Here is a 112,035-nt window from a genome sequence, read left to right as displayed (position 1 = left end):
GCGCTGGTCCACCGGGGAGTAGCGCCGCCGGTCGATCTGCGAGCAGAAGCTGCATTCGCCCCAGGAGCAGCCGCGCTGGGACAGGACCCGGATCGCGGCGGCCGCGTCCGTGCGCACGTAGTCGACGCGCGGCTCGGCCGTGCCGTACTCCTCGGGCGTGACGATCCGGGCGGTGCCTGGCGCGCCGCGCGTCGACAGCAGCCCCGGAACCGTGATCTCGCCAGGCGCGGCGCCCGCCTTCAGCGCTGCGACGAGGTCGCGGCAGATCGCCTCGCCGTAGCCGACCACGACCCCATCGACCGCCAGGTTCGGATCGTGCCGGGCTGCCGCCGCCAGCGCTGTCCCGGTGGCCTCGTCGAAGTAGTCGCCGCCGAGCAGGATGATGGCTTCGGGATCGCGCCGCCGGATGATCCGCGCGATATGCAGCGCGCCGATCAGCAGATAATCGTAGACGCTGATGCCGATGACGCGGCGCTGCGCCGGCGGGCCGGCCGTCTGCGGCCAGAGCGCGGCCGCGATAGAGGTCTCGTAGTCCTGCTGCAGCGCCCGCAGTGCCACGGCGAAGCGACGATCGGCGCCGGGCCGCAGGCGGGCGAGCCGGCCGGTCGGGGACAGCAGCCCGGCGCGCGCTGCGATCCCGGGCAGCTCGCCGCCGCCGGCCGCCAGCAGGCCGAGAAAGATGTAGGGGTTGAGCGCGTGCCCGAAGCAGACCCCTGCGCTTTCCGCCGACAGGACAGCCATGGCGCGCTTCAGGGTAGGCCGATGCCGCGCGACGATGCCGGAGCCAGCGACGACGGGGCGCAGGTCGACGACGCGGCCGGACACCCGCGGAACCGAGCTGCGCACGTAGTCGACGACGCTGTGCGGGCCCCAGGGATACAGGGTCGAGTCGACCCCCGGCGGCATGATCACGCTGAAGTCGAGGGAGCGGAGTGCGCCGGCCCCGTCATCAGGCATCGTCCTTCTCCTCCAGGAAACCGAGCTCCCGGTAGAGCCGCACGGCAGGCTCGTTCGCCCGCGTGACGATCAGGCGCAGCCGGCGGTATCCCAGCCGGGCAAGCGCGTCGAGGCTGCGGCGGACCAGGTCGGTGGCCAAGCCGTGGCGCTGGTGCGCCTTGGCGGTAGCGCAGAAGGCCAGCAGCGGCTCGCCCTCGAACTCGGTGACGAAGCTGACGCTGACCGGCTGGCCGTCGTCCATCGCCATGAAGCTGGCCGCTGGGATCGGCGTGCCGTAGGTGCCGTCGAGCGCCTTCGTGGCTTCCGCGACGGCCTCTTCCGGACTTTCCCCCTCGTCGTCGACGGTGCCGGCGTAAGCGTCGTGCAGTAGCAGGCCGACGGCGCGCGCATCGCCGGCTTCGGGCTGGCGCAGGCGCTCGGAGGGCTCGAGCGCCTGCGGCGTCGCATCGATGGTCATCCACTGGCGCGATCGGGGCATGGCCGTCTCACACGTGAGAGGGTTCGGTGGCGGAAGCGCGGAGCCGGTTGGCGCGCGCGGGCTCCGCGGACGGCGTGGCCTCGCTCAGGGCGCCGGCCAGGGCCGCCGCCGCCGCGCTCGCCTCGTCCCCGAAGCCGCGCAGGCGCACGCCGTCGCCCGCTCGCTCGAACAGCACCATCCGCTGCTCGGCGGCGCGCGCGGGATGTGCAGCCAGCCAGAGGCCGGTTTCCCCTTGACCGACCGTCACCTCGTCAGCCCAGCGCAGCTTCTCGATCACGACCGGCACGTAGCGCGCGTCCAGCCAGGGCGTCTCGCGCCCGAGCGAGAGGGCCGTCACCTTGTGCGCCGCCAAGCCGTCGGCAAGGCGCCTCCAGAGCGCCCGGCGGCATCCGCGGTAGGCGGGCGACAGGGCGAACACCATGCCGGACACGGCGGAACCGTCCGCGATCGCCGTGCCGCACAGGAGATGGCGGGTCGCGCGCGCCGGCGCCGCCGGCTGCAAGACGGCGCCGCCGACGATCCCTTGGCCGCACCGCACCAGACCGACCCAGGCCCCGCCGGCGAGCAGGCGGCAGAAGGCCTCGAGATTGTGGGCGCCGTAGGGGGAGATGCCACGGCTGTAGAACTCGCGCACCAGCGGGCCGAAGTAGAGCGAGTCGATCACCTCGGCCTCGCCGAACTCCGCCGCCGGACGTAGCTCGAAGCGAAGCCCGGCGGCCTCCCAAGCCGCCTCCGACCGCGCCAGGGCGCGGCGCCAGTTGCGGTTGCGGCGTGTGCGGTCGAACGGCAGGCGCAGCCGCGCGTCGAGCCAAGACGGCACGGCCGTGAAGGCCGAGCCGTCCTGCCGTCGCGGCATCGGCCCCTCGGCGGGCCCCTCGACCGCAACCGTGTAGTGCAGCGCCAGAAGGCGCGCCGCCGCCCAGTCCTCCGGCTTCGATCCCAGCCGGTGGTCGATCATGGGGCTGCCTCCGCCAGGCGCACTGGCGGCACGCGCGCGGCCGAGAGCGGTGCGGCCGGCGCCTGCGCCGCGGCCAGCGCCGTGGCTAAGTTCGCATCGACGGCGAAGAGCTTGGCCGTCAGCGTGTCGAGCACCCGGAAGCTGCCGTCCAGTCCGCGGCACAGCACCCCGTACGCCGCCCAGCGGCGATACGGCTCTGGCAGCGGTGCGGCCGGCGTGTCGATCGGCAGCCCGAACGGAAACCGCAGGCGGGCGACGTTCGCCTGCACGCGATCGAGGAACCTCGCCAAGCGTTCGGAGAGTGGTGCCCCAAGCGCCGCCGAGGAGACGAACACGAGACGGTCGGACAGCGCTTCTGCGGCGGGGCAGCCGCCGCAGAGATCGGCCCCCGCGGGCTCGAGATAGGCCGGCGAGACCGGCTGCACCCCGATGGGCATCCGCTCGGCGATCGCGACGCGGTAGAGATCCTCGCCCGTCAGGTCGAAGTCCGGCGCCAGCAGGTGCGGCACGATGGCGGTGACGCCGGCGCGGGCGGGCTCCGCCAGCGGCACGGGCCGCAGCGCTGTGCCTGCCGACAGCGCTTCCCAGGCCAGCCGTGCCTCGATGTGGGCGTCGCGTCCCTCGACCAGGCGCTGCCAGGCAGCCAGCGCGGGCTCGCCCAGCGCAGCGGCGGCGACGATCCGCGGCCCGCGGCGGTGCCAGCGCAGACCGCGCCGGCCGAACTGGACGCGGTCGCGGACCTCCGTCGCCAGACTCTCGTCGGCGCAGGCGAGAATGCCGCCCGCCCCGATATCCCACGGCTTGCCGCGGCCCAGGCTCAGCACCAGGAAGTCGGCGGCGCCGGCGAGCGCATCGAAGGCGGACAGCGGCGACAGCGTCAGGTCGGCGACCCGCGGCGGCACCGGCGAGGCGGGCGGCAGGCGGCACGGCGCGCCCCAGGCCGCCACGCTCATCGCGAAGTCGGCGCCGGTCGCGCGCACCCCCTCCGGCGTCGCCTGCAGGTCCGTGCCGACCTCGGCGTAGCGAGGCTGCGCGCCGGCCTCCAGCACGGATTGCGTCAGCGTCCAGCAAGCGAGCGCCGGCACGGCGACGCTGGCGGCCGTCGCGCCGGCGCCGCTCGCCCAGAGGGCCAGACCCAGCGCCGCGCTGCCGCTGTGGACGAAGACCACGTGCTCGCAGCCGGTCCAGGCTCGCACCGCCTCGCTGACGCTGGCCGGCGCGCTCATGACGGCGCTTCCAGGCAGGCGTCGAGCAGGCGCACAACCAGTTGCATCAAGGTCATGGCGGCCAGGGGATCCTCGCTCGGGCCCGGGGCGAACTCGGCGATCTCGAGATACTGCACCCGACCGCCGGAACGCCCGATGGCGGCGGCGGCGGCGGCCAGCTCGCGGGGATGCAGGCCGCCGGGAGAGGGCGCGGCCACCGCGCGCAGGATCTCAGGCGAGATCACGTCGACGTCGATGCTGAGCAGGGTCGCGGCGCCGGCCGTCCGGACGCAAGCGGCGGCGAGGGCATCCGCGTCGGCACACAGGACCCGGTGGGGGGCCGGCGGGGCCCGGTCGCCAGGCACCAGGCCGCGCAGGCCGTACTGCAGGATGCTGGCGACGTTGGCGCGCCGCTCGAGGAAGCGCGCGACGTTGCCCGCATGCGGCAGCGGGCCGGTGATCGCCGTGGCGTCCTCGTGCGCGTCGAACAGGACGACCCGGCTGTCGTCCGGCAGTGCCCCAGCTGTCCAGTGGGTGATTGCGTGATCGCCCCCCAGGATCAGCACCAGGCGCGCGGTGCGCTTGAGCGCCCGCAGCACCTCGGGCAGCCGGTCCAGCGCCGCGGTCGGGTCGTAGCGGTCGATCATCAGGTCGCCGGCGTCGGCCAGCCGGACTCCCGACAGAAGCGGGCGTGCGCGCTCGTAGTCGTACCAACCGACCGGGCGCTTGTGCTCGTCCAGCCGGTAGGGGAACATCCGTGAGGCGCCACGCAGCACCGGCACGCCGGCGGCGGCCGAGCGCGGCGAGCCAAGGTTTCCGGTATCTGAGGGAACGCCGAGCGCGACAACGTCGAAGGTTCCCTCGGGCATCCAGGCTGGCGCCCCGAACAGCCGCGCCTGCGAGGGCCGCAGGAGATCCTCGATCACCGCCTCGGCCTGCGCCACGGTCATCTCGAGTCGCTCCGATCGGCCCGGTTTCCCAGGTCGGCCATCCGCATGGTGCCCTCGCGACGCCAGAAGGCCAGCCACCCCGGGCAGGCCGGCGGGTCGAGCGCACGGATCAACGCCGGCGGCGCATTCAGCCGCGCGTAGTGGCCGAGAGCGCGCAGGTAGACGGGAAGGTCGATCGTGGTGTCCAGGCACCAGGCCGCCTGATCCGGTTCCTCGAGCGGCAGCCGGGCCCGCTCTGCGTCCGTGGCCGGGCGCAGCCCGTCGGCCAGGTCGCGCGTCGCGGACTCGTAGGCGTGCAGCTCGGCCAGGTAGGGCGGCTCGGCCTCGCGGCACCATTCCAGCAGGCTCAGCCGCACCGCGTTATCGACGTCCGGCGCGCGGCGGCGAACCTCGGGCAGGCGGGCGGCGACCTGCAGGAGCGAGTCGGGGCCGGCGAAGGCGCACCCGAGCGCGCAGGTCAGCGGCCAGAAGCGCCAGCACAGCCGCGAGACGTCGAGGACGCGCCGGTCGCTTTCGATCCACCAGCGCGCCTCGTCGTCGCGACCGACCACGGCGGCCGGCGGCGTGCGCCGGTAGAAGCCGAGCAGCAGGCGCTCGTGCGCCTCAGGCGCAGGCACGAGCGGCCTCCGCGGCCGGCGCGATCACCTGCTCGCGCACGGCGGCGATGTTCGCGTCCACGATCTCGGGCGAAGCTCCGTCCAACTCCAGGCAGACCAGCGTCTCCGGCGGTACCCGCTGTGCGATCCGCCGGCCGCAGTCCAGCAACTCGTCCCCGAAGCGCATGTCGTGGCGGTCGATCCACACGTCCCGCCCCTTGACCTGAATGCGTTCGGATCCGGAGAAGTGCAGCTCGACGACCTGCGGCCAGCCGGGCCAGTCGTCCGGCGGCAGGACCGCGGTCCGCTCCGCATTGACCCCATAGCCGATCAGGTGGCCGACATCCATCACGATCCCCGCGCCCGACCGCCGCGCCACCTCGGCCAGCATCACGAACAGGTCGAGCTCGCCGCAGCGATAGTATACTGGGGGATTCTCGATCATCATCGGCCGGCCCAGCGCCTCGGCACACCCGGCCACGTTCTCGGCGATCGCCGTCACGGTCGCCGCGTCCTCGATCGGGTTGAGGAGATGGGCGCCCAGGTACATGCCGTCCCACAGCCAGACCCCGAGGTCCTGCTCCACCCAGCGGGCCCCCAGCCGATCGGCCTGGGCGCGCAGACGCGCCAGCAGATCGGCCGGCACCGAGGTCGGCAGATTGAGTTCGACGGCATGCAGCAGGACCGGCAGGCCCGCTTGCGCCAGCCCTGCGCCCAGCCGCTCGGGCAGCGCCTCGTCGGCCCGGCAGCCGATGTTGACGAAGTCGATCGCGCGCGCCGGCAAGCGGCCCTCGGCGCGGTCTGCAAGCAGGTTGGCGGCCTCTGCCGCGCTCACTCCGAGGCCCAGCTTCATTCCGCGCCGGCCTCCAGCCTTGCGGCGGCCGGGCGCTGGGCGGCCGCCGGCTCGGCTTCGGCGGTCGCCGCCCCGCACAGCGCCCGGACCCGCCGCTCGTAGGCGTTCCAGCCGGCCAGCAGCGGCACGGCGCTTTCCAATGGCGCCCCCGCTTCGGCGCGGCAGAGCTGCTGCAGCACCTTCAAGGGCACGTGGTGAATACGGATCGCTTCGAGCCGCAAGCGCTGCGCCCGCCCGGAATCGGTGTCGGCGAGCCGCCGGGCGGCGGCGCGGGCGGCGTCGCGCAAGCGCTCGACTCGGCGCATGTAGCGGCGCCGGAAGGGGCCGGTGAAGGCCCGGTAGACGGCCTGGACCTGCGGGTCGCGGAACAGTGGATCGACGACCGGCAGCCTGTCCGGGTCGAAGCTGGCCCCCAGCCGCTGCTCGTACGTGCGGCGCAGCGGCGTGCCGGGATAGAGCGTCAGACCGTTGAACAGGTGGCCGAAATCCTCGTGCAGGGTGAGGTCGCAGTCGCGGAAGAAGGCGACGTTGGCCTCCAGGTCGGCCAGGGTCTGGTCCGGATTGAACATGATGAAGTCGATGCCGATGTCGATGCCGTTGCGCTGCAGCGCGCGCACCGCCTGGCGGTTGGTCGCGACGCTCGACCGCTTGTTGAGAAAGGCGAGCTGGTCGTCCGACGCCGCCTCGATTCCCATCTCGACCATGCGCAGCCCCTGGCGTGCCAGGAGGGGGAGGTCGGCTTCCAGCTTCAGCAGCATGCCGACGGTGGAGGACGCACTCCAGGTGACGCCGGGCAGGCGCTCGGCGATAGCGGAGGAGAGCCCGCGCACGCGCCGCGGCACGACGAAGAAGTTGGCGTCCATGAAGTAGATGTGCTCGAAGGGCGCGCGCGCATGCTCGGCGCAGAGCCAGGCGAGCAGCGTGTCGTCGGGCACGGAGCGCCATTTGCCCGGCATGGCGATGATGGCGCAGAAGCTGCACTTCAGCGGGCAGCTTCGGCTGGAGACGAGCGCGACCGCCGAGCGCTGCCGACCCGTCCGCCGGTCGGTGAAGACCAGCGGCGCATTGGCGTGGGTGATCGGCACGCTGAAGGGGTCGGCCATCGCGTCCGGCGCGAGCTGCTCGCCGTCCGGCATCTCGACGATCCCTCCGTCGGCGGCCACGTAGCTGACGCCCGGCACCTCGAAGCGGCGGCAGCCGGCGGCCACGCGATCGAGGATCGCGACGAAGGGTCGCTCGCCGTCGCCGCGGACGATGGCGTCGAAGAGGTGCGTGCGGCGCCGCAGGAAGGTCTCGGTGGTGAGCGTTGGGTGCGGCCCGCCGGCGACGAACACCGCCGCCGGTAGCCGCGCGCGCAGCTGGGCCACCCAGTCGTCAACGATCGCGACCTGGCTGGAATAGATCGGCACGCCGACAACTTGTGGCTGCCAGGCTGCGATCCGGGCGAGCGCAGCCTGGCTTGAGCGCGGGTAGCCGGAGAAGTCGAACAGATGCGTTTGGACCCACGGGCCTAGGGCGTCCTGGACGTAGGCCAGCACGCTCATCGCACCGAGCGGCGGCACCCGCTCCGGACCGTCGCCATAGGGACAGGCCACCATGGCGACGCGCAACGGTTGCCCCCGCTCAGGGGTGCTGGAGCGCGGCGAGTTCCTGCTCACGAAAACTCCGCTCGGCTGCTTCGCGGCTCGCACACGGCTCGACCAGTGCGGAAACCTCGGCCAGTTCGGCCGGATGCAGGCCTCTCAGGCAGGCGACCCGCAACCCGTCGAAGCGCTCCGCGTCGAGCCGGTACAGACGGCCTCCGACGTCGACGAAGACATAGTCGAGATCGCGTATGAAACGCGCGTCACGCTTCAACCCGTATGTCGAAACCTGCATCTGGGAACCGTTCCCCACCGTGCCCTGCCAGCCAGCCAGACATGGCCGCCGCCAGGCGATGGTCGGTCTCAGAACTCCACGTGGGTGCGGCCGAAGACGGCAACGAAATGCTCGCCGCCGATCTCGAGCTCCTGCACGCCGAAGACGCCTTCGCGCGCCTGTCCCTCGCGCTCGCGGAGATTCTTCGGCAGATCTTTCGACGGAACGATCGTCGTCTTGAAGCTGATGGAAATCTCTTTGCCTTCGGCGCCCATCGGATGGCCTCCTTGCTTACGCGGTTTTCGCCATGTTCAGGTCCGGTGGTCTTGTCGAGGTAGACGTTCCAACTGCACACATAGAGTGAGGAAGTGTGAGCCGTTTGCTCTCGCGAGTCCAGAATTTGCGCACACATGCCCTCTCACACCGGTGGCAAAGCACTCGGTGACAACGGCCCGGCATCGCCGCTCGTGTCGGCCCGGGGACGCCCCCCTTGCTCTGCCGTCGCGCCGTAGAGCGGCTGTCCAGCGCACGGCGCGACCGCCGAGCGGGTTGTCGGTATCGTACTTGGCGCGCTCGCAAAGAGACTCGGGAAGCGGCTGGTCGCGCGCTGGCCCTCGTCGCGGTCGCCAGCTCCGTGGTGGCGGCGACCGGGGGAGCTGGTCGGTAAATGCTCTACAGGGGACGGCACACCTGTTTCTGGCCACGCGCGGTAAAGCGGCAGCCTAGCGCGGGATCGCCTGCTTCCGCAGGATCGCCCACATGTTGTCGCTGGTCGGCAGGCGCCAGCCGAGGCCCTGCCAGGCGCTGAAGCCGCAGCGCCGTGCCATCTCCGCCAAGCTCGCCGGCGTGAAGTAGTTCAGGTGGTCCGGATGGCGGAAGCCGCACCAGCGCTTGCCGGTCAGCCGGCGGTTCCAGGAGCCATAGTTCGGTACCTTGACGATGACCACGCCGTCGTCCGCCATGACCCGGTGCAGCTCGCTCAGGACCTCGGACGGATGCAACTCGTGCTCCAGGTAGGATCGCAGGGTCGCACCGGTGAAGTGGCCGTCGGGAAAGGCGCGCAGGCCCTCCAGGCAGGGGGCGGCGACCGCATGGCCACCGCGCTGCGAGAAACGGCGGTCCGCCTTCGCCGCGGCGGCCGCCGAGATCTCGATGCCGTGGGGCACGAAGCCCTCCGCCAGGCCCTCGAGCTGGGCGCCCTGGCCGCAGCCGAGATCGACCACCGGCCCCGGCCGGGCGAAGCGCGCGAGCAACGCCGGCATCTTCTTGCGCGGAAATAGACGCATGCGCCAGCGGGTCCGCCGGTCCAGGGTGTTCTGGATGCCCCAGGTCGCCTCGCGCCACTCGGCCTCCAGGCCTGCCGACTTCTCCCAGCTCATGGTCTCGCTCAGCGCGCCGTAGACCGGCGCGGAGGTGATGTAGGTGAAGCCGCAGGTCGCGCAGTCCTTGACGACCCAGCGGCCCAGGGAGAAGCGGCTCGGCGGCGTTGCGCAGTTGTCGTCCCGGCACAGGGGACAGGCTCGCTCGACCGTCTCGACCTGGCCGAAGGATTCCTCCTGCCAGGTCCCGATATCCTTCGCCGCGCTCTGCCGTCTGCTCATCCCCGGACCCTTTCATGCCTAGGCTCGCTTGTCAGCCCCGGTCCTTGTCCGCCCAGTAACTGCCTGGAGCGGCGAGCCGGAGCAAGGGCCGCTGTCGGGCCCGACGCCTTGGCCTGCCTTCCCTCCTACAAAGCCGGCGCCGAGGCTGGCATGATCGCGCCCTCGGGAACGATCGAAGCGGGCACGACCGAGCGCCGGCCTCAGTGGCGGCGCGACGCGTGCCGCTGCTCCTCGCGGTCGCGGCCGTCGCCCCCTGCCGGGGGCGAGCAGATCCAGGCGTTCGACGTTCCTGCGCGCACTCGCCGCCGCGGCCGCAATGAGGGCCGCGGTCCAAGACCCTTGTTCAAAGGAGCCGCTGCCAATGCGCGCACAGGATTTCAAGCTCGGCCACATCTATGTCGATGCCAGGCCGCCCCGGCGCCAGTGGCGCATCGTCGAGAAGCGGGGGGACGTCTGTGTCCTCGCGCGAGTCGACAAGCCCAGCGTGATGCGATTCTGCGAGTTTGGAACGCTCCTCGATCCGCTCCGGTACGTGAAGTCCAAGGGATAGAAGGGCGGGGTGCCCGTTCTGAGAGGGCTTGTCCGGACGAGCGACACCGGAGACCGGCTGGCGCTCCGCCCAACCGGTCAGCGGCCCCCCTTCGGGTGGGGGCCGTAGGACCTGAACTTCTCGACGACGCGCGCGATCTCCTCGTCCGGCAGAACGTTGAGCGGCGTGCCGAGCTGCAGGGCGACGGCATACTGCCGAGCCAGGGTCTCCAGTTCGCCGGCCAGCCACAGCGCCTTCTGCAGGGTGGCGCCGCAGGCGATCATGCCGTGGTTGGACAGCAGGCAGGCGAGGCGCCCCTCCAGCGCTTCGAGCGCCTGCCGCGACAGCGCCTCCGTGCCGAAGGTCCTGTAGGGCGCGCAGCGCACGGTCGGGCCGCCGGCGGAGGCGATCATGTAGTGCACGGCCGGGATGTCGCGGCCGGTCATGGAGAGCGCGGTGCAGTAGGTCGGGGGGGCATGGACCACGGCGTTGACGTCGCCGCGGGTCGCCAGGATGTCGCGGTGGAATCGCCACTCGGAGGAGGGCGCCAGGGCGTGCTCGTGGCTGCCGTCCATCTTCATGAAGACGATGTCCGCGGGCGCCATGGTCTCGTAGTCGAGGCCGCTCGGGGTCACCAGCAGGCCGTCCCGCCAGCGCGCACTGACGTTGCCGGAGGTGCCGTGGTTGATGCCGAGCGCGGTCATCCTGCGGCAGGTCGCGACGATCTCCTGGCGCAGCGCCGCCTCGGCCCCCTGCATGGCCTCGCCCTCCTTGCCGTCCCGGCCTCCCTTTAGCGAAAGCGGCAGGCTCCTGTCGAGCGGCGCACGGCGGCCCTGCACGCGCCGGCCTTCGATCCGGACGGTATCCTGGGGTATAGCTGTGCGAAGGTCGAACCGCTCCCGAGCGGGAGCGGCGCAACCACAGGGGAGGAGAAGGAGATGGCGGAAACGGGAAAGGTCGCCCTGGTCACGGGCGCGGGCAGCGGCATCGGACGGGCGGTCGCCCTGAGCCTGATGGAGGCGGGCTACGCCGTGGTCCTGGCGGGGCGCCGCGAGGACGCGCTGCAGGCGACCGTGGAGGCCGGCACGGCCAAGGGCGGACGGTCGCTGGCGGTGCCGAGCGACATCGGCAAGCCCGACTCGGTGGCGGCCCTCTTCGCGCGCGCCAGGCAGGAGTACGGGCGGCTCGACCTGCTGTTCAACAACGCCGGCATGGGCACGCCCGCGATCCCGCTCGAGGACCTCAGCTACGCGCAGTGGCAGGCCACGGTCGACGTCAACCTGACCGGCGCCTTCCTCTGCACCCAGGAGGCCTTCCGGATCATGAAGGACCAGGATCCGCGCGGCGGCCGGATCATCAACAATGGCTCGATCTCGGCCTATGCGCCGCGGCCCTTCTCGGCGCCCTACACGGCGACCAAGCACGCCATCACCGGTCTTACCAAGGCGACCGCGCTGGACGGGCGGGTCTACGACATCGCCTGCGGCCAGATCGACATCGGCAACGCCGCCACCGACATGACCGCGCGCATGACCGAGGGCGTGCCCCAGGCCGACGGCTCGAAGAAGCCCGAGCCGCGCATGGACGTGCAGCACGTGGCCGACGCCGTGGTCCACATGGCGAGCCTGCCGCTCGAGGCCAACGTGCTGTTCATGACCGTGATGGCGACCAAGATGCCCTTCGTCGGCCGAGGCTAGCCGGGTTCTCAGTATGAGAAATCCAGGCCATCACACGGGATCGTGATCGAGCCGGGGGCACGGCGCCGTTCGCTGGGCGTAGTGCCTGTGAGGGTTTCGGCGCGGGGCCTCTCGGCCGTCGCCCGGCCGCGTCACCAGGAGCCAGCCCGTCATGTCCCTTCCCTCTTACGCCCTCGAGCCCGACGTCGAGCGGTCCTTCTCGCTCGCCGGCCTGCGCTCCTTCCGGCTGGCCGACGGGCGCACCTACGCCGTTGTCGCGCACGATCCGGCGCTGCGCCTGATCCACGACTTCTGGGTCGGCGGCTTCGAGAGCGAAGAGGAGTTCCGCGCCGTGCTGGCCTACGTGCTGGAGCAGATGCGCCGCGGCGGCTATGTCCTCTGGCTGGCCGATCTTCGCCACCTGACCAGCAGCTTCATGGCTTCCCGGCACTGGCTGGTCGAGGAGCTGATGCCTCAAGCCATCGCGGCCGGCCTAGTGCGCGAGGCGGTGGTCCTGCCCCCGCAGCTGGACGCGCCCGAGGGCTTCGACGTCTTCGGCTCGGCCTCAGCGGCCCTGCGCGACCTGGCCGACGGCCGGATCCGCGGGTTCCATGACCTGGGGGCGGCCAAGCGCTGGCTCCTGGAGGGCCGGTTGCCAGGGCATTGATACGTTTCACTCATTCCAGCAAGGAGCGTGCAGCATGAAGATCAAGCGCAAGGGTTCGGCCTCCTGGCAGGGCGGCCTCAAGGACGGCCGCGGCAGCCTCTCGACCGAGAGCGGCGCGCTCGCCGACTACCCCTACGGCTTCGCCGCCCGTTTCGAGGGCAAGAAGGGCAGCAACCCGGAAGAGCTGCTGGGCGCCGCCCATGCCGGCTGCTTCACCATGGCGCTCTCGCTGATCCTGGGCGAGGCCGGCCTGACCGCCGAGCGCATGGACACGACCGCTGAGGTCGTGCTGGAGCAGGTCGAGGGCGGCTTCTCGATCACCGCGGTGCACCTGACCCTCAAGGCCAGGATCCCCGGCACCGACGCCGAGGCCTTCGAGGCGCTCGCCGCCAAGGCCAAGGCCGGCTGCCCAGTGTCCAAGCTCTTCGACACCGAGATCACCCTGGACGCCAGCCTCCTCGACTGACGGCGCGGCGCGGGCCGCGTCGATGGCGGCCATGCCGGCTTGCCTGTTGACTCGACCTCCGCAAGCCGTGCCCGATTGCGCGAGGATCGAGGGGAGGAAGCCATGCACATCCTGATCATCGGTGCCGCCGGCATGATCGGCCGCAAGCTGACGGCCCGGCTGCTCGCCGAGGGCGCGGTCGCCGGCCAGGCGATCTCGCGCCTGACCCTGGCCGACGTCGTCGCCCCCGAATCGCCGGCCGAGGCCGGCTTTCCGGTCCAGGCGGTGACCGCCGACCTGAGCGAGGCCGGAGTGGCCGAGCGGCTCATCGAGGCCCGGCCGGAGCTGATCTATCACCTCGCGGGCGTCGTCTCGGGCGAGGCCGAGGAGAACTTCGAGAAGGGCTACCGGGTCAACCTCGACGGCACGCGCAACCTCTTCGAGGCGATCCGACTCGCCGAGTCGGACGACCGCTACCGGCCGCGTGTCGTCTTCACCTCCTCGATCGCGGTCTTCGGCGCGCCCTTCCCCGAGGCGATCGACGACGAGTTCCTGCAGGCCCCGCTGACCAGCTACGGCACCCAGAAGGCGATGGCGGAGCTGCTGCTCTCCGACTACAGCCGGCGCGGCTTCTTCGACGGCCTCGGCATCCGGCTGCCGACGATCTGCATCCGGCCCGGCCGGCCCAACCTGGCGGCCTCGGGATTCTTCTCGAACATCCTGCGCGAGCCGCTCTCGGGCAAGGAGGCGGTGCTGCCGGTCGAGGAGTCGGTGCGCCACTGGTTCGCCAGCCCGCGCGCCGCCGTCGGCTTCCTGCTGCACGCCGCGGGCCTCGACCTCGAGCGCGTCGGGCCGCGCCGCAATCTCTCGATGCCGGGCCTGTCGGCGACCGTCGGCGAGGAGATCGAGGCGCTGCGCCGGGTCGCCGGCGAGAAGATCGCCGGCCTCGTTCGCCGCGAGCCCGATCCAAAGATCGCCCGCATCGTCGAGGGCTGGCCGCGCAACTTCGACACCCGGCGCGCCCGCGACCTCGGCTTCGAGGCCGAGACCGACTTCGAGGCGATCGTGCGCGCCCATGTGGAGGACGAGCTCGGCGGCCGGATCGGAGCCTAGGAGCCTGTCTGAGTAAGCGTCTTCGTCTCGACGCTGCGTTGTGTTCGTGATTCACTGAGTTTCATGGGCAAGACCTATCGGGCTTGGGAAGTGGACCAGCGGTGGCTTCTGCCGCCATCGGTGCATGAGTTCGTGGCGGCCGATCATCCGGCGCATTTGGTGCGGGAGATCGTGCGCGTCGAGCTGGACCTTTCGGCGGTACTGGCGCCGTACGAGCGTGAGCTGCGGGGCTATCCGCCGTATCTGCACCGCCCACAACCTCGCCAAGCTCCTCGCGAGCCGCACCGCCTGAAGGAGCTGCCATGACCGCCCCCCGAAACCCGATCGCCAAGACCATCCGATCCGTCGCCTCGACCATTAGCAGGACAGGCTAGGAAGATGCCGAAGTTCTCGGCCAACCTCGGCTTCCTCTGGCCCGACCGGCCGCTGCCCGAGCGCGTCGAGGCGGCGGCGCGGGCCGGCTTCCGGGCGATCGAGCTGCACTGGCCCTACGAGGACATGACGGCGGCCGACATGAAGGCCGCCTGCGGGCGCCTCGGCCTGACCCTGCTCGGCCTCAACACCGCGGTCGGCGACGCCACCAGGGGCGACTTTGGGCTCGGCGCGGTGCCGGGGCGCGAGGCCGAGTTCCGGGCCGCGGTCGAGCAGGCGGTCGCCTACTGCCGCGGCTCCGGCGCCACGGCGATCCACTGCATGGCCGGTGCGGTGCCCGAGGCCGAGCGCGCCCGGGGCCGCGAGACCTTGCTGCGCAACCTCGAGGTCGCCGCCGGCCTGGCCGGCGACCTGACCTTGCTGCTCGAGCCGATCAACCGGCGCGACAAGCCCGGCTACTTCTACTCGAGGGCCGGCGAGGCGGCCGAGATCATCGCCGAGCTCGGCCTGCCAAACGTGAAGCTGATGTTCGACGTCTATCATGTCGGCGTCGGCGAGGGCGACGTCCTGACCCGCCTGGAGCGCCACCTGCCGATCGTCGGCCACGTCCAGATCGCCGCCGTGCCGTCGCGCGCCGAGCCGGACGAGGGCGAAATCGCCTACGGCGCCGTCTTCGAAGCGCTCGACAGGCTCGGCTACGCCGGCTGGGTCGGCTGCGAGTACCGGCCCCGCGGCGACACCGACGCCGGGCTCGCCTGGACGGAACGCCTCGGGGTCGCGCTTTAGCGGCTGGCTGGCCAGCGCGCGGCCGAGGGATTAAGCTCCCGCGACCTATTTCCGCAGACTTTCCCGCGCGAGGACCAGATGGCGACCAGAAAGACCAGCAAGACCGAAGCCGCCGACGCCGCCGCGGCCCGGGAGCGGCCGGACGGCAGCGTCACGGTGCTCGACCCGATCACCGAGAAGCCGGACGCGCTGGCCGCTTCCGGCACCGTCAAGAGCCACGTCATCGCCGCCATGGCCATCGGCACGCTGCCGCTGCCGCTGTTCGACGGCGCCGCGCTCTTCGCCCTGCAGCTGCGCATGATCCGCCGGATCTGCGAGCGCTACGGCCACAGCTTCTCCGAGAAGGCTGTGCGCGCGACGGTCCTCGCGCTGGCCGGCGGTTCGGGCTCGGTCGGCCTCGGCCTGGGCGCGGCCAGCCTGCTGAAGCTGGTGCCGGGCGTCGGCTGGGCCCTCGGCGGTCTCGGCATGCCGGCCGTCGCCGGCGCCGCGACCTACGCCCTGGGACAGACCTACATCCGGCACTTCGAGGACGGCGGCACGATCCTCGACCTCGACGCGCGGAAGCTGCGCGCCTTCTACAACGAGCAGTTCCGCAAGGGCCGGACGGTCGCCGCCGAGGCCGCGCCGGCGTGAGCGAGACCCTGACTGGAAGCCAGCAGGAGGTGTTCGAGCTCGTGAAGTCCAAGGTCGTCGAGGTGCTCGTCGACCTCGATCCGGGCGAGGTGACGCCGGAGCGCAGCCTGGTCGAGCTCGGCGCCAACTCGCTCGACCGGGTCGAGGTCGCGCTGCTCTCGATGGAGGCTCTGGAGCTGCGCATCCCGCCGTCCGAGCTGGCCGGCCTGGCCAACCTCGGCGAGCTGGCCCGGATACTGAACCGCCACCGGGACGCCCGCTGAGGCGGGACGCGCCGGACCCGCCGATGCAGGGCGCGCGCGTCGTCGTGACCGGCCTCGGCACGGTCAACGCGCTGGCCCACGAAGCGGCCGGCTTCGCCGCGGCCCTGCGCGCCGGCGCCTGCGGCCTGCGGACAGTCGAGGCGCGCGAAGGCGAGCCCGGCGGACGGCGGGTCATGGCGCCGATCCGCGAGTTTTCCTGGCAGGACGACCTGCAGCGTCACCGCGAGCGCCTGCCCGAGCCGGTGGCGCGCGCACGCAGGGTTCTGCGCAACGCCGGCGAGTCGGTGCGGCTCAGCGTCGCCGCCGCCTTTCAGGCGATCGGCTCGGCCGGCCTGCTGCCGGCCGCGGCCGGCAGCGAGCGCGTCGGCATCCTCGTCGCCGGCAGCAATCTCCAGCAGCGCGACACCTGGGAGAACACGCGCCGCCAGGCCGCCGGACGGGCGATCAATCCGCGCTACGGCCTCGCCTTCCTCGACAGCGGCCAGGTCGGCTGCCTGGGCGAGATCTTCGCGCTGCGCGGCCTCGGCTACAGCGTCGGCGGCGCCTCGGCGAGCGGTAGCCTGGCGATCTTCCAGGCCTGGCACTGGCTGCGCTCGGGCCTGCTCGACGCCTGCCTGGTGGTCGGCGCCAACAGCGACCTTTCGCCGCTCGAGCTCGAGGCCTTCGAGCTGCTCGGCGCGCTCGGCGGCGCCGGCTGGGAGGACCGGCCGGAGCAGGCCTGCCGTCCCTTCGACCGGCGCCACGGCGGCTTCCTCTGGGGCCAGGGCAGCGGCGCCCTGCTGCTCGAACGCCAGGAGGCGGCGGCGGCGCGCGGCGCCCCGCTGCTCGGCGAGATCCTGGGCGCGGCCGTCGCGATGGACGGCAACCACCTGCCGGACAGCAGCGCCGAGGGCGAGCTGCGCGCCATGCGCGGCGCGCTCGCGGCAGCCGGCCTGGGGCCCGAGGCGGTCGACTACGTCAACGCCCATGCGACCTCGACTCCGCTCGGGGACGAGACCGAATGCGCCGCCCTCAGGAGCCTCTTCGGCGCGCGCGCCGGCGCGGTGCGGGTCAATGCCACCAAGGGCCTGACCGGCCACTGCCTGAGCGCGGCCGGCGTCGTCGAGACCGTCGCCTGCCTGCTCCAGCTCGAGGGCGGCTTCCTGCATCCGAACCGCAACCTGGTCGAGCCGATCGATCCCCTCCTGGGCTTCGTCGGCGCCCGGGCCGAGCCGGCTTCGCCGCGCGTGATGCTGAAGAACGGCTTCGGCTTCGGCGGCTTCAACAGCAGCCTCCTGCTCGCGCCCGCAGCAGCCTGACCGCCATCGGCGGCTTTCGGCCTCAGCCGGTGAGATCGTGCGAAAGAACCTCGCGGGCGCCGGCCCTTCGCATCGCCTGCCGGGCGGCAGCCAGCGAGTCCTCGAGGTCGATGGCCCGGCAGGCGTCCTCGACGACCACCGCCTCGAAACCCTCGCGCCGCGCGTCCTCGACCGACCAGCGCACGCAGAAGTCGGTCGCGAGGCCGGCGAAGAAGAGCCGCCGGAAGCCGCGCTCGCGCAGGTAGCCGGCGAGACCGGTCGGCGTCCGGTCGTTCTCGTAGAAGGCGGAGTAGGAGTCGATGCCGGGGTGGAAGCCCTTGCGCAGGATCAGCTCGGCGCGGCTGCTGTCGAAGTCGCGGTGAAGGCGGCGCCGGGCGTGCCCTGGACGCAGTGGTCGGGCCACAGGGTTTGGGCGCCGTAGGGCGCCTCGATCGTCTCGAAGGGTGCGCGTCCCGGCTGCGTCGAGGCGAAGGAGAAATGGCCGGGCGGATGCCAGTCCTGGGTCGCGACGACGTGCGCGAAGCGATCCAGGAGTCAGTTGACCGGCGCCAGCACGGCGCCGCCGTCCGGCACCGCCAGGGCGCCGCCAGGCAGGAAGTCGTTCTGTAGGTCGACCACCACCAGGCAGTCGGTCGGGGCTGGCACCGGCGGCGTCATGGCCTTCGCCTCGCCTGCTGCTCGAGTCCGCGCCCATCGAAGCAAAGGGAGCCCCCGCGTCAAGGGCGTTTTCGGCGCCGAGGGCGCGGCCGGCGGCGCCGACAGCGGTCTGCCTTGACCGTCACTTTGTTCCAAACTAGAGTAGTAGCTGTTCCGTATAATGGAACAACGTCCGAGTCCGAATCAATACGGACGGGACGGGGAGGAGAGGGTGCCGCCGGCCGGGCCGGGGCACGCGGGCGTTTGCCCCCGGCGCTCCTCACCCCTCCCGATTCCGTTGGCGTTCGGCTCGTTTGAATGGCGGGGAGAGAGCGATCGTGCCTTCGGGTGACGTGCCAGCGGTATCCAACCTAGACGTCGAGCGTTTCCGCGAGCGGTTCCGGCAGATGTGCCGGATCCGGGAGTTCGAGAAGCAGGCGATCGCCGCGGCCGAGCAGAATCTCGTGCTCGGCGCGATCCATCCCTCGATCGGGCAGGAGGCCGTCGCCGCCGGCGTCTGCGGCAACCTGCGCCGCAGCGACATCATCCTCTCGACCCACCGCGGCCACGGCCACACCATGGCCAAGGGCGCCGAGCCCCTGCCGATGATGCGCGAGCTGTTCGGCCGTGACGGCGGCTACTGCCAGGGCAAGGGCGGCTCGATGCACATCGCCGACTTCGCCGTCGGCATGCTGGGCGCCAACGGCGTCGTCGCCGCCAACATCAACATCGCCGCCGGCGCCGCCCACGCCATCAAGCTGAAGCGCGAGGATGGCGTCGTCGTCTGCTTCTTCGGCGACGGCGCGATCAACCGGGGCCCCTTCCTCGAGGGCCTCAACTGGGCCGGCGTCTTCGGCCTGCCGATCCTCTTCGTCTGCGAGGACAACGGCTTCGCGGCGACGACGCGGACCGCGGCCATGACCTCTGGCGCCGGGCCGGCGGCCCGTGCCGAGGCGCTCGGCATCCCGGCGCGCGAGATCGACGGCAACGACATCCTGGCGGTCGAGGAGGCTGCGCGCGAGCTGATCGAGACCGCGCGCGGCGGCAAGCCCCGCTTCCTGGTCGCCCGCACCTACCGCCTGACCGGCCACACCAGCGCCGACGCGGCGCCCTACCGCCCGGCCGCCGAGGTCGAGGAGCGCTGGCTCAACGATCCCATCGAGAGCTGTCGCCGCCTGCTCGAGGCGGCCGGCGTGCCGGCCGCCGAGCTGACCGCGGTCTACGAGGCCGCGGCGCACGAGATGCGGGAGGCCTGCGAGCAGGCTGCGGCGACCGGCTGGCCGGACGAGGCGCTCGCCTACGCCGACGTCCAGGACGTCGGCGATCCGCGCAAGGGGGCTTTCTGATGGCGCGCCTGACCTACCTGGAGGCCGGCAAGCTGGCGCTCGCCGAGGAGATGCGTCGCGACCCCCTGGTCTGGGCGGTCGGCGAGGACCTGGGCCGCGGCGGCGTGTTCGGCCAGTACAAGGGCTTGGCCGAGGAGTTCGGCAGCGACCGCATCTCCGATGCGCCGATCTCGGAGTCCTGCATCATGGGCGCCGCCGTCGGGGCGGCCATGATGGGCACCCGGCCGGTCGTCGAGATGCGCTTCTCCGACTTCGCGCTCTGCGCCGTCGACGAGCTGGTCAACCAGGCCGCCAAGGCGCGCTACATGTTCGGCGGCCAGACCCGGGTGCCGCTGGTCGTGCGCGAGCCGATCGGCATCTGGCGCTCCTCCGCCGCCCAGCATTCGCAGTCGCTGGAGGCCTGGTACGCCCATATCCCCGGCCTGGTCGTGGTGACGCCGGCGACGCCGGCCGATAACCGGGCGCTGCTCAAGGCCGCGATCCGCTGCGACGACCCGGTCGTCTACATGGAGCACAAGGGCCTCTGGCCGCTCGAGGGCGAGGTGCCCGAGGCCGAGGAGGTCGCCGAGATTGGCAAGGCGCGGACCGTGCGCGAGGGCCGGGACGTCACCATCGTCGCCTGGTCGGCCGCCGTCCACACCGCCGAGGCCGCCGCGCGCAGCCTGGCGGGGCAGGGCGTCGAGGCCGAGGTCATCGACCTCCGCACGCTCTGGCCCTGGGACCGCGAGGCGGTGCTGGCCAGCGTCGAGCGGACCGGTCGGCTGCTGGTCGTCCAGGAGGCCGTTTCGGTCGCCGGCTTCGGCGCCGAGGTCGCGGCCACGGTCGCCGAGGCGCTGCACGGCGCGCTGAAGGCGCCGGTCCGGCGGCTCGGCGCGCCGCGCATTCCGATCAGCTACGCCCCGCCGCTCGAGGACCGCGTGCGGGTCACCGAAGAGGCCGTCGCCGCCGCCGCCCGCGGTCTGACCGCGGCGGCGGCCTAGGGAGCGGCGATGAAGGAGCTGCTCCGCCGCCGGCGCCGGCCTCTTGATCGGTTCATGGTGAGCCTGTCGAACCATGCAAGCGTGCGGGCAAGGTCGGCGGCCGCCGGCACAGAGGGCCCCGCGTCTCCGCCGGCGCTTCCACGCTTCGTGGTTCGACAGGCTCACCATGAAGCGACGGCTAAATTCGCGCCGGCTGCCGACCGGCGAAACAGGAAAACAACAAGAGGGAGGAAGCCATGAAGTTGCTGAAGATCGCTTTCGTCGCCGGCCTGGCCGTGGCGAGCGCGCTGCCGCTCGTCGGGGCCGCCACCGCCGCCGACTACAAGGACGAGTACAAGATCTCGACCGTCGTCCCGGCTCCCTTCCCCTGGGGCCTGGCCGCCGAACGCTGGGCCGAACTGGTCGGCGAGCGCACCGACGGCCGCATCAAGATGAAGGTCTACCCGGGCGCCCAGCTGGTGTCGGGCGACCAGACCAAGGAATTCACCGCGATGCGCCGCGGCATCATCGACATGGCGGTCGGCTCGACGATCAACTGGTCGCCCCAGGTCAACGAGCTCAACCTCTTCGCGCTGCCCTTCCTGATGCCCGACTACGAGGCGATCGACGCCCTGACCCAGGGGCCGGTCGGCGAGCAGCTGTTCGAGATCCTGAAGGACAAGGGCGTGCAGCCGCTGGCCTGGGCCGAGAACGGCTTCCGCGAGGTGTCGAACTCAAAGCACCCGATCCGCACGCCGGCCGACCTCGACGGCCTGAAAATTCGCGTCGTCGGCTCGCCGCTGTTCAACGACACCTTCTCCGCGCTCGGCGCCAACCCGACACAGATGAGCTGGGCCGACGCCAAGCCGGCGCTGACCACCGGCGCCGTCGACGGGCAGGAGAACCCGCTGAGCGTGTTCTCCATCGCCAAGGTCTACGAGGTCGGCCAGACCAACCTCACTCTCTGGCACTACGTCGCGGACCCGCTGATCCTGGCGGTCAACCAGGACGTGTGGGACTCCTTCGCGCCCGAGGACCAGGAGATCGTCCGCGAGGCCGCGGTCGAGGCCGGCGCCTACGGCGTCGAGATCGCCCGCAAGGGCCTGACCGGCGGCGACGACTCCGCCGTCGAGGAGGTGCGCGCGGTCGGCGTCGAGGTCGTCGAGCTGACCACCGAGCAGCGCCAGGCCTTCGTCGACGCGACCCGCGGCGTTTACGCCGAGTGGGCCGAGAAGATCGGCGCGGACCTGGTCAAGTCGGCCGAAGAGTCCATCGCCAACCGCTGAGCCGAGGAGGGGGCGGCGCCGGAGGCCGCCCCCTCTCCCGGTCCGCAAGGCCGCCCGAACGGAACAGGGACCATGTCCGCATCGCACGATCCCGAGATCGGCGCGCCGCGCGAGACTCCGGAGCACATCCGGGTGCCGATCGGCCTCGAACGGTCGCTCGGCGCCGCCGCCATGGGGCTGATCTGCCTGATCAGCTTCAGCAACGTCCTCGTGCGCTACGCCACCGACTTTTCCTTCGCCTTCACCGAGGAGTTCTCGGTCTTCCTGCTGGTCTTCATGACCTTCGTCGGCGTTTCGCTGGCTTTCGCGACCGACGAGAACATCCGCATCGTCTTCTTCCGCGACCGTTTCGGCCCGCGCGGCCGATTGCTCTGCGACGTGGTGGCGGCGCTCGCGAGCTTTCTCATGTTTTCGCTCGTCCTCTGGTACGGCGGCCTGCTGACCTGGGACGAGTACCGCTTCGAGGAGACGTCGCCGGGCCTCGGCTACCCGAACTGGCTCTACACGATCTGGCTGCCGCTGCTGGCGGCGGCGATCCTGCTGCGCATCCTGGGCCGCTTCATCGGGCGGCTCCGGCAGGGCGAGGGCGGGGCCTGATGGCGACGCTGCTGCTGCTCGGCGTCTTCGTCGCGCTGCTGCTGGTCGGTACGCCGATCGCGGTTTCGCTCGGACTCGCCGGCGCCGCTGCCGTCGCGGTCGGCCTCGATCTCAACTCCGTGGCGATGATCGGCACCAACACCTATGCCTCGATCGCCAAGTACCCGCTGATCGCGATCCCGCTGTTCGTGCTGACCGGGATGGTCTTCGAGCGCTCCGGCGTCGCGCAGCGTCTCGTCACCTTCGCCCAGTCCATCGTCGGCCCGCGGCGCGGCGGCCTGGCGGTGGTCGCGACGCTGGTCTGCCTGCTGATGGGCGGCATGTCCGGCTCCGGCCCGGCCGACGCCGCCGCGGTCGCGACGATCATGATCCCCTCGATGCTGAAGGCCGGCTATCCGCGCGCCTTCTCGGCCAGCGTGATCGCGGCCTCGGCCTCGACGGCGATCCTGATTCCGCCCTCGATCGCGCTCATCGTCTACTCGATCCTGGTTCCCGGCACGGACCTGCGGGCGCTCTTCGCCGCCGGCATCTTCCCGGGCCTGCTGGCCGGCGTGGCGATCATCCTGCCGACCCTGCTGCTCAGCCGGCGCCACAACTTCGGCGCCGCCGAGGAGCAGGTGCGCCCGCCCTTCTGGCCCAGCCTGCGCGACGCCATTCCGGGCCTGCTGGCGCCGGTGATCATCCTGGGAGGCCTGCGCTCCGGACTGTTCACCCCGACCGAGGCCGCCGTCGTGGCCGTCGCCTACGGCTTCCTGGTCGGGATCGTGATCTACCGCAACATGGGCTTCGCAGACATCTGGAAGGTCCTGGCCGACGGCGCCGAGACCTCCGCGGTGATCATGGTGATCATCTCGCTCTCAGGTCTCTTCGCCTGGGCGGGCTCGACCCTCGGCGCCTTCGACGCGGCGGCGCAGGCGATCCTGTCGGTCAGCGCCGACGGCCTTGTCGTGCTGATCCTGGTGATGATCGTCCTGCTGTTCGCCGGCATGGTGCTGGACGGCGTCTCGATCTTCCTGATCACCCTGCCGCTGCTGGTGCCGATCGCCCTGGCATTCGAATGGAACCTGACCTGGTTCGGCGTGCTCATGGCGATGAACGTCGCGATCGGCCAGTTCACCCCGCCGGTCGCGGTCAACCTGATGGTCACGGCGCGGATCGCGCGCGTGCCGATCGAGACGACGGTGCCCTGGGTGCTCTGGCTGATGCTGGCCATGAGCACGGCGCTGCTGCTGATCATCATCTTCCCCGGAATCGCCCTGTGGCTGCCCGAGCAGCTCGGCTACCGCATCTGACGCGAGGCTCGACCCACGACATGCCAGGAGAGAACCAGTGACCTCGAACGAAATGACCGGCGGCGAAGCCGTCGCCCGCATGCTCAAGGCCTACGAGGTCGGGCCGATGTTCGGCATGGGCGGCTTCCAGCTGCTGCCCTTCTACGACGCGGCGCGCCGCCTCGGGCTCGACCACAACCTGATCAACGACGAGCGCTGCGCGGTCTTCATCGCCGATGCCTACGCCAAGGTCAGCGGCCGCGTCGGCGTCTGCGACGCGACGCTCGGGCCGGGCGCGACCAACCTGGTGACCGGCCTGGTCGAGGCGCTGAACGCCGGCTCGCCGCTCGTCGTCTTCGTCGGCGACACCCACCGGGCGCACTCCTGGAAGAACATGACCCAGGAGACGCGGCAGGCCGAGATCCTGCGGCCGGCCTGCAAGGAGCTGATCCGCATCGAGATGATCGAGCGCATCCCCGAGCTGGTGCGCCGCGCCTTCCAGGTCGCGACCTCCGGCCGGCCCGGTCCCGTCGTCGTCGACATTCCCGAGGACATCTGCCACGCCACCCATCCCTTCGAGGTCGCCGAGTTCGAGGTCGACCCGGCCCAGGCCGCCGCACCTTCGCTGCGCTGCCGGCCGGCCGCCGAGGATCTGGCGAAGGCGGCCGAGCTGCTGGCGGCGGCCGAGCGGCCGCTGATGCTCTGCGGCGGCGGCGTGCACATCAGCGGTGCCACGGGCGCGGTCGAGGCGCTCGCCGAGGCGATCAACCTGCCGGTCGCCCACACCATGACCGGCAAGGGCGCCGTCGCCTGCTCGAGCCCGCTCAGCGCCGGCCTGTTCGGGCGCTACGACCGCATCGCCAACAAGCTGATCGAGGAGTCCGACTGCCTGCTCGTCGTCGGCTGCAAGCTCGGCGAGATCGCGACCAAGCGCTACTCCGTGCCGGCCGCCGGCAAGAGGGTGATCCACCTGGACAACGTCGCCGAGGAGTTCGGCCGCACCTTCCAGCCGACCCTGCGGCTGTGGGGCGACGCGCGCGAGGGCCTGGCCGACCTGACGGCGGCGCTGGCCGGGCGCGCCGAGACGATCCGCGCGCGCCAGCAGGGCCACGCCGAGGAGGTCGCGCGCCGCATGGCCGAATGGCGCCGCTCCGTCGACGCCCGCCTGACTTCGGGCGAGCGGCCGATCAACATGGCGCGCCTGCTCGCCGAGCTGAACAAGGCGATGCCGGAGGACGGCATCCTGGTCGCCGACGGCGGCTTCGCGGCGCACTGGGGCGGCCTGCTCTACGATACCAAGCGGGCCGGCCGCGGCTTCGTCCCGGACCGCGGCTTCGCCTCGATCGGCTACGGCCTGCCGGGCGCCATGGGCTGCGCCCTGGCGGCGCCGGGGCGGCCGGTCGTCGGCCTGACCGGCGACGGCGGCTTCAACATGGTGATGGGCGAGCTGGAGACGGCGCGGCGCCTGAAGCTGCCGCTGACCGTGATCGTCGTGAACAATGCCGCCTCCGGCTACGTCAAGGCGCTGCAGCACCTGATGTACGGCGCCGGCAGCTACCAGTCTTCGGACCTCGTCGAGGTCGACTACTCGCGCGTCGCCGAATCGCTCGGCTGCCGCGGCATCCGGGTGGAGGATCCCGACAAGCTCGCCGAGGCGCTCGCCGCGGGCCTCTCCGGCAGCGAGGGGCCGACCCTGATCGACGTCGTCGTCACCCGCGACCCGGCGCAGATGCTGCCCGGCGTCGACAACCGCACCGTCACGGTCAAGAAGGGCGACCGCGTCGCCTGACCGCCATACCTCAAGACCCGGACCGCAACCGGGCTCACCCACACAGGAGGAACATGATGAACCGCAGAAACCTGCTGATCGGCGCCCTGGCTTTGCCCCTGGCGTTCGGGACGGCGACCGGCGCCGCCCGCGCCGAGATTCCAGAAATGACCCTCCAGGTCGCCGCCATCTACGAGCCGGGCAACCTCTGGCACCAGGCGACCGAGCGCTACCTCGAGGGAGTCACCGAGCGAACCGGGGGCAAGATCACTTTCAACCTCGCCCACAGCGGCATGACCGGCACCTGGCAGGAGGCGATCGAGGCGCTCCAGCTCGGCACCAACGACATCGTCATCGAATCGATCGGCACCCTCGACCGCTACGACCCGCTGCCGGGCATCGAGGCCTTCCCCTACCTGATTCGCGATCTCGATCACTTCGAGAAGGTCTACTACGGCCCGATGGGCGCGGAGCTGTTCGATGCCATCGAAGAGAAGACCGGCTTCAAGATCGTCGGCGCGGGGTACCGCGGGGCACGGAAACTCTCGGCTAGCCGCGCCGTCGAGTCCCTCGAGGACCTGCAGGGCCTGAAGCTGCGGGTGCCGCCGCTCAAGATGTACCGCCGCACTTGGGAGCTGCTCGGCGCCAGCCCGGTGCCGATGCCCTTCCTGGAGGTCTTCACCTCGCTGCAGCAGGGCGTCATCGACGGTCAGGAGAACCCGCTGGAGCTCATCGAGAGCAAGAAGCTGGACGAGGTGCAGAGCCACGTCATGGCGACCGACCACGTTATCGGCGCGATGACCTTCATCTTCGACTCGAACCGCTTCCGCTCGTTCGATCCCGAGCTGCAGCAGATCCTCCAGGAGGAGGGTGACAAGGCGATGCAGTGGGCGACCGAGGAGATGGTCAAGCAGGAGGACTCCTATCGCGATGCCCTGAAGGAGCGCGGGGTGACCTTCGTCCAGCTCGACCTCGAGCCCCTCCGCGCCAAGGTGGCTCCGATCAAGGAGGAGTTCCCCGAGCTTAGGGACTGGGTCGAGCGCATCGACGCGGTCGAGTAGCAGCGCCTGCAGCGAGGGGGGGGGGCCGGGGGCGCGGGGGCCCCGCCTGGAGACTGGATATGATCTTCTCGCGTGTCGCCGATGCGATCGAGCGCCTGCTGGACGCGATCCTGCTCCTCGCGATCTCCGTCATGGTGGTCGCGATCTGCTGGCAGGTCTTCGGCCGCTACGTGCTCAACCACTCCCCGGTCTGGACCGAGGAGGTCGCGCGCTTCCTGATGGCCTGGATCGCGCTGCTCGGAAGTGCCGCCGTCCTGCGCCGGCGCGGCCACATCGCGGTGACCTTCGTCGTGGATCTGCTGCCGCGGCCGGTCGCGCTGGCGGTCGGCCTGATCCGCGACCTGCTGATCCTGGTCATGGCCTGCGCCCTCGGCTGGTACGGCTACGGTTTCGCGGTGATCGGCGGGCGGCGGGACTCGGCCGCGCTCGAGATCCCCATGTTCTATCCCTATCTCGCGATCCCGGTCGGCGCGACGTTCATCGCGGTGCTGCTCGTCCTGGCCCGTGCCGGCCGCGAGGAGCTGAAGCCGGGAGCCGCGCCATGACGCTGGTTCTCGCGGTGTCGATCGTCGGGCTGATGCTGATCGGCATGCCGCTCGGCTTCGCCATCATCATCGCCTGCCTGACGGTGATCTGGATCGACGGCGGCATCAATCCGGCGATCGCCGCCCAGCGCCTCTACTCCGGGTTCGACTCCTTCACGCTGCTGGCGATTCCCTTCTTCCTGCTGGCCGGCGCGCTGATGTCCGAGAGCGGCATGACCCGCCGCCTGGTCGCCTTCGCCAACGCCATCGTCGGCCGCTTCACCGGCGGCCTGGCGATGAGCAATGTCGTCGCCTCGGTCTTCTTCTCCGGCATCTCCGGCTCGGCGGTCGCCGACACCTCGGTGATGGGGCGCATCTTCATCCCGGAGATGGAGCGCGAGGGCTACGGGCGCAGCTTCTCGGTCGCCGTGACCGCCGCCTCCTCCGTCGTCGCGCCGATCATTCCGCCCTCGATCGGCTTCATCGTCTACGGCGTGCTGACCGACCAGTCGATCATTCGCCTGTTCGTCGCGGGGCTGATCCCCGGCGCCCTCTTCTCGCTGCTGGCCCTGTTCATCGTCTTCGCGGTGTCGCGTCGCCGGGGCTATGCGACATCGCGGCCGAGCCCCCCCGGCGAGATTCTCCGCACCGGCCTCGCCGCGGGGCCGGCCCTCGTCATGCCGGTCCTGATTCTCGCCGGCATCTTCTCCGGCGTCTTCACCGTCACGGAATGCTCGGCCATCGCCGTCGCCTACGCCGTCGTCGTCGGCGGGCTGGTCTACCGCGAACTGACCTTCGCGCGGCTCCTCAGCGCGCTGCGCGAGGCCGTCTACACGACGGCCGTCATCATGATCATCGTCGGCGCCGCCAAGCTCTTCGCCTGGCAGCTCGCCTACACGCAGATCCCGCAGGCGGCGATCGAATGGATCACCGGGGTGGCCCACGACCCGCTGGTCTTCCTGCTGATGGTCAACGTGCTGCTGCTGCTGGTCGGCACCTTCATGGAATCCAATGCGGCCATGGTCATGCTGGTGCCGATCCTGCATCCGGCCGGCATGGCGCTGGGCGTCGACCCGGTGCAGCTCGGCGTCATCGTCGTGGTCAACCTCTGCCTGGGGCTGATCACGCCGCCGATCGGCCTCTGCCTCAACGTCGCCTGCAAGATCGCCGGGCTGCCGCTCGAACGCAGCCTGAAGGACATCGCGCCCTTCGTCGTCCTCGGCCTGTTGCTGCTGGCGGCGCTCTCTCTGCTGCCGGCTGTCTCGCTGTGGCTGCCGCAACTGCTCATGAACTGAATCGGGGAACCGGAATGACGGATCGTCTGAAGAACAAGGTTGCGCTGGTGCTCGGCGCCGGCTCGGTCGGCGAGGGCTGGGGCAACGGCAAGGCCGCGGCCGTCGCCTACGCCCGCGAGGGCGCGGCGGTGGCCTGCGTCGACATCGCCCTGCCGGCCGCCGAGGCGACCCGCGCGATCATCGAGGGCGAGGGCAACCGGGCCATTGCCTGCGCCGCCGACGTCACCAGGCTGGCCGAGATCGAAGCCGCCGTCGCCAGCACCCTGGAGGCCTACGGCCGTATCGACATCCTGCACAACAACGTCGGCATCAACGCCGCGGGCGGGCCGGTCGAGGCCAGCGAGGAGAGCTGGGACCGGGTCATGGCGGTCAACGCCAAGAGCGTCTTCCTCGCCTGCAAGGCGGTGCTGCCGATCATGGAGCGCCAGGGCGCGGGCGCGATCGTCAATATCTCCTCGCTCGCCGCGATCCGCTGGACCGGCTACCCCTACAGCTCCTACTACGCCTCCAAGGCGGCGGTGAACAACTTCACCCGCGCGCTGGCGGTCCAGTACGCGGCCCGGGGCATCCGCGCCAACACGATCATGCCCGGCACCATGGACACGCCGCACATCTACCAGCAGATCAGCGGCTACTACGACAGCGTCGAGGCCATGGTCGCGGCGCGCAACGAGATCCCGCCGATGAAGCGCATGGGCGACGCCTGGGACATCGCCAACGCCTCGGTGTTCCTGGCCTCGGACGAGGCGCGCTACATCACCGGCGTCGAGCTCTGCGTCGACGGCGGCCTGCACTGCACCGTCGTGCCGACCTAGACGGCCCGCCTCCCGTGGACACGCTCGTCGCCGACACCATCACCAAGCTGCCGCCGGGGGCGGCCGGCGCCGTCGTCGTCTCCGGCTCCCACGGCGGCCGCTATCCAGGCTACCTCGCGGCCCGGGCGGGGCTGCGCGCGGTGATCCTCTGCGACGCCGGCATCGGGCTCGAGGAGGCGGGGGTCGGGGCGCTGCCCTACCTGGAGGCGCTGGGCATCGCCGCCGCCGCGGTCTCGCACCTCTCCTGCCGCATCGGCGACACGGCCGACATGCTGGCGCGCGGCCGCATCAGCCGCGCCAACACGGTCGCCGCGGCGGCCGGCGTGACCGCGGGCATGGCGACCGCCGCGGCGGTGCGGCGCCTGCAGGCGGCGCCCCTGATCGAGGCCGAGCCGCCGGCGCTCGGCGAATCCCGCTCGGAGGTGACGGGCGCCGGCGCGCGCCGCATCCTGCTGCTCGATTCGGCGGCGCTGGTGCGCCCCGAGGACGCCGGCTGCATCGTCGTCACCGGCTCGCACGGCGGCCTGGTCGGCGGCGACCCGGCGATGGCGCTGCGCACCGAGGGCTTCGCCGCCGTCTACAACGACGCCGGGATCGGCATCGAGCAGGCGGGCATCCAGCGGCTGCCGGCGCTCGAGCGCCGCGGCATCGCCGCCTTCACAGTGGCGGCGGCGACGGCGCGCATCGGCGAGGCCCGCTCGAGCTACGAGCAGGGGGTGATCTCGGCGGCCAACGAGACGGCGCGCCGGCTCGGCGCGGCGGTCGGACTGCCGGCCCGGCAGCTGCTCCAGTCCTGGAGCGGACTGGCCGCAGCGTCGTAGGCGGCTTGGGAAAAGGGGGAGGGCGACGTGGAGGGCGACGTCACGGTCAAGTCGGTGCGCCGCGCCGCGCAGCTGATCAAGCTGCTCGGCCAGCGCGCCACCTCCGGCTGGCGGCTGTCCGACCTCGCCGTCGCCGCCGAGCTCGGCAAGGCGACGACGCACCGGCTGCTGGCGGCGCTGACCGACAGCGGCTTCGCCTACCAGGACCCCGAGTCCCGGCGCTACTTCCTGGGCTACGAGATCGTCCGCCTGGGCTCGCTGGCGACCCGCTTCGACGTTGCCGAGCTGGCCCGCCCGGCGCTGCTGCGGCTCGCCCGCGAGACCGGCGACACGGTGTTCCTGTCGGTGCGCGAGGGGCTGGACGCGCTCTGCCTGGAGCGCCAGGTCGGGGACTTCCCGATCAAGACCCTGACGCTGACCGTCGGCGACCGGCGGCCGCTCGGCGTCGGCGCCGGCAGCCTGGCGCTGCTCGCCTTCCTGCCCGAGCGCGAGGTCGCCGAGATCATCGCCAGCAACGCGCCGCGCCTGGAGCGCTACCCGGGCTTCGCGCCGGACGAGCTGCACCGCCTGACCGCCGAGGCGCGGGCCCAGGGCTACGCCTTCAACGACGGCCGGATCGTCAGCGCCATGTGCGCGGTGGGCGTGCCGGTCCTCGACCGGCGTGGCCGCGTCGTCGCCGCGATCTCGGTTGCGGCGATCCGCGAGCGCATGGCGCCGGAGCGCATCGCCTGGATCGCCGAGGCGCTGAGCAACGAGGCCGCGCTGCTGCGCGATCGGCTGGCCGAGCCGAGCGCCCCGGTTCCGGCCTGATTCCTCGTAGGGGCCCAGGCGCCCGTTTCCTCAGCGCCAGGCGGCGACGACGGCTTCGGTGGTGGCGCAGTCGACCTGGCTGCCGAGGCGCGAGTCCAGCAGGTGCAGCACGGCCTCGTGGACGTCGGTCCTGGCGCTGGCAACGGCGTCGCCCGCCAGCACGGCCCGGTAGCCGCGATCCACGGCCTGCAGCAGGGTCGCGAGCACGCACATGTCGGTCTCGACGCCGCTGAACAGCAGGCAGGACGGGTCCTCGGCCTCGAGCAGCGCGACGAAGGCGGGCGCCGAGAAGCCGGAATAGGCCGGCTTGTCGATGACCCGTCCCTGCGCCGCCAGGGCCTGCAGCTCGGGCAGCAGCTCGACGTAGGGCGCGCCGCCGCCCTCCAGGCAGACGCCCGGCCAGCGCTCGTAGTACCGCCGCCAGCGCCCCTCGGCCTCCTCGGGCACGCGCGGCGGCAGGAAGCGCGTGTAGAGCGTCCGCTCCGGGCGATGGCGGATCAGCTTCAGGACGTTGGGCAGGACCAGCCGCGGCGACTCGCCGCCCCAGTCGGGGTGGCGGTCGAAGAGCTGCTGCATGTCGACGACGACGTGCAGCGTGTCGGGCGGCAGCGGCTCGTCGAGGCGGGTCGGCAATCCCAAGGCGGTTCATCCGGCACAGGAGGGAGCGGCGGCACGGCCGCGGGGTGCTGGCGGTAACGCTGCGGCGCGACGGGAGTTTCCGCCTCGTCAGGGGCGGAGGTTGCCGCGGGGATCCCGTCGCCGGCGCGACAGCGGACGCCTCTGGCGGAGCGGCGCGCCGCCCCCGGGCGTGCGAAAGGCTGCTGGAGGAGGGCCGTTCGCGGCCGAGGAAGCGCAAGGGGCAGGAATCCATGACGGAAAGCTACGACGCCATCGTCGTCGGCGCCGGGGTGATCGGCGCGGCGGTCGGCCTGGAGCTGGCGCGCAAGGGCTGGCGCACGCTCAATCTCGATCGCCTGCCGACGGCAGGCTACGGCTCGACCAGCGGCTCCTGCGCGATCATCCGCACCCACTATTCGACGGTCGCGGGCGCGGCCCTGGCCTACGAGGGCTATTTCTACTGGAAGGACTGGGCCGGGCACCTCAGCGTCGAGGACGAGCGCGGCCTGGCGCGCTTCCACGAGACCGGCTGCCTGGTCATGAAGACTGAGGCCAACGACGGCCTGCGCCGGATCCTCGCCAACATGCGCAGCCTCGGCATCCCCTGCGAGGAGTGGGACGCCGCGACCGTCCGGGCGAAGCTGCCGCACCTCCGGCTGGACCGCTTCGCGCCGGCCAAGCGTCCCGAGGACCCCGGCTTCGGCGAGCCGACCGGCGGGCCGCTGGACGGCGGCGTATTCTTTCCGGCGGCCGGCTACGTCAACGACCCGCAGCTCTCTGCGCACAACCTGCAGCGCGCCGCCGAGGCGGCTGGCGGCGCCTTCCGCTTCAACGCCCGGGTGACCGCGGTGCGCAAGGACGCCGGAGGCCGCATCGCCGGCGTCGCCCTGGAGGACGGCAGCGAGCTCGACGCGCCGGTCCTGGTCAACGTCGCCGGCCCGCATTCCTTCAAGGTCAACGAGATGGCCGGGGCGACCGGCGACATGACGATCTCGACCCGGGCGCTGAAGCAGGAGGTCGTGCATCTGCCGATGCCGGTCGAGGGCTGGGACGAGCGCGGCATCGTCACCTCGGACAGCGACATCGCCTGCTACACCCGGCCGGAGAAGGGCAACTTCCTGCTGGTCGGCAGCGAGGACCCCGAGTGCGACCCGCGCGAATGGGTCGATCCCGACGCCTGGGACCGGAACTTCACCGAGCAGTGGCGCATCCAGGCGCTGCGCGCCGCCCAGCGCATCCCCGGCCTCGGCATTCCGAGCCAGATGAAGGGCATCGTCGACCTCTACGACGTCTCCGACGACTGGATCCCGATCTACGACGCCTCGGCGGTGCCGGGCTTCTTCATGGCCATCGGCACCAGCGGCAACCAGTTCAAGAACGCGCCCGTGGCCGGCGTGATGATGGCCGAGCTGATCGAGAAGGTGCAGGCCGGCCACGACCACGACGCCGAGCCCCTGCAGCTCCATCTGAAGCACACTGGCCGGACCATCGACGTCGGCTTCTACTCGCGCAAGCGCGAGATCAACAAGGAGAGCAGCTTCTCCGTCCTCGGCTAGCTGTGACCCCCGCAGGCGCGCAAGCGGCTTGCGCGCCCGGTCGCCTGAGCGACCGCTCTTCCGCCGGCCGAGATCGATGGGTCGCCTCGCCCGCCGCCGCGCGCTAATCTGGCGGGCCTGCCGGGCGCCCCCGCTCCGGCAGGCCGTGCAGCAGGCAGAGAGTCGTCATGAAGGATCTGGAAGGCCTCCTCGTTGTCACCGTCGAGCAGGCGGTGGCAGCGCCCTACTGCTCGGGGCGTCTCGCCGACGCCGGCGCCCGGGTCGTCAAGGTCGAGCGGCCCGAGGGCGACTTCGCGCGCCGCTACGACGAGGACGTCAAGGGCGGCAGCGCCTACTTCGTCTGGCTGAACCGCGGCAAGGAATCGCTGCGCCTCGACCTCAAGGAGGCCGGCGACCACGCGCTGCTCGGCCGCCTGCTGGAGAAGGCCGACGTCTTCATCCAGAACCTGGCGCCCGGCGCCATGGCGCGGCTCGGCTACGACCCGAAGGAGCTGCGCCGCCAGCGCCCGGAGCTGATCACCTGCTCGATCTCCGGCTACGGCGAGGAGGGGCCCTACCGCGACCAGAAGGCCTACGACCTGCTGGTCCAGGCCGAGTCGGGCCTCTGCGCGATCAACGGCACGGCCGAGGGGCCGGCGCGGGTCGGGGTCTCGGTCTGCGACATCGCCGCCGGCATGACCGCCTTCCAGGCGATCCTGCAGGCGCTGATCGGTCGGGCCCGCAGCGGTCAGGGCCGGGCCATCGAGGTCTCCCTCTACCACGCGCTCGCCGACTGGATGAACGTGCCGTACCTGCAGTACGTCTACGGCGGCAAGGCGCCCCGGCGCATCGGGCTCAAGCACCCCTCGATCGCGCCCTACGGCGGCTATCCCTGCGCCGACGGCAAGACGCTGCTGATCTCGGTCCAGAACGAGCGCGAGTGGCGCAACCTTTGCGAGGGGGTGCTGGAGCGCCCCGAGGTCGCCGACGATCCCAGGTTCGACAGCAATGTCCGGCGCGTCGCCAACCGCGAGGCCCTCGACGCGCTCGTCGCCGAAAGCTTCGCCCGGCGCGACCGCGAGGCCAACATCGCGCGGCTCGCGGCGGCGCGCATCGCCTACGGCCGCCTGTCGGACCTCGAGGATCTCTCGAAGCACCCGCAGAACCGCCTGATCCGGGTCGAGACCGAGAACGGCCCGGTCGAGCTGCTCTCGCCCGGCGCCGTCATCGCCGGCGAGACGCCCACGCTGGGCCCCGTGCCGGCGCTGGGCGAGCACGACCAGGCGATCCGCGCCGAGTTCGCGGCCGGGGCGGCGAAGACGCGCGTCGCCTAAGATGCGCCTGCGCGCGCGGCTGGCTCGCGAGGGGCGATAGCCGCCTGGGGTCCGAGCGCAGCGGCCGGCGCTACTCGACGACTCCCAATTCCTTCCTGAGCAGCCGAGCGCCGGCGCCGAGCGCCTTCAGCTTGCCCTCGGCGACGTGGCGCGGCAGCGGGGCCATGCCGCAGTTGGTGCAGGGCTGGACCCGCGCGGCATCGACGTGCTCGAGGGCGGCGCGCAGCGTCTGGGCGACCTGCTCGGGCGTCTCGACGGTCTCGCTGGCGACGTCGATGGCGCCGACCAGCAGGACCTTCCGGTCGAGCAGGCCGAGCAGCGATAGCGGCACCTTCGAGTTCGCGCACTCCAGCGAGACCTGCTGGATCTTCGACTCGTTGAGCGCCGGAAAGATCGCCTCGTACTGGCGCCACTCGCTGCCCAGGGTCTTCTTCCAGTCGATGTTGGCCTGGATGCCGTAGCCGTAGCAGATGTGCACGGCCGTGGTGCAGGACAGGCCCTCGATCGCCCGCTCCAGGGCGGCGATGCCCCAGTCGCGGACCTCGTCCATGAAGACGTTGAAGGCCGGCTCGTCGAACTGCACGACGTCGACGCCGGCCGCCTCCAGCTCCTTCGCCTCCTCGTTGAGAAGCTCGGCGAAAGCCATGGCCATGTCGGCGCGCCGTCCGTAGTGGGCGTCGGCGATGGTGTCGCAGATGGTCATCGGCCCGGGCAGGGTGAACTTGATGCCGTGGTCGGTGTGGGCGCGCAGGAAGGCCGCCTGCTCGCGGTGCACCGGCGCCTTGCGGCGCACCGGCCCGGTCACCGTCGGCACCTCGACGACGTAGCGGTCGTTACGGATGCCCATCCTGGTCTTCTTCTGCCAGTCGATGCCCTCGACCTGCTCCAGGAAGCCGTGGACGAAGTGGACCCGGAACTGCTCGCCCTCGGTGACGACGTCGATGCCGTCGGCCTCCTGCTCCTTGAGCCAGACCAGGGCCGCGTCCTTCTTGGCCTGCTCCAGCTCGGCGCCTTCAAGGCGCCAGGGCGCCCACAGCTTCTCGGGCTCGGCCAGCCAGCTCGGCTTGGGCAGGCTTCCGGCGATCGTCGTGCGCAGCATGTCTAGGGCTCCCCTCTGTCGTTGGCGGCCAGCCGTCGTGGCCTTGTCGTTGGCGACAGCTTAGCCGGCGCGGGCGGCCCGGAACAGGCGGGCGCAGCCCTTGCGATGACGCCCGGCCCGCTGGGTGCCGGAAGGCCGCCAAAGGCGATACCGTTGCCCGCGACGCTGGTGTAGGCTCCCCGCCGGTGGGCGAGGCTAGGCCTGCGGATTCGAGCGGCCGGGGGTCGAGACATGTCAGCGGAGATGAGGGCGCGCCGAGGCGCCGCAGACCGGCGGCGGTCGGGTCAGCCCGCGCGCCCGGCGTATCGGTGGCGCCCATGAGGCGGGCCCTGATCTTCATCCTCGTCTTCCTGGCCCTGGCGGCGCTGGTCGGCGGCTTCGCCTATTTCCAGTTCGTCATGAAGCCGCAGATGATCCAGCAGGCCATGCAGGGTCAGTCGGCGCCGCCGACCGAGGTTCCGGTCGAGGCGGCGCAAAGCGAGAGCTGGCGGCCCGGGCTGCCGGCGATCGGCACCTTCGAGGCGATCCAGGGCATCCGCCTGGCGCCCGAGACCGCCGGCCTCGTCGACGCCATCGAGTTCGATTCCGGCCGCGAGGTCGAGGAGGGCGACCTCCTGCTCGAGCTCGACACCAACGTCGAGCGCGCGCAGCTCAAGGCCGCCGAGGCGCAGCTCACGCAGAGCCAGGCGGACCTTGGCCGCCAGCAGGAGCTGGTGCAGCGGGGCAACACGCCGCGCAGCAGCTTCGACGCCGCCGTCGCCCAGCGCGACAGCAACGCCGCCGAGGTCGAGCGGATTCGCGCGCTGATCGCCCAGAAGGTGATCCTGGCGCCCTTTCCGGGGCGGCTCGGCATCCGCCAGGTCGACGTCGGCCAGTTCGTCTCGGCCGGCGACACCCTGGTGACGCTGCAGCAGCTGGACCCGATCTACGTCGACTTCCCGATCCCCGAGCAGAGCATCGAGCAGGTCGCCATCGGCCTCGAGGTCCAGATCGCGGTCGACGCCTTTCCCGAGACCGAGTTCGCCGGCAAGGTCGCCTTCATCGACGCCCGCGTCGACCAGGAGACGCGCAACCTGCTGGTGCGAGCGCAGGTCGCGAACCCTGACAAGCGCCTGCTGCCGGGCATGTTCGCCAACGTCAACGTCCTTCAGGCGAGCAGCGAGGAGGTCGTCACCGTGCCGCGCACGGCGATCTCCTACAGCCTCTACGGCGACAGCCTCTACGTCGTGACGCAGCCCGAGGGCGGCGAGCCGGCGGGGCCGGGCAGCGTCGTCGACATCGAGCGGCGCTTCGTCAAGACCGGCGCGACCCGCGGCGAACGCGTCGCGGTGACCGAAGGCATCAAGTCCGGCGAGCAGGTTCTCACCGGCGGCCAGAACAAGGTCTACCCCGGCCAGAAGGTGAAGATCAGCGACAAGCCGGCGCTCCAGGCCCCCGACCAGACGCCGAAGCTCTAGCCGGGAGGGCAGTTGGGGCATGGGCAGCTTCACCGACATCTTCATCCGGCGGCCGGTGCTGGCGACCGTGGTCAGCCTGCTGATCCTGCTGATCGGCCTGCAGGCCGCCTTCTCCCTGCAGATCCGCCAGTACCCGGAGCTGCAGAACACCACCATCACGATCTCGACCAGCTATCCCGGCGCCAACGCCGACCTGATCAAGGGTTTCATCACGACGCCGATCGAGCAGGCGGTGGCGAGCGCCGAGGGCATCGACACCCTGGTCTCGACATCCCAGCAGAACAGCTCGACAGTGACGCTGAACCTGCTGCTCAACGCCGACGCCGACCGCGCGGTCGCCGACGTCCTGTCGAAGGTCAACCAGGTCCGTGGCATCCTGCCGGACGAGGCCAACGACCCGATCGTCCAGAAGCAGACCGGCGACAGCAACGCGCTGATGTACATCTCGTTCAACTCGGACGTGATGAACGCGCCCCAGATCACCGACTACCTGACGCGCGTCGTGCAGCCGAAGCTGCAGACGGTCAACGGGGTCGCGGAGGCGCAGATCCTCGGCGGCCAGACCTTCGCCATGCGCATCTGGCTCAATCCGGACCGCATGGCGGCGCTCGAGGTCACGCCGGCCGACGTCGCCGCGGCCTTGACCCGCAACAACTTCACCTCGGCGGCCGGCCAGATCAAAGGCAACTTCGTCCAGACCTCGATCAACGCCGAGACCTCCCTGGATTCGGCCGAAGCCTTCTCGCGCCTGGTCGTCGCGACGCGCGGCGATTCGCTGATCCGGCTGCGCAACATCGGCGACATCGAGCTGGGACCGGAGAGCGGCGATTCCTCCTCGGCCTTCGACGGCATCAAGGCCGTCTTCATCGGCGTCTACACGACGCCCACGGCCAACCCCCTGACGGTCATCGAGAACATCCGCAAGCTGATGCCCGAGGTCGAGCAGCAGCTGCCGGTCGGCCTGCAGGCCGCCATCGCCTACGACGCCACGGCCTTCATTAACGCCTCGATCGAGGAGGTCGTGCATACGCTGGGCGAGGCGGCGCTGATCGTCGTCGTAGTGATCTTCCTGTTCCTCGGCAACTTCCGCTCGACGCTGATCCCGATCGTCACCATCCCGCTGTCGCTGATCGGCGTCATGATCATGCTCCAGGCGCTCGGCTACTCGATCAACCTGCTGACCCTGCTGGCCCTGGTGCTGGCGATCGGCCTGGTCGTCGACGACGCCATCGTCGTCGTCGAGAACATTTACCGTCATATCGAGGCCGGCATGACGCCCTTCGACGCGGCGCTGCGCGGCGCCCGCGAGATCGCCATGCCGGTCGTCTCCATGACCATCACGCTGGCGGCGGTCTACGCGCCGATCGGCTTCGTCTCGGGCGTCACCGGGGCGCTGTTCCGCGAGTTCGCCTTCACCCTCGCCGGGGCGGTCTTCGTCTCCGGCATCGTCGCGCTCACGCTCTCGCCGATGATGTGCTCGCGCCTGCTCAGCCAGGAGAAGGGCGGCGGCGGCTTCGCCCGCTTCCTCGACCGGCGCTTCGATACCCTGAAGGAGGCCTACCGCTCGCGCCTCGGCAAGACCCTCGGCTTCCGGAGCCTCACGGTGCTGGTCATGATCGCGATCGTCGCGCTGACCGCCCTGCTCTACGTGACCACGCCGAGCGAGCTGGCGCCGACCGAGGACCAAGGCATTCTCTTTTCCCAGGTCAAGTCTCCGCAGTACGCCAACCTCGACTACCTGGAGCAGGCCACCGAGCAGCTCTACCAGGTCTTCAAGGAGGTGCCCGAGCAGGAGCACGTATTCCTGATCGCCGGCCTCGGCGACGTCCACACCGCCTTCTCCGGCATCCTGCTCAAGCCCTGGGGCGAGCGCAGCCGCTCGGCGAGCGAGGTCCTGGCCGCGCTGCAGCCGAGCTTCGCGACGATCCCGGGCGCGCAGGTCCTGGCCTTCGAGCCGCCCTCGATCCCCGGCTCCTCGGGCGGCACGCCGGTCGAGTTCGTCGTCACCTCGACCAGCGACTACACCGAGATCGCCGACGTGCTGCAGGAGCTGCAGCAGGCGGCCCAGCAGAGCGGCCTGTTCATCTTCACCGACAGCGACCTGAAGTTCGATTCGCCGCAGGTCCAGCTCGACATCGACCACGACAAGGCCAACCGGCTGGGCATCTCGATGCGCGACATCGGCTCTGCGCTGGCGACCTTCCTGGGCGGCAACTACGTCAACCGCTTCGACCTCTACGGCCGCAGCTACCAGGTGATCCCGCAGGTGCCGCGCAGCTACCGCCTGACCGCCGACTGGCTGACCCGCTACCAGGTGCGCACGGCGGCCGGCGCCATGGTGCCGCTCTCGACCGTCGCGACCGTCTCGGAGCGGGTGCAGCCGAACGCGCTGGGCAGCTTCCAGCAGCTCAACGCGGCGACGCTCTCGGGCGTGCCCTTTCCGGGCCGGACCCTGGGCGAGGCGCTCGACTTCCTGACCAGCCACGCCGAGCGGAACTTCCCGGCAGGCTTCTCCTACGACTTCAAGGGCCAGAGCCGCCAGCTGGTCCAGGAGGGCAACACGCTGGCGATCGCCTTCGCCTTCGCCGTCGTCATCATCTTCCTGGTGCTCGCCGCGCAGTTCGAGAGCTTCCGCGACCCCATCGTGATCCTGATCGCGCTTCCGACCTCGATGTTCGGCGCCCTGCTGCCGGTCAGCATCCTGTCGATGACCGGCGCCTCCTCCATCAACATCTACACCCAGGTCGGCCTGGTCACCCTGGTCGGGCTTATCTCCAAGCACGGCATCCTGATGGTCGAGTTCGCCAACAAGCTCCAGGAGGAGGAGGGCTACGGCCGGCTCGACGCGATCCGCGAGGCGGCGGCGGTGCGGCTCCGGCCGATCCTGATGACCACGGCGGCCATGGTCGTGGCCATGGTGCCGCTGCTGATCGCCACCGGTGCCGGGGCGCGCAGCCGCTTCGACATCGGCATGGTCATCGCCTCGGGCATGACCATCGGCACGCTCTTCACCCTGTTCGTGACGCCGGCCATGTACACCCTGATCGCCCGCGACCATTCGGCCGACCGGGCCCGGGCCGCCGGCCGCGCGGCCGGCCCGACCGCCGGCACGACGAAGCCGGCGCCGGTCGACTAGGGTCCGCCCGCGGGCAGGTTGGCCGGCCGGCGCGTCGGCGCGCCGGCCTGGGGCAGCACGGCGATCAGGGCGCGGAAGGGGATCAGCAGGACCAGCGCAACGAGCAGCTTCACGGCGTAGTCGCCGAGCGCCAGGGTGACCCAGGGCACCGCCGTGCCGGCGAAGGCGAGAGCGAAGAAGAGCAGGGTGTCCAGGGTCGAGGCCAGGGTCGAGGAGATCAGCGGCGCCTGCCACCAGCGCAGGCGGCGCAGCCGGTCGAAGACCGTGACGTCGAGGAGCTGCGCCGACAGGAAGGCGGTGCCGGAGGCCAGCGCGATGCGCCAGCCGGCGAAGGCGATCGACAGGACGACGGCGAGCGCGAAGCCGGCGTAGACGACGCGCCGGGCCTGCCCCGGGCCCAACGCGCGGTTGCAGAGGTCGGTGACCAGGAAGGCGACCGGATAGGTCAGCGCGCCCCAGGTCCAGAGCTCGCTGGCCGGAATCCCGAAGACGCTGCGGTCGAGCTGGATCGGATGCTGGACCAGGATGTTGGAGGCCACCACCACGAGGGCCATGGCCGCCACCCCTAGCAGTAGGCCGCGCGTCGCGTAGCTCATCCTCGCCCTTCTCTCGTCGCTGCCCGAGGCCGCCGGCGCCTGCCGGGCGGCCCGGCGCTCTCTAGCAGAAGCCGTCGCCCGGCGCCAAGGACGGCGGTGCCGCAGTCGCAAAGCGGGAAGTTCTCCACAGGGAAGTGGCGGGAGCGACTCGACGGCAAGCCCCCTACCCGATATGGTGTGAATGCCTGGCTTGAGCGCTACATATATGGCGCACCACCACTACTTGGAGGCTGGCGATGACCTGGACACCGGATCGCATCGACGAACTGACCCGCCTGTGGAATACGGGCCATTCCGCCTCGATGATCGGCAAGAAGCTCGGCGTTTCGAAGAACGCCGTGGTCGGCAAGGCGCACCGCCTGAACCTGCCGGCGCGTCCCTCCCCGATCCGCAAGGACGCGCGCCCGGCGCCGCGCCGCCGCCCCGCCGCCCTGCCGACGCCGCTCGTGCCGGACGAGCCGCCGGGCTCGGTCGAAAGCTACGAGGCGCCCCGGCCGACGCGCCTCGCCGAGCGCCGCAGCGGCCAAAGCTGCCAGTGGCCGATCGGCGACCCGAACGACAAGAACTTCCACTTCTGCAGCGATGCCGCCCTGCCGGGCAAGCCGTACTGCAGCAAGCACTGCGCCTCGGCCTACATCAAGAAGGACCGGGACCGTGATCGCAGCCGCGGAGAATCGCGGGTCGCCTGACCGTCGGTAGTCAGACGACGGCGGCGGCCCCGCCGCGGCGGGGGTCGCCGGCCGCCTCCAACCGGCCCCGGGCGTCGCGGCGGACCAGATGGACGCCGCCGAAGAAGAGGTTCGGCGCCGGCCAGAGCGTCGGCCTGCCGAGCCCGGCCAGCCCCTCCCCGGCGAGCCCCTCCAGGGCCGCCGGCTCGAAGCCCGGCTCCAGCTGAACCCCCTGCTCGACGTGCAGGCGCGGCGCGGCGACGGCGGCAGCCGGCGCCATGCCATGCTGCAGGCAGTTGATCAACACCTGCAGGATCGCCGTGCGCAACCGGTTTGAGCCGCCTGAGCCGAGCGCCAGCATGGCCCCGTCGGCGGCCCTGGCCAGCGTCGGCGCCATCATCGAGCCGAGCCGGACGCCGGTCGGCCAGGCGTGGAACCCGAGCGGGTTGAGGTCCTCCTCGCCCAGCATGTTGTTGAGGTGGATGCCGCTGCCGGGCAGCACACGGCCGCAGCCCTCGCCGTTCGACAGGCTCGCGGCGGCGGCGTTGCCGGCACGGTCGATCACCGACAGGTGCGTGGTGCCCCGGGCGACGCCAGGCCGGCCCCGCAGCTCGGCGCGGTAGCGCGCCACCAGCGCCGGGTCGAGCAGCGCCGCGCCGGCCGCCTCGGCAGACGCCTCTGCCTCGGCCGCCGCCAGCCCGCTTTCGACGCGCGCGCGGTTGGTCAGCGCCATGGCGCGGCCGAGCCGCTCGAGCTGCCGTCTGGAGCCGAAGCCGCCCCGCGCTTCCTCCCCGACCGGCGCGGTCTCCTCGAGCAGCCGGAGCGCGAAGGCGATCAGCAGGCCGCCGTGCGAGGGCGGGCCGTTGGTGAGGATCTCCGCGCCCGCCCATTCGACCGCCAGCGGCTTGCGGCGCCGGACCCGGTAGCCGGCGAGGTCGACCGCAGTCAGTTGGCCGCCGGCCTCCCGGCAGAAGGCCGCCAGGCGCGTCGCCAGCTCGCCGTCGTAGAAGGGGGCGGCGCCCTCCCGCGCGAGGCGCTCCAGGGTCTCGGCCAGCGCCGGCTGGACCAGGTGCTCGCCGCTGCGGCGCAGATCGCCGCCGGGGCCGCAGTGGAGGTCGCGCAGCGGGTCGCAGGCGGTGACGATGGGTGCGACCACCGCGGCGACCGCGACGTCGATCGGCCGCAGCGCGCAGCCCTCTCGGGCCAGCGCCACGGCCGGTGCCAGGCTACGCGCCAGCGGCAGCCGCCCGAGCTCGCGGGCGACCGTCTCCAGGCCGGCCGGCACGCCGGGGACGGCGGTCGCGCCGAGGCCGATGTGGAAGACCTGCCGCGCGGTGCCGAAGTCGGCCTCGACGGCCTCGAAATCCAGCTCCCCGGCTCGCGCGCCGGGCCGCCGCCCCGGCGTGTCGACGAAGAAGTCGTAGAGCCGGGCCTCGCCCCCGGCCGGCTCGGCGAGCAGAAAGCCGCCGCCGCCGAGGGAGGCCAGCACCGGCTCGCAGACGCAGGCCGCGGCAATGCCGGCGCAGGCGGCGTCGAAGGCATTGCCGCCCTCGGCGAGGACCTCGGCCGCGGCGCGGACGGTCTCCTCGTGGCCGGCCGCGACCGCGCCGCCCGAGGCCGACCCCGCCGACGAGCCGCCCGCCGCCATGGGACGGCTCAGCGCGCCGCCAGAGGCGGCAGCGGCGCCGGGTAGCTGCGCTCGAAGGCACGGGCGGCGCGCAGCACCAGGGCGTCCTGATAGCGTGGGCCGACCAGCTGCAGGCCGATCGGCAGGTTGGCCGAGGTCAGGCCGCAGGGCAGGCTGACCGCCGGCTGGCCGGTCAGATTGAAGGGGTAGCTGAAGGGCGTCCAGTCGGTCCAGCGCCGGGCGCCAGAGCCGGCGGGCCACTCGGCCCCGGCCTCGAAGGCGGGGATCGGCACGCTCGGCAGCAGCAGCAGGTCGTACGTCTCGTGCACCTGGTTCATGCGCTGGGTGAAGCCCTCGCGCACCTTGACCGCGCGCAGGTAGTCGATGAGCGTGAAGTGGCCGGCCTGTGCCGCGATCTCGCGCAAGCCGGGATCGATCCTCTCACGCCTCTCCTCCGGGATGCCCGAGAGCAGCAGGGCGGCGCCGGCGTACCAGTGGTAGGCGAAGGCGCCGTCGGTGTCGGGCAGATCGAGCTCGGGCTGCTCGACCTTGGCGCCGAGCTCCTCGAAGCGCGCGGCGGCATACGCGGCGGCCTCGGCGACCTCGGGATGCACGGCGTGGCCGGCCATGGTCGGCAGGTAGGCGATGCGCAGGCCCTCGACGCCGCTCTCCAGGTCGGCGCCGAAGTCCTCGCCGTCGTAGGGCAGGGCGTAGGGATCGCGGGGATCCGGCTCGGCGATCGCCGTCAGCATCAGGGCGAGGTCGGCGACCGTGCGGGCCATGGGCCCGACATGGGAGACCGTGCCGAAGGGGCTGAGCGGGTAGGCGGGGACGCGGCCGAAGCTGGGCTTGAGGCCGGGAATGCCGGTGAAGGCGCAGGGGATGCGTACCGAGCCGCCGCCGTCGGTGCCGAAGTGCAGGGCGCCCATGCCGGTCGCCGCCGCGACCGCGGCGCCGCCCGAGGAGCCGCCGGGCGTCTTCTCCGGATCCCAGGGGTTGCGCGTGATGCCGGTCAGGCCGCTGTCGGTGACACCCTTCCAGCCGAACTCCGGGGTCGTCGTCTTGCCGAGCAGGATCGCCTTGTGCTCCCGGACCCGGGCGACCGCCGGCGCGTCCTCGGTCCAGGGTCCGGCCGGATCGATGCTGTGCGAGCCGCGCTGGGTCGGCCAGCCCTTGGTCAGCAGCAGGTCCTTGACGCTCAGCGGCACGCCGTCCAGCCGCCCCTGCGGTTGGCCCGCCTGCCAGCGCTTCTCCGAGTCGGCGGCCGCGGCCAGCGCGCCCTCGCGGTCGAGCAGGCAGAAGGCGTTGAGCTGCCCGTTCAGCTGCTCGATCCGATCCAGGGCCGCCTGCGTCGCCTCGACCGGCGAGAGGCGCTTGTCGCGGTAGGCGGCGAGCAGCTCGGTGGCGCTCAGCAAGGCGGCGTCGTCGGTCATGTCGTCTCCTCGGAGTGAGTCGGCCTCGTCGCCCTTTTCCTCGCACGCCGGGCCGCGCCTGTCGACCGGGGCGCGCCGCCAGCGGAGCGCCGGTCCGGCCGCCGGTGCGCCCGCATGGCAGCCCCTCCGCGCCGGCCATGGACCGCCGCCGCCGGAGCGGCTAGAGCGGATCGATGGACAGCAGCCCGCCTGCCTTCACCGACCGCGACCGCCGCCGCAGCGTCATCGCCATCGTGCTCCACATGCTGGGCATCGGCATCGCCTTCGGGGCATCGATTCCGCTGACGTCGCTGGTGCTCGAGCGCTGGGGCGAGGACGCCGGCACGATCGGGCTGGTCGGCGCGCTGCCGACCCTGGCCAACATCCTGCTGCTGCCCGCCCTGCGCAGCCTGGCGGCCCGGCTCGGCACGGCCCGGGCGATGATGCTCGGCTGCGCGCTCGCCGCCACCTCGATCGCGGTCATGCCGCTGGTGCCCAGCCTCGCCGCCTGGGCGATCCTGCGCTTTCTGGCCGGCGCCGGGCTGGCCTTGCCCTGGCTGATGGGCGAGACCTGGATCAACGCCGTCGCGCTGTCCCACAACCGCGGCCGGATCATCGCGATCTATTCCGCGGCCCTCTTCGCCGGCTTCGCGATCGGGCCCGCGCTGCTGACCCTGGTCGGCACGGAGGGCTGGCTGCCGTTCCTGGTCATCGGCCTGGCGACCGCCCTGGCGGTGCTGCCGCTGCTGCCGGTCATGTCCCTGGCGCCGCCCCTCGCGCAGCGGCCCGGCCTGCGGCTGATCCAGGTCGTCGGCCGGTCGCCGACCATGCTGCTGGCGGCGCTGGCGGCGGGCTTCGCCGAGTTCGCCAGCTTTTCGCTGCTGCCGATATTCGGCGTCCGCAACGGCCTCGACGAACCCTCGGCGCTGCTGCTGCTGACGGTCTTCCTAGTCGGCGGCATCCTGCTGCAGCTGCCGCTCGGCTGGCTCGGCGACCGCTGGTCGCGGCGCCCGGCCCTGGCGCTGGCGGGCCTGGTCGGCGTGGCCTCGGCGGTGGCGCTCGGTCTGTTCGGCGGCAGCCCGCTGGCGGCCGGCGTGCTCTGCTTCCTGCTCGGCGGCGCGGTCCTGGCGTTCTACAACCTCGGCCTGGCGCTGCTCGGCGAGCGCTTCGAGACCCAGGAGCTGGCGGTCGCCAACGCCGCCTTCATCATGGTCTATTCGGCGGGCAGCCTGGCCGGGCCGGCGGTCGGCGGCGTGGCGACCGAGCTGTCGGCCTCCTGGGGCCTGCCGGGCACGCTGGCGGCGATCTGCACCCTGGTCGTCCTGATGGCGCTCTGGCGCGCCCACCGGGACGCCATCGAGACGACGAGGAGAGAAGGATGAGCGGTACCCCCGAGAGCGACGCGCCCCAGAGCGCAGCACCCGAAACCCGCGATCCCCTGGGCGCCTTCGTCCCCGGCGGTCGCTTCGAGGTCGGGCCGAGCGGGCTGGGGCCGCTCGCCGGGCTGACCTTCGCCGCCAAGGACATCTTCGACGTGGCCGGCACCGTGACCGGCTGCGGCAACCCGGACTGGGCGCGCAGCCATGCGCCTGCCGCCGAGCACGCGGCGGCGGTGGCGGCCCTGCTGCAGGCCGGGGCGACCCTGGTCGGCAAGACGGTGTCCGACGAGCTGGCCTACAGCCTGAACGGCCAGAACTTCCACTACGGCACGCCCGCCAACAGCAACGCGCCGGGCCGGATTCCCGGCGGCTCGTCGAGCGGCTCCGCCTCGGCGGTCGCAGGCGGCCTCTGCGACGCCGCGCTGGGCAGCGACACGGGCGGCTCGATCCGCGTGCCGGCGAGCTACTGTGGCCTCTACGGCCTGCGCCCGACCCACGGCCGCGTCGACATCAGCGGCGTCATGCCCCTGGCGCCGAGCTTCGACACGGTCGGCTGGTTCGCCCGCGACGCCGAGACCCTGGGCCGCGTCGGGGCGGTGCTGCTCGGCGAGGACGGCCCACAGCCGCCCTTCGAGCGCCTGCTGCTCCCCGAGGATGCCTGGGCCCTGGCGACACCCGCCGCCCGGGCGGCCCTGGAACCCTGGCGCCTGCGCCTGGAACAGCGGGTCGGCAAGGCGGCGCCGCTGGTCGTCGGCGAGCCCGGCGGCGGGCTGGAAGCCTGGATGTGGCGCTTCCGGCAAATCCAGGGTGGTGAGATCCGCGCGGTGCACGGCGACTGGATCGACGAGACGCGCCCGCACTTCGGCCCCGAGATCGCCGAGCGCTTCCAGTGGGTCTGGAGCCTCGGCGAGGAGGAGATCGCGAGCGCAACGGCGGCCCGCGCCGACTTTTCCGAGCGTCTCCAGGGGCTGCTGGCGCCGGGCACGCTGCTGCTGCTGCCGACGGCGCCCTCGATCGCGCCGCGGCTGGATGCCGACCCCGAGGCCCTGCGCCAGCACCGCGGCAATGTTCTGTCGCTGACCTCGATCGCCGGTCTCTCCGGCCTGCCCCAGGTCAACCTGCCGGTCGCGACCCTCGACGGCTGTCCCCTGGGCCTGTCGCTGATCGGCCCGGCCGGCAGCGACGGCGCGCTGCTCGCCTTCGCGGAGCGGTTCGTGACTCTGCCGGGCTGATCCCGTCCGCCGGATCCTGGCGCGGCCGATTCCGGGCGGGTGATCCTGGCGCGGCTCGTGCCGCCTCAGTTGGTCAGCAGCGAGCGCAGCGGGCGCCGGTCGTCCCGGGGCTGGACGCGGAAGGCCGGAAAGCGGATCAGCGCGCAGGTGCCGCCCTGGCCGGAGCGGCTGAGCTCGAGCGAGCCGCCGTGCAGCTCGACCAGCGCCTTGGTCAGCGGCAGCCCGAGCCCGGTGCCTTCGTGGCGGCGGTTGAAGCCGGTGTCGACCTGGGTGAAGGGCTCGAGGACCCGCTGCAGGTCCTCAGGCTTGATGCCGATGCCCGTGTCGGTGACCTGCACGGCGAGCCCGCCGTCGCCCTCCAGCCAGGCGTCGACCGAGACGAGACCGCCGGCGGGGGTGAACTTGACCGCATTCGAGAGCAGGTTGAGCAGGACCTGCTTCAGGCGGCGCGGGTCGGCGAGCAGGCTCGGCAGGCCCTCGGGCACCGCCTCGACGAGTCGCACGCCGCCGCGCTCCGCGCGCGGGCGGATCAGCCGCAGGCTGGCGGCCACGGTCGCCGCCAAATCCAGCTCCTCCTCGGTGAGCTCCAGCATGCCGGCCTCGGCCTTCGAGACGTCCAGGATGTCGTTGATGATGTCCAGCAGGTGGGTGCCGCTGTCCCGGATGTCCTGGGAGTAGGAGCGGTAGCGCGCGTTGCCGAGCGGTCCGATCAGCTCCTGGGCCATGATCTCCGAGAAGCCGATGATGGCGTTGAGCGGCGTGCGCAGCTCGTGGCTCATGGTTGCCAGGAACTCGTTCTTGGCGCGATTCGCCAGTTCGGCGGTCTCCATGGCACCGCGAAGCTCGGTCTCGGTCTGCCGGCGCTCGGTGACGTCCTGGGCGGCGCCGAGGATGCGCACGACGCGCCCGCTGTTCGGGTCGAGCTCCGGCCGTCCGTGCAGCCTGACCCAGAGCAGCCGGTCGCCCTCCAGCAGCATCCGAACCTCGTCGATCGAGCTCTCGCCGGCCATCATCCGGCGGTCGCGTGCCGCGAGCGTGTCCTGGTCCTCGGGGTGGAAGAGACTGCGGCAGGCCCGCCAGGCGCTGCCTGGCTCCTCGTGGTCGCTGAGATCCAGGCAGAGGTCGCCGAGGTTGCCGGCGGCCCACTCGGCGACCGGCGTGCCATCGGGCTCGATCCGGAAGGAGTAGAGTAGGTCCGAGGTCATCTCGGAGATCAGCCGGTAGCGCAGCTCGCTCTCGCGCAATGCGTCCTCGATGCGCCGGCGCTCGGTGACGTCGGTGTAGGTGGTCACGAAGCCGCCGCCGGGCAGCGGGTCGCCGCGCACCTCCAGGAAGCTTCCGTTCGGACGGCGCCGCTCGAAGCGGTGCCCTTCGAAGCGCCGGGCCAGCTCGAGTCGGCGGCGGATCTGATCCTCGATGTCGCCCGGTCCGTACTCGCCGCGCTCGGCGTTGTAGCGGACCATCGCCTCGAAGCTGCCGCTCGCCAGCAGCCCGGGCGGGAACTCCAGCAGCTCGCGGAAGCGGTCGTTGTAGCCAATGACGCGCAGGTCCCGGTCGACCACCGTGATGCCGGCGCCGACGTTCTCGAAGACGATCCGCAGCAGCTCGGCGGCGCGGTCGCGCTCCCGTGCGGCCTCCAGGCGCTGCAGCTCGATGGTCACGGCGTTGGCGACCAGCCGCACGATCTCGTCGTCGCCCGGCCGCGCCGTCACCGGCGCGTCGTGCAGCGCGAAGATGTGGCCGAGGACGCGGCCCTCGCCGTCGAGCAGCAGTTGGCCGAGGTAGGCCTCCGCGCCCTGTTCGGCCAGGTAGGTGTCCAGCGGGAAGCGCACCGCGACGTTGCGGGGCCAGAAGGAGCGGGGCTCGCCGTTGTAGACCCGGTCGCAGGGCGTGCCGGCCAGGGGATAGCTGAAGGTTGCGCCCGGCTCGCCCAGCTTGCCGTCCCACAGTGCCAGTACGTCGGCCTGGCCGGGAAGCGCCTCGTCGCGCCGGGCGACGCCGGCCCAGCGGAAGCCGAGGCCGGTGTGGAGCGCTTCCGAAGCGGCCTCCAGGAGGTCGCGGCCGCGGGTGCGGCTCTCGACGAGGATCGACAGCACGCGCTCGCGCCGGACGTGAACGCCGATGTCGGTCCAGAGCAGCACACTGCCGCCGTCTGGCGTGCGGGCCCCCGAGATCTGCACGGCGCGCCCGTCGGCGTAGTCGAGCTCGATGCGGTAGGGTGCCGCGCGGTGGCGGGCCAGGCGCGCCGCGACGAAGCTCTCGGGATCCGCACCGGACAGGTCGAACAGGCCGTCGGCAAGGGCTGCGCGCACGATGGCCTCGAAGCTCGCGCCCGGCACGGCAGCCGCGCCGAGAGCCGGGGTGATCCGGCGGTAGGCTTCGTTGCAGATGACCAGGCGTTCGTCCGGGTCGAACAGCGCGAAGCCGTCGGGCAGGGCGGTCACCGCCGCGGTCAGCTGGACCCGCAGGGTCTCGGCGGCAGCCCGCGTCTCGACGATCTCGGTGATGTCGTTGGCGGTGCCGCGGTAGCCCAGGAAGGCGCCCTGCTCGTCGAACAGCGCCTTGCCGGTGATCCGGTAGCGGCGGGGCTGGGCAGCGTCGGCGAAACGCGCCGAGTAGACGAACTCCCGGATATCCCGGTGGGCCGCCAGGTCGGCGAGATGGGCCTGCCAGAGCGGATCGGAGAGGTCGGCTCCGGCCAGCTCCATGCGCGTCTTGCCGAGAACCTCCTCGAGGGGGATGCCGGTGACGCTGGAAAAGCGCGGCGACAGGTAGGTGTAGCGCTGCTCGGCATCGCTCTCCCAGATCCAGTCGCTGTTGATCTCGGCGATGTCGCGGAAACGCTGCTCGCTGAGCCTCAGCGCCGTCTCGCTCTGCAAGCGGCGAAGCTCGAGCAGGGCGCTGCGCGCAACCAGGTTCAGCAGGTCGGGGTTGATCGGGTTGCTGTCGCGCGGTTGCCCGTCGAGGGCGACCAGGTAGCCGAGCACCGTGCCGTCGCCGAGCTCCAGGCGGCGGCAGAAGCAGGCGGCGGCGCCGCTCGCCTCGATCGGATCGCAGCCGGCGAAGACCTTGCCGGCATCGCGACCAGCGAAGGTTTCGAGCGGCTCGCCGTGCCGGCTGCACGGGCCGTCGAAGCCGGCTGGCGTGCCCGGCGCCGGCGCCAGTTCGCCCGACCAAGCCGCCAGCTCGACGCGGCCGTCCTCCAGTCGCCGGAAGACGCCGGCGCCGGGCAGGCCGCTGGCGATGGCGGTCGCCTCGGCGATCGCCTCCAGCGTCGTCTCGTCGTCGCGGCGCCGGACCAGGGTCTCCAGCACGCGCTCGCGCTGCCGCCGCTCGGTGATGTCGGCGAGCAGGACGACGCGGCCGCCTTCCTCGGTCGGCATGCCGGAGATCTGCAGGATGGTGCCGTCGTCCAGCGTCTGGACCACCTCGTAGGGGGCGTTGCGGTGCTGCTCGAGCCGGCGCTCGACGTAGGCGGCGCGGTCGGGCTCGCGACTGCTGTACGCGCCGAGGTCCCAGACGGCCCCGATGACCTCTTCGAAGCTCAGTCCCGGCTTCAGGACGGCGGCCAGGCCCGGCGCGAAGCTTTGATAGGCCTGGTTGAAGACGACCAGCCGCTCCTCCTCGTCGAACAGCGCGAAGCCGTGGTCCAGGCTGACCAGGGCGCTCTGTAGGCGACCCTGCAGGCGCCGGACGGCCTGCTCGGCACGGCGTATCGTCGTGACGTCGTCGCCGATGCCCCGGTAGCCCGTGAAGCGGCCCGCCACATCGAAGATCGGGCGGCCGCTGACCCGGCAGCTGCGCTCCGGCTGGCCCGGTATCCGCAGGTCGTACACGAAGTCGCTGAACGGCCGGCGCGCCTCCAGGTCGGCGAGGTGGGCCTGCCAGCGCGCGTCCGCGGCCGTTCCGCCCGTCGCCTCCATGCGCGTCATGCCGAGCACGAGCGCAGGGTCCAGCCCCGACACCCCGGCGTAGCGCGGCGAGATGGAGGTCAGGCGATGCTCGGAATCCGTTTCCCACAGCCAGTCCGAGCTGATCTCGACGAGATCGCGCAGTCGTTCCGCGCTGTCCGCCGCCTCGCGGCGCAGCCGGGCGTTCTGCGCGACCAGCGAGGCGAGGCCGGCGAGCGCCGGCAGCAGGGCGAGAGACCCGAGGCGTCCCAGCGCCAGCCCCTCCGAGGCCGCGGCCCCGGCCGGAGCCGCCAGGGCGACCAGCGTCAGACCGCAGGCCAGCGCCAGCAGCAGGGCGCCGGCGGCGCGCAGCGCGCGCGTCGCGCCCGCGGCCGGATCGGGCGCAGGCGCGGCAAAGGCGAGGGCGCCGGCCGTGAGCGGCAGCAGGGAGCTGACCTGGACGAGCTGGACCCAGGCACCCTCGGCAGCCGCGCCCGTGGCGGTCCCGATCAGCAGGACGCCGACCGGCAGCAGCAGGGCGCCGGCCAGCAATGCCAGCCCCAGCCTTCGGGGCAGCGCCCGTTCCGACCAGATCGCGAGGAGACTCGCCAGCGCCAGTGCGAGGAAGGCGAGCTCAAGGGCCGCCGCGGCGGGCCGTGCTGCGAAAAGCGCCCCGGCGAGCAGCGCCAGCGGCGGGCAGGCGAGCCAGGGCCGCAGCCTGCGGCGGTCCGGCGCCGTGGCCAGTGTCAGCAGGCTGAACCCGCCAAGCAGGGCGACGACGACGAGGCCTGCAAGGCCGACGCTCGAACTCAGGCCGAAATACATCCGCTGTGAAGCCCGCCCAAGCAGAGGGCGGACGGTCCTGCGCCTCTACCGGCGCCGACGGTCCGCTCCTCGATCAGCCCAACCTATCGAGGGGCTCGTTAATCCGCCGTTAATACAAAACTAAAGGGACGCGCGCTGCGCGAAATGTCGCGCAGAGGTAGTTGCTGCCGGCCGGTACCTGCTCGCGCCGCTTTACAGCCCTGGGGGCCGCGCCCGAGACCTCCGCCCTCGTCAGTCGTCGTAGGAGATCAGCGTGTGGACGGGCAGGTCGAGCTTGTCGCGGCCTTGCAGGAAGGCGAGCTCGATGATGAAGGCGGCGGCGGCGACCTCGGCGCCGACGGAGCGCAGCAGATGCACGGCGGCTGCCGCCGTGCCGCCGGTCGCGAGCAGGTCGTCGAGGATGACCACCCGCTGGCCGGGCTCGACCGCGTCGGCCTGGATCTCGATGGTGTCGCTGCCGTACTCGAGATCGTAGGTGTGCTCGACCGTCGCGCCGGGCAGCTTGTTCTTCTTGCGGACCATGGCGAAGCCCAGGCCGAGCCGCAGGGCGAGCGGTGCGGCGGTCAGGAAGCCGCGCGATTCGATGCCGATCAGCAGGGCCGGCCGGTAGGGCTCCACGAGCTCCGCCAGGCGCTCGACCGTGACCTTCCAGGCGCTCGGCTCGGCGAGCAGGGTCGAGATGTCGTAGAACAGGATGCCCGGCTTCGGAAAGTCCGGAATGCTGCGGATGTGGTCCTTGAGGTCCATGCGGGACCGCCCCCTCGCTTCGCGTCAATGGCGGCGCTAAGCTAGCGGCGAACCCCCCCGGGAACAATCGGCCCTGGGGCCAACCCGCCACTCCGGCGCCCTGCCGGGGAAATCCCGGAGCCAGCCGCCCGATGAGCGCCATCCTGCACCGCCAGCCGAAGTCCGTCCTGCCGCTCGCCGTCGCCGGCGACGGCCCCTACGTCATCGACAGCGAAGGGCGGCGCTACCTCGACGCCAGCGGCGGCGCCGCGGTGTCCTGTCTCGGCCACAGCTGCCGGCCGGTCGTCGAGGCGATCAAGGAGCAGCTCGACCGGCTGCCCTACGCCCACACCTCCTTCTTCACCAACGAGCCGTCCGAGCGGCTCGCCGAGCACCTGATCGCGCGGGCGCCGGCGGGCCTCGAGAAGGTCTATTTCGTGTCCGGCGGCTCCGAGGCCAACGAGACCGCCCTGAAGCTGGCACGCCAGTACTTCTGGGAGAAGGGGGAGACGGGGCGCCGGCACTTCATCGGCCGCCACCAGAGCTACCACGGCAATACCCTGGGCGCGCTCTCGGTCGGCGGCAATCCCGGGCGCCGGGCGATCTTCGCCCCGATCCTGCTCGATACCCACCACGTCGGCCCCTGCTACGCCTATCGCGGCAAGCAGGCCGCGGAGAGCGAGGAGGACTACGGCCGGCGCGTCGCCGACGAGCTCGAGGCGAAGATCCTGGAACTCGGCGCCGAGACGGTCATCGCCTTCGTCGCCGAGACCGTGGTCGGGGCGACGCTCGGCGCGGTGCCGGCGGTGCCGGGCTATTTCAAGCGGGTGCGCGAGATCTGCGACCGCCACGGCATCCTGCTGATCCTCGACGAGGTGATGAGCGGCATGGGGCGCACCGGCCGGCTGTTCGCCTGCGAGGACGAGGGCATCGCGCCCGACATCCTGACCTGCGCGAAGGGCCTGGGCGCCGGCTACCAGCCGATCGGCGCCTGCCTGCTGTCCGGCGAGATCTACGACACGATCGTCGGTGCCAGCGGCTTCTTCCATCACGGCTTCACCTACATCGGCCACCCGACGGCCTGCGCCGGCGGTCTCGAGGTGCAGCGCACGATCGAGCGCGAGGGCCTGCTGGAGAACGTGCAGCGCCAGGGGACGGCGCTGCGCGAAGCGCTGGAGGAGCGCTTCGGCAACCACGCCCATGTCGGCGACATCCGCGGCCGTGGCCTGTTCCTCGGCGTCGAGCTGGTCGAGGACCGCGGCTCCAAGCAGCCCTTCGACCCGGCGCGCCGGCTGCACGCGCGGATCAAGGAGCGCGCCATGGCCGAGGGCCTGATGTGCTATCCGGGCGGCGGCACGGCCGACGGCGTCGCCGGCGACCACGTGCTGCTGGCGCCGCCCTTCATCATCGGCGAGGCCGAGGTGGCGGAGATCGTCGACAAGCTGGGCCGCGCCATCGATTCGGTGCTGTCGGAGCCGGCATGACCGGGGCCGAAGGCGCGGCCGGCGCGGAGAGCGTTCCTGACGATTGGCCGCCGCTGATCCTGGCGGTGGCGCCGAACGGCGCGCGCAAGACCAGGGCCGACCACCCGGCGCTGCCGATCGAGCCGGGCGAGCTGGCGGAGACCGCGGCCTCCTGCCTGGCGGCCGGCGCCTGCCTGCTCCACCTCCACGTGCGCGACAACGCCGGTGGGCACAGCCTGGACGCCGGCCGCTACCGCGAGGCGACGGCGGCGATCCGCGAGCGCGTCGGCGCGGCGATGATCGTGCAGATCACGACCGAGCAGGTCGGCCGCTTCGGCCGCGCCGAGCAGATGGCCTGCGTGCGCGCGGTCCAGCCGGAGGCGGTCAGCCTGGCGCTGCGCGAGCTGGTCCCCGACGCCGGTGCGGAGGCAGAGGCTGCCGGCTTCCTCGCCGAACTGGCGGAGGCCGGGGTCCTGGCCCAGTTCATCCTCTACGACCCGGCCGACCTCGAGCGCTTCCTGGCGCTCAGGCGCGGCGGCGTGATACCCGCCGGCGAGCGCTCCCTGCTCTATGTGCTCGGCCGCTACAGCGCCGGGCAGCGCTCGCAGCCGTCTGACCTGCTGCCCTTCCTCGCGGTGCGGCCGCCGGCGGCCGGCGAGGTCTGGTCGCTCTGTGCCTTCGGGCCCCGGGAAACCGCCTGCGCGCTCGCCGCCGCGACGCTCGGCGGCCATGTCCGGGTCGGCTTCGAGAACAACCTGCAGCTGGCCGACGGGACATTGGCGCCGGACAACGCCGCGGCCGTGGCGGCGGTCGCCGGCGCGGCGCGTGGCATCGGGCGGCCCCTGGCCGATGCCGAGGCCGCACGGCGGCTGATGGCGGCGGAGGGCACCGGTCGCCCGGCGGTTGCGTCGCCCGGCGGTGCGGGGCCGGCAATCGCGGACTAGCCAATCCCGGTCCGAGCGTGTTCAATGCCCGGCTCCGGCCGATGCCGACGGCAGCGGCCGCAACAACGGGGAGGATCGCGGGCGCCTTGCGCTGCCCGGCCGTCGGGGGACGGCCGATCTCCGGAACCCGGCTCCGCGCCTGCGCGCGGGATGTCGAGGGATGGGTCGCCGGCCGCACGGTCCGGCACCGGGCAGGGTGACGTCGCTGCGGTCCGGCCCCGGGAACTCGTTCACGGGAACGTCGGAGGTTGAAGCAGTCATGAAGAGAATCGCACTCACGGGCCTTGCGCTGGCCCTGGCCGCCGGAGTCTACGGCGCGGCCACGACCGGCGCCACGGCGGCCGAGCAGCAGTACATCTCGATCGGCACGGGCGGCGTCACGGGCGTCTACTACCCGGCCGGCGGTGCGATCTGCCGCCTGGTCAACAAGAACCGCAAGGAGCACGGCATCCGCTGCGCCGTCGAGTCGACCGGCGGCTCGATCTACAACATCAACGCGATCCGCAACGGCGAGCTCGAGTTCGGCGTCGCCCAGTCCGACTGGCAGCACCATGCCTTCCATGGCACCTCGCAGTTCCAGGACCAGGGCGCCTTCGACAACTTGCGCGCGGTCTTCTCGCTGCACCCGGAGCCCTTCACCGTGGTCGCCCGCAGCGATTCCGGCATCGAGAACTTCGACGACCTGAAGGGCAAGCGCGTCAACGTCGGCAACCCCGGCTCCGGACAGCGTGCCACCATGGACGTCGTGCTCGAGGCCAAGGGCTGGAGCGAGAGCGACTTCTCCCTTGCCTCCGAGCTGAAGCCGGCCGAGCAGAGCCAGGCGCTCTGCGACAACAAGGTCGACGCGATCATCTACACCGTCGGCCACCCGAACGGCTCGATCCAGGAGGCGACGACCGCCTGCGAGTCGGTGCTGGTCAACGTCGACGGCGAGGCGATCCAGAAGCTGGTCGACGACAACCCCTACTACCGCGTCGCAACGATCCCGGGCGGCATGTACCGCGGCAGCGATGCGGACGTGACCACCTTCGGCGTCGGCGCCACCCTGGTCAGCAGCGCCGACGTGCCGGAGGCCGTCGTCTACGAGCTCGTCAAGGGGGTGTTCGAGAACTTCGAGGACTTCAAGGCCCTGCATCCGGCCTTCGCCAACCTCGAGCCCGAGGAGATGATCAAGGACGGCCTGTCGGCGCCGCTCCATCCGGGCGCCGAGAAGTACTACAAGGAACAGGGCTGGATGTAACCGGCTACGGCCGGCGGGAGGAGCACCCTCCCGCCGGCCCTTTTTTGGTCGGCCGGGGGCAGGCGCAGGGCGGCGAGGGAGCCATTGCTGCGTGAACGGGAGTCTCGGGGGCAGCGATGGCGAAACTCGACGAACCGAAGAAGCTGAGCGACGAAGAGCTCGCGGACTTGGTCGCCGCCTCGGATTCCGGCGCGCGCAGCCCGACCGGAAGGGTCGCCGTCCTGATCGCGGGCCTCGCCGTCTTCTGGTCGCTGTTCCAGATCTGGATCGCTTCGCCGCTGCCCTTCTGGATCTCCGCCGAGCTGCCCTTCTCGCTGGTCCTCAACGATACCGAGACCCGCTCGATCCACCTCGGGCTCGCGCTGTTCCTGGCCTTCTGCGCCTATCCCGCCTTCAAGCGCAGCCCGCGCGATCACGTGCCGTGGCTCGACTGGATCCTGGCACTGGTCGCCGCCTTCTGCGCCAGCTACCTCTACTGGTTCTACGAGATCCTCTCGGTGACCGCGAGCGCCGGGCGCTCGACCGAGCTGCAGGTCGCGATCGGCGTCGTCGGCCTGATCCTGCTACTCGAGGCGACGCGGCGCGCCCTCGGCCCGCCGCTGGCGGTGATCGCCGTCATCTTCCTGCTCTACGTCTTCTTCGGCTCGAGCGACCTCGTGCCGGACGTGATCCGCTGGGGCGGCGCCACGACCCGGCGCGCCATGGAGCATATGTGGCTGACCACCGAGGGCGTGTTCGGCATCGCCCTGGGCGTCTCGACATCCTTCGTCTTCCTGTTCGTGCTGTTCGGCTCGCTGCTCGACAAGGCGGGTGCTGGCAACTACTTCATCAATCTGGCCTTCGCCCTGCTCGGCCACCTGCGCGGCGGGCCCGCCAAGGCCGCCGTGGTCGGCTCGGCGATGACCGGCGTGATCTCCGGCTCCTCGATCGCCAACGTGGTGACCACCGGGACCTTCACGATCCCGCTCATGAAGCGCGTGGGCTTCTCGCCCGAGAAGGCCGGCTCGGTCGAGGTCGCCGCCTCGGTCAACGGCCAGATCATGCCGCCGGTCATGGGCGCCGCCGCCTTCCTGATGGTCGAGTACGTCGGCATCCCCTACATCGACGTCATCAAGCACGCCTTCCTGCCGGCGGCGATCTCCTACATCGCTCTGCTCTACCTCGTGCACCTGGAAGCGCTGAAGTCGGGCATGGCGGCGCTGCCCAAGCCGGTCGAGCGGTCCCGCCGGCAGCGCCTGCTGGCGATGGGCATCTCGGTCTCCTCGGTGCTGATCCTGGCCGGCCTGGTCTACTTCGGCATCCTCGGCATCCGGGCGATCCTGCCGGGCGGGGTCGCGACGCCGGTGCTCCTGCTGGCGCTCTTCGCCAGCTACGTCGTGCTGGTCTGGTTCGCCTCGCGCCGGCCGGATCTCGCGCTTGACGATCCCGAGAGTGAGATCGTGCGCCTGCCGATCGCCGGCGAGGTGCTGCCGACCGGCCTCCACTACATCCTGCCGATCGGCGTGCTGGTCTGGTTCCTGATGATCGAGCAGAAGTCGCCGGGGCTCTCGGCCTTCTACGCGGTCGCGCTGATGCTGGTCATCCTGTTGACCCAGCGCCCGCTGAAGGCGCTGTTCCGCGGCGAGCTGGGCGCGCAGGGGGAGGCCTTCCGCACCGGCGCCCTCGAGCTGCTCGAAGGCATGATCGCCGGCGCTCGCAACATGATCGGCATCGCGATCGCGACGGCGACCGCCGGCATCATCGTCGGCACCGTCACGCTGACGGGCGTCGGCCAGGTCATGAGCGAGTTCGTCGAGTTCATCTCGGGCGGCAACCTGATGGCCATCCTGGTGGTGACGGCGATGCTCAGCCTCGTGCTCGGCATGGGCCTGCCGACGACCGCGAACTACATCGTCGTGTCCTCGCTGCTGGCACCCGTGATCGTCGAGCTCGGCGCCGCCAACGGCCTGATCGTGCCGCTGATCGCCGTCCACCTCTTCGTCTTCTACTTCGGCATCATGGCCGACGTGACGCCACCGGTCGGCCTCGCCAGCTTCGCGGCGGCGGCAATTTCGGGCGGAGACCCGATCAAGACCGGCCTCACCGCCTTCTTCTACTCGCTGCGCACAGTGATCCTTCCGTTCCTCTTCATCTTCAACACCGACCTGCTGCTGATCGACGTCGGCTGGGCGGGCGGGATCGCGATCTTCGCCAAGGCGACGCTCGCCATGCTGGTCTTCGCGGCGGCCACCCAGGGCTATTTCTTCGCCCGGAACCGGATCTGGGAGACGGTGGCCCTGCTGCTCGTCGCCTTCACCCTGTTCCGTCCGGGCTATTGGCTGGATCAGGTTCAGGCGCCCTACGACGAGGTCGCGCCGGCGTCGCTGTTCGAGGCGGCCGCCGACCGGCCGGAAGGCACCAGGCTGCGCATCGTCGTCAGCGGGCCCAACTTCAACAACCCCGACCGCATCGACCGGGTGACGCTGCTGGCGCCGCTCGCCGACGGCGACGACGGCGCCCAGCGGCTCGAGGAGGGCAGCGGCCTCATGGTCGGCATCGAGGGCGAGCAGGCGGTGCTCGAGGAACCCTTCCCCGGCAGCACCTTCTTCTTCGACCTGCAGAACTTCGACTTCTACGGCGAGGTGCCGGTCACCGTGGTCCAGGTCCAGGTGCCGGCCGACCGGATGCCCAAGGAGATCTTCTACATCCCCGGCCTGCTGCTGCTGCTGCTCGTGATCTTCCTGCAGCGGCGCCGTGCCACGGTCCCGGCTTTCTAGCGACCGAAGCAGCGAGGCGAAGCCATGTACCCGCACATCCTGCTCTCAGTCGACCTGGGCCAGCCCGAAAGCCAGCGCAAGGCGGTCGAGGTCGCGGTGGCCCAGGCCAAGGCCTTCGGCAGCGTCCTGCACGTCGTTACGGTCGTGCCCGATTTCGGCCTGTCGATCGTCGGGGGCTTCTTTCCCAAGGACCAGGAGCAGCTCGCGCTCGAGCACGCGCGCAAGGCCCTGCACGACTACACCGCCGAGCACATTCCCGCCGGAATCCAGGTCCAGCACATCGTCGGGCACGGCCGCCCCTACGAGGAGATACTGCGCTACGCGCGCGAGCTCGGCATCGATCTCATCGTCATGGCCTCGCACCACCCGGGCCTGCAGGACTACCTGCTGGGACCGAACTCGGCGCGCGTCGTCCGGCACGCGGCCTGCTCGGTGCTCGTCGTGCGCGACTGAGCCGAGCGGGATTGACCGGCGCCGCCGGTCGGCTACCCTCAGCCGCCCGGCCCCGAAGGGCGGGAGTTTCTGGACAGGACCATGCTGCAGGCTTCCCGCTCCCGTTCACGCCGCGCCCTCGAGGGTTGCCACGCTCTGCCGCAGGTCGAGTACGCGCAGTTCGACCGGCCGTGCCTCGAGGCGATGGCCGAGGCCGCCACCGCCGTCACGGAGATCCATCGTGTGCTGGCCAAGACCGGGGACAACGTGGTCGGGGAACTGCTGCGCGGCTGCGGCACCTTCTACGAGTGGGACCACTACCCCAAGGGCGACGTCTACGACCACGAGACCCATGGCCAGTACTACTATCACGCCCATGGCGTGGATCAGCGCTTCGCCGACGAACACGGCCACTTCCACACCTTCCTGAGACCGGCGGGGATGCCGCCCGGCATGCGGCCGGCGCCGATGTCGACCCTGCAGCCGCCGGGCGATCCCGAGGACGCGCTCTCGCACCTGGTGGCCATCGCCATGGACAGCCGCGGGCAGCCCGTACGCCTCTTCACCGTCAACCGCTGGGTCACCGGCGAGACCTGGTACGGCGCGGAGGACGTCGTGCGGATGCTGCCGCGCTTCGCCATCGACCACGCGCGGCCCTCCTGGCCGGTGAACCGCTGGATCACCGGGCTGCTGGCGATGTACCGGCCGTTCATCGGCGCGCTGGTCCGACAGCGCGACCAGGCGGTGCACCGCTGGCAGCGCGAGCGCAATCCGCCCGACGTCTACGAGGACCGGCGCCTGGAGGTCACCTCCTGCCTGGACATCGACCTGGCGAGCGACGTCCGGCGCCTGGGCGAGGCGATCGCGGCCCTGGGCCACGACGGCTGAGGCGGTCGGCCCGGCTGCAGGCCCTCGGCGCGCTCCGGACAGCGCAATTAATCGCGACTTAACGCTTTCGGGGCGACCATGAGGCTGCGGTGCTTGCCGACCCGGCGCCCGCCGACTCGCTGCTCGCACCCACCGGATGAGGCGCATGGCCGGCACACTCTCTCACGACGACGTCGACAGACTCCTGGCCAATCCCTCGGCCAAGAGCCGCGCGGCGACGGCGGCAAAGGTTGCGGCAGGCTTCGACAGGGGCGAGCTCAGCGCCTCCGAGCGCCGGCTCGCGGAAGACATCCTTCGCTCGCTGGCGCGCGACGCCGAGGTCTCGGTGCGCGAAGCCCTGGCGGCCCATCTCAAGGGCAACCCGGACCTGCCGCGCGACGTGGCGCAGCGCCTCGCCGCCGACGTCGATTCGGTAGCGCTGCCGCTGCTGCAGTTCAGCGACGTGCTGGCCGAGCAGGACCTGGTCGCGATCGTCCTCGAGGGCCGGCGGAACCGCCAGCTGGCGATCGCCGGTCGCGCACACGTGCCGGAGAGCGTTTCCGACGCGCTGATCGACAACGGCGACGAGACGGTGGTCGCGCGCCTGATCGACAACGAAGGCGCGATCATCGCCGAGCCCGCCTACGAGCGCGCGCTGTCGATCCACGGCCGTGCCGGCTCGGTCGGCGATTCCCTCGCCAGGCGCAGCGACCTGCCGGCCAGCGTCGCGGCCCGCATGATCGCGGCCGTCGCCGAGCAGCTGCAGGACTACCTGATCCGCCGCGCCTCCCTCAGCCCAGACGCCGCGACCGACCTGATCCTGCAGGCCCGCGAGCGGGCGCTGGTCGACCTGGTCGGCACCCGGACGATCGGCGACGAGGCCGAGCTCGAGCGGCTGGTGGATCAGCTGTCGCGGGCCGGGCGCCTGTCGCCCTGGCTGGTGCTGCGCACCCTCTGCTTCGGCGACCTGACTTTCTTCGAGGCCTCGCTGGCGCGCCTGGCGCGTGTCTCCCTGGCCAACGCCCGCATCCTGATCCACGACGAGGGCCAGCTTGGCCTGACCTCGATCTGCCGGCGCGCCGGCCTGCCCGAGCGGCTGCTGCCGGCTTTCCGGACCGCCCTGCTGGTGCGCCTGGAAACCGACTACGACGGCAGCGGCAACGACCGTCGGCGCTTCGTCGAGCGGATGCTCGAGCGGCTGCTCACGGTCGGCGAGGACGCCGCGACCCTGGAGCCGGCCGACCGCGAGTTCCTGGCCCGCAAGCTGACCCAGATGGCCGCCTGACCGGGGCCGCGGTCCCTCAGTTGAGCAACACCCGGGGCAGCCAGAGCGTCAGCTCCGGGAAGGCCATGACCAGGCCCAGGCCGATCAGCTGCAGCAGCACGAAGGGCACGATGCCTCGGTAGATGTCCTGAATCCTCACTTCCGGCGGCGCCACGCCCTTCATGTAGAAGAGCGCGAAGCCGAAGGGTGGCGTCAGGAAGGAGGTCTGCAGGTTGACGGCGAGCAGGATCGCGAACCAGTAGAGCACGTCCGTCCTGACCGGGATGTGGGCGCCGAAGTCGAGCAGCGCCACGATCGGCGCGAAGACCGGCAGCACGATCAGCGTGATCTCGATCCAGTCGAAGAAGAACCCGAGCACGAAGACCAGGGCCATCAGGGCGATCAGCACGCCCCAGGGGCCGAGGCCGATCGACTGCACCAGGTCGATGATCGTGCGGTCGCCGTGCAGCGACTTGAAGACGAAGGAAAAGCAGGTCGCGCCGATGAAGATGCCGAACAGCATGCCGCCGGTCACGGCCGAGCGGACGCAGACCTCGCGCAGGGTCCGGTAGGTCAGCCGCCCGTTGGCCAGGGCCAGCAGCGTCGCCCCGACCGCGCCGACGCCGGCAGCCTCGGTCGGCGTCGCGAAGCCGCCGAAGATCGAGCCCAGCACGAAGACGATCAGCAGCACCGGCGGGATGAAGCTGCGGATCACCAGGATCGCCAGCTCGCCATGGCTGTCCGGGCCGACGTCGGCCGGCAGGGGCGGGGCTGCGGCGGGCCGGACCAGGCCGATGCCGAGGATGTAGAGCAGGTAGAAACCCGAGAGCATGAAGCCCGGGATCACGGCGCCGACGAAGAGGTCGCCGACCGAGATCGACAGCAGGTCGGCCATGATGACCAGCATGATCGACGGCGGGATCAGGATGCCGAGCGTGCCGGAGGCGGCGATCGTGCCGGTCGCCAGGGGGATCGAGTAGCCGCGCTGGATCATCACCGGCAGCGCCATCAGCGTCATCAGCACCACGGAAGCGCCGATGATGCCGGTGGTCGCGGCCAGGATCGTGCCCATGATCGTGACCGAGAGCGCGAGGCCGCCGGGCAGGCGCCGGGTCAGGATCTGCAGGGTGTAGAGCAGATCCTCGGCGACCCGCGACTTCTCCAGCATCGTGCCCATGAAGATGAACATGGGAATCGCGACCAGGACCATGTTCTCCATCGTGCCGCCGTAGATGCGCAGCGGCAGCGAGAAGAACTGCATGTAGCGGAACTCGCCGATCAGGTCGCCGAACAGGGCGAAGCCGAGGCCGACGCCGCCCAGCACGAAGGCGACCGGATAGCCCGTGAAGATGAACAGCGCCAGCGTGCCGAACATCAGCAGGGGCAGGATCTCCAGGAAGGTCATGGCCCCTTGGCTCTCCCGGTCTCGTTCTTGCGCAGCGCCGCCTGATAGGCGGCGATCTCCTCCTCGGTCTCCTGCTTCATCTCGGCCAAGTGGTCGACCTCGACGAACTGGCCGGACCGGCGGCGCAGCTCCGGCGGGCCGAACAGGTAGACGAGGTGGCGCAGCGCCACGGAGATCGCCGAGAGGGCCAGCAGCACGAAGCAGAGCGGCAGCATCGACTTGATGATCCAGCGCTCCGACAGGCCGGTCATGGCGTTGGAGATCTCGTTGGTCCGGTAGGAGCGCTGGGCGAAGTCGATGCCGAAGTCGAGCAGGATGTAGCAGTAGGTCAGGACGAACAGCAGGCAGCCCAGCAGCTCGATCCAGGCGCGCAGTCGCGGTCTCATGCGCTCGCGCACGATCTCGACGCGGACGTGGCCGTCCTTGAGATAGGTGAAGCCGATGGCGAGCAGGAACAGGGCGGCATGCAGGTGCCACTCCATCTCCTGCAGCTTGGTCGAGCCGATGTTGCGATGAAACCAGGAGGAGGTCAGTGCCGGGTTGGAGCCGACCCAGACGCGCCAGACCACGTCGATCATGATGATCGCTGCAAGCGGCACGAACAGCCAGGAAGCGAGGCGGCCGATCGCCACGACGAAGGCGCTCAGGGCGTCGCTGATCTTGAGCAGGCTAAGCATCTTTAGCGTCTTCGGTCTCGGCTTTGGGCTCGGTCGCGGCGTGCGGCGAAGGCACGGCAGGTGCGGTGCCGCGGCGCGGGGCGCCGGAAGCCGGCCGGTCGATCCGGCAGGTTCCGGCGCCCGCGTCCATGCGTCTCACGGCTCCGGCGGAGCCGCGGCGATCAGAGGTAGCCGAGGTCCTTCCAGGTCGCGTAGCCGGCGCGGAAGGTCGACAGCGACTCCCACACCTCGGCGAAGACCGGGTTCTCCGCGGCCAGCTCGGCGGCGACCTCGTCCCAGGAGTTGCGCAGGGCGTCCAGGATTTCGGGCGGCCAGCGGTGCAGGGTCACGCCTTTCTCCTGCAGCTCCTTCAAGGCGTCGAACTGGATCGCCTCGCCCTCGGCCAAGCCGTAGGCGATGGCCGACTGGCAGACCGTCTCGAGCTGCGCCTTGCGGGTGTCCGACAGGGCGTCCCAGACATCCTTGTTGATCATCAGCTCGAAGAAGGTCGACTGCTGGTGCCAGCCCGGGAAGTAGTAGTGCTTGGCGACCTGGTAGAAGCCGAGCTTCAGGTCGATGGCCGGCATCGAGAACTCGGTGGCGTCGATCGTACCCAGCTCGAGCGCGGGGTAGATGTCGCCGCCCGCCAGCAGCTGGGTCGAAACCCCGTGCTTCTCCATGACCCGGGCGCCCAGGCCGAAGAAGCGCATCTTCAGGCCCTTGAGATCCTCGAGCGTCTTGATCTCCTTGCGGAACCAGCCGGAGGCCTCGGGCGCGATGATGCCGCAGATCAGCGACTTGATGTTATACTTGGCGTAGATCTCGTCGAACAGCTCGCGGCCGCCGCCGAAGTACATCCAAGCGGTGTACTCGCCGGCTCCCGGCCCAAAGGGAACGGCGGCGAAGAGCGCCAGGGCGACCTCCTTGCCAGTCCAGTAGCCCGGGGTCGACCAGGCCGCCTCGACCGCGCCGGCCGAAACCGCGTCGAAGGCTTCCAGCGCCGGAACGATGGCGCCCGGCTCCTGGAAGTTGATGACCAGCTCGCCGCCGGAGACGGCCTCGACCCGCTTGGCGATTTCGACGCCCATCGAGCCCAGCTGGGTCAGCGAGCTGGCGTAGGTCGACTGCATGTTCCACTCGGTCTGCGCCGCGGCCTGCCCGGTCACGCCGGCGAGGCTCAGGCCGACGACCATGGCTGCCGCCACGGTAGTGGCGGTTGCTCTGCGAATTCTCATCGTGATTGCCCTCCCATTCATGGTTGTCGCCGGGCCCCGTCCCCGGCTGGTCTCTTTGTGGCAGCGGTCTGGCTACCGGACCAATTCCTGGTGCGCAAAGCTATCGCGCGCCATGCGTTTTGCACAAGGCAAAACAATGCCGAGCGCAACCCTCGAGGCGGTGCGCGCGGGGCCGAATCGCCGCTCGATCGGGTGATTGCATCGCCTAGCGAGGGGCGCTATACAGCGCCCTTCCGGACTGTCGGGCCGGACCATCGGCCAGACGCCGGGGCGCCAGCCGGGGAGTAGCTCAGCCTGGTAGAGCACCACGTTCGGGACGTGGGGGCCGGAGGTTCGAATCCTCTCTCCCCGACCAACCGGTCGACGAAGGACGCCCCCCCCGCGCGACCGCGGCGGGCGTCTTCGCGTTCGGCGCCGGCCCCCGGTCCCCAAGCATCTCGAACCGAACGCGCCTCGAACCGAACGCGGGCCTTTCGCGTTGAGGAGCATCGGGCGAGCGGCCCTGCGGCCGTGGGGTCGAGCAGGCAGCCGAGGGGCGGGCGCGTGGAGTTTCTTCCGGGCAACAGGATCGAGCCGCTGATCGAGGCCGCGGAGACCTACCCGGCGCTCGAAAGGGCGATCGCCGGCGCGCGGCAGAGCGTCCACATGGCCTACTGGACGATCGACCCCGGCCTGCCGCTCTGTTCCGACGTGCTGGAGGGGGAGGCGACTGAGGGCGGCCCTGGCCGGCAGGCGACTTGGCTGGACCTGGTCGCCGCGACGGTCGAGCGCGGCGTCGTCGCGCGCATCCTGATCGCCGACTTCGACCCGGTGCTCGGCCGCGAGTTCCACGAGAGCGCCTGGGCCGCCTATCGCCGCTTCCTCCAGATCCGCGAAGGCCTGAGCGAAGCGGCGCGCGAACGCCTGAAGGTCGTCTGCACCCGCCACGAGGCGCGCATCGGCCAGAGCGTGCGGCTGCTGGCCCAGCCGGTGATCCGCCGCCACGTCAAGGAGTCGCGCGACGCGCTGCGCCGGACTCAGGCCGAGGAGGGCCGCCAGGCGGCGCTCGACAAGCTGGGCAACCTGCCGGGCCTGTGGCGCTACATCCGGCCGTTCGGGCGCGGCGGCTTCTCGCTGATGCCCAACGCCTGGCCGACGGTCTACCCGGCGGCGCACCACGAGAAGCTCTGCGTCGTCGACGACCGGCTGGCCTTCCTCGGCGGCCTCGACATCGACGCCCAGCGCAAGGACAGCCAGGCGCACGAGAACGACTTCGCCTGGCACGACGTCGCCTGCCGCCTGGAAGGCCCGGTCGCGCTGGCCTTCGCTCGCCACTTCCGGCGCCGCTGGAACGCCGAGCTCGACGACTACCTCGCCTTCCTGCGCAAGACCCGCCGCCCGAGATCCGTGGCGCCCCTGCCGACGCCGGGGGCCGTCGAGAAGCTGCCGGTCGAGCTCCCTGCCGAGGACGCTCCAGGGGAAGAGGCGTCCCCCGGCGGTCCGCCATCGGTCCCGGCACCGGACGGTCTGGTCGAGGCGGTGCCCCTGCGCACCATCTCCGCGCAGATGAAGTCCTCCTTCTCGCGCGCGCCGCGCAACGTCGTCGCCGAGATCCGCGACGGCTACCTCTGGGCGATCGGCAGCGCCGAGCGGCTGATCTACATCGAGACCCAGTTCCTGCGCAGCCAGACGATCGTCGACGCGCTGGTCGCCCGCGCCCGCGCGGTGGACACTCTGGAGATCATCATCCTGCTGCCGCTGCTGCCCGAGAACCTGCTGCGTTTCAGCGAGCCGAACGGCGCCACCACCAAGGGGCAGGAGCTGCAGGAGCGGGCCGTGCACAGGCTGCGCCGGGAGGTCGCCGAACGGGTCGGCATCTTCACCCTGCTGCGCGCCGGCTCCGGCACGATCGACCCCGAGGCCGAGCGCGAGAAGGTCGTCGAGAGCATGATCTACATCCACGCCAAGACCCTGGTCGTCGACGACCGGCTGGCGCTGATCGGCTCGGCGAACCTGAACGACCGCAGCCTGCTGTGCGATACCGAGACGGCGGTCCTGTGGCGCGGCGAAGCCTCGGCGCGCCACTACCGCGAACGGCTGTGGCGCCACGCGCTGGGCCTCGACGTCTCCGGCTGGGAGGACGGGCTGCTCGAGCGCTGGAAGAAGATCGCCCACCGCAACATCCGCGCCACCGCCGAGGAGCGGCAGGGCTACGTCGTGCCGCTTTCGGAGTCGGCGGTCGAGGCCTTCGCCGAGAGCTCCCTGCTGGTGCCGCCGGAACTGGTGTGACCGGGCGAGCGGCGCTGCCCGCCGGCCCTCAGTCCGGCTCGCCCGGGAACTGCGCGGCGTCGGGCGGGATCGCGACGCCCGGCAGGCGGCTCCTGGTCCAGATGTGGATCGCCTCCGCCAGATCGACCGGCCGGTCGAGCGTCCCGGCCTTGACGGTCAGGGTGCCGGCGTCCGGGCTCGCCTCGTGCCACAGCCGGGTTCCGCACGCAGGGAAGAAGCGGCAGTCGAGCCTGCCGCCGCTGTCGGTCGGCCGGGACCAGCAGCCGGGCGCGCCCTGGAGCAGCCGGAAAGAGGCGCGCGCCACCTGGTAGGACAGGCCGAAGGCCGAGCCCGACTGGCGCCGGCATTCGGTGCAGTGACAGGCATAGAGGGCGAGCGGGGTGTCTGCGCATTGGTAGCGGACCGCGCCGCACTGGCAGCCGCCGGTCCGCGTGGTGCCGGTCCGCATGGCGCCTAGTAGAGGCGCTCGACGCAGAAATCGACGACGTCGAGCAGGGCCTGGCGGGCCTCGTTGTCGGGCAGCACGACCATGGCCTCGCGGGCGCGGGCGCCGTACTCCTGCGCGCGGCCTTTGGAATCGGCGATCGCCCGGTGGCGGTTGAGCAGCTGCAGGGCGTGGGCAAAGTCGCCCTCGCCCTGGTCCAGGTCCTCCAGGCAGCGGCGCCAGAAGGCGCGCTCGCTCTCGTCGCCGCGAGCGTAGGCGAGCACCACCGGCAGGGTGATCTTGCCTTCCCGGAAGTCGTCGCCGCAGCTTTTGCCCAGGCCGCCGTCGTCGCCCGTGTAGTCGAGGATGTCGTCGACCAGCTGGAAGGCGATGCCGAAGTTGAGGCCGTAGCCGTAGAGCGCCTCCTCGTCGGCCTCCGGCCGCCCGGCGACGATCGCGCCGACCTGGCAGGCGGCGGCGAAGAGGGCGGCAGTCTTGGCGCGGATCACCTCGAGGTAGGCGCCCTCGTCGGTCGCCATGTCGTTGGCGGTCATCAGCTGGTGGACCTCGCCCTCGGCGATGATCGCCGAGGCGTCGGAGAGGGCCTTGAGGACCTTCAGCGAGCCGTCCTCGACCATCAGCTGGAAGGCGCGGCTGAACAGGAAGTCGCCGACCAGCACGCTGGCCTTGTTGCCGAACACAGCGTTGGCGGTCTGCAGGCCGCGCCGCAGCTCGCTGGCGTCGACCACGTCGTCGTGCAGCAGGGTCGCGGTGTGGATGAACTCGACGCAGGCAGCCAGGGCCATCTGCCGCTCGCCCTCGGCCTTGCACAGCCGGGCACTGGCCAGGGTCAGCATGGGCCGCAGCCGCTTGCCGCCGGCCGCGATGATGTGGCCGGCCAGCTGCGGAATCAGCGCGACCGGCGATTGCATCTTGTCGAGGATGATCTCGTTGACCCGCTTCAGGTCGCTTTCGACGAGGCGGACCAGCGGCTCGATCCCACCTCCCTCGGACGGCTTTGGTTGCTTCAGGTCGATGGCTGCGGCCAAGATCGCGTTTCCGTGTCTATCTTGTGCGTCCCGCGGTGACGCCCGGCTAGGCCTCCCTCAGCCTTGCAGCGCAGCATAGGGGCCACTTCTAGGCGGTCAAGCGGAACCCGGGCACGTCCAAGCGTCGTGAGGACCACATGAAGGAAGTTTTGCGCAGCACCGATCCCGTCAAGATCTCCTGGATCAAGGCGCTGCTCAAGGACGCCGGAATCGAGGTCCTCGACCTCGACCTGCACACCTCGGTCCTGGAGGGCTCGGCGGTCGCGATCCCGCGGCGCCTGGCGGTGATCGACGAGGACTTCGAGGCGGCGCGTCGCGTCCTCGAGGCTTCCGGCGAGGAGATCAGCCGTGGCGACGGCTTCTTCGGCTGAGCCGCCGCCGGCCGTCGCGGACGGCGGCGGCGAGGCGCCCGACGCCCTGCTCGGTGGACGCCTGCGCCTGTTTCAGCCGGCCCAGGGCTACCGTGCGGCGATCGATCCGGTGCTGCTTGCCGCGGCGGTGCCGGCGCGGGCCGGAGAGCGGCTGCTGGAGCTCGGCCTGGGCAGCGGCGCCGCCGCGCTCTGCCTGCTGCGCCGGGTCGCGGGCTGCCGGGTCGCGGGCCTGGAGCTGCAGCCCGAGCTGGCGGCGCTGGCGCGGCGCAACGCCTCGGAAAACGGCCTGAGCGACCGGCTCGAGGTCGTCGAGGGCGACCTGCGGCGGCTGCCGGCCGGGCTCGGCCGGGGCTACGACCGCGTCTTCGCCAACCCGCCGTTCCACGGCGAGGCCCGGCCCTCGCCGGACGCCCAGCGCGCCACCGCCCATCATGCCGCGGCCGGCGAGCTCTGCGACTGGATCGAGGCCGCGCTGCGCTGCCTGCGCCCCGAGGGCACGCTGACCCTGATCCTGCGCAGCGACAGGCTGCCCGAGGCGCTGGCGGCGCTCGCGGGCCGGGCCGGCGAGCTGCGCCTGCTGCCGCTCTGGCCGAAGCCGGGCCGGCCGGCGCGGCGCCTGCTGCTGCAGGCGCGCAAGGGCGCCCGCGCGCCCCTGATCCTGCTGTCCGGAATGCTTTTGCATGAAGCCGACGGGCGCTTTACGCTGGCCGCCGACGCGGTACTGCGGGACGCGGTGGCGCTGCCGCTGAGCGCGGAGGAGGGCTGGCGCCCACCGCAGGAAATCTGAGTAGAACGGTCGCCCAGGCAGCATGTTCGCCTCCCTACGCCGCCATCCCGCCCTGCAGCGCCTGCTGCTGATCGGCCCCGCCGTCGGGATGATCGGCTTCTTCATGATCGTCCCGCTCGGCCTGATGGTCGTGGTCTCGCTGCTCCAGCGCAACATCTACGGCGGCGTCCAGTGGGACAGCTTCTCGACCGACGCCTACGTCAAGTTCCTGTTCGAGCGGAACCTCGACGACACCCTTTCCTTCACCACGATCTACCTGCAGATCTTCCTGCGCTCCTTCTGGCTGTCGCTGACGACCACCGCGGTCGCGCTGCTGGTCGGCTTTCCGGTCGCGCTCTACATGACGATGCAGCGCGAGCCCTACCGGACGGTGCTGATCTTTCTGGTCACCGTGCCCTTCTGGACCAACCTGCTGGTGCGCAACTATGCCTGGGTCCTGCTGCTGCGCGACACCGGGCTGATCAACGGCGCCCTGCTCGGCGTCGGCATCATCGACCACCCCCTGCCGCTGCTCTACACGCCCTTCGCCGTGGCCGTCGGCCTGGCCTATTCCTTCATGCCTTTCATGGTACTGCCGATCTACGCCAGCCTCGAGAAGATCGACTTCCGCCTGGTCGAGGCCGCCTACGACCTCTACGCCGACCGCAGGACGATGCTGCGCCGCATCGTGCTGCCGCTCGCCAAGCCCGGCATCGTCGCCGGCAGCATCCTGGTCTTCGTGCCCTGCCTGGGCGCCTACGTGACGCCGGCCCTGCTCGGCGGCAGCAAGACCCTGATGATCGGCAACCTGGTCGCGGGCCGCTTCAGCGAAGCGCGCGACTGGCCGTTCGGCGCGGCGCTGGCCTTCTTCCTGCTGGCCATGGTCCTGGCCGCCATGACCTTCCAGGCGCTGCGCAGCCGGCGCCGCGAGGCGGCCGGCTGATGGCCGGCGCGGCACAGCCGCCGCCGCGGCGCGGCAAGGGCTTCCGGACCCGCCACTTCCCCGGCCTGGCGACCGTCTCGGCGGTGTTTTTCGCCTATCTCTACCTGCCGATCGCGATCCTGGTCGCGCTGTCCTTCAACGAGAACCGCACGGCGACGATCTGGACCGAGTTCACGACCGACTGGTACCTGCGCGCGCTGTCCAACAGCGACATGCTGCAGGCCGCCGGGAACTCGCTGATCATCGCCGCCTCGGCGATGCTGCTCTCGACGACGATCGCGACCCTGGCGGCCCTCGGCATGAGCCGGCGCCGGTTCCGCGGCGCCACCGGCGTCACGGCGCTGCTGTCGCTGCCGCTGATCGTCCCCGAGATCGTCACCGCCGTGGCGACGCTGCTGTTCTTCGTGGCGCTCGGCCTGCAACTCGGCCTGACGACCGTGATCATCGCCCACACGGTCTTCTGCATCCCCTTCGCCTACCTGCCGATCCGCGCCCGCCTGCAGGACATGGACCCCGCGCTGCGCGAGGCCGCCGCCGACCTCTATGCCAACGAGTGGCGCAGCTTCGTGCGGGTCATCCTGCCGCTGCTGTTCCCCGGCATCCTCTCGGGCGCGATGCTGGCCTTCATCATCTCGCTCGACGACTTCGTCATCACCTTCTTCACGGCCGGCGCCGGCTCGACGACGCTGCCGGTCTACATCTTCAGCCTGATCCGCATGGGCGTCACGCCGGAGGTCAACGCGATCTCGGCGCTGATGCTGCTGATCTCGATCACCTTCGTGACGATCTCCTTCGTTCTGGCCAGCGGCAAGAACCGCATCTGAGCGGGCCGGAGCGACACAAGGGTGCGCGGGGATTCGCGGGCGCGCCGCCGCGGATTTGGGCATTCCGGCGGCTCGTGCTAAACTCGCTGAATGACCGTTCAACCAAAGAAGCGGGAGGCATCACCATGCAATCGTTGCGTTTCCTGACCGCCGGTGCCGGGGCCTTCGCCCTCGCGGCGGCTTTGACCACCAGCCTCGCCCTGCCGCAGGCCGCCAAGGCCGAGGGCGATCTGCACCTCTTCAACTGGTCGAACTACTTCCCGCCCGAGCTGATGGAGAAGTTCGAGAAGGACACCGGCATCTCGGTCTCGCTCGACACCTACGCCTCGGACGAAGACATGTTGGCCAAGATCCAGGCCGGCGGCGGCGGCTACGACATCGTCTTCCCCTCGGGGTCGACTGTGACCGTGATGATCAGCCAGGGCCTGGCCGAGAAGATCGACGCCTCGACGCTGCCGAACTTCAAGAACGTCATGGCCCCGCACGATGCGCCGACCACGGACCCGAAGCGCGAGTACTCGATCCCCTACATGTGGGGCACGACCGGCGTCAGCTACGATTCCGAGAAGCTCGGCACGCTGCCGGAGAGCTGGGAGTGGTACTTCAAGCCGACCGAGGAGATCGCCCAGGCCGGTCTCGCGTCGCTCAACGACATGCGCGACGTCTACTACGCCGCCGCCTACTACCTCGGTGTCGACAAGTGCACCGACAATGCCGAGGAGGCGCAGCAGATCCTGGACCTGCTGCTGGGCCAGAAACCGCACCTCAAGCTCTACAGCTCCGAGGGCACGATCGACCGCATGATCGCCGGCGAGGTGGCGGTCCACATGCAGTGGAACGGTGCCGCGCATCGCGTCAAGGAAGAGCGGCCCAGCGTCGTCTACGTCTATCCCGAGGAAGGCGCGACCTTCTGGTCGGACAGCATGATGGTGCCGGCCGGCGCTCCCAACAAGGAGAACGCCAAGACCTTCCTGAACTGGATGATGGAGCCGGAGAACGCCGCCATCGCCAGCAACTACACGGGCTACATGAATGCCATCAAGGGCTCCAGCGAGCACCTCGAGGAGAGCCTGAAGAACGATCCGGCGGTCAACATGCCGGAGGAGTACGCCGAGCGCCTGCGGCCCTTCAAGGAGTGCAACGAGAAGGCGGTCGAGCTGCGCGACCGCGTCTGGACGCGCCTCAAGGGCTGAGCCGTATCACCGGCAGTGAAGACGGACCCGGCCGCCCCACGGCCCGGGCCGCGTTGCGGGCGGCGCAATTCTCCCGAGAAATCGGATAGTGTCGATCGGATAGAGTCGGCGGCAGGCAGCCCCCGACGCGCGGAGCGGACATGACGGTCATGGCGGTGGAGGCGCAGGGCGTCTCGAAGGTCTTCGGCAGCGGTGCCGGCGCGGTGCGGGCGCTCGACGAAGTCGACGTCGCGATCAGGCAGAACGAGTTCTTCACGCTGCTCGGCCCGTCGGGCTGCGGCAAGACCACCCTGCTGCGTCTGATCGCCGGCTTCGAGCAGCCGACCTCGGGCGAGATCCTGCTCGAGGGCCAGCCGATCGCCGGCACGCCGCCCTTCCGCCGGCCGGTCAACACGGTGTTCCAGAGCTACGCCCTGTTCCCGCACATGACCGTAGCCCAGAACGTCGGCTTCGGCCTGGAGATGCTCGGCCAGGACCGCAAGACCATCGCCGGCACCGTCGAGCGCACCCTGGCGCTGGTCAAGCTCGGCGGCATGGCCGACCGCCGGCCGGCGCAGCTCTCCGGCGGCCAGCAGCAGCGCGTGGCGCTGGCGCGGGCGCTGGCCAACCGGCCGAAGGTGCTGCTGCTCGACGAACCGCTCTCCGCGCTCGACCTGAAGCTGCGCAAGGAGATGCAGATCGAGCTCAAGCGCCTGCAGCACGAGACCGGCATCACCTTCGTGTTCGTGACCCACGACCAGGAGGAGGCGCTGACCATGTCGGACCGCGTCGCGGTCATGAGCGAGGGCAAGATCCTGCAGATCGGCGATCCTGCGGAAATCTACGAGAAGCCGACCCGGCGCTTCGTCGCCGACTTCATCGGCGAGACCAACTTCGTCGAGGCCGAGGTGTTGGCCGCCGAGGGCTCGGCCCTGCGCGTGCGCCTGCCCGGCGGCGGCGCGCTCTCGGTCGCCGATGCCTTCGAGCACAAGCCGGGGCAGGTCGTGACCCTGGCGGTGCGCCCCGAACGCGCCGAGCTCCGCGCTCTCGGGGAGGCGGCCCAGGGTGACGCAGTCGAGGACGCGGCCGGGCAGCTGGGCGGCACGGTCGAGACCATCGTCTACTTCGGCACCGACACGACCTACCACGTGACCCTGGAAGACGGCGGCCGCTTCGTGGCGCGCCTGCAGAACCGCGAGGGCGCCGCGCGCCGCCACGAGGTCGGCGAGCGCGTCGCCATCCTGCTGCCGTCCGAGGCGGTCCAGGTGCTGCGCGATTGACCCGGCGGCCTTGCGGCCCCAGATCGGCGGTTCGCCCGCCGCCCCGCACCGAAGCCCCTGCCTCCAGGTTCCTGCCATGACTCCCGCCACCGCCCCCTTCACGGACAGCCTCACGGTCGCGCTCTGGGCGACCAACCTGGCGCAGCCGCTCAACGGCCTCGACGGCTGGGCCGCGCTGGTCGACCGCCGCATGGCCGAGGCCAAGGCCCGCGGCGCCGACCTGCTGGTCATGCCGGAGTACTGCTCCGAGCAGTGGCTGTCCTTCGCCCCCGCCGGCCTTAAAGGCAGCGACGAGATCGAGTGGATGGCGGCGCAGTCGGACGCGGCGCTGGAGGCGATCCGCGAGCTTCCGGCCCGGCACGACATGGCGCTGCTCGCCGGCACCGTCCCGGTCCGCTTCGAGCCGCGGCAAGAGTCGGGCGGCGAGCCGATCCCGCCCTTCCTCAACCGTGCCCACCTGCTGCTGCCCGACGGCCGCCTCCTGCGCCAGGACAAGCTCTGCCTGACGCCGGGCGAGAAGGACCCGGCCGGCTGGAACCTCTCGACCGGCGACGAGGTCAGGATCGTCGAGTGGCGGGGCGTGCGCCTGGCGACGCTGATCTGCCTCGACGTCGAGATGCCGGCCCTGTCCAGCCTGCTGGCGCCGCTCGACCTCGACCTGCTGCTGGTGCCCTCCATGACGAGCAAGCTCTCGGGCTACTCGCGGGTTTTCGACTGCGCCAAGGCGCGCGCCGTCGAGCTGCAGTGCGCGGTCGCCGCGGTCGGCGTCGTCGGCGCGGCGGCGACCGGCCGGCCGCGCGAGGGCAACGTCTCGGGCGCCAGCCTGTTCGTGCCCTGCGAGGAGGCGCTGGGCTACACCGGCCGGCTCGCGGAGATCGCGGCCGCCGCCGGGGCCGAGGACGAGGGGCCGCTGCTGGTCGCCGAGGTGCCGCTGGCCACGATCCGCGCCCTGAAGCGCGGCGGCGCCGAGGTCTGGCCGGGCGCCTGGCGCGCCGATCACGTCACCGCGGTCGAGGAGGACTAGGTCCGCCATGCTGACTGTCTACAGCGACGATCACCGGCTGCACGACGGCAAGGTCGAGTTTGAGGGCGGCAAGCTGGTGCCCTGCTACGAGATGCCCCGCCGTGCCGACCTCGTCCTGGCGCGGACGCGCGAGCAGGCGATCGGCGAGGTGATCGAGCCCGAGGACTTCGGACTCGCACCGATCCTGCGGGTCCACGAGGCCGGCTTCGTCGAGTTCCTGAAGGGTGCCTGGGACCGCTGGATCGCGACCGGCCGCGACTTCGACGCGCTGCCCTTCGCCTGGGCGGTGCGCGGCATGCGCGCCGACCGCATCCCCGAGTCGATCGACGGCCAGCTCGGCTACTACTCCTTCGACGCCGGCACGCCGATCACCGCCGGGACCTGGCAGGCGGTCGCCAGCTCGGTCAACGTCGCCCTGACCGGCCAGCGCCGGGTCGCGGCCGGCGCGCGCGCCGTCTTCTCGCTGTGCCGGCCGCCGGGCCACCACGCGGCCGCCGGCTACTACGGCGGCTACTGCTTCCTCAACAACGCCGCCATCGCCGCCCAGGCCTTCCGCGACGGCGGTGCGGAGCGGGTCGCGATCCTCGACGTCGACTACCACCACGGCAACGGCACCCAGTCGATCTTCTACGACCGCGGCGACGTCTTCTTCGCCTCGCTGCACGGCCATCCGCTCGACGAGTATCCCTTCTTCCTCGGCTACGAGGACGAGACCGGGCAGGGCGCGGGCGAGGGCTGCAACGCCAACTTCCCGCTGCGCTGGGGCACCGGCTTCGAGCTCTGGTCGGAGGCGCTGGACGCCGCCTGCCGACGCATCGCGGCCTACGGCGCCGACGCCCTGGTCGTCTCGCTCGGGGTCGACACCTACAAGGACGACCCGATCAGCCGCTTCAGGCTCGAGCAGGCCGACTACCCGGTGATCGGCCGGCGCATCGCCGGCCTTGGCCTGCCGACGCTGTTCGTCATGGAAGGCGGCTACGCGGTCGAGGAGATCGGCATCAACGCCGTCGGCGTGCTGAGCGGCTTCGAGGCGGCGGCGTGAGGTTGTCCGCTCCGCAGCGCCGAACCATCTGATCGCCATGGATCCTCGCAAGCTTCTCTCCTGGCTGCCGTTCGGGCGCTTTCGCGAGCCGCGGCCGCTCGTCTCGGTGCTTCGCCTCGACGGCGGCATCGGTCCCGGCGGCACGCTGCGCCGCGCCCTCAACATCAAGAGCCTCGCCGGGCCGATCGAGCGAGCCTTCCAGCCCAGGCGCCTCGCCGCGGTGGCGCTGGTCGTCAACTCGCCGGGCGGCTCTGCCGCGCAGTCGGCTCTGATCGCCAGGCGGATCCGGCAGCTCGCCGACGAGAAGCAGGTGCCCGTCTTCGCCTTCGTCGAGGACGTCGCCGCCTCGGGCGGCTACTGGCTCGCCTGCGCCGCCGACGAGATCTACGCGGACGAGGCCTCGATCGTCGGCTCGATCGGCGTGATCTACGCCGGCTTCGGCTTCGTCGAGCTGCTCGACAAGCTCGGCGTCGAGCGGCGCGTCCACACCGCCGGCACGCGCAAGGCGATCCTCGATCCCTTCCAGCGCGAGAAGCCCGAGGACGTCGAACTGCTGCTCGGCATGCAGGCCGATCTGCACGAGACCTTCAAGGACTATGTCCGGACCCGCCGGGGCGCGCGCCTGAAGGGCGGCGACGAGCTCTACACCGGCGCCTTCTGGACCGGCCGGCGGGCACTCGAGCTGGGCCTGGTCGACGGCCTCGGCGAGATCCGCGGGCAGCTCAGGGCCCGCTTCGGCGAGAAGGTCGAGCTGCGCCCGGTGCTCCGCGAGCGCCGGGGCCTGGGCAGGCTGCTGCGTCCCGCCGGCCTCGATTCCGAAGAGCTTGCCGCCTCCTTCGTCGCCGAGCTGGCCTCGCAGGGCGAGGAACGCCTGCTCTGGAGTCGCTTCGGGCTCTGAGCTCGAGGAGGCTGGAATCGGCAGGCGGCATTGTAGTGCGATTGATTCGCATTATCAGATAGGGTAAACAGGTTTCGCCGATCCGGGGCAGACCCGGCCGGACCGACCAGACGCTGATAATGAGAGGCGTTCGCATGCAAGGGAAACCCGTGATGTCCGTGCTCGAGCCGCTCGAAGAGCAGGCCGACGACGGGCTGCCGATCCTCGAGACGCCGGAGCGCCTGCTGCTGTCGCTGTTGCGGCGCTGGCTCGAGGGCGCGACCGGGGGCGACTACGCCGAGTGGCAGGCCGCCTGGAACGAGGCGGCTGCGGCGCTCGGCCCGGAGGCGGCGCGCAGCGTCCTGGCGGCGATGGAGCGCACGATCCGCCGGGTCGCGCTCCATGCCGACGGCCGCATCACCTACCACAAGCCCTGCTGCCGCTGCGTCGGTGCCGACGAGATGACCCTGCTGCAGCTGGTGGCGCGGGCTCAGCGCCGGATCGGCCCGCGGCCCGAACTGCTCGCCGCCCTGCTGGTCGCGCCGGCGGGCGTCGTCGCCGTGGTCGAGGCGGCGACGCGGCTCGGCGAGGCGCTGCTGACCTGCGGCCAGTGCCTGCCGCTGCGCGAGCTCGAGCTCAGGCAGGCGGAGCGGCCGGAAGCGGCGGCGCCGGCCTCCACCCTGCACTGATCCCATTCGACAGGCGCCGCTGCCCTTGGGGGAGGGCGGGCGGTCCCTGCGGGCGGCGCACGGCCGACTTCCCGGTCCCTGCCGTGCGCCGCCCCTTTTCCCTGTGGGCGGGGTCCGCCAAGCGCACCCCGCGCCGGCGCCGCTTGACGCTTCGGCGCCCGGCCCCCTACAACCCGGGCATGTTCGGCCTGCCCTCGATCCAGAAGCTGCTGCTGCTCGCCGCCATCGTCGCGGCGGTCTGGTACGGCTTCAAGCTGGTCGGCCGCCTGAGCGCGCAGCGCAAGGCGGAGCAGAAGCTGCGCGCCGGCCAGGGCGGCGCCTCGGCCTCCGATCTCGGCCGGGACGGTGGACGCTCGCGTAGCGCCGCGCGCGCCGAGCTGAAGACCGAGGAGATGGAGGCCTGCCCGTCCTGCGGCGCCTACGTCGCCAGCGGCAAGGCGCGCAGCTGCGGGCGTGCCGACTGTCCCTACTGAGGCGGCCTCCCCTCGCGCGGTTCGTGGCGCGCCTCACGGTGAGCTTCTCGAACAGCGGAGGGCGCTGGCGCCCCTGGGCCGCGCCGACCCGGCTACCGCAACCTTGATTTGGCGGGGGGCCGCCGATAGGGTGCGGCTCGCTTTCCGCAGCGCAGCAAGGCGCCGGCCGGAAGCGCTTCGCCCAGGCTTCTCCAGCCCCCGCCTCTCGAGTCCCCGGTTGCCATGCCGAAGCGCCACGCCGACAAGAGCACCTGCTTCCAGCGCCTGGTCCTGACGCTCCAGACCTACTGGGCGGACCGCGGCTGCGTGATCCTGCAGCCCTACGACATGGAGATCGGCGCGGGCACCTTCCATCCGGCCACGACCCTGCGCTCGCTCGGCCCCGACCGGGTCTGGAACTGCGCCTACGTGCAGCCCTCGCGGCGGCCGACGGACGGGCGCTACGGCGAGAACCCGAACCGGCTGCAGCACTACTACCAGTATCAGGTGCTGATGAAGCCCTCGCCGCCGGACATCCAGGAGCTCTACCTGGGCTCGCTGCGCGCCCTCGGCATCGACCCCCTGGAGCACGACATCCGCTTCGTCGAGGACGACTGGGAGAGCCCGACCCTGGGCGCCTGGGGCCTCGGCTGGGAAGTCTGGTGCGACGGCATGGAGGTCACGCAGTTCACCTACTTCCAGCAGGTCGGCGGCATCGACTGCGACCCGGTGCCGGTCGAGCTGACCTATGGCCTGGAGCGGCTGATCATGTACGTCCAGGGCGTCGACAACGTCTACGACCTGGACTGGGACGGCGTGCCGGCCGAGCAGGGCGGCAAGTCCTACGGCGACGTCTTCCTGCAGGCCGAGCGCGAGTTCAGCGCCTACAACTTCGAGATCGCCGACACCGGGCGGCTGTTCCGCCACTTCGAGGACGCCGAGGCCGAGTGCCGGCTGGTGCTCGCCAGCGGCCGGGCCCTGCCGGCCTACGACCAATGCATGAAGGCCAGCCACCTGTTCAACCTGCTCGACGCCCGCGGCGTCATCTCGGTGACCGAGCGCCAGGCCTACATCGGCCGCGTGCGCGCCCTGGCCAAGGGCTGCTGCGAGGCCTGGGTCGCGAGCTTCGCGGAGCGGCCCGATGGCTGAACTGTTCCTGGAGCTGCTCGGCGAGGAGATCCCGGCGCGCATGCAGGCGCGCGCCGCCGCCGACCTGCAGAAGCTGGTGACCGGCAGGCTCGCCGCCGCCGGCCTCGCCTTCAAGACCGCCCGGGCCTTCGTCACGCCGCGCCGCCTGGCCCTGGTGGTCGCGGGCCTGCCGGCCCGGCAGCCCGACGTCACCGAGGAGAAGAAGGGGCCGAAGGTCGGCGCGCCCGAGCAGGCGCTGGCCGGCTTCCTCAAGGCCAACGGCCTGGCCGAGGTCGCCGAGGCCGAGGTCCGCGAGACCGACAAGGGCAGCTTCTATTTCGTGGTGCGGGCGATCGCCGGGCGCGACACCCGCCTGGTGCTGCCCGAGATCCTGGCGGCCGCGATCGGCGAGCTGGGTTGGCCGAAGTCGATGCGCTGGGCCGATCACGCCTTCCGCTGGGTGCGCCCGCTGCAGGGCGCCGTCGCCCTCTTCGACGGCGCGGCGCTGGAGGGCGGCATCGAGCTCGGCGGCGGGCTCGGCGACGGTCTGGGCGGCGGGCGGATCGCCTTCGGGCGGACCAGCGTCGGCCACCGATTCCTGGCGCCCGAGCCCTTCGAGGTCGAGAGCTTCGCCGACTACCAGGCCAAGCTGCGCGATGCCTGTGTTCTGCTCGATCCCGAGGAGCGGCGCGACGAGATCCTCGGCCAGGCGCGCGCCCTGGCCGACCTCGAGGGCCTGACGCTGCGCGAGGATGCCGGCCTGATCGAGGAGGTCGCCGGCCTGGTCGAATGGCCGGTCGCGCTGGTCGGCCGGATCCCCGAGCGCTTCATGGCGATCCCGCCGGAGGTCTTGACGACCTCGATGAAGGCGCACCAGCGCTACCTCGCCCTGGAGCGCTCCGACGGCAGCCTGGCCGACCGCTTCGTCGTCGTCGCCAACATCGAGGCCGAGGCCGGGTCGTTGCGCCGTCGCAACATCGTTGGCGGCAACGAGCGCGTGCTGGCGGCCCGCCTGTCGGACGCCGCCTTCTTCTGGGACCAGGACCGCAAGCGCAGCCTGCAGAGCCGGGTCGGGGCACTCGGCGACATCGTCTTCCACGCCCGCCTCGGCACGCTGCAGGCCAAGGTCGAGCGGATCATCGAGCTGGCGGTGGCCCTGGTCGCGGAGATTCCGGGCGCCGAAGTCGGGCCGGTGCGCTCGGCCGCCGAACTCTGCAAGGCCGACCTGACGACCGGCATGGTCGGCGAGTTCCCCGAGCTGCAGGGCGTCATGGGCCGCTACTACGCGCTGGCCGACGGCGAGCGGCCCGAGGTCGCCGAGGCGGTCGCCGAGCACTACGCGCCGCTCGGCCCGGCGGACCGCTGCCCGAGCGCGCCGACCTCGGTCGCCGTCGCCCTCGCCGACAAGCTCGACACCCTGGTCGGCTTCTGGGCGATCGGCGAGAAGCCGACCGGCAGCAAGGACCCCTATGCCCTGCGGCGCGCCGCCCTGGGCGTGATCCGCCTGATCGTCGAGAACGGTCTCAGGATCTCCCTGGCCCGGGCCCTGGCGACCGCCCAGCAGGGCTACCGGGGTCTCGAGGCGGCGCCGGTCGCGCCGGCGCTCTTGGAGTTCTTCGCCGACCGCCTGAAGGTCGCACTGCGCGAGCAGGGTGTCCGCCACGATCTGATCGCCGCGGTCTTCGCGGTGCGGCGTGCCGACGGCGGCGCCGAGGACGACCTGGTCCGCCTGCTCGCCAAGGTCGAGTCCCTGGCCGCCTTCCTGGCGAGCGACGACGGCGCCAACCTGCTGGTCGCCTACCGGCGCGCCGCCAACATCGTGCGCATCGAGGAGAAGAAGGACAAGGCGCGCCACCGCGGCGAGGTCGCGGTCGCGCTGCTGCGGCTGCCCGAGGAGCAGGCGCTGCTGATGGCGCTGGAGGAAGCCGAGGAGCAGGCCGCCGCCGCCCTGGCGCGCGAGGACTTCGGCGGCGCGATGACGGCCCTGGCGCTGCTGCGCCGCCCGCTCGACGCCTTCTTCGAGCGGGTCACGGTCAACGACGAGGAGGCGGTGCTGCGGCAGAACCGCCTGGCGCTGCTGGCGCGCATCGGCGCGACCCTCGGCACGGTCGCCGACTTCGCCGCGATCGAAGGCTGACGGCGGCCGTCCGCATTGAACGGCCAGGCCGGAACGCCGGCCGCGGTTTCGGGTTGTTGTGCGATGCAAACCGAGCGTGAACCAGGGGGCAGGACGAGGCGAATGACGAAGTGGGTGTACAGCTTCGGCGGCGGCGCCGGCGAAGGCCGGGCGGAAATGCGCAACCTGCTCGGCGGCAAGGGTGCCAACCTGGCCGAGATGGCCTCGATCGGCCTGCCCGTGCCGCCCGGCTTCACCATCACCACCGAGGTCTGCACCGAGGTCACCCAGAAGGGCGGCTACCCGGCCGAGCTGAAGGAGCAGGTCCGCGCCGCCCTGGCGGCGGTCGAGGCCGCGCTCGGCATGACCTTTGGCGACAGCGAGAACCCGCTGCTGGTCTCGGTGCGCTCGGGCGCCCGGGTCTCGATGCCCGGCATGATGGACACGGTGCTCAACCTCGGGCTCACCGACGCGACCGTCGAGGGCCTGGCCCGGCGCTCCGGCGACGCGCGCTTCGCCTACGATTCCTACCGCCGCTTCATCCAGATGTTCGGCGACGTCGTGCTCGGCGTCGACCACCACTATTTCGAGGAGATCCTGGAGCTGGCCAAGGAGGACCTGGGCAAGACCCTCGACACCGAGCTGACCGCGGAGGAGTGGCGCGAGGTCGTCGAGCAGTACACCGCCAAGGTCGAGGAGGAGACGGGCGCCCCCTTCCCGCAGGACCCCGAGGCCCAGCTCTGGGCGGCGATCGGCGCGGTCTTCCAGTCCTGGACCAACCAGCGCGCGGTCAGCTACCGGCGGCTCTACGGCATTCCCGAGGAGTGGGGCACGGCGGTCAACGTCCAGGCCATGGTGTTCGGCAACATGGGCGACGACTGCGCGACCGGCGTCGCCTTCACCCGCGATCCCTCGACCGGCGAGAACCAGTTCTACGGCGAGTATCTGGTCAACGCCCAGGGCGAGGACGTGGTCGCCGGCATCCGCACGCCGCAGAGCATCACCGTCGCCAGCAAGGAGAAGAGCGGCTCGGACCTGCCGGCCATGGAGGAGACCATGCCGGAGATCTACCGGCAGCTGGTCGAGGTCCGCGAGAAGCTCGAGCAGCACTACCGCGACATGCAGGACATCGAGTTCACCGTGCAGTCCGGCACGCTCTACATGCTGCAGACGCGCGCCGGCAAGCGCACCGCCAAGGCGGCGCTGAGGATCGCCTGCGACATGGTCGGCGAAGGCCTGATCGCCGAGGCCGAGGCGGTCTCGCGGGTCGAGCCGGGCTCGCTCGACCAGCTGCTGCACCCGACCCTCGACCCCCAGGCCGAGCGCCGGGTCATCGCCCGCGGCCTGCCGGCCTCGCCGGGCGCCGCCTCGGGCGTCGTGGTCTTCGATTCCGACGAGGCCGAGCGGCAGCGCGACGCCGGCCGCAAGGTCCTGCTCTGCCGGGTCGAGACCAGCCCCGAGGACATCCACGGCATGCACGCGGCCCAGGGCATCCTGACCACGCGCGGCGGCATGACCAGCCACGCGGCCGTGGTCGCCCGCGGCATGGGGCGCCCCTGCGTCGCCGGCGCCGGCGAGCTGAGGATCGACTACAAGACCGGCGTCATGCGGGTTCGCGACGTCGAGGTCAGGGCCGGCGAGATGCTGACCATCGACGGGGCGACCGGCGAGATCATGCTGGGCGAGGTGCCGACGATCCAGCCGGAGCTGTCCGGCGACTTCGCCAAGCTCATGGTCTGGGCCGACCGGATCCGGCGGCTCAAGGTGCGCACCAACGCCGAGACGCCCGGCGACTGCCGCACGGCCGTCGAGTTCGGCTGCGAGGGCATCGGCCTGTGCCGCACCGAGCACATGTTCTTCGAGGCCGGACGCATCGTCGCCGTGCGCGAGATGATCCTGGCCGAGGACGCCGACGGCCGGCGCAAGGCGCTCGACAAGATCCTGCCGATGCAGCGCGACGACTTCGTCGAGATCTTCCGGATCATGCGCGGGCTGCCGGTCACGATCCGCCTGCTCGACCCGCCGCTCCACGAGTTCCTGCCGCACGGCGAAGAGGAGATGGCCGAGGTCGCCGAGGCGGCCGGCGTCGGCGTCGAGAAGCTGCGCACCCGCCTGCTGCGGCTGTCCGAGACCAACCCCATGCTCGGCCACCGCGGCTGCCGGCTCGGCATCACCTATCCCGAGATCTACGAGATGCAGGTGCGGTCGATCTTCGAGGCCGCCTGCCGGGTGCAGAAGGAGTCCCGGGAGACGGTCGAGCCGGAGGTCATGATCCCCCTGGTCGCCATGCCGCGCGAGCTGGAGATCCTCAAGGTCCTGGTCGACCGCGTCGCGCGGGAGGCCATGGAGGCCGCCGGCGTCGAGGTCGCCTACCTGGTCGGCACCATGATCGAGCTGCCGCGCGCCGCCCTGCTGGCCGGCAAGATCGCCGAGGCGGCGGAGTTCTTCTCCTTCGGCACCAACGACCTGACCCAGACCACCTACGGCCTGTCGCGCGACGACTCCGGCAACTTCCTGCCGGCCTACGAGCAGCTCGGCATCGTCAAGCAGGACCCCTTCATCAGCCTGGACCAGGAGGGCGTCGGCGAGCTGGTGCGGATCGCCGCCGAACGCGGCCGCAAGACCCGCGAGGGCATCAAGCTCGGCATCTGCGGCGAGCACGGCGGCGACCCGGCCTCGATCCGCTTCTGCGAGTCGGTCGGCCTCGACTACGTCAGCTGCTCGCCCTTCCGCGTGCCGATCGCCCGCCTGGCCGCGGCCCAGGCGGCCCTGGCCGAGCGCGAGCGGGACGTCTGAGGCCGCGGGCCCTTGGGGTCAGCGGGCGACGCAGCTTTCCGACAGCCACAGGGCCAGTTGCTCTTCCGTCATGTCGCCGGCGGCGAGATCGCGGATCGCGACGAGGAGTTGACCGTTGGGGGCGGTGAGCTGAAAGCCGTTCTTCATGAGGAAGACGCCCATGGCAATCGCCGCGGTCCGCTTGTTGCCGTCGACGAAGGGGTGGTTCTTCGCGATGCCGAAGGCGTAGGCCGCCGCCAGGTCGAAGATGCTGGGCTCGCCGTAGGCAGCCTTGTGTAGCGGACGGGCCAATGCGGCCTGCAAACCACCCTGGTCCCTGAGTCCGGCTATGCCACCATGCTCGTCGAGGGAGCGAAGATGGAAGGCGCGGACGGCCTCTTCCGTCAACCAGCGCGCGGTCACTTGGCCAGTTCGCGCAGGGCAGGGCGGTACTTATCCATGAACTCTTCGGCCAGCTCCATCTCTTCGGCCAGATCGGCGCTGTACGGCCGGACCTCGAAGCCCTGCTCGCTCGGCACGAGCTGGAGGTGGTCGCCGACCGAGACGCCGAGGGCGTCGAGCACCTCGCCGGTCAGCACGACGCCTGCGGAGTTGCCGATCTTGCGGATCTTGAGGGTGTGCATCTCCGGGCTCCCATGCTGCGCGTTATAACATCGGTTCTAACATAAGCCGGGAGGCGGGCGCTGTCGAGTGGCCTCAGGCGGGTTTCGCGATCTCAGGCGGGTTTCGCGAACAGGCCGCTGGTCACGACGACCCGCTCCTCCGCGAGATTGCGTGCCAGATTGGCGGCCATCTCGCGGAACTCGGGGCCCTGGAGCGTGTGGGCGCCGGGCGGCAGCGAGCGGCCGGCGGCCTTCAGCTCGGCTGCTTCGCGCCGCTGCGCCTCGATAGCGGCGCGGACGACGGGGGTGCGGTCCTGCCAGAGCCGGCAGGTCAGGCCGGCGCCCTCGATCAGCGCGCGCACCTCGCCCGGCGCCAGCAGGTGGGAGGCGCCGGCCTCGCTGGCCCAGGGCACCGGGAAGTGCGGCTCCCCGACGGGGCCGAGCTGCAGGTCGAGCAGCAGGAAGTGGCCGCCCGGCGCCAGCACCCGGGCGACCTCGCGATAGAGCGTCGCCTTGTCGGGGATGTTCATCGTCGCGGCCTGGAGCAGCACCAGCGGAAAGGCCCCCTCCGGGAAGGGCAGACGGGTCGCGTCGGCGCAGGCGAAGACCGCCGCCGCTCCGGTTGCCCCGGCGAGCTCGCGGGCGTCTGCGCAGAAGCTCTCGGTGAGGTCGATGCCGACCGCCGCGGCGCCGCGCGTCTCGGCCAGGTAGCGCGCCGGGCCGCCGAGCCCGCAGCCGAGGTCGAGGAAGCGCGCGACGCCGCGCCAGTCGATCAGGTCGGCGAGCTCGTCGGTCGCCTCGCGGCCGCGCGGGTGCAGCTGGTCGAAGGCGGCGAGGTCGGCCGCGCTCAGGGGGCCGTCGCCCTTGGCCTCGGCCGCCAGCGCCAGGATGCGCGGCGCCAGCCGGCCGCGGCGCGCGTAGTGGGCGGTGACGGCGGCGCCGGAGGCCATCTCAGAAGCGCTCCTCGCCGGTCACGCGCTGCGGGTCCGGGAAGTCGCGGTAGAGCGCGAAGGAGACCCGGGCGATCTTGGAGTTGACGGCGTGGTGCAGTCCCTCGACGGGGTCGCTACGCGTCGAGACCCGGGTGAAGGCGTGGTCGAGCTGTTCCAGGTCGGCGAACTCCATGATCAGCTGGAACTCGCCGAGCTCGCGCGGCCCCAGGCCGAGCTTGCGGCGCAGCAGGCGCCAGCTCTCGATCAGGCCCTGCTCGCGAAGCTGCCCCAGGTAGCCCTCGACAGCGCCGGCGAACTCCAGGTCGCCGGTGCCGGGCTTCAGGTCGAAGAAGCCCTGGTAGACGGTCATGCCCCGGCGTCCGCCTCGTACTCGAGGTTGTGGGCGGGCAGGGTGTCCTGGAAGCGCACCGGACGGCCTGACGGCGCTCCGTTCAGGGCGCCCTCGCGCATCACCGCCCGGCCGCGGATCCAGGTCATCACCGGCCAGCCGGTCACGCTCATGCCCTCGAAGGGCGACCAGCCGCACTTGGCGGCGAGCCAGTCGCCGGTGATCTCGCGCCGCGCGGCGAGGTCGACGACGGTCAGGTCGGCGTCGTAGCCGACCGCGAGGCGGCCCTTGCCGGCGAGCTGGTAGATCCGCCCGGGGCCGTGGGCGGTCAGGTCGACGAAGCGCTCCAGGGTCATCCGCCCGGCGGCGACATGGTCGAGCAGCAGGGGCACCAGGGTCTGCACGCCCGGCATGCCGGAGGGCGTGCGCGGGTAGGCGACCTGCTTCTCCTCAAGGGTGTGCGGCGCGTGGTCGGAGCCGACGACGTCGAACAGGCCCTGGCGCACGCCGTCCCACAGAGCCGCGCGGTGCTCGGCGCCGCGGATCGGCGGGTTCATCTGGGCCAGGCTGCCGAGCCGCTCGTAGCAGTCGGGCGCCTCCAGGGTCAGGTGCTGGGGCGTCACCTCGCAGGTCGCGATGTCCTTGTTGGCGGCCAGCAGCGGCAGCTCCTCGGCGGTCGTGACGTGCAGCACGTGGACCTTGCGGCCGGCAATGCGCGCAAGGCGCAGCAGCCGCTCGGTCGCCAGGCGCGCCGTCTCGGCGTCGCGCCAGACGGGATGTTGTGACGAATCGGCGCCGTCGCGCACCAGGGCCAGGCGCTCGCGCAGGCGGGTCTCGTCCTCGCAGTGCACGGCGACGCGGCGGCGGCCGTGGCGCAGCGCCTCCAGCAGGGTCTCGTCGTCCTCGACCAGCAGGCTGCCGGTCGAGGAGCCCATGAAGATCTTGACCCCGCAGCAGCCCGGCAGGCCCTCGAGCTCGGCCAGCTTGTCGGCGTTCTCGGCCGCGGTGCCCATGAAGAAGGCGTGGTCGGTCCAGGTCCGGCCCTCGGCGCGCCGGACCTTGTCGGCCATGGCCGCGGCGTCCAGGGTCGAGGGCTTGGTGTTGGGCATCTCGAAGACCGCGACCACGCCGCCCATCGCGGCGGCGCGGGTGCCGCTCTCCAGGTCCTCCTTGTGCTCCAGGCCGGGCTCGCGGAAGTGCACCTGGGTGTCGATCACCCCGGGCAGGACGGTCAGGCCGCGGCAGTCGACCACCTCGGCGGCGCTGGCGCCGCCGACGTCGCCGATCCGTGCGATCCGGCCGTCGGCCAGCGCGAGGTCGCCTTCGGCCAAGCCGTTGGGCGTGAAGATCCTGCCGCCGCGCAGGATCGTGTCGAAGCTCTGGGCCACCGCGCTCGCCTCCCGGGCTGTTGGCTGTCCGGTCGCAGCCTAGCCCAAAGCAGCCCTCGCGCTAAACCTGGATGTCGGTATGGTCGGGCTGCGCCGCGCGATGCGACGGCCCGGCGGTCTCCCGGGCCGCGGGCGAATCGGGCAGGACCAGCCCGCCGAGGCGCACGTAGGCGTCCAGCCAGCGCGCCAGGGAGCGGGCCTCGGCATGGCCGGCGTCGAAGCTGGCGCGGCCCTCGGCGGCGAGGCGGTCGTAGAGCAGCGGGTCGTCGAGCGGCCGGAGCAGTGCCTCCGCCAGGTCCGCGGCGCCGGTCGAGCGGGCCAGGATACCGTTGCCGGCGTCGCGCACCAGGCCGCTGGCCCCCGGGGCGCCGGCGGCGACCACGGGCTTGCCCCGGGCCCAGCCCTCGACGATGCCCAGGCCGAGGCCGTCGGCCTCGGCGCTGCACAGCACCAGATCGGCGGCCGCCAGGGCGCGGGCGCGATCGACGTCGGGGCCGAGCTCGCGCAGCGGCACCTGCAGGCGCAGCGCCAGCCGGCTCTGCCGGCGGCTGCCGCCGGGGATCCACAGCGTCGGCAGCGGCAGCCGGCGCGCGGCGAGCAGCACCTCGCCCAGAGCCTCGAGGTTGAGCGCGAACGGCAGGGCCACGACCGTCGCCGCCTCGGCCGTCGCCAGGGCGCCGCGCGGCAGCGGCTCGACCAGGTCGCCCTCGGCGAAGAGCGGCAGCGGCCGCAGTCGCTCCTCCGGCCAGCCACGCTCGACCGCGCGCCGGGCGATCTCGGGCGAGAGCGCGACCAGGTAGCGGCAGCGGCGCAGAGCGACCGCGTCGTCCGCCTCGCCGGCAATGCCGACCGTCGCGGCGTCGCAGCGCGCCGGCAGGCGGGCCGCGGCCTCGGCGCCCCAGACGGCGATCAGGTCCGGCTTGAACAGGGCCAGCTCGTCGGCGAGCGCGCGCCGGCTGCGCGCGATCCAGGCGGTGCGGTCGAGCAGGCGGCGGTAGGGCAGCGCCAGGGTCGGGCGGCCGAAGTCCGCCAGGCGCTCCCAGCCGGGCCGCTGCGCCAGGATCAGCTGCTGGCGCAGCTCGTCGGGCAGCGCGAAGGCGCCCGCGACCTGCTCGAACAGGCGCGCCCTGGGGCCGTCGTCGTAGGGACCGGCGAAGATCTGGCTGATCCGCATGGTCTTCCTGCGCTGGTGCGGAAGCCTTTGTGCGGGTCGAGTGGTTAGCGGAGCGTCAAGAGCGCCGGGAATTCGCCGTGCGCGCCAGCAGGGCCTGCGCCGCTGCCAGGACCGGCTCGACCTCGAGCGTCTCCATGTAGCAGCGGGTCCGGTGCGCGAAGTCGAAGCCGGGCTGGCGGGTCAGGGCCTCGAAGCTCTCCGGCGTGCGCACGTAGGCGGCGTGGGGCCCCCAGGGCGCGTAGCGCGCCTCGGGGCTGGGGCCGAACAGGCCGAGGGTCGGACAGCCGGCGGCGGCGGCCAGATGCATCAGGCCGCTGTCGTTGCCGACGTAGAGCCGGCAGCGCGCCAGCACCGCGCCCAGCACCGGCAGGGGCGCTTTGCCGACCAAGTCGATGCGGCGTTCGCGCGGCAGGGCGGCGAGCAGCGGATTGGCCTGGAGACGCTCGTGCTCGGCGGCGATCACGACGACCGGGGCCCCGGGCAGGGGTCCCTCGGGGCCGGTCAGGGCCAGGGCCAGCTCGGCGAAGCGCTCGGCCGGCCAGACCTTGCCGGACCAGTTCGCGCTCGGGCCGATCGCCAGCAGCGGCCCGTCCCCGGGCGGCAGCAGCCGCTCGGCCAGCTCCTCGCTGGCGCGGACCGGCCAGAGCCGCGGCGCCGGCGGCGGCGTCTCCTCGCCGAGCAGGCGGCCCAGCTCGACGACCCGGTGCTCGGAGCGGTCCTTGCGGCCGATGACGTAGCGCCGGCGGGCGGGCAGCAGCCAGGCCAGGGCCGAGGCGCGCAGGTCGCAGACGACGCCCCAGCGATAGCGGGCCAGCCGGCTCCAGAGCTGCAGCCAGTGCAGGCCGTAGCGCTTCTTGCGAAGCACCACGATGCGCTCCAGCCCCGGCAGGCCGGCGAAGATCGGCGCCGCCACCGGGCCCGCGACCACCGTCACCCGGGCGCCGGGATGGCGCTCGAGCAGGCAGGCCAGCGCTCCCGTCGAGAGCACGGCGTCGCCGAGGCGGGTCGAGGTGACGAAGAGCAGGCGCATGGGGCCGCGCTGTGGGTTTGCGAGGGAAGGGCGCCTTATAGGCGATCGGGCGCCCCCGTGCCATGGCTTGTCAGGCCAGGCGCCGCACGCCACCTGAAGTTTCCAGGCGGCTGCGACAGCGAGCGAGAGGAGCCTCATGACCGAGCGAGCCGGCGAACGATTTGCCTTTCTACCCGAGGGCCGCACGGTGCTCTCGATCTCCGGCCCGGACCGCGTCGCCTTCCTGCAGGGCCTGGTCTCCAACGACGTCGCCAAGGCCGGCTGCGAGCGGGCGCTCTGGTGCGCCTTCCTGACGCCTCAGGGCAAGTACCTGCACGACTTCTTCCTGGTCGGCCACCGCCGGCACGACGGCAGCGGCGAGGATGAGCTGCTGCTCGACGTCGAGGCCGGGCGCGCGCCCGACCTGCTGAAGCGGCTGAAGCTCTACCGGCTGCGCTCCAAGGTCGAGCTCGCTGAGCTGAGGGACGGTTGGACCGTGGCGCTGGCCTATGGCGACGGGGCCCTGGAGGCCCTGGAGCTGCCGGAGGCGCCGGGCGCGGCGCGGCCCTGGCACGGCGGCACCGCCTTCGTCGACCCGCGCCTGGCCGCCGCCGGCGCCCGCCTGCTGCTGCCGCGCGCCGGTGCCGAGGTCGGCCTGGCCGGCGCCGGTTTCGCGCTCTCCGGCGCCGCCGAATGGGACCGCCGGCGCTTGGCGCTCGGCCTGCCCGACGGCAGCCGCGACCTCGAGATCGAGAAGACGACCCTGCTCGAGGCCGGCTTCGACGAGCTCGGCGCCATCGACTGGCAGAAGGGCTGCTGGATGGGCCAGGAGCTGACCGCCCGCACCCGCTACCGCGGCCTGGTCAAGCGCCGCCTGCTGCCGGTCGCCCTGGGCGGCGGCGCCGAGCCGGGCACCGCGATCACCGCCGGCGGCAAGGAGGTCGGCACCCTGCGCTCGGTCGAGGGCGACCGCGGGCTCGCCCTGCTGCGCCTCGAGGCGCTGGAGGCCGGGTCCCTGGAGGCCGGCGGCGTCACCGTCGAGCCCCGGGTCCCGGACTGGGCGGCGATTCAGCGGCCGGCCGCCGCGAAGGGCGCCTGAGCGAAGGCCAGCGACGGCAGGCCGCGCGCCTTCAGGCCCTCGCGGCCCCAGCGCTCCAGGATCGCCGCGCGCAGCCAGGCCTCGGCCTGGACGTGGCGCCGGGCGGCCAGCCGGCGGTCCTCGCCGAGCCAGGCGAAGTGGTCGTCGACCGCCGCCAGCAGCTCCGCCACGCCGGTGCCCGCTTCGGCCGAGAGCGCCAGGGTGCGGACCGGCCACCCGTCCTCCGGCTCGGCCAGCGAGAGCGCCCCGGCAAGGTCGGCGAGCGCGCGCTGGGCGACGGCGCCCATGTCGGCCTTGGTGACCACGGCGACCTGCGGGATCTCGACGATTCCCGCCTTCATGAACTGAAGCGAGTCGCCGCCGCCCGGCTGGACGCAGAAGACCACCGTGTCGGCGATGCCGGCGACGTCGGTCTCCGACTGCCCGACCCCGACCGTCTCGACCAGCACCCGGTCGAAGAGCGCGCGCATCAGCACGGCCGCCGACCAGGTGATCTCGGCGAGGCCGCCGAGCCGGTCGCGCGCCGCCATCGAGCGCACGAACAGGCCCTCGTCCTCGGCGTCGCTGCGCAGGCGCAGCCGGTCGCCGAGCAGCGCCCCGCCGGAGCGCCGGGACGAGGGATCGACGGCGATCACCCCGACCCGCTCGCCGCGCGCCCGGTAGGCCGCGACCAGCCGCCCGGTCAGCGTCGACTTGCCGACGCCCGGCGGCCCGGTGAGGCCGACGACCTGGGCCCTCGGCTCGGCGTAGGCGGCCTCGAGCAGGGCGACCACGTCCGCGGCCTCCGGCGCCGATTCCAGCCGCGCCAGCGCACGGGCCAGCGCGACCTTGCCGCCGGCGCGGAGGGAAGCGAGGGAAAGCGGGGGGAGGGGAGAGCTCGGCATCGGGGCGAGCATGGCAGCGGCCCGATTCCGGGACAAGCCGCCCCGCTGGACCTTCTCACCCGGCGCCCCCATCTCCCACGCCATGACGGAAGGTGAAAGAGACGACCGCGGCGCGTCCCGGCGCGAGCCACCCGGAAGCGCCGAGGTGCGCGGCTTCGGCGACGAGGGCGCGCGCTTCGGCGGGCGCATGCGCCGCTTCGCCCGGGTCGGCGGCGAAGTCGGCTGGCTCGCCGCGCAGCTCGCCGGCAGCCGCGTGCTCGGCACGACGCTCGACAAGGGCCGGCACTCGCAGCAGCTCAAGGCGGCGCTGGGTGGCCTCAAGGGGCCGCTGATGAAGGCGGCGCAGATTCTGGCGACCGTTCCCGAGGCGCTGCCGCGCGAGTACGCCGAGGAGCTGCGCCAGCTGCAGTCGAACGCGCCGCCGATGGGCTGGCCCTTCGTGCGCCGGCGCATGCGCACGGAGCTGGGGGCGGGCTGGGAGCAGCGCTTCGACTCCTTCGGCCGGGAGGCGGCGGCCGCGGCCTCGCTCGGCCAGGTCCACAAGGCCGAGGCCGGCGGCCGGACGCTGGCCTGCAAGCTGCAGTATCCCGACATGGCCTCGGCGGTCGAGGCCGACGTCCAGCAGCTGCGCCTCGCCTTCTCGGTCTACCGCCAGTACGACCGGGCGATCGACACCTCGGAGATCTACGCCGAGCTGACCGCACGGCTGCGCGAGGAGCTCGACTACGAGCGCGAGGCGCAACACATGGCGCTCTACCGCCTGATGCTGGCCGGCGAGACCGGCGTGACGGTGCCCGAACCGGTCGCGGAGCTGACCACCCGGCGCCTGCTGACCATGACCTGGCTCGAGGGCCGGCCGCTGCTCGAGGTCGCCCAGGAGCTGTCGGGGTCGCAAGGCCAGGAGCGGCGCGACGCCATCGCCCTCAACATGTTCCGGGCCTGGTACGTGCCCTTCTACTATCACGGCGTGATCCACGGCGACCCGCACCTGGGCAACTACTCGGTGCGCCCCGACGACGGCGTCAACCTGCTCGACTTCGGCTGCATCCGGGTGTTCCGGCCGGACTTCGTCGAGGGCGTGATCGACCTCTACCGGGCCTTCGAGACCGACGACGAGGCGCTGGCGATCAAGGCCTACGAGTCCTGGGGCTTCGCCGGCATCGCCGACAAGCCGGACCTGATGCAGGCGCTGAACATCTGGGCGCGCTTCCTCTACAAGCCGCTGCTCGAGGACCGGGTGCAGTCGATCATGGGCGAGCGCGGCTCGATGGAGGGCGCCGAAGCCGCCGGGCAGGTCCACAAGGAGCTGCGCCGCCTGGGCGGCGTCAAGCCGCCGCGAGAGTTCGTGCTGATGGACCGCGCGGCGATCGGCCTGGGCTCGGTGTTCCTGCACCTCAAGGCCGAGATCAACTGGCACCGCGTCTTCCAGGAGCTGATCGCCGGATTCGACGCCGCGGCCCTGGGCCGGCGCCAGAAGCAGGCGCTGAAGCAAGTCGGGCTGGCCGAGGAAATCCCCTGAACGTCGCGCGACGCTCGATGGCCCTTCCCTAGGGTCCCGGTCTTTGCCACAAGGTCCGGGGCAGGAGGCGACGCGCCGCATGATCAACGTCTACCGCTATCGCCCAGAGGGGGGCGACCGGGAGGGGGGTGACCCGGGGGGTGCCGAGCCGTCGGTCGAGCGGGTCGCCTTCGCGACCGGCGACGTCGTCCCCGAGGACGCCGTCTGGATCGACGCGGTCGCGCCCGACGCGGCGGAGCGCCAGGCCCTCGAAACCGCCCTCTGGCTGTTCCTGCCGACCCGCGAGGAGGCCAGCGAGATCGAGCCCTCCAGCCGGCTCTATCACGAGGCCAACGCCGTCTACCTGACGGTAACCGCCCTGGTGAGAGCCGAGAGCGAGCTGCCGGAGGTCTCGCCGGTCACCTTCGTGCTGGCCGGTCAGCGCCTGCTGACCCTGCGCTACGCGGACCCGCTGCCGTTCAAGGCCTTCGCCCAGTACGTCCTGCGCAACCCCGAGAGCTGCGTCAGCGCCCAGGTCACCCTGGCCGGGCTGCTCGACGCCCTCATCGACCGCGTCGCGGACGTCCTGGAGCTGCAGGGGGCGGCCCTCGACGCGATCGGCCGCAAGGTCTTCGAGCAGCCGGCCGTCAAGGCGGGCCGGCGCGACTATCCCGGCCTCTTGACCGCGCTGGGCCGGGTCGCCGACCTGACCGGCAAGGCCCGGGAATCGCTCTCGACGATCGAGCGCGCGCTGCTCTACGTCTCCACGGTCGCGCGGGAGCCGGGCAAGGCCGAGGCGCCGGCCGGTCACGACCGAGACGCCCAGCACGGCGCCGGCAAGGTCGCCGACCGCAAGGCCCCGTCGCGCGACGGGCTGTCGAAGGCGACCCAGGTGCGGCTCAAGACGCTGGTGCGCGACGTCGAGACCCTGGCGGACTACACCGACTTCCTGTCGGGCAAGGCGGATTTCCTGCTCAACGCCGTGCTCGGCCTGATCGCCAACGAGCAGAGCGGCATCATCAAGATCATCTCGGTCGTCTCGGTGATCATCATGCCGCCGACCCTGATCGCCTCGATCTACGGCATGAACTTCCAGAACATGCCGGAGCTGGGCTGGCCCTTCGGCTACCCGCTGGCGCTCTTCGCCATGCTGGTGGCCGGGCTGATCCCCTACCTGATCTTCAAGCGGCGCGGCTGGCTGTAGGCACGGTTCCGGGCGCCGGCTTACTGGGCGGCTTGCCGGCCACTGCTCTGCGGCACCTCGCCGACGGCATCCTGGCAGTAGAGCTCGTAGAGCAGGCCGATGACCCGCTCGGTCTCGTTGCTGGCGAGCTTGTAGAAGATCTGCTTGCCGTCGCGCCGGGTCTCCACGAGCGCTTCGTCACGCAGGATCGCCAGCTGCTGGGAGAGCGTCGGCTGGCGGATCTTGAGCACTCCCTCCAGCTCGCCGACGCTGCGCTCGCCCTGGGAGAGGATGCAGAGGATCAGCAACCGGTTCGGGTTCGCCAGCGTCTTCAGGAAGCGCGAGGCCTGCTCGGCGTTGGACATCATCCGGACGGGGTCGATCATGGTGGCCTTTTTCCGCATCGGATCGGCTGCCGCCCGGTCGGGCGCGCACCGGGCGTCCGCTGTAGAGCAGCTTCTATCTTGGTTCGCGGCGCGGTTACCGCAATGGCCCGCTCGGCGCCACCCCATTTCCTTCCCGTCCGGCGAGCGGGCGCAACCGCTGCGTCACCGAGGAGCCTTCCGCGTTGCCGCCTCGGTGGGTAGGCTGGCACCCAGCTGACCGGGCGGAACCGGCAGCCGAACGAAGCGCAAGAGGAAACGGGAGTCCAGAATGCGAAAAGCCCTTCTCACTGCTGCAGGCCTTCTGCTCGCTTTCGCCGTCCAGCCCGCCTCGGCCGAGGGCGACGCCGCGGCTGGCGAGAAGGTCTTCGCCCGGTGCAAGGCCTGCCACACCGTCGATGAAGGCGGCGCCAGCCGCGTCGGCCCCAATCTGCACGGCGTCGTCGGCAGACCGGCCGCTGCCAAGGAGGGCTTCAAGTACTCCAAGGCGATGACCGAGGCCGGCGAGGGCGGGCTCGTCTGGAGCGAGGAAGACCTCGCCAAGTACCTCGCCGACCCCCGCGGCTTCATCAAGGGCAACCGCATGGCCTTCCCCGGCCTCAGGAAGCAGGACGAGCTGGACAACGTGATCGCCTACCTGAAATCCAACGGCTGAGCCGCCGGCCGGCGCGCTCCGAAAGGGGCCCCGGCGGTCAGCGGCGGCAGGGCGACGAGGAGTCCGAGTGCGATGGCCAAGCCGGCGCGGCGCCTGACCGGCGCCGACCTTCGCATCCTCCAGGTGCTGCAGCGCGAAGGTCGGATCAGCAACGCCGAGCTCGCCGAGCGGGTCGGCCTGTCGCCCTCGCCCTGCCTGCGGCGGCTGAAGCAGCTGGAGAGCGAGGGCTACATCCGCGGCTATGCGGCCCTGCTCGATCGCGGCCGCCTCGGCCTCGGCATCGAGGGCTTCGTGCGGGTCAACATCGAGCGCCACAAGGACGCCGACACCGACGCCTTCGAGCGCGAGGTGCGGCGCCTGCCGGAGGTCGTCGGGGTCTGGATGATGGCCGGCGACATGGACTTCCTGCTGCATGTCGTGGTCACCGACCTGGAGGCCTACGGCCGCTTCACCCGCGACCAGCTGATTCGCCTGCCCGGCGTCAAGGACGTCCATACCTCCTTCGTCATCGAGGCGATCAAGGAACGCGGGGATCTGCCCTTGACGTTGGAATAATCTGCCAATGCGGCAACAAATGGCGCCGTCTTGGGCAGCTAATGGCCGTGGATTCGCGCTAGGCTGAAGGCTGTCGTCGATCCCCGACGAGGAGGCTTCGATGCGCGCAGAACCGAGCCGGCCGGCAGGCAGTGCTTGCGAAGCCGGCGCGATCCTCTGGGACAAGTCCTTCCGTGGCTCGCCGCGACCGGTCGCGGCCGACTACAGCGTCGAGCAGCGCTGGAGCGAGTACGGGCCCGAGGACCACGCGGTCTGGCGCCGGCTGTTCGAGCGCCAGAGCGGGCTGCTGCCCGCCCGCGCCTGTCCGGCCTTCCTGAAGGGGCTGGCCCGCCTGCCGTTCGGCGGCGAGGCGGTGCCCGACTTCGAGGCGCTGTCCGATGCGCTGGAGCGCACGACGGGCTGGCGCGTCGTGGCGGTGCCGGGGCTGGTGCCGGACGCGGTCTTCTTCGAGCACCTGGCCAACCGCCGCTTCCCGGCGGCGCACTGGATCCGCCGGCCGGACGAGCTCGACTACCTGGAAGAGCCGGACCTGTTCCACGACATCTTCGGCCACGTGCCGATGCTCATGGACCCCGTCTTCGCCGACTACATGCAGGCCTACGGCCAGGGCGGCCTGCGCGCGCTCGGCCGCAAGGTGCTGCACCGCCTCGCGCGGCTCTACTGGTACACCGTGGAGTTCGGCCTGGTCGCCGGCGCCGGCGGGCTCGAGATCTACGGCGCCGGCATCCTCTCCTCGCACAGCGAGACCCTCTTCGCCCTGGAGGACGACTCGCCGAACCGCATCGCCTTCGACCTGGAGCGCGTGATGCGCACCCGCTACCGCATCGACGACTTTCAGGAGAGCTACTTCGTGGTGCGCGATTTCGACGAGCTGCTGCGACTTGCCGAGATCGACTTCGCGCCGCTCTACGACCGCGTCGCGGCGCTCCAGGATGTCGAGCCGGGCAGGCTGCTGCCGGGCGACCGCCTGCTGCACCGCGGCAACGGCCGCTACCACGCCGCCCGACCGACAGTCTAGCGAGGAGCAGAGAGCACGATGGGCCCCTTTCCCAAGGACGGCACGCCGGCCGTCGTCGACGACGTCAATCCCATGGGCACGGACGGCTTCGAGTTCGTCGAGTACACCGCCCCCGACCCCCGGGCGCTCGCCGCGCTGTTCCTGTCGCTCGGCTTCACCGCCGTGGCGCGCCATCGCTCCAAGGACGTGACGCTCTATCGCCAGGGCGGCGTGAACTTCGTCGTCAACGCCGAGCCCGATTCCTTCGCCCAGGCCTTCGCTAAGGTCCATGGCCCCTCGGCCTGCGCCATGGCCTTCCGGGTCGTCGACGCGGCCGCTGCCTACCGTCGCGCCATCGAGCTGGGCGCCAAGCCGGTCGAGAACCGCGTCGGCCCGATGGAGCTCAACATTCCGGCGCTCGAGGGCATCGGCGGCTCGCTGATCTACCTGGTCGACCGTTATGGACCCAAGGGCTCGATCTACGATGTGGACTTCGAGCCGATCGAGGGCAGCGCGGCGGCGCCTGAGGGCGCCGGCCTCACCTACATCGACCACCTGACCCACAACGTCCATCGCGGCCGCATGGACACCTGGGCCGGCTTCTACGAGAAGCTCTTCAACTTCAAGGAAATCCGCTACTTCGACATCGAGGGCAAGCTGACCGGTCTGCGCAGCCGGGCGATGACCAGCCCCGACGGGAAGATCCGCATTCCGATCAACGAGTCGGCGGACGATGTCAGCCAGATCGAGGAATACCTCAAGGCCTACAAGGGCGAGGGCATCCAGCATATCGCGCTGGGCACCGGCGACATCTACGCGACGGTCGAGGGCCTGCGCGCGCGCGGCGTCACCTTCATGGACCCGCCGCCGGACACCTACTACGAAAAGGTCGACGAGCGGGTGCCCCAGCACGGCGAGGATCTCGATCGCCTGAAGCGCAACGGCATCCTCATCGACGGCGCGCCGACCGCCGACGGCGGCCGCCTGCTGCAGATATTCACCGCCACGGTGATCGGCCCGATCTTCTTCGAGATCATCCAGCGCAAGGGCGACGAGGGCTTCGGCGAGGGCAACTTCCGGGCGCTCTTCGAATCCATCGAGCAGGACCAGATCAAGCGCGGCGTGCTGCAGGGCGCGAAGTAGCTCCCGGTCGCCGACGGTGCAGATTGCCTTGGGGCGCACGATTCCCTTGGGACGCGGGATTTCCTTGGGCGCCCTTCTGCTCTAGGGTCGCGCTTCCTCCCGCGAACCAGGCAGCGAATGGACAGGCCGCAGGTGACGAGTTCCGCTTCCGAAGACGACCGCCCGAGCCGCGACGAGGCGGAGGCGGCGGTCCATACGCTGCTGCGCTGGGCCGGGGACGACCCCGCGCGCGAGGGCCTGCGCGACACGCCCAAACGCGTCGCCCAGGCCTTCGAGGAGTGGTTCGGCGGCTATCTCATCGACCCGCAGGACTATCTGAACCGCACCTTCGACGAGGTCGAGGGCTACGACGAGATCGTGGTGCTGCGCGACATCGACTTCGTCAGCCACTGCGAGCACCACCTCGCGCCGATCATCGGCAAGGCGCATGTCGCCTACCTGCCCGATCGGCGGGTCGTGGGCATCTCGAAGCTGGTGCGGGTCGTCGAGGGCTACGCCCGGCGCCTGCAGATCCAGGAGCGCCTGACCAGCCAGATCGCCAAGGCCGTCGAGACGACGCTGCAGCCTCACGGCGTCGGCGTCGTCATCGAGGCGACCCATCAGTGCATGACGACCCGCGGCGTGCGCAAGGAAGGGGTCTCGATGGTCACCTCCTGCGTGCTGGGCAGCTTTCGCAGCGATCGTCGCACCCGCCAGGAATTCCTGCGCCTGATCGGCCACGGCGGCTGACCGGCCGGGGCGGCATCCCGCCGCCCGGCCGAGCCGTTAGCCTCAGCGCGCGGCGCGCGCCGCCGAGAAGGGCACCATGCGCTCCAGCGTCTCGTCCCACAGGGTATAGCGCCACTGCAGCAGTGCCGCCGGCAGATGCATGCTCGGCCCGCTCTGCAGCGCCGGCGTCGCGTCGTAGCAGTCCTGCAGCCGATAGTTTGGCACCCGCGGATTGAGATGGTGGATGTGGTGCAGGCCGATGTTGGCGGTGAACCACTGAAGCACGCGCGGCAGCTTCAGGTGCAGCGAGCCGCCGAGGGCTGCCTGCTCGTAGCTCCAGTTCTCGTGCCGGAGCCAGGCCGTGTTCTCGAAGCGATGCTGCACGCTGAACAGCCAGACGCCGGCGATGCTGGCGCAGACGATGATCGGGATCTGCACGGCGGCCATGGCGGCGAGGCCGAAGATCCAGGCAAGCCCGCCGTAGAAGAGGAACAGGGCCAGGTCGGTCAGGTAGACCGCGTTGCGCTCGCGCCGCCAGTCGGGCGGCATGTCGAAGGGCAGGCGGTAGAGGATCAGGAAGACGAAGGGCGGGATCAGCAGGTTGGCGACCAGCGGATGCCGCACGGCGCGGTAGCCGAGCTGCTGCCAAGGGCTCATCGCGCGGTACTCCTCGACCGTCAGGCAGGAGGAGTAGATGTCGGCGCCGCTCTGCCGGCGATCGAGGTCGTTCCAGACGACATGGTGAATGGCGTGCTGGCGACTCCAGGCCTCGAAGGGGGTCATGGTGAAGAGGCTGCACAGGCGGCCGACCCAACGGTTGGCCGTGCGGCTGGCGAAGAGGGAGCCGTGGCCGCAGTCGTGCTGCAGGATGAAGACCCGCACCAGGAAGCCGGCCGCCAGCGGCGCCAGCGCCAAGGACAGCCAGAAGGAGACGCTGAGGGCGGCGTACATGGCGCCGGCAGTGGCGACCAGGCCGCCCAGGGAGTTGACCAGCTGCCAGATCGCGCGGGGCGCCTGGGCTTGCTGGAAGGCCGCGACCGACCGCTGCAGCTCAAGCGCCTCTTCGCGAGACGGTCGAGCGGATTTCCAGCCCTCGGTCGAGGCGACCGGATTCGAATCGAGCATGTAGAAGTCTTTCGTTTCGCGGGGTCAAATGGGACCGGCGCACCCAGTTCATATGGTACGCCCATAGCCGCGCGTCATCTACCCCGCGTGCAAAGGGAATCGATTCAATCTCGGTGCCTCGCCAGCGGTGACCTGCCGCTCCGCCGGTCCCCGTATGCGTACGGGCTCCATGGCCGCGCGCGAGTCGGCCTGCCGCGGGCTCAGGGCTGGCTGTAGGCCGTCTTCACCGTGGTGTAGAACTCGGCGGCGTAGCGACCCTGCTCGCGCGCCCCGTAGCTCGAGTTCTTTCGGCCGCCGAAGGGCACGTGATAGTCGACCCCGGCGGTCGGCAGGTTGACCATGACCATCCCGGCCTCGCTGTTCCGCTTGAAGTGCTCGGCGTGCTTCAGGCTGGTCGTGGCGATCCCGGCGGACAGGCCGAACGGGGTGTCGTTGGCGACCGCAAGGGCGCTCTCGTAGTCCTTGACCCGGATCACCGAGGCGACTGGGCCGAAGATCTCCTCGCGATTGATGCGCATGCTGTTGTCGGTCTCGGTGAAGAGCGCCGGCTGCAGGTAGAAGCCCTCGGTCTCGCGGTTCAGCCGCTCGCCGCCCCAGGCCAGGCGGGCGCCCTCGTCCTGGCCGATGCGCAGGTACTCCAGGTCCTGGTCGAGCTGGCGCTGATCGACCACCGGGCCGATCTGCGTGCCCTCCTTGAGGGCGTGATCGACGGTCAGGGCCTTCAGCTTGGCGGTCAGAGCCTCGACGAAGCGGTCGTGGACGCCCTCGGTGGCGATCAGCCGGGAGGAGGCGGTGCAGCGCTGGCCGGTCGAGAAGAAGGCCCCGTTGAGCGCCGCGTTGGCGGCGACCTCGAGGTCGGCGTCGTCGAGCACGACGAAGGGATTCTTACCGCCCATCTCGAGCTGGAACTTCTTCAGCGCCTCCCCTTCGATGCAGCGCCGGGCGACCTGCCGGCCGGTCTTGACCGAGCCGGTGAAGGAGATCGCGGCGACCTTGGGCGAGGCGAGGATCGCCTCGCCGACCACGGAGCCGCGGCCCATCACCAGATTGAACACGCCCTTGGGCAGGCCGGCGCGCTGCAGGATGTCGGCCAGCGCCCAGGCGCAGCCCGGCACCAGGTCGGCCGGCTTCATGACCACGGTGTTGCCGTAGGCGAGCGCCGGCGCCAGCTTCCAGGCCGGGATCGCGATCGGAAAGTTCCAAGGCGTGATCAGGCCGACCACCCCGGTCGGCTCGCGCAGCACGTCGGCGATCACCCCGGGGCGCACCGAGGCGAGGCGCTCGCCGGCGACCCGCAGGGTCTCGCCGGCGAAGAACTTGAAGATCTGGCCGGCGCGCGCCGCCTCGCCGATGCCCTCGGGCAGGGTCTTGCCCTCCTCGCGGCTGAGCAGCCGGCCGAGCTCCTCCTTGCGCGCGAGGATCTCGGTGCCCGCGGCGTCCAGGATGTCGAAGCGCTGCTGCGGCGTGCTCCTCGACCAGGCCGGGAAGGCGGCGGCCGCGGCCTCGACCGCCTGCTCGGCCTGGCCCGCGTCGCCCTGGGCATAGAGGCCGACGACGTCGGAGAGGTCCGAGGGGTTGCGGTTCTCGCTGCTGTTCGGGCCTTCGACCCAGTCGCCGTCGATCAGGTTGGCGTGGATGGTCATGGGGTCTCTCCTCCGGTCTTTTGTTCGGCGCCCGGCGCTCGCAGGCGAGGGGATCAGGCGGCGGCGAGGCCGATCAGGGCCTGGCGCTGGATCTGGCGGCTGCGGAACAGAACCATCTCCTGCCAATCGGGCATCTGCGGCGCGAAGTGCGCGCGGATCTCTGCCTTGATGCGCCGCGTCGTGGGATCGTTCCAGTCGACGTTGGTCTCGTTGTGCAGCCAGTGGTCCTGGCGCAGCACCTGCATGCCGCGCGGCGGCGCGTAGGTGCCGTACTCCAGGGCGATGAAGGTGACCGTCTCGCCGAGCAGGCGCTCCCAGCCGTACTCGGCGAGGCCGGTCTTCGGCACCGAGGAGGAGGTGCCGAGCCGCGGCTGGGTCACGGAATCGCCGTACCAGGCCAGCGCGCGCCGGACGTTGATCGAGCCCGGCGTGTGGTCGGCGATCGGCTCGCCGTAGCCGAAGGGGCCGAGGCCGGTGTGGTAGTCGACGACGGCGACCAGGTCGCGACCGGCCAGGTCGTGCTCGGCGACGATGCGCTCCAGGGTGCGCCGAGACCAGGCCGGCTCGCTGCCGCCGAAGAACACGCCGCCGGCGTGGCGGTACTGGCCGCCGGAGCGCGCCATGTTCAGCTGGGTGTCGCCGTGCGCCTCGCGGTAGGCCTGGATCTTCCGGTCCGCCGCGGCGAGGGTCGTCTCGTCGAGCGAGCGCGGCACCAGCGCCTCGTGCAGCTCCTCGTAGCCCGGGTTCTCGGGCAGCGGCTGGTCGAAGTCGACCCAGTTGCGATTGAGGTCGATGCCCTCCTCGGTGACCCGGCGCAGCCAGGCGAAGCCGTAGGGATTGACGGCATGGACGACCAGAACCCCGACATCCGCGGGCAGCGCGCCGCGGCCGTTCTCGATCCAGTCGCACTGGCCGGCCGAGCCGGGGAAGCCCTCGACGCCGTGGGTCGAGGAGACCATGACCAGGACCTTCCTGGCGTCGGCCGGGCCGAACCAGGCGACGTCGGTCGCCAGCTCCTCGCCGTGGGGCCCCTGGTGCGGGTTGGCGTAGCTGGTCGGGGCGACGCCGGCGGTCTCGCAGGCGGCCAGGAACTTGCGCCGCGCCTCTCGGTAGTCCTCGGCGAAATAGGTTCCGGCGGCGGTCAGCAGGTCCATGCGGCTTGTCTCCTGAAGGGGCGGGCTCCCGCGGGCCCTGCGTCGGCGGGGCCCGGGGAAAGGCGAAGCGCCAGAGCCTAACGCGTCGCGTGGCAAAGGGAAGGGCTGGCAAGCCTGCGCCGCTGTCGATAGCCTTGCCGGCCTTTCAGGAGGAAACGAGAGACCATGACGAAACCCGACGCGGCGACGCAAAAACGCATTCTCGAGGCGGTCGATGCAGGCTTCGAGGAGCAGATCGGCTTCCTTTCGGAGCTGATCCGCAAGCCGTCGCTGCGCGGCCAGGAGCAGACCGCCCAGGACTTCCTCCACGACGCCTACCGGACGCGCGGCTACGCCGTCGACCGCTGGGCGATCGATCTGGACGCGATCCGGGACCATCCCGGCTTCTCGCCCGTCACCATCGACTACGCCGACGCCTTCAACGTCGTCGCGACGCACCGGCCGCGCGACGAGCGGGGCCGCTCGCTGATTCTCAACGGCCACGTCGACGTCGTGCCGACGGGACCCGCCGAGATGTGGACGGCGCCGCCCTTCGAGCCGAAGCGCGAGGGCGACTGGCTCTATGGACGCGGCTCGGGCGACATGAAGGCCGGGCTGGCCGCCAACCTCTACGCGCTCGACGCGCTGCGCCGCCTCGGCTGGCAGCCGGCCGGCCGCGTCCACCTGCAGTCGGTGGTCGAGGAGGAGTGCACCGGCAACGGCGCCCTGGCCTGCCTGGCGCGCGGCTATCAGGCCGACGCCGCGATCATCCCGGAGCCGGAGGACGACAAGCTGGTGCGCGCCAACTGCGGCGTGCTGTGGTTCAAGGTCACGGTGCGCGGCGTGCCGGTCCATGTCCGCGAGGCCGGCAAGGGTGCCAACGCCATCGAGGCGGCCTACCGGCTGATCCAGGCGCTGCGCGGCCTGGAGGAGCGCTGGAACGAGCGCAAGGGCGACCACCGACACTTCGAGACGCTGGACCACCCGATCAACTTCAACGTCGGCAAGATCGCCGGCGGCGACTGGGCGTCCTCGGTGCCGGCCTGGTGCAGCTTCGACGCGCGCATCGCGATCTTTCCCGGCGTGCGCGCCGCCGACGCCGCGGCCGAGATCGAGGCCTGTCTGGCGGAGGCCGCGCGCGGCGACGCCTTCCTGGCCAACAACCCGCCCGAGGTCGCCTGGAACGGCTTCTTCGCGGAGGGCTACGTGCTGGAGGAAGGCAGCGAGGCCGAGGCGACGCTCGGGCGCGCGCACCTGACCAGCTACGGCCGGTCGCTGGAGAGCTTCGTCACCGCCGGCTACCTCGACGCCCGGGTGTTCGTGCTCTACCAGGACACGCCCTGCTTGGTCTACGGGCCCTACTCCGAGAACATCCACGCCTTCGACGAGCGGGTCAGCCTGGCCTCGCTGAAGCGCGTCACCGGCACGATCGCGCTGTTCGTCGCGGAGTGGTGCGGCCTGGAATCCCTCGGGTAGGCGTGGCGGGAGAAGGGCGGCCGCCCTTCTAGCCTGTTGCAGTGCAGCGAGCTAGACTGGCGGCAGGGACAGCTCGATCCCAGACCCGACGCCAGACCCCCCAGACGCCCGTCCGTGCAGCAGCCCATCGCCATCGGCCACAACCAGGGCCCGCCGCTCGATCCCGAGCGTGGCGCGCGTGTCCGCCTCTGGGAGAAGGCCCTGGCCGCGGCCTGGGATAACCCACCGATCGAGGTGGTCCGCCGCCGCGTCGCGCGGGCCCGCGAGCTCGGCATGAGCTACCGCGAGTACACGGCGGTCCTGCTCGACACCGGCCGGCACCTGTAGCGCGCACCCCGGGGCGAGGCCTGCGGCTCTGCCCCGGGGTGGGGTCCCAGGGGGGCGATGATCCCCCTCAGACCTTGAAGGGCACCACCGTCTGGCGCTGCTCGCCGAGGCCGCTGATGCCGAGCCGGACCTTGTCGCCCGCCTTCAGGAAACGCTGCGGCTTCAGGCCCATGCCGACGCCCGAGGGCGTGCCGGTCGCGATGACGTCGCCGGGCAGCAGGGTCAGGTGGCGGCTGATATAGTGCACCAGGTGGGCCACCGGGAAGATCATGTCGGCGGTGTTGCTGTCCTGGTAGCGCGTGCCCTCGACCTCGCAGAAGACGTCCAGGGCCTGCGGGCCGGGCACCTCGTCGGCCGTGACCAGCCAGGGCCCCAGAGGTCCGAAGGTGTCGAACGACTTCCCCTTGATCCACTGCCCGGTGCCTTCCAGCTGAGCCGCGCGCTCCGAGACGTCGTTGACCACGCAGTAGCCGGCGACGTGCTCGAGCGCCTCGGCTTCCGGCACGTGGCGTGCGCGCCGGCCAATCACCACGCCGAGCTCGACCTCCCAGTCCATCTTGGTCGAGTTCTCGGGCAGCATGATGTCGTCGTTCGCGCCGACGATGGCGCTGGTCGCCTTGGCGAAGAGCACCGGCTCGCGCGGCGGCTCGACGCCCGACTCCGCGGCGTGCTTGGCGTAGTTGAGGCCGACGCAGATCAGCTTGCCGACCGCGCCGACGCAGGGACCGAGCCGCGGCTCGCCCTCGACCTCGGGCAGGCTGCTGGGGTCGAGGTCGCGGAGCCGCGCCAGGCCGTCGGGCGACAGGGCGCGGCCGTCGATGTCGGCGACCGTGCCGGAGAGGTCGCGCAGCCGGCCCTGGTCGTCGAGCAGGCCGGCGCGCTCGCGGCCCGCCGGGCCGAATCGCAGGAGCTTCATTCGAAATTTCCTCCGTCTGGATGGTTCTTGGTTGGAACGAGAAGGCGTCGCCGCGGGCGGCGTCTCAGGGTGTGCGGCGCGGGACCGGCCGGCCTTCGACCGGGTAGGCGGGATCGGTGTAGCCCGGCGTCGAGGGGTGGCCTGGGGAGACCATCCCGTCGATCAGCGTCTCGTCCTCGGGGGTCAGCGCGACCTCGACGGCGCCCAGGTAGTCGCGCCACTGCTCGAAGGTGCGCGGCCCGGCGATGACCGAGGTTATCAGCGGATTGGCGAGCACCCAGGCGGTGGCGAACTGCCCGGCGGTAATGCCGCGCTGCTCGGCGTGCGCCTTGATGCGGCGGGCGAGCACCAGGGACTCGCGGCGCCACTCGGTCTGCATCATGCGCGGGTCCTCGGCGCCGGCGCGTGTGCCGGCCGGCGGTGCGGACTCCGGGTCGTACTTGCCGGACAGGACGCCGCGGGCCATCGGGCTGTAGGGCACGACGCCCATGCCGTAGTAGTCGCAGGCCGGCAGCAGCTCGACCTCCGGCATGCGATTGAAGGCGTTGTAGTAGGGCTGCAGGGCGATGGGGCGGTCGATGCCGGCCTGGTCGCAGAGGTTGCAGATCTCGGCGATGCGCCAGGCGCGGAAGTTGGAGAGGGCGAAGTGGCGCACCTTGCCGGCCGCGATCAGGTCGGCCATGGCGCGCACGCTCTCCTCGAGCGGCGTGCCGGCGTCCTCCTTGTGCATGTAGTAGATGTCGATGTAGTCGCACCCCAGCCGCGCCAGCGATTCCTCGCAGGCCTGCAGGATCCACTTGCGGCCGAGGCCGCGGCGGTTCGGGCCCTCGCCCATCGGGTTGCAGACCTTGGTCGCGAGCACCCAGTCGTGCCGCCGGGCAGCGATGGCCTTGCCGGTGATCCGCTCGGACTCGCCAGCGGCATATTGGTCGGCCGTGTCGATGAAGTTGACGCCCGCCTCGGCCGCATCGGCGACGATCCGCTCGGCCTCGGCGGCGTCGGTGCGCAGCCCGAACATCATCGTGCCGAGACAGATGCGGGAAACATGGAGGCCGCTCTTGCCCATGCGTCTGGATTCCATAATGTCTCCTGTTCTCCCCTTGATTGTGCTGCGAAGAGGTCCCATTGATAGGGGCGGCCGAGTCAGCTCCAAAGCAGGATTGGTCGCGATTCACCCAGAATTCTGAATGGTTTACAAAACATTACGCTTCCCGTCTTGCGAGGATTCGGGCCCTCGGACGCTATTGATACTATGTAGAGGCCATCCCCGTGCCGGTCGTCGGCGCTGCCTGCGATGACGCAAGCAATAACCCCAGGAAGGATCCAAAGACGATGTACCATAAAACCGACGTGCATATCGGGCGCAAGGTTCGTGAACGGCGCGTGGCACTCGGGTGGAGCCAGTCCGATCTAGCGGAGCGGCTCGGAATCAGCTTCCAGCAGGTACAGAAGTACGAGAGCGGCGCCAATCGCATCAGCGGCAGCCGGATCTGGGACATCGCCAACGTGCTCCAGACACCGGTGAGCACCTTCTTCGAAGGCCTCGACGGGCAGGGCGTCTCCACGGAGTCGACCGCGGTGGTCGAGGAGGAGCGGACCTTCGACCGGCAGACCCTCGAGCTGGCGCGCGCCGTCAACCGCATCGACGACGAGCAGGTGAAGACGCAGCTGATCCGTCTGGTCAAGGCCTTCGCCAAGGCCGCCTGACCGAGCGGGCGGCCCGAGCGGCCGATCGGTTCTTGTCGCCCGGCAGGCGTCCCTGCCGGGCGATCCTGCTTGTCCGCTCGGCAGCCGCAACTTGGCGGCGCGCGCGATCAGAGCGTGGCGGCGAAGCCGGCCAGGCGCTTCATGGCATCCTTCAGCACCGCGTCCGGGGTGCCCAGGTTGAGCCGCAGGTGGCCGGTGGCGCTGGCCCCGAAGCCGTCTGCCGGCAGCAGGGCCAGGCCGGTCTCGTCGAGCAGCCGGTTGGCGAACTCGAGGGCACCGAGGCCGCTCTGCCGCACGTCGACCAGCACGAACATGCCGCCTTCGGGCTTCCGGCAGGACAGGCCGGGAATCGCGTTGACCGCCGCGGCAACCTCGAGCCGACGCCGCGCGTAGGCTTCGCGCAGGGCCGGCAGCGCCGCCGGCGCCGCCTTCAGCGCCGCGAGCGCCGCGTCCTGGACGAATTGCGGCGAGCCGTAGGTGTTGGCGATCGCCAGTCGGAACAGGTGCCTGGGCAGCTCTGGATTCGGGCTGACCGACCAGCCGGCGCGCCAGCCGGTCATGGCGTGCGACTTCGACAGGCTGGAAACCACCACCGTGCGCTCGGCGAGCTCGGGCAGGGCGGCCGGATAGGCCGGCGAGTCGCCGTAGGCCAGGTCGGCGTAGACCTCGTCGGAGACCAGCCAGAGGTCGTGGGCGCGCGCGATCTCGCCGATCGCCTGCCATTCCGCGCGACCGAGCACCGCCCCGGTCGGATTGTTCGGCGAGGCGATCAGGAGCAGCCGGCTGTTTGGCGTCACCGCCTTCTCGATGTCGGCCGGGTCGACATGAAAGGCGCGCTCGGCGGGGCTCGGCACCACGACCATGACCCCGCCCGCTGTCGCCACGGTGCCCGGATAGGTCAGGTACATCGGCTCCGGCACGATCGCCTCCTCGCCGGGGCCGAGCAGGCTGATTACGACGCTGAAGAGCGCGTTCTGCGCGCCGGCGGCGATCACGACCTGGTCGGCCGAGGTCTCCCGGCCGGTCTGGCGGGCGTGGCGCTCGGCGACCGCCGCGCGCAGCCGCGGATCGCCGAGGATCGGCGTGTAGCGCGTCTCGCCGGCGTCGAGCGCCGCCTTGCAGGCGGCGACCGCCTCGGGCGGGCTGTCGAAATCGCTGTCGCCGACCGTCAGGATCAGGGTGTCGATGCCGCGCGCCTTGCGCTCCACCGCGCGGAAATGAACGTTCCAGCCATCGGAGCCGTCGAGGGCGAGCCGGGCGACCAGCGGACCATAGCGCATGGAGTTCAGTCTCTCTCTTCCTGTGCCGGCCCGCCGTCCTGCGGGGGACGGTCCGTGCCTACGCTTTCGCGGGAGGGTTCGTCCAGACGCAGGCCGTCGAGCTGCCGTCGGCGCCGTTCGGCATCGTTCTCCTGGCGCTGACGCTCGTCCTTGGTGCGGCCGTGGCGCACCCGGTTGGTCGCGGCCTGTTCCACACGTTCGGCCCGGGCGCGCGCCTTGCGCTGCTGCCGCAGGTTGACGATCTCCGCCATGGCCGCCTCCTCCGTTTCGAGGAACAGGGCTTAGCACAGGCGTGCCAGGGGACATAAGCGACCGCTCGAAGGGGGCGGAGGCCTCTCCCCGGGCGCCAGCTGGCAGCGGCCGCGCGCGGTTTGCCAAGGTCCGGGGCAGCCACTAAGTTCGCAGGGCCACGCGCTTCGCCAACCTTCGGGGCCAGGGACCGGAACATCCTCTTGCGCACGCTTCTGATCGTCGCCGGCGCCCTCCTCGCGCTGCTGGTCCTGGTCGTCCTGTTCGGCCCTCTGCTGGTCGACTGGAACGCCTTCAAGCCGCGCCTGGCGGCAGCGGTCGAGGAGGCGACGGGACGCAGCCTTCAGATCGAGGGCGACCTCCGCTTGAGCGTGTTGCCGACGCCGACGCTCTCCGCCGAGGGCGCGCGCCTCTCCAACGTCGAGGGGGGCTCGCAGCCGACCATGGTGTCGCTGGAGACGCTGGAGGTGCGGGTCGCGCTGACGCCGCTGCTCGGCGGCGACCTGCAGGTCCGATCGCTGGTGCTGGTCGAGCCGACCATCCTGCTCGAGCGTCTCGCGGACGGGCGCGTCAACTGGGATCTCTCGCCGCCGCACGGCGCAGCTCCCGGAACGAGCTCGCCCACTTCGCTCAGCGACGAACCCGTGCCCGAAGGCGAGTCCGAGCCGGGGCATGCAACCCCGCTGTCGGTGACGCTCGACCGGGTCACGATCCGCGACGGCACGCTCGTCTACCGCGACGCGCCGGCCGGCACCGAGGAGCGGCTCGAGGCGCTCGATGCCATTCTGACGGCGGGCTCGCTGCGCGGACCCTTCCAGGTCGAGGGCGAGGCCCGGTTGCGCGGGACGCCCCTCGAGCTCTCGCTCTCGACGGGCCGCCTCGCGCTCGGCGGCGCGACCGCGGTCACGATCAACCTGGCCCTGCCCGATGCCGGCGATGCTAAGGCTCGGTTCAACGGCGAGCTGACGGCGGGCGAGGCGGCCAGCGCGCGCGGCAACCTGACCCTCTCCGGCGAGAGCCTGCTGGCGCTGGCGGCCCTGGCGGCGCCGGGCACCGAGCTGCCGGGCAGCCTGGCCCAGCCCTTCAACCTGTCGGGCCGGCTCGACTACCGGGACGCCCGGCTCTCGCTGGAGTCGCTCGACCTGTCGATGGCCGACACCGCAGTCGCCGGCGCGACCGGCGTGACATTCGGCGACCCCACCGAGGTGACGGCCGAGCTGCGCGTCTCGCGACTGAACCTCGACAGCCTGCTGGCCGACGGCGGCGGCGGCGGCCAGGATCCCGTTCCGCCGGCCGGCGGCTTCAGCCTGCCGGATGGCCTGGTCGGCCAGCTCGACCTGCAGATCGACACCCTCCTCTACCGGGGCGAGGTGGTGCGCCAGGTGCTGATCAACGCCGATCTCCATCAGGACCGCCTGGCGCTCAACCAGGCGCTGGCGCTGCTGCCGGGTGGCGGCAACCTGGTGCTTTCCGGCGACCTGACCGCCGAGGCCGGCGAGCCGCGCTTCGTCGGGCGCGTGGAGGCGACGGCGGATAACCTGCGCGGCGTGCTGGGCTGGCTCGGCGTGGAGGTCGAGGGCGTGCCGGGGGACCGTCTGCGCCGGACCAGCCTGCTTGCCGACCTCGACGCGACGCCGCGGCTCGCCTCGATCACCGGCATCGACCTGGAGGTCGACACCAGTCGGATCACCGGCGGCTTGGCGCTGGCGCTGCGCGAGCGGCTGGGCGTCGGCATCGGCCTGAGCATCGACCGGATCAACCTCGACGCCTACCTGCCCGGTGCCAGCGGGCCGCCGCCCTCGGTCGACTCTGCGGCCGACTCTGCGGCCGACTCTGCGGCCGCCGCGCCGGCGCCCGAGCCCGCGCCGCAGCCGCAGGCAGGCGAGACGGGCGAGGCCGCCGGGCCGGAGCGGGCCGCCGAGTCGCCCGCGGAGACGGGCCGGCATCCGGCGGCTGTCTTGGGGGCGATCGACGCCAATCTCGACCTCACTCTCGGGCAGGTCACCTACAACGGCCAGTCGGCGCGCCAGGTCACGCTCGAGGGCACGCTGCAGCAGGGTCGGCTGACCCTGCGCCGCCTGACCGTCGGCGACCTTGCCGGCGGCGCCTTCAGCCTGTCGGGCGTCTTCACCGGCCTGCCCGAGGCTCCCTCGGTCGAGGACGGCAGCTTCGACATCACCGTCACCGATACCGCCCGCCTCGGCCGCCTGCTCGGCCAGCCGGCGGACGGCGCGCTGGCCCGGCTCGGGAGCCTGCGCGCCAGCGGCAGCGCCTCCGGCTCGGCGGAGGGCTTCACCTACAACGCCGACGTGATGGCGCTCGGCGGCACGATCTTCTCCTCGGGCCGGGTCAGCGGGCTGCCGGACGCCCTGGCAATCGGCGACGCCCGGCTGCAGGCCAACGGCATCGAGGGCGCGGCCCTGGCACGGATCCTCGGCCAGCCCGCGGACTCGCCGCTGGCCCGCCTCGAGCGCCTGGACGTGACCTCGGCCTTCCACTACGGCGCCGGCGAGGCGCGCTACGAGACGCGCCTGTCGGCTCTCGACGCCGAGCTCGTCGCCGAGGGCACGGCGCGCGAACTGGACAGCGGCCTGCCGGAGGTCGACTTCCGCCTGGCCGCCCGCCACGACGACTTGGCGCTGCTGCTGCGCCGCGCCCTCGGCGACTCGCCGCTGTCGCCGGGGGCCGGCGGGCTGGACCTGCGCGCCCGAGTCACCGGCAGTCCGCTGCAGCTGCAGGTCTCCGAGATCAGCGGTGCGGCCGGAGCGACCATCGAGAGCGGCACGCTGTCCCTCGACCTGCTCCGCGCGACGCCCTTCGTGGGGGTCGAGCTGGCGACCGGCGAGCTCGACCTGGCGCGCTTCTTCGGCGACGGCGGCGGCGGTGGCCAGGATCCGGCGGCGCGCTGGTCGCGCCAGCCGCTCGGGCTCGGCGCCCTGCGCGACCTCGACGCCGAGGTGGCGCTCGAGGCCGCCGGGCTGCGCCATGGCGAGCTCGTGCTGGCGCCGGCCTCGCTGCGCGCCAAGCTGGAGGCGGGCCTGCTGACGCTGGAGCGCCTGGAGGGCATCTTCCACGAGGGCCGGCTCAGCGCCCACGGCCGGCTCGACGCCGCCGCCGGCACCCCGACCGCCGACCTGACGCTGGCCTTCGCCGGGGTGGACGCCGGCGCCGTCCTGCGCCCCTTCGGCACCGAGCGCGTGCGCGGCCGCCTCGACCTGGAGGCCGAGCTCTCCAGCCGCGGCAACAGCGAGGCCGCGCTGGTCACGGCCCTCGGCGGCCAGGCGACGCTGGGCGGCGAGCTGACCCTCGAGGCCCAGGCCCAGGAGCAGATCGGCAACATCGTGCTCGGCATCCTCGGCCAGCAGGTCAGCGAGCTGCGTGGCGTCACGAACCCGCTCAACGAGCTGTTCTCGGCCTTCGCCGGCCGGCCCGGTCAGCTGTCGGGCACGGTCCGGGTCGCCGAGGGCGTGGCGACGACCAGCGACCTGCAGCTCGCGGGGCAGGGCGCCCGGCTCCGGGCGCGCGGCACCCTGGCGAACCTTCCGGCCTGGACCATGGCGGTGACGGCCGCGCTCTACCGCGAAGACGCGGGCGAGCCGCAGGTCGAGATCGATCTGGACGGCGCGCTCGACGAGCCGAACCTGCGCCTCAAGGGCGCCGCGCTCTCCATCGCCCCGGGCGGCGGGAGCGGTGGTAGCCGGGGCAATTCCCTGGAGCAGATCCTGCGCAACGCGCTGCCCGGCGCCCGGCAGCAGCCCGAGCCGCCGGCCGACGCCCTGGAGATCGCGCCGGAGGAGCCGGGCGGGGAGCAGGACCAGGCGCCGCCGCACGACAGCCCCCCGCCGAAGCCGGAGGACGTCTTGCGCGGTCTGATCCAGGGACTGGGACGGGGCGGCTGAGCTTAGCCTGGATTTCTCATACTGGAAGGGTCGTCACGTGGGTTATCGTCGGACAGGCAAGGAGAAGCGCGCAGCGCGATGCGGCGCATCGGGCAAGCGCTTCGACGCGGCCTGTGCGGCGATAACCCGCGCCCCCCGGCTGGTTCAGGGGCGGGTCGCTCCTGGCGGGCTCGCCCGCGGCGTCGCAGCCCTCGAGCGTAGCTTCGGCTACGCTCTTCGGGCTTCTCCTGGCGGAGCGAGCCCGCCAGGAGCGATGCCGACCCCTTCCAGTATGAGAA

104 protein-coding genes, 1 tRNA gene and 1 pseudogene (1 of these 106 only partly in view) are annotated in these 112,035 nt (G+C 71.5%); 64 read left to right on the top strand and 42 right to left on the bottom strand.

The features are described 5' to 3' along the window. From WD341_RS00990 to WD341_RS00940, 11 genes are all read right to left on the bottom strand, one after another. Positions 1 to 912 carry the 5' end (the start) of a hypothetical protein gene (locus WD341_RS00990; RefSeq protein WP_368423536.1) on the bottom strand. Its footprint begins 1,365 nt before the window's first position, so 912 of the gene's 2,277 nt are visible here — the first part of the coding sequence; it begins with the start codon at positions 910 to 912; its stop codon lies beyond the left edge, outside the window. 37 nt (positions 913 to 949) lie between these two features. After that, on the bottom strand, positions 950 to 1,435 hold the full coding sequence (locus tag WD341_RS00985) for a GNAT family N-acetyltransferase (RefSeq protein WP_368423535.1): 486 nt from the start codon (positions 1,433 to 1,435) through the stop codon (positions 950 to 952). Positions 1,436 to 1,442: 7 nt separating this feature from the next. Then, positions 1,443 to 2,393 (bottom strand): hypothetical protein, encoded by a 951-nt coding sequence (locus WD341_RS00980; protein WP_368423534.1) that lies wholly within the window; start codon positions 2,391 to 2,393, stop codon positions 1,443 to 1,445. Then, positions 2,390 to 3,619 carry a DegT/DnrJ/EryC1/StrS family aminotransferase gene (locus WD341_RS00975; RefSeq protein WP_368423533.1) on the bottom strand — a complete coding sequence of 410 codons (1,230 nt, stop codon included), beginning with the start codon at positions 3,617 to 3,619 and terminating at the stop codon, positions 2,390 to 2,392. The genes WD341_RS00980 and WD341_RS00975 overlap by 4 nt, the downstream gene beginning before the upstream one ends. Continuing rightward, a complete protein-coding gene (locus WD341_RS00970) occupies positions 3,616 to 4,548 on the bottom strand; it encodes an arginase family protein (protein ID WP_368423532.1) in 933 nt (310 codons plus the stop codon). The genes WD341_RS00975 and WD341_RS00970 overlap by 4 nt, the downstream gene beginning before the upstream one ends. Then, positions 4,545 to 5,165, bottom strand: a complete 621-nt coding sequence (locus WD341_RS00965; RefSeq protein WP_368423531.1) for a hypothetical protein — start codon at positions 5,163 to 5,165, stop codon at positions 4,545 to 4,547. The genes WD341_RS00970 and WD341_RS00965 overlap by 4 nt, the downstream gene beginning before the upstream one ends. Continuing rightward, positions 5,152 to 5,997 carry a DUF692 family multinuclear iron-containing protein gene (locus WD341_RS00960; RefSeq protein ID WP_368423530.1) on the bottom strand — a complete coding sequence of 282 codons (846 nt, stop codon included), beginning with the start codon at positions 5,995 to 5,997 and terminating at the stop codon, positions 5,152 to 5,154. The genes WD341_RS00965 and WD341_RS00960 overlap by 14 nt, the downstream gene beginning before the upstream one ends. Next, on the bottom strand, positions 5,994 to 7,655 hold the full coding sequence (locus WD341_RS00955) for a radical SAM protein (RefSeq protein ID WP_368423529.1): 1,662 nt from the start codon (positions 7,653 to 7,655) through the stop codon (positions 5,994 to 5,996). The genes WD341_RS00960 and WD341_RS00955 overlap by 4 nt, the downstream gene beginning before the upstream one ends. Then, the gene (locus tag WD341_RS00950) at positions 7,621 to 7,875 is read right to left on the bottom strand and encodes a hypothetical protein (protein ID WP_368423528.1); all 255 of its coding nucleotides are present in this window, start codon (positions 7,873 to 7,875) and stop codon (positions 7,621 to 7,623) included. The genes WD341_RS00955 and WD341_RS00950 overlap by 35 nt, the downstream gene beginning before the upstream one ends. 68 nt (positions 7,876 to 7,943) lie before the next feature. Further along, positions 7,944 to 8,129, bottom strand: coding sequence for a hypothetical protein (locus tag WD341_RS00945; RefSeq protein ID WP_368423527.1), 186 nt, complete (start codon positions 8,127 to 8,129; stop codon positions 7,944 to 7,946). A gap of 447 nt (positions 8,130 to 8,576) precedes the next feature. Beyond that, a complete protein-coding gene (locus WD341_RS00940) occupies positions 8,577 to 9,455 on the bottom strand; it encodes a class I SAM-dependent methyltransferase (protein WP_368423526.1) in 879 nt (292 codons plus the stop codon). A 361-nt stretch (positions 9,456 to 9,816) separates the two neighbouring features. Here WD341_RS00940 and WD341_RS00935 point away from each other — a divergent pair, with 361 nt between their 5' ends. Beyond that, positions 9,817 to 10,005, top strand: coding sequence for a hypothetical protein (locus WD341_RS00935; protein WP_368423525.1), 189 nt, complete (start codon positions 9,817 to 9,819; stop codon positions 10,003 to 10,005). Positions 10,006 to 10,082: 77 nt separating this feature from the next. Here WD341_RS00935 and WD341_RS00930 read toward each other — a convergent pair whose 3' ends face one another. Further along, positions 10,083 to 10,742 (bottom strand): class II aldolase/adducin family protein, encoded by a 660-nt coding sequence (locus WD341_RS00930; protein WP_368423524.1) that lies wholly within the window; start codon positions 10,740 to 10,742, stop codon positions 10,083 to 10,085. 180 nt (positions 10,743 to 10,922) lie between these two features. Between WD341_RS00930 and WD341_RS00925 the strand changes: the two genes are divergently transcribed. The 9 genes and pseudogenes from WD341_RS00925 (at position 10,923) to WD341_RS00885 (ending at position 17,237) form a co-directional block, all read left to right on the top strand. After that, positions 10,923 to 11,681: an SDR family oxidoreductase gene (locus WD341_RS00925; RefSeq protein WP_368423523.1), complete on the top strand. Its 759-nt coding sequence runs from the start codon at positions 10,923 to 10,925 to the stop codon at positions 11,679 to 11,681. A 151-nt stretch (positions 11,682 to 11,832) separates the two neighbouring features. Continuing rightward, entirely contained in the window at positions 11,833 to 12,327 is a 495-nt protein-coding gene (locus tag WD341_RS00920) for a hypothetical protein (RefSeq protein WP_368423522.1), read from the top strand. A 34-nt stretch (positions 12,328 to 12,361) separates the two neighbouring features. Further along, a complete protein-coding gene (locus WD341_RS00915) occupies positions 12,362 to 12,793 on the top strand; it encodes an OsmC family protein (RefSeq protein ID WP_368423521.1) in 432 nt (143 codons plus the stop codon). A 102-nt stretch (positions 12,794 to 12,895) separates the two neighbouring features. Further along, on the top strand, positions 12,896 to 13,885 hold the full coding sequence (gene denD / locus WD341_RS00910) for a D-erythronate dehydrogenase (RefSeq protein ID WP_368423520.1): 990 nt from the start codon (positions 12,896 to 12,898) through the stop codon (positions 13,883 to 13,885). 63 nt (positions 13,886 to 13,948) lie between these two features. Continuing rightward, positions 13,949 to 14,128: pseudogene (locus tag WD341_RS00905) on the top strand (IS5/IS1182 family transposase); the annotation flags it as partial. A gap of 135 nt (positions 14,129 to 14,263) precedes the next feature. After that, the gene (locus WD341_RS00900; protein ID WP_368423519.1) at positions 14,264 to 15,043 is read left to right on the top strand and encodes a hydroxypyruvate isomerase family protein; all 780 of its coding nucleotides are present in this window, start codon (positions 14,264 to 14,266) and stop codon (positions 15,041 to 15,043) included. A gap of 78 nt (positions 15,044 to 15,121) precedes the next feature. Further along, positions 15,122 to 15,676 (top strand): YcjF family protein, encoded by a 555-nt coding sequence (locus tag WD341_RS00895; protein ID WP_368423518.1) that lies wholly within the window; start codon positions 15,122 to 15,124, stop codon positions 15,674 to 15,676. Next, positions 15,673 to 15,939, top strand: coding sequence for a phosphopantetheine-binding protein (locus WD341_RS00890; protein WP_368423517.1), 267 nt, complete (start codon positions 15,673 to 15,675; stop codon positions 15,937 to 15,939). The genes WD341_RS00895 and WD341_RS00890 overlap by 4 nt, the downstream gene beginning before the upstream one ends. Positions 15,940 to 15,962: 23 nt before the next feature. Then, entirely contained in the window at positions 15,963 to 17,237 is a 1,275-nt protein-coding gene (locus tag WD341_RS00885; RefSeq protein WP_368423516.1) for a beta-ketoacyl synthase N-terminal-like domain-containing protein, read from the top strand. A gap of 22 nt (positions 17,238 to 17,259) precedes the next feature. Here WD341_RS00885 and WD341_RS00880 read toward each other — a convergent pair whose 3' ends face one another. Both WD341_RS00880 and WD341_RS00875 read right to left on the bottom strand, forming a co-directional pair. Beyond that, the gene (locus WD341_RS00880; RefSeq protein WP_368423515.1) at positions 17,260 to 17,640 is read right to left on the bottom strand and encodes an isochorismatase family protein; all 381 of its coding nucleotides are present in this window, start codon (positions 17,638 to 17,640) and stop codon (positions 17,260 to 17,262) included. 131 nt (positions 17,641 to 17,771) lie between these two features. Next, a complete protein-coding gene (locus tag WD341_RS00875) occupies positions 17,772 to 17,894 on the bottom strand; it encodes a hypothetical protein (protein WP_368423514.1) in 123 nt (40 codons plus the stop codon). Positions 17,895 to 18,211: 317 nt separating this feature from the next. Between WD341_RS00875 and WD341_RS00870 the strand changes: the two genes are divergently transcribed. From WD341_RS00870 to WD341_RS00815, 12 genes are all read left to right on the top strand, one after another. Continuing rightward, a complete protein-coding gene (locus WD341_RS00870; RefSeq protein WP_368423513.1) occupies positions 18,212 to 19,219 on the top strand; it encodes a thiamine pyrophosphate-dependent dehydrogenase E1 component subunit alpha in 1,008 nt (335 codons plus the stop codon). After that, a complete protein-coding gene (locus tag WD341_RS00865; RefSeq protein WP_368423512.1) occupies positions 19,219 to 20,199 on the top strand; it encodes an alpha-ketoacid dehydrogenase subunit beta in 981 nt (326 codons plus the stop codon). The genes WD341_RS00870 and WD341_RS00865 overlap by 1 nt, the downstream gene beginning before the upstream one ends. Before the next feature lie 236 nt (positions 20,200 to 20,435). After that, the gene (locus WD341_RS00860) at positions 20,436 to 21,464 is read left to right on the top strand and encodes a DctP family TRAP transporter solute-binding subunit (protein WP_368423511.1); all 1,029 of its coding nucleotides are present in this window, start codon (positions 20,436 to 20,438) and stop codon (positions 21,462 to 21,464) included. Between the two features lie 72 nt (positions 21,465 to 21,536). Next, positions 21,537 to 22,061: a TRAP transporter small permease gene (locus WD341_RS00855; RefSeq protein ID WP_368423510.1), complete on the top strand. Its 525-nt coding sequence runs from the start codon at positions 21,537 to 21,539 to the stop codon at positions 22,059 to 22,061. After that, positions 22,061 to 23,353 (top strand): TRAP transporter large permease, encoded by a 1,293-nt coding sequence (locus WD341_RS00850; protein ID WP_368423509.1) that lies wholly within the window; start codon positions 22,061 to 22,063, stop codon positions 23,351 to 23,353. Before WD341_RS00855 ends, WD341_RS00850 begins: the two co-directional genes overlap by 1 nt. Before the next feature lie 37 nt (positions 23,354 to 23,390). Further along, on the top strand, positions 23,391 to 25,121 hold the full coding sequence (locus WD341_RS00845; protein ID WP_368423508.1) for a thiamine pyrophosphate-binding protein: 1,731 nt from the start codon (positions 23,391 to 23,393) through the stop codon (positions 25,119 to 25,121). Positions 25,122 to 25,177: 56 nt separating this feature from the next. Then, positions 25,178 to 26,161 carry a TRAP transporter substrate-binding protein gene (locus WD341_RS00840; protein WP_368423507.1) on the top strand — a complete coding sequence of 328 codons (984 nt, stop codon included), beginning with the start codon at positions 25,178 to 25,180 and terminating at the stop codon, positions 26,159 to 26,161. 59 nt (positions 26,162 to 26,220) lie between these two features. Further along, positions 26,221 to 26,706 (top strand): TRAP transporter small permease, encoded by a 486-nt coding sequence (locus WD341_RS00835; RefSeq protein WP_368423506.1) that lies wholly within the window; start codon positions 26,221 to 26,223, stop codon positions 26,704 to 26,706. Continuing rightward, the gene (locus WD341_RS00830; RefSeq protein ID WP_368423505.1) at positions 26,703 to 27,980 is read left to right on the top strand and encodes a TRAP transporter large permease; all 1,278 of its coding nucleotides are present in this window, start codon (positions 26,703 to 26,705) and stop codon (positions 27,978 to 27,980) included. Before WD341_RS00835 ends, WD341_RS00830 begins: the two co-directional genes overlap by 4 nt. Positions 27,981 to 27,994: 14 nt before the next feature. Then, positions 27,995 to 28,795 carry an SDR family NAD(P)-dependent oxidoreductase gene (locus WD341_RS00825; protein WP_368423504.1) on the top strand — a complete coding sequence of 267 codons (801 nt, stop codon included), beginning with the start codon at positions 27,995 to 27,997 and terminating at the stop codon, positions 28,793 to 28,795. Positions 28,796 to 28,809: 14 nt separating this feature from the next. Further along, a complete protein-coding gene (locus WD341_RS00820; protein WP_368423503.1) occupies positions 28,810 to 29,616 on the top strand; it encodes a hypothetical protein in 807 nt (268 codons plus the stop codon). Between the two features lie 27 nt (positions 29,617 to 29,643). Next, complete coding sequence (locus WD341_RS00815) at positions 29,644 to 30,426, top strand: IclR family transcriptional regulator (RefSeq protein WP_368423502.1); 783 nt, start codon at positions 29,644 to 29,646, stop codon at positions 30,424 to 30,426. Positions 30,427 to 30,456: 30 nt separating this feature from the next. On the opposite strand, the gene WD341_RS00810 is transcribed toward WD341_RS00815, so the two are convergent. Beyond that, positions 30,457 to 31,065 (bottom strand): cysteine hydrolase family protein, encoded by a 609-nt coding sequence (locus WD341_RS00810; RefSeq protein WP_368423501.1) that lies wholly within the window; start codon positions 31,063 to 31,065, stop codon positions 30,457 to 30,459. Positions 31,066 to 31,295: 230 nt separating this feature from the next. On the opposite strand from WD341_RS00810, the gene WD341_RS00805 reads away from it, so the two are divergent. After that, positions 31,296 to 32,600, top strand: coding sequence for an NAD(P)/FAD-dependent oxidoreductase (locus tag WD341_RS00805; protein WP_368423500.1), 1,305 nt, complete (start codon positions 31,296 to 31,298; stop codon positions 32,598 to 32,600). Positions 32,601 to 32,767: 167 nt separating this feature from the next. Continuing rightward, on the top strand, positions 32,768 to 33,913 hold the full coding sequence (locus tag WD341_RS00800) for a CaiB/BaiF CoA transferase family protein (RefSeq protein ID WP_368423499.1): 1,146 nt from the start codon (positions 32,768 to 32,770) through the stop codon (positions 33,911 to 33,913). Positions 33,914 to 33,983: 70 nt separating this feature from the next. On the opposite strand, the gene WD341_RS00795 is transcribed toward WD341_RS00800, so the two are convergent. Next, positions 33,984 to 35,012, bottom strand: coding sequence for a methionine synthase (locus WD341_RS00795; RefSeq protein ID WP_368423498.1), 1,029 nt, complete (start codon positions 35,010 to 35,012; stop codon positions 33,984 to 33,986). A gap of 317 nt (positions 35,013 to 35,329) precedes the next feature. Between WD341_RS00795 and WD341_RS00790 the strand changes: the two genes are divergently transcribed. Together WD341_RS00790 and WD341_RS00785 are read left to right on the top strand one after the other, a co-directional pair. Continuing rightward, positions 35,330 to 36,469 carry an efflux RND transporter periplasmic adaptor subunit gene (locus WD341_RS00790; protein ID WP_368423497.1) on the top strand — a complete coding sequence of 380 codons (1,140 nt, stop codon included), beginning with the start codon at positions 35,330 to 35,332 and terminating at the stop codon, positions 36,467 to 36,469. A gap of 19 nt (positions 36,470 to 36,488) precedes the next feature. Further along, positions 36,489 to 39,605 carry a multidrug efflux RND transporter permease subunit gene (locus WD341_RS00785; RefSeq protein WP_368423496.1) on the top strand — a complete coding sequence of 1,039 codons (3,117 nt, stop codon included), beginning with the start codon at positions 36,489 to 36,491 and terminating at the stop codon, positions 39,603 to 39,605. Here the strand turns inward: WD341_RS00785 and WD341_RS00780 are convergent. Then, positions 39,602 to 40,201: a queuosine precursor transporter gene (locus WD341_RS00780; RefSeq protein WP_368423495.1), complete on the bottom strand. Its 600-nt coding sequence runs from the start codon at positions 40,199 to 40,201 to the stop codon at positions 39,602 to 39,604. The two genes, WD341_RS00785 and WD341_RS00780, sit on opposite strands and share 4 nt — an antisense overlap. Before the next feature lie 236 nt (positions 40,202 to 40,437). Here WD341_RS00780 and WD341_RS00775 point away from each other — a divergent pair, with 236 nt between their 5' ends. After that, positions 40,438 to 40,890, top strand: coding sequence for a GcrA family cell cycle regulator (locus WD341_RS00775; protein ID WP_368423494.1), 453 nt, complete (start codon positions 40,438 to 40,440; stop codon positions 40,888 to 40,890). Positions 40,891 to 40,900: 10 nt separating this feature from the next. On the opposite strand, the gene WD341_RS00770 is transcribed toward WD341_RS00775, so the two are convergent. Both WD341_RS00770 and WD341_RS00765 read right to left on the bottom strand, forming a co-directional pair. Beyond that, positions 40,901 to 42,517, bottom strand: a complete 1,617-nt coding sequence (locus tag WD341_RS00770; protein ID WP_368423493.1) for a gamma-glutamyltransferase — start codon at positions 42,515 to 42,517, stop codon at positions 40,901 to 40,903. Positions 42,518 to 42,525: 8 nt separating this feature from the next. Next, the gene (locus WD341_RS00765) at positions 42,526 to 43,929 is read right to left on the bottom strand and encodes an amidase (RefSeq protein WP_368423492.1); all 1,404 of its coding nucleotides are present in this window, start codon (positions 43,927 to 43,929) and stop codon (positions 42,526 to 42,528) included. Between the two features lie 173 nt (positions 43,930 to 44,102). Between WD341_RS00765 and WD341_RS00760 the strand changes: the two genes are divergently transcribed. Next, a complete protein-coding gene (locus tag WD341_RS00760) occupies positions 44,103 to 45,290 on the top strand; it encodes an MFS transporter (RefSeq protein ID WP_368423491.1) in 1,188 nt (395 codons plus the stop codon). Continuing rightward, the gene (locus WD341_RS00755) at positions 45,287 to 46,519 is read left to right on the top strand and encodes an amidase (protein WP_368423490.1); all 1,233 of its coding nucleotides are present in this window, start codon (positions 45,287 to 45,289) and stop codon (positions 46,517 to 46,519) included. Before WD341_RS00760 ends, WD341_RS00755 begins: the two co-directional genes overlap by 4 nt. A 65-nt stretch (positions 46,520 to 46,584) precedes the next feature. Here the strand turns inward: WD341_RS00755 and WD341_RS00750 are convergent, their stop codons facing one another. After that, positions 46,585 to 51,234, bottom strand: a complete 4,650-nt coding sequence (locus WD341_RS00750) for a PAS-domain containing protein (RefSeq protein ID WP_368423489.1) — start codon at positions 51,232 to 51,234, stop codon at positions 46,585 to 46,587. 231 nt (positions 51,235 to 51,465) lie between these two features. Further along, the gene (locus WD341_RS00745) at positions 51,466 to 51,981 is read right to left on the bottom strand and encodes an adenine phosphoribosyltransferase (protein WP_368423488.1); all 516 of its coding nucleotides are present in this window, start codon (positions 51,979 to 51,981) and stop codon (positions 51,466 to 51,468) included. 131 nt (positions 51,982 to 52,112) lie between these two features. Here WD341_RS00745 and WD341_RS00740 point away from each other — a divergent pair, with 131 nt between their 5' ends. From WD341_RS00740 to WD341_RS00710, 7 genes are all read left to right on the top strand, one after another. Beyond that, positions 52,113 to 53,444 (top strand): aspartate aminotransferase family protein, encoded by a 1,332-nt coding sequence (locus WD341_RS00740; protein WP_368423487.1) that lies wholly within the window; start codon positions 52,113 to 52,115, stop codon positions 53,442 to 53,444. Next, complete coding sequence (locus WD341_RS00735; RefSeq protein WP_368423486.1) at positions 53,441 to 54,367, top strand: 3-keto-5-aminohexanoate cleavage protein; 927 nt, start codon at positions 53,441 to 53,443, stop codon at positions 54,365 to 54,367. The genes WD341_RS00740 and WD341_RS00735 overlap by 4 nt, the downstream gene beginning before the upstream one ends. A gap of 259 nt (positions 54,368 to 54,626) precedes the next feature. After that, positions 54,627 to 55,607, top strand: coding sequence for a TAXI family TRAP transporter solute-binding subunit (locus WD341_RS00730; protein WP_368423485.1), 981 nt, complete (start codon positions 54,627 to 54,629; stop codon positions 55,605 to 55,607). 116 nt (positions 55,608 to 55,723) lie between these two features. After that, positions 55,724 to 58,363, top strand: coding sequence for a TRAP transporter permease (locus tag WD341_RS00725; RefSeq protein ID WP_368423484.1), 2,640 nt, complete (start codon positions 55,724 to 55,726; stop codon positions 58,361 to 58,363). A gap of 24 nt (positions 58,364 to 58,387) precedes the next feature. Next, complete coding sequence (locus tag WD341_RS00720) at positions 58,388 to 58,816, top strand: universal stress protein (protein WP_368423483.1); 429 nt, start codon at positions 58,388 to 58,390, stop codon at positions 58,814 to 58,816. 81 nt (positions 58,817 to 58,897) lie between these two features. After that, positions 58,898 to 59,683 carry a hypothetical protein gene (locus WD341_RS00715; protein WP_368423482.1) on the top strand — a complete coding sequence of 262 codons (786 nt, stop codon included), beginning with the start codon at positions 58,898 to 58,900 and terminating at the stop codon, positions 59,681 to 59,683. A gap of 145 nt (positions 59,684 to 59,828) precedes the next feature. After that, the gene (locus WD341_RS00710; protein ID WP_368423481.1) at positions 59,829 to 60,947 is read left to right on the top strand and encodes a DUF2336 domain-containing protein; all 1,119 of its coding nucleotides are present in this window, start codon (positions 59,829 to 59,831) and stop codon (positions 60,945 to 60,947) included. Positions 60,948 to 60,963: 16 nt separating this feature from the next. Here WD341_RS00710 and WD341_RS00705 read toward each other — a convergent pair whose 3' ends face one another. From WD341_RS00705 to WD341_RS00695, 3 genes are all read right to left on the bottom strand, one after another. After that, entirely contained in the window at positions 60,964 to 62,331 is a 1,368-nt protein-coding gene (locus tag WD341_RS00705; protein ID WP_368423480.1) for a TRAP transporter large permease subunit, read from the bottom strand. Then, complete coding sequence (locus WD341_RS00700; protein WP_368423479.1) at positions 62,328 to 63,008, bottom strand: TRAP transporter small permease subunit; 681 nt, start codon at positions 63,006 to 63,008, stop codon at positions 62,328 to 62,330. Before WD341_RS00700 ends, WD341_RS00705 begins: the two co-directional genes overlap by 4 nt. 161 nt (positions 63,009 to 63,169) lie before the next feature. Then, positions 63,170 to 64,222 (bottom strand): TRAP transporter substrate-binding protein, encoded by a 1,053-nt coding sequence (locus WD341_RS00695; protein WP_368423478.1) that lies wholly within the window; start codon positions 64,220 to 64,222, stop codon positions 63,170 to 63,172. 278 nt (positions 64,223 to 64,500) lie between these two features. Here WD341_RS00695 and WD341_RS00690 point away from each other — a divergent pair. Then, positions 64,501 to 64,577 (top strand) — tRNA-Pro (locus tag WD341_RS00690). A gap of 188 nt (positions 64,578 to 64,765) precedes the next feature. Beyond that, positions 64,766 to 66,490 carry a phosphatidylserine/phosphatidylglycerophosphate/cardiolipin synthase family protein gene (locus WD341_RS00685; RefSeq protein WP_368423477.1) on the top strand — a complete coding sequence of 575 codons (1,725 nt, stop codon included), beginning with the start codon at positions 64,766 to 64,768 and terminating at the stop codon, positions 66,488 to 66,490. Positions 66,491 to 66,518: 28 nt separating this feature from the next. Here WD341_RS00685 and WD341_RS00680 read toward each other — a convergent pair whose 3' ends face one another. Both WD341_RS00680 and WD341_RS00675 read right to left on the bottom strand, forming a co-directional pair. Next, positions 66,519 to 66,938, bottom strand: coding sequence for a GFA family protein (locus WD341_RS00680; protein ID WP_368423476.1), 420 nt, complete (start codon positions 66,936 to 66,938; stop codon positions 66,519 to 66,521). A 5-nt stretch (positions 66,939 to 66,943) separates the two neighbouring features. After that, on the bottom strand, positions 66,944 to 67,963 hold the full coding sequence (locus WD341_RS00675) for a polyprenyl synthetase family protein (protein ID WP_368423475.1): 1,020 nt from the start codon (positions 67,961 to 67,963) through the stop codon (positions 66,944 to 66,946). A 137-nt stretch (positions 67,964 to 68,100) separates the two neighbouring features. Here WD341_RS00675 and WD341_RS00670 point away from each other — a divergent pair, with 137 nt between their 5' ends. The 14 genes from WD341_RS00670 (at position 68,101) to ppdK (ending at position 83,443) form a co-directional block, all read left to right on the top strand. Further along, positions 68,101 to 68,334 carry a DUF2007 domain-containing protein gene (locus tag WD341_RS00670; protein WP_368423474.1) on the top strand — a complete coding sequence of 78 codons (234 nt, stop codon included), beginning with the start codon at positions 68,101 to 68,103 and terminating at the stop codon, positions 68,332 to 68,334. Next, positions 68,312 to 69,121 carry a tRNA1(Val) (adenine(37)-N6)-methyltransferase gene (locus WD341_RS00665; RefSeq protein WP_368423473.1) on the top strand — a complete coding sequence of 270 codons (810 nt, stop codon included), beginning with the start codon at positions 68,312 to 68,314 and terminating at the stop codon, positions 69,119 to 69,121. Before WD341_RS00670 ends, WD341_RS00665 begins: the two co-directional genes overlap by 23 nt. Before the next feature lie 22 nt (positions 69,122 to 69,143). Further along, the gene (locus tag WD341_RS00660; RefSeq protein WP_368423472.1) at positions 69,144 to 70,043 is read left to right on the top strand and encodes an ABC transporter permease; all 900 of its coding nucleotides are present in this window, start codon (positions 69,144 to 69,146) and stop codon (positions 70,041 to 70,043) included. Beyond that, on the top strand, positions 70,043 to 70,867 hold the full coding sequence (locus tag WD341_RS00655) for an ABC transporter permease (protein ID WP_368423471.1): 825 nt from the start codon (positions 70,043 to 70,045) through the stop codon (positions 70,865 to 70,867). The genes WD341_RS00660 and WD341_RS00655 overlap by 1 nt, the downstream gene beginning before the upstream one ends. 125 nt (positions 70,868 to 70,992) lie before the next feature. Continuing rightward, positions 70,993 to 72,060 (top strand): extracellular solute-binding protein, encoded by a 1,068-nt coding sequence (locus WD341_RS00650; RefSeq protein ID WP_368423470.1) that lies wholly within the window; start codon positions 70,993 to 70,995, stop codon positions 72,058 to 72,060. A gap of 140 nt (positions 72,061 to 72,200) precedes the next feature. Continuing rightward, complete coding sequence (locus tag WD341_RS00645; protein ID WP_368423469.1) at positions 72,201 to 73,319, top strand: ABC transporter ATP-binding protein; 1,119 nt, start codon at positions 72,201 to 72,203, stop codon at positions 73,317 to 73,319. A 76-nt stretch (positions 73,320 to 73,395) separates the two neighbouring features. Then, entirely contained in the window at positions 73,396 to 74,343 is a 948-nt protein-coding gene (locus tag WD341_RS00640; RefSeq protein WP_368423468.1) for a nitrilase-related carbon-nitrogen hydrolase, read from the top strand. A 7-nt stretch (positions 74,344 to 74,350) separates the two neighbouring features. Then, positions 74,351 to 75,385: a histone deacetylase family protein gene (locus tag WD341_RS00635; RefSeq protein ID WP_368423467.1), complete on the top strand. Its 1,035-nt coding sequence runs from the start codon at positions 74,351 to 74,353 to the stop codon at positions 75,383 to 75,385. A gap of 37 nt (positions 75,386 to 75,422) precedes the next feature. Then, positions 75,423 to 76,283: a S49 family peptidase gene (locus WD341_RS00630; RefSeq protein ID WP_368423466.1), complete on the top strand. Its 861-nt coding sequence runs from the start codon at positions 75,423 to 75,425 to the stop codon at positions 76,281 to 76,283. 152 nt (positions 76,284 to 76,435) lie between these two features. Then, positions 76,436 to 76,951 (top strand): hypothetical protein, encoded by a 516-nt coding sequence (locus WD341_RS00625; protein WP_368423465.1) that lies wholly within the window; start codon positions 76,436 to 76,438, stop codon positions 76,949 to 76,951. Between the two features lie 143 nt (positions 76,952 to 77,094). Then, complete coding sequence (locus WD341_RS00620) at positions 77,095 to 77,424, top strand: hypothetical protein (protein WP_368423464.1); 330 nt, start codon at positions 77,095 to 77,097, stop codon at positions 77,422 to 77,424. A gap of 222 nt (positions 77,425 to 77,646) precedes the next feature. Further along, a complete protein-coding gene (locus tag WD341_RS00615) occupies positions 77,647 to 78,552 on the top strand; it encodes a glycine--tRNA ligase subunit alpha (protein WP_368423463.1) in 906 nt (301 codons plus the stop codon). Then, the gene (gene glyS / locus WD341_RS00610; RefSeq protein ID WP_368423462.1) at positions 78,545 to 80,668 is read left to right on the top strand and encodes a glycine--tRNA ligase subunit beta; all 2,124 of its coding nucleotides are present in this window, start codon (positions 78,545 to 78,547) and stop codon (positions 80,666 to 80,668) included. Before WD341_RS00615 ends, glyS begins: the two co-directional genes overlap by 8 nt. Before the next feature lie 102 nt (positions 80,669 to 80,770). Next, complete coding sequence (gene ppdK / locus WD341_RS00605; RefSeq protein WP_368423461.1) at positions 80,771 to 83,443, top strand: pyruvate, phosphate dikinase; 2,673 nt, start codon at positions 80,771 to 80,773, stop codon at positions 83,441 to 83,443. Positions 83,444 to 83,461: 18 nt separating this feature from the next. On the opposite strand, the gene WD341_RS00600 is transcribed toward ppdK, so the two are convergent. The 7 genes from WD341_RS00600 to WD341_RS00570 form a co-directional block, all read right to left on the bottom strand. Continuing rightward, positions 83,462 to 83,845 (bottom strand): type II toxin-antitoxin system death-on-curing family toxin, encoded by a 384-nt coding sequence (locus tag WD341_RS00600; protein WP_368423460.1) that lies wholly within the window; start codon positions 83,843 to 83,845, stop codon positions 83,462 to 83,464. After that, the gene (locus WD341_RS00595; protein WP_368423459.1) at positions 83,842 to 84,066 is read right to left on the bottom strand and encodes an AbrB/MazE/SpoVT family DNA-binding domain-containing protein; all 225 of its coding nucleotides are present in this window, start codon (positions 84,064 to 84,066) and stop codon (positions 83,842 to 83,844) included. Before WD341_RS00595 ends, WD341_RS00600 begins: the two co-directional genes overlap by 4 nt. A 92-nt stretch (positions 84,067 to 84,158) precedes the next feature. Next, positions 84,159 to 84,995: a class I SAM-dependent methyltransferase gene (locus WD341_RS00590; RefSeq protein WP_368423458.1), complete on the bottom strand. Its 837-nt coding sequence runs from the start codon at positions 84,993 to 84,995 to the stop codon at positions 84,159 to 84,161. Position 84,996: 1 nt separating this feature from the next. Beyond that, positions 84,997 to 85,347 carry a DUF6614 family protein gene (locus WD341_RS00585; RefSeq protein ID WP_368423457.1) on the bottom strand — a complete coding sequence of 117 codons (351 nt, stop codon included), beginning with the start codon at positions 85,345 to 85,347 and terminating at the stop codon, positions 84,997 to 84,999. After that, on the bottom strand, positions 85,344 to 86,714 hold the full coding sequence (locus WD341_RS00580) for a dihydroorotase (RefSeq protein ID WP_368423456.1): 1,371 nt from the start codon (positions 86,712 to 86,714) through the stop codon (positions 85,344 to 85,346). The genes WD341_RS00585 and WD341_RS00580 overlap by 4 nt, the downstream gene beginning before the upstream one ends. 61 nt (positions 86,715 to 86,775) lie before the next feature. Continuing rightward, a complete protein-coding gene (locus WD341_RS00575; RefSeq protein ID WP_368423455.1) occupies positions 86,776 to 87,888 on the bottom strand; it encodes a glycosyltransferase in 1,113 nt (370 codons plus the stop codon). Between the two features lie 55 nt (positions 87,889 to 87,943). Continuing rightward, entirely contained in the window at positions 87,944 to 88,918 is a 975-nt protein-coding gene (locus WD341_RS00570; protein WP_368423454.1) for a glycosyltransferase family 9 protein, read from the bottom strand. Positions 88,919 to 89,054: 136 nt separating this feature from the next. Here WD341_RS00570 and WD341_RS00565 point away from each other — a divergent pair, with 136 nt between their 5' ends. After that, positions 89,055 to 89,996 (top strand): folate-binding protein YgfZ, encoded by a 942-nt coding sequence (locus WD341_RS00565; RefSeq protein WP_368423453.1) that lies wholly within the window; start codon positions 89,055 to 89,057, stop codon positions 89,994 to 89,996. Here the strand turns inward: WD341_RS00565 and WD341_RS00560 are convergent. Then, entirely contained in the window at positions 89,966 to 90,880 is a 915-nt protein-coding gene (locus WD341_RS00560; RefSeq protein ID WP_368423452.1) for an ArgK/MeaB family GTPase, read from the bottom strand. The genes WD341_RS00565 and WD341_RS00560 overlap by 31 nt on opposite strands. A gap of 187 nt (positions 90,881 to 91,067) precedes the next feature. Here WD341_RS00560 and WD341_RS00555 point away from each other — a divergent pair, with 187 nt between their 5' ends. Together WD341_RS00555 and WD341_RS00550 are read left to right on the top strand one after the other, a co-directional pair. Next, complete coding sequence (locus WD341_RS00555) at positions 91,068 to 92,399, top strand: ABC1 kinase family protein (RefSeq protein ID WP_368423619.1); 1,332 nt, start codon at positions 91,068 to 91,070, stop codon at positions 92,397 to 92,399. 79 nt (positions 92,400 to 92,478) lie between these two features. Then, on the top strand, positions 92,479 to 93,582 hold the full coding sequence (locus WD341_RS00550; protein WP_368423451.1) for a magnesium transporter CorA family protein: 1,104 nt from the start codon (positions 92,479 to 92,481) through the stop codon (positions 93,580 to 93,582). A 20-nt stretch (positions 93,583 to 93,602) separates the two neighbouring features. Here the strand turns inward: WD341_RS00550 and WD341_RS00545 are convergent, their stop codons facing one another. Continuing rightward, complete coding sequence (locus tag WD341_RS00545) at positions 93,603 to 93,947, bottom strand: metalloregulator ArsR/SmtB family transcription factor (protein ID WP_368423450.1); 345 nt, start codon at positions 93,945 to 93,947, stop codon at positions 93,603 to 93,605. A 268-nt stretch (positions 93,948 to 94,215) separates the two neighbouring features. Between WD341_RS00545 and WD341_RS00540 the strand changes: the two genes are divergently transcribed. The 5 genes from WD341_RS00540 (at position 94,216) to folE (ending at position 98,023) form a co-directional block, all read left to right on the top strand. Continuing rightward, on the top strand, positions 94,216 to 94,599 hold the full coding sequence (locus WD341_RS00540) for a cytochrome c family protein (protein ID WP_368423449.1): 384 nt from the start codon (positions 94,216 to 94,218) through the stop codon (positions 94,597 to 94,599). 72 nt (positions 94,600 to 94,671) lie between these two features. Then, positions 94,672 to 95,154, top strand: a complete 483-nt coding sequence (locus WD341_RS00535) for an Lrp/AsnC family transcriptional regulator (protein WP_368423448.1) — start codon at positions 94,672 to 94,674, stop codon at positions 95,152 to 95,154. A 100-nt stretch (positions 95,155 to 95,254) separates the two neighbouring features. Then, entirely contained in the window at positions 95,255 to 96,172 is a 918-nt protein-coding gene (phhA, locus tag WD341_RS00530; RefSeq protein WP_368423447.1) for a phenylalanine 4-monooxygenase, read from the top strand. An 18-nt stretch (positions 96,173 to 96,190) separates the two neighbouring features. Further along, a complete protein-coding gene (hppD, locus tag WD341_RS00525; RefSeq protein WP_368423446.1) occupies positions 96,191 to 97,294 on the top strand; it encodes a 4-hydroxyphenylpyruvate dioxygenase in 1,104 nt (367 codons plus the stop codon). 132 nt (positions 97,295 to 97,426) lie between these two features. After that, positions 97,427 to 98,023, top strand: coding sequence for a GTP cyclohydrolase I FolE (gene folE, locus WD341_RS00520; RefSeq protein ID WP_368423445.1), 597 nt, complete (start codon positions 97,427 to 97,429; stop codon positions 98,021 to 98,023). A gap of 42 nt (positions 98,024 to 98,065) precedes the next feature. Here the strand turns inward: folE and WD341_RS00515 are convergent, their stop codons facing one another. From WD341_RS00515 to WD341_RS00505, 3 genes are all read right to left on the bottom strand, one after another. Further along, complete coding sequence (locus WD341_RS00515; RefSeq protein ID WP_368423444.1) at positions 98,066 to 99,127, bottom strand: fatty acid desaturase; 1,062 nt, start codon at positions 99,125 to 99,127, stop codon at positions 98,066 to 98,068. Positions 99,128 to 99,327: 200 nt separating this feature from the next. Then, the gene (locus WD341_RS00510; RefSeq protein WP_368423443.1) at positions 99,328 to 100,770 is read right to left on the bottom strand and encodes an aldehyde dehydrogenase family protein; all 1,443 of its coding nucleotides are present in this window, start codon (positions 100,768 to 100,770) and stop codon (positions 99,328 to 99,330) included. A gap of 53 nt (positions 100,771 to 100,823) precedes the next feature. Further along, complete coding sequence (locus WD341_RS00505; RefSeq protein ID WP_368423442.1) at positions 100,824 to 101,924, bottom strand: M14 family metallopeptidase; 1,101 nt, start codon at positions 101,922 to 101,924, stop codon at positions 100,824 to 100,826. Between the two features lie 165 nt (positions 101,925 to 102,089). On the opposite strand from WD341_RS00505, the gene WD341_RS00500 reads away from it, so the two are divergent. Then, entirely contained in the window at positions 102,090 to 103,379 is a 1,290-nt protein-coding gene (locus WD341_RS00500; RefSeq protein WP_368423441.1) for an ArgE/DapE family deacylase, read from the top strand. A gap of 114 nt (positions 103,380 to 103,493) precedes the next feature. After that, positions 103,494 to 103,706 (top strand): hypothetical protein, encoded by a 213-nt coding sequence (locus WD341_RS00495; RefSeq protein WP_368423440.1) that lies wholly within the window; start codon positions 103,494 to 103,496, stop codon positions 103,704 to 103,706. A 67-nt stretch (positions 103,707 to 103,773) separates the two neighbouring features. Here WD341_RS00495 and WD341_RS00490 read toward each other — a convergent pair whose 3' ends face one another. Both WD341_RS00490 and WD341_RS00485 read right to left on the bottom strand, forming a co-directional pair. Next, positions 103,774 to 104,622 (bottom strand): fumarylacetoacetate hydrolase family protein, encoded by an 849-nt coding sequence (locus WD341_RS00490; protein WP_368423439.1) that lies wholly within the window; start codon positions 104,620 to 104,622, stop codon positions 103,774 to 103,776. 64 nt (positions 104,623 to 104,686) lie between these two features. Next, a complete protein-coding gene (locus tag WD341_RS00485) occupies positions 104,687 to 105,703 on the bottom strand; it encodes an aldo/keto reductase (protein WP_368423438.1) in 1,017 nt (338 codons plus the stop codon). 251 nt (positions 105,704 to 105,954) lie between these two features. Between WD341_RS00485 and WD341_RS00480 the strand changes: the two genes are divergently transcribed. Beyond that, positions 105,955 to 106,329: a helix-turn-helix domain-containing protein gene (locus WD341_RS00480; RefSeq protein WP_368423437.1), complete on the top strand. Its 375-nt coding sequence runs from the start codon at positions 105,955 to 105,957 to the stop codon at positions 106,327 to 106,329. Positions 106,330 to 106,436: 107 nt separating this feature from the next. On the opposite strand, the gene WD341_RS00475 is transcribed toward WD341_RS00480, so the two are convergent. Beyond that, positions 106,437 to 107,609 carry a pyridoxal phosphate-dependent aminotransferase gene (locus WD341_RS00475; RefSeq protein ID WP_368423436.1) on the bottom strand — a complete coding sequence of 391 codons (1,173 nt, stop codon included), beginning with the start codon at positions 107,607 to 107,609 and terminating at the stop codon, positions 106,437 to 106,439. 5 nt (positions 107,610 to 107,614) lie between these two features. Further along, positions 107,615 to 107,860: a DUF4169 family protein gene (locus tag WD341_RS00470; RefSeq protein WP_368423435.1), complete on the bottom strand. Its 246-nt coding sequence runs from the start codon at positions 107,858 to 107,860 to the stop codon at positions 107,615 to 107,617. A gap of 201 nt (positions 107,861 to 108,061) precedes the next feature. On the opposite strand from WD341_RS00470, the gene WD341_RS00465 reads away from it, so the two are divergent. Next, the gene (locus WD341_RS00465; RefSeq protein ID WP_368423434.1) at positions 108,062 to 111,757 is read left to right on the top strand and encodes an AsmA family protein; all 3,696 of its coding nucleotides are present in this window, start codon (positions 108,062 to 108,064) and stop codon (positions 111,755 to 111,757) included. The last annotated feature ends 278 nt before the right edge of the window (positions 111,758 to 112,035 follow it).

Origin of the sequence: Tistlia sp. (genome assembly GCF_040905785.1) — a bacterium.
In the GTDB taxonomy this organism is placed as follows: domain Bacteria; phylum Pseudomonadota; class Alphaproteobacteria; order Kiloniellales; family DSM-21159; genus Tistlia.
The sequence above is the reverse complement of the archived record's forward strand: the minus strand, read 5'-3'. Positions and strand labels throughout refer to the sequence as shown.

Coding starts and splice junctions, on each gene's coding strand:
- WD341_RS00985 (WP_368423535.1), bottom strand. CDS start 1,435: ATGCCCCGATCGCGCCAGTGGATGACCATCGATGCGACGCCGCAGGCG.
- WD341_RS00980 (WP_368423534.1), bottom strand. CDS start 2,393: ATGATCGACCACCGGCTGGGATCGAAGCCGGAGGACTGGGCGGCGGCG.
- WD341_RS00975 (WP_368423533.1), bottom strand. CDS start 3,619: ATGAGCGCGCCGGCCAGCGTCAGCGAGGCGGTGCGAGCCTGGACCGGC.
- WD341_RS00970 (WP_368423532.1), bottom strand. CDS start 4,548: ATGACCGTGGCGCAGGCCGAGGCGGTGATCGAGGATCTCCTGCGGCCC.
- WD341_RS00960 (WP_368423530.1), bottom strand. CDS start 5,997: ATGAAGCTGGGCCTCGGAGTGAGCGCGGCAGAGGCCGCCAACCTGCTT.
- WD341_RS00950 (WP_368423528.1), bottom strand. CDS start 7,875: ATGCAGGTTTCGACATACGGGTTGAAGCGTGACGCGCGTTTCATACGC.
- WD341_RS00945 (WP_368423527.1), bottom strand. CDS start 8,129: ATGGGCGCCGAAGGCAAAGAGATTTCCATCAGCTTCAAGACGACGATC.
- WD341_RS00940 (WP_368423526.1), bottom strand. CDS start 9,455: ATGAGCAGACGGCAGAGCGCGGCGAAGGATATCGGGACCTGGCAGGAG.
- WD341_RS00935 (WP_368423525.1), top strand. CDS start 9,817: ATGCGCGCACAGGATTTCAAGCTCGGCCACATCTATGTCGATGCCAGG.
- WD341_RS00930 (WP_368423524.1), bottom strand. CDS start 10,742: ATGCAGGGGGCCGAGGCGGCGCTGCGCCAGGAGATCGTCGCGACCTGC.
- WD341_RS00925 (WP_368423523.1), top strand. CDS start 10,923: ATGGCGGAAACGGGAAAGGTCGCCCTGGTCACGGGCGCGGGCAGCGGC.
- WD341_RS00920 (WP_368423522.1), top strand. CDS start 11,833: ATGTCCCTTCCCTCTTACGCCCTCGAGCCCGACGTCGAGCGGTCCTTC.
- WD341_RS00915 (WP_368423521.1), top strand. CDS start 12,362: ATGAAGATCAAGCGCAAGGGTTCGGCCTCCTGGCAGGGCGGCCTCAAG.
- denD (WP_368423520.1), top strand. CDS start 12,896: ATGCACATCCTGATCATCGGTGCCGCCGGCATGATCGGCCGCAAGCTG.
- WD341_RS00900 (WP_368423519.1), top strand. CDS start 14,264: ATGCCGAAGTTCTCGGCCAACCTCGGCTTCCTCTGGCCCGACCGGCCG.
- WD341_RS00895 (WP_368423518.1), top strand. CDS start 15,122: ATGGCGACCAGAAAGACCAGCAAGACCGAAGCCGCCGACGCCGCCGCG.
- WD341_RS00885 (WP_368423516.1), top strand. CDS start 15,963: ATGCAGGGCGCGCGCGTCGTCGTGACCGGCCTCGGCACGGTCAACGCG.
- WD341_RS00875 (WP_368423514.1), bottom strand. CDS start 17,894: ATGACGCCGCCGGTGCCAGCCCCGACCGACTGCCTGGTGGTGGTCGAC.
- WD341_RS00865 (WP_368423512.1), top strand. CDS start 19,219: ATGGCGCGCCTGACCTACCTGGAGGCCGGCAAGCTGGCGCTCGCCGAG.
- WD341_RS00860 (WP_368423511.1), top strand. CDS start 20,436: ATGAAGTTGCTGAAGATCGCTTTCGTCGCCGGCCTGGCCGTGGCGAGC.
- WD341_RS00855 (WP_368423510.1), top strand. CDS start 21,537: ATGTCCGCATCGCACGATCCCGAGATCGGCGCGCCGCGCGAGACTCCG.
- WD341_RS00850 (WP_368423509.1), top strand. CDS start 22,061: ATGGCGACGCTGCTGCTGCTCGGCGTCTTCGTCGCGCTGCTGCTGGTC.
- WD341_RS00840 (WP_368423507.1), top strand. CDS start 25,178: ATGAACCGCAGAAACCTGCTGATCGGCGCCCTGGCTTTGCCCCTGGCG.
- WD341_RS00835 (WP_368423506.1), top strand. CDS start 26,221: ATGATCTTCTCGCGTGTCGCCGATGCGATCGAGCGCCTGCTGGACGCG.
- WD341_RS00830 (WP_368423505.1), top strand. CDS start 26,703: ATGACGCTGGTTCTCGCGGTGTCGATCGTCGGGCTGATGCTGATCGGC.
- WD341_RS00825 (WP_368423504.1), top strand. CDS start 27,995: ATGACGGATCGTCTGAAGAACAAGGTTGCGCTGGTGCTCGGCGCCGGC.
- WD341_RS00805 (WP_368423500.1), top strand. CDS start 31,296: ATGACGGAAAGCTACGACGCCATCGTCGTCGGCGCCGGGGTGATCGGC.
- WD341_RS00800 (WP_368423499.1), top strand. CDS start 32,768: ATGAAGGATCTGGAAGGCCTCCTCGTTGTCACCGTCGAGCAGGCGGTG.
- WD341_RS00795 (WP_368423498.1), bottom strand. CDS start 35,012: ATGCTGCGCACGACGATCGCCGGAAGCCTGCCCAAGCCGAGCTGGCTG.
- WD341_RS00790 (WP_368423497.1), top strand. CDS start 35,330: ATGAGGCGGGCCCTGATCTTCATCCTCGTCTTCCTGGCCCTGGCGGCG.
- WD341_RS00785 (WP_368423496.1), top strand. CDS start 36,489: ATGGGCAGCTTCACCGACATCTTCATCCGGCGGCCGGTGCTGGCGACC.
- WD341_RS00780 (WP_368423495.1), bottom strand. CDS start 40,201: ATGAGCTACGCGACGCGCGGCCTACTGCTAGGGGTGGCGGCCATGGCC.
- WD341_RS00775 (WP_368423494.1), top strand. CDS start 40,438: ATGACCTGGACACCGGATCGCATCGACGAACTGACCCGCCTGTGGAAT.
- WD341_RS00770 (WP_368423493.1), bottom strand. CDS start 42,517: ATGGCGGCGGGCGGCTCGTCGGCGGGGTCGGCCTCGGGCGGCGCGGTC.
- WD341_RS00765 (WP_368423492.1), bottom strand. CDS start 43,929: ATGACCGACGACGCCGCCTTGCTGAGCGCCACCGAGCTGCTCGCCGCC.
- WD341_RS00760 (WP_368423491.1), top strand. CDS start 44,103: ATGGACAGCAGCCCGCCTGCCTTCACCGACCGCGACCGCCGCCGCAGC.
- WD341_RS00755 (WP_368423490.1), top strand. CDS start 45,287: ATGAGCGGTACCCCCGAGAGCGACGCGCCCCAGAGCGCAGCACCCGAA.
- WD341_RS00750 (WP_368423489.1), bottom strand. CDS start 51,234: ATGTATTTCGGCCTGAGTTCGAGCGTCGGCCTTGCAGGCCTCGTCGTC.
- WD341_RS00745 (WP_368423488.1), bottom strand. CDS start 51,981: ATGGACCTCAAGGACCACATCCGCAGCATTCCGGACTTTCCGAAGCCG.
- WD341_RS00740 (WP_368423487.1), top strand. CDS start 52,113: ATGAGCGCCATCCTGCACCGCCAGCCGAAGTCCGTCCTGCCGCTCGCC.
- WD341_RS00735 (WP_368423486.1), top strand. CDS start 53,441: ATGACCGGGGCCGAAGGCGCGGCCGGCGCGGAGAGCGTTCCTGACGAT.
- WD341_RS00730 (WP_368423485.1), top strand. CDS start 54,627: ATGAAGAGAATCGCACTCACGGGCCTTGCGCTGGCCCTGGCCGCCGGA.
- WD341_RS00725 (WP_368423484.1), top strand. CDS start 55,724: ATGGCGAAACTCGACGAACCGAAGAAGCTGAGCGACGAAGAGCTCGCG.
- WD341_RS00720 (WP_368423483.1), top strand. CDS start 58,388: ATGTACCCGCACATCCTGCTCTCAGTCGACCTGGGCCAGCCCGAAAGC.
- WD341_RS00715 (WP_368423482.1), top strand. CDS start 58,898: ATGCTGCAGGCTTCCCGCTCCCGTTCACGCCGCGCCCTCGAGGGTTGC.
- WD341_RS00710 (WP_368423481.1), top strand. CDS start 59,829: ATGGCCGGCACACTCTCTCACGACGACGTCGACAGACTCCTGGCCAAT.
- WD341_RS00705 (WP_368423480.1), bottom strand. CDS start 62,331: ATGACCTTCCTGGAGATCCTGCCCCTGCTGATGTTCGGCACGCTGGCG.
- WD341_RS00700 (WP_368423479.1), bottom strand. CDS start 63,008: ATGCTTAGCCTGCTCAAGATCAGCGACGCCCTGAGCGCCTTCGTCGTG.
- WD341_RS00695 (WP_368423478.1), bottom strand. CDS start 64,222: ATGAGAATTCGCAGAGCAACCGCCACTACCGTGGCGGCAGCCATGGTC.
- WD341_RS00680 (WP_368423476.1), bottom strand. CDS start 66,938: ATGCGGACCGGCACCACGCGGACCGGCGGCTGCCAGTGCGGCGCGGTC.
- WD341_RS00670 (WP_368423474.1), top strand. CDS start 68,101: ATGAAGGAAGTTTTGCGCAGCACCGATCCCGTCAAGATCTCCTGGATC.
- WD341_RS00660 (WP_368423472.1), top strand. CDS start 69,144: ATGTTCGCCTCCCTACGCCGCCATCCCGCCCTGCAGCGCCTGCTGCTG.
- WD341_RS00655 (WP_368423471.1), top strand. CDS start 70,043: ATGGCCGGCGCGGCACAGCCGCCGCCGCGGCGCGGCAAGGGCTTCCGG.
- WD341_RS00650 (WP_368423470.1), top strand. CDS start 70,993: ATGCAATCGTTGCGTTTCCTGACCGCCGGTGCCGGGGCCTTCGCCCTC.
- WD341_RS00645 (WP_368423469.1), top strand. CDS start 72,201: ATGACGGTCATGGCGGTGGAGGCGCAGGGCGTCTCGAAGGTCTTCGGC.
- WD341_RS00640 (WP_368423468.1), top strand. CDS start 73,396: ATGACTCCCGCCACCGCCCCCTTCACGGACAGCCTCACGGTCGCGCTC.
- WD341_RS00635 (WP_368423467.1), top strand. CDS start 74,351: ATGCTGACTGTCTACAGCGACGATCACCGGCTGCACGACGGCAAGGTC.
- WD341_RS00630 (WP_368423466.1), top strand. CDS start 75,423: ATGGATCCTCGCAAGCTTCTCTCCTGGCTGCCGTTCGGGCGCTTTCGC.
- WD341_RS00625 (WP_368423465.1), top strand. CDS start 76,436: ATGTCCGTGCTCGAGCCGCTCGAAGAGCAGGCCGACGACGGGCTGCCG.
- WD341_RS00615 (WP_368423463.1), top strand. CDS start 77,647: ATGCCGAAGCGCCACGCCGACAAGAGCACCTGCTTCCAGCGCCTGGTC.
- glyS (WP_368423462.1), top strand. CDS start 78,545: ATGGCTGAACTGTTCCTGGAGCTGCTCGGCGAGGAGATCCCGGCGCGC.
- ppdK (WP_368423461.1), top strand. CDS start 80,771: ATGACGAAGTGGGTGTACAGCTTCGGCGGCGGCGCCGGCGAAGGCCGG.
- WD341_RS00595 (WP_368423459.1), bottom strand. CDS start 84,066: ATGCACACCCTCAAGATCCGCAAGATCGGCAACTCCGCAGGCGTCGTG.
- WD341_RS00590 (WP_368423458.1), bottom strand. CDS start 84,995: ATGGCCTCCGGCGCCGCCGTCACCGCCCACTACGCGCGCCGCGGCCGG.
- WD341_RS00585 (WP_368423457.1), bottom strand. CDS start 85,347: ATGACCGTCTACCAGGGCTTCTTCGACCTGAAGCCCGGCACCGGCGAC.
- WD341_RS00575 (WP_368423455.1), bottom strand. CDS start 87,888: ATGCGGATCAGCCAGATCTTCGCCGGTCCCTACGACGACGGCCCCAGG.
- WD341_RS00570 (WP_368423454.1), bottom strand. CDS start 88,918: ATGCGCCTGCTCTTCGTCACCTCGACCCGCCTCGGCGACGCCGTGCTC.
- WD341_RS00565 (WP_368423453.1), top strand. CDS start 89,055: ATGACCGAGCGAGCCGGCGAACGATTTGCCTTTCTACCCGAGGGCCGC.
- WD341_RS00560 (WP_368423452.1), bottom strand. CDS start 90,880: ATGCCGAGCTCTCCCCTCCCCCCGCTTTCCCTCGCTTCCCTCCGCGCC.
- WD341_RS00555 (WP_368423619.1), top strand. CDS start 91,068: ATGCGCCGCTTCGCCCGGGTCGGCGGCGAAGTCGGCTGGCTCGCCGCG.
- WD341_RS00550 (WP_368423451.1), top strand. CDS start 92,479: ATGATCAACGTCTACCGCTATCGCCCAGAGGGGGGCGACCGGGAGGGG.
- WD341_RS00545 (WP_368423450.1), bottom strand. CDS start 93,947: ATGATCGACCCCGTCCGGATGATGTCCAACGCCGAGCAGGCCTCGCGC.
- WD341_RS00540 (WP_368423449.1), top strand. CDS start 94,216: ATGCGAAAAGCCCTTCTCACTGCTGCAGGCCTTCTGCTCGCTTTCGCC.
- WD341_RS00535 (WP_368423448.1), top strand. CDS start 94,672: ATGGCCAAGCCGGCGCGGCGCCTGACCGGCGCCGACCTTCGCATCCTC.
- phhA (WP_368423447.1), top strand. CDS start 95,255: ATGCGCGCAGAACCGAGCCGGCCGGCAGGCAGTGCTTGCGAAGCCGGC.
- hppD (WP_368423446.1), top strand. CDS start 96,191: ATGGGCCCCTTTCCCAAGGACGGCACGCCGGCCGTCGTCGACGACGTC.
- WD341_RS00515 (WP_368423444.1), bottom strand. CDS start 99,127: ATGCTCGATTCGAATCCGGTCGCCTCGACCGAGGGCTGGAAATCCGCT.
- WD341_RS00510 (WP_368423443.1), bottom strand. CDS start 100,770: ATGACCATCCACGCCAACCTGATCGACGGCGACTGGGTCGAAGGCCCG.
- WD341_RS00505 (WP_368423442.1), bottom strand. CDS start 101,924: ATGGACCTGCTGACCGCCGCCGGAACCTATTTCGCCGAGGACTACCGA.
- WD341_RS00500 (WP_368423441.1), top strand. CDS start 102,090: ATGACGAAACCCGACGCGGCGACGCAAAAACGCATTCTCGAGGCGGTC.
- WD341_RS00490 (WP_368423439.1), bottom strand. CDS start 104,622: ATGAAGCTCCTGCGATTCGGCCCGGCGGGCCGCGAGCGCGCCGGCCTG.
- WD341_RS00485 (WP_368423438.1), bottom strand. CDS start 105,703: ATGGAATCCAGACGCATGGGCAAGAGCGGCCTCCATGTTTCCCGCATC.
- WD341_RS00480 (WP_368423437.1), top strand. CDS start 105,955: ATGTACCATAAAACCGACGTGCATATCGGGCGCAAGGTTCGTGAACGG.
- WD341_RS00475 (WP_368423436.1), bottom strand. CDS start 107,609: ATGCGCTATGGTCCGCTGGTCGCCCGGCTCGCCCTCGACGGCTCCGAT.
- WD341_RS00470 (WP_368423435.1), bottom strand. CDS start 107,860: ATGGCGGAGATCGTCAACCTGCGGCAGCAGCGCAAGGCGCGCGCCCGG.